This window comes from Streptomyces blattellae (assembly GCF_009709555.1).
Classification (GTDB): Bacteria; Actinomycetota; Actinomycetes; order Streptomycetales; family Streptomycetaceae; genus Streptomyces; species Streptomyces blattellae.
In genome coordinates, this window is the sequence record NZ_WJBG01000127.1 from 171,013 (window position 1) to 278,641 (window position 107,629).

Genomic DNA, 107,629 nt, shown 5'->3' on the forward strand with positions numbered 1-107,629 from the left:
GCGCCGCCGGCCGGAGCCGTACTCGCCGCGGCGCTCTTCGCCGAGGCGTCGTCACCGACGGCCTCCGAGGCCACGGACAACGATGTCGCGACGGCCGCGCCGCCCAGCAGCACCCGTCTGTTGAACCCGCGTCTGTCCATGCGGAACTCCCCACCCTGATACGGAACTTGCGGAGGCGCACCTGTGATGAACTTGTGAGACGGTACCGGCCGCATCCCCGTTTCTCCACACCCGGGACAAAGTTCGTGCCATTGCGGTCATAGGTATTGGCGGGTCACGCAAAGAGGTCTAGCTTCCTTGGGGTTGTCGCTGTGACCGAGGAGGTGCCCATGCACTTACGAGGGTTGAGCACAAGAAGAAGACGGGGCTGGGCGGCCGTCGTGACCGCCGGCGTCGTCGCCGCCGGGCTCATGTCGGGTCCCACTGCGAACGCGCGTCCCGACCCGGGATCGCCCTTGACAACGATGTCCGTGAAGTCGCCGCCGGGCGGCTCGAACGTACAGGTGCTGATCTTCTACGGATCCGCGGCGGCCGGGGAGGAGTCTCCGGTCGTGAACGCCGGGATCGAGGCCATCGAGAAGATCGGCCTGTCCGGACCGGAGAACCAGCGTTTCGAGGTCACCGCCACGGACGACGCCTCGGTCTTCACCGACGAGACCCGGCTCGGCCGCTTCAACTCCATCGTGTTCCTGACCGGCGGCGGCGATGTCCTCGACCCGGAGCAGGAGGCGGGCCTGGAGGCCTACATGGAGGCGGGCGGCGGGTTCCTCGGCGTCCACGACGCGGCACGTGCGGAGCCGTACTCGGACTGGTTCACCGGCCTGGTCGGCGCCCGCCCGGCCGCCGCCGGCCCAACCGCCGTACAGCGGGCGACGGTTGAGGTCGGCGACCGGCAGCACCCGGCGACCAGGGATCTGCCGGTCCAGTGGAAGCGGCCGGACCAGTGGTTCAACTGGGTGAAGAACCCGTCCGGCGAGGTGCACACCGTCGCCCGCGTCCGCGAGTCGACGTACCAGCCCGGCACCACCGCCAACGGCTGGGACCACCCGGTGAGCTGGTGCCGCGACTACGACGGCGGACGCTCCTTCTACACCGGCATGGGCGGCACGGTGTCGTCGTACGACGAGACGGACTTCCGCACCCATCTGCGCGGCGCGCTGCTGTGGACGACCCGTCTGGCGCAGGCCGACTGCAAGGCGACGATCAACGCCAACTACACGGCGGAGCGCCTGACCCAGCCCAACCAGCCCGGTCAGAACGACCAGATCGGCGAGCCGCACGGCCTGGTCACCGCGCCCGACGGACGCGTGCTCTACATCGGCCGGGGCGGCGCCGACTCCTCCCAGCCGGTGGTCACCGACTGGAACGACCCGGACATCGGCAAGGGCAGGGGCGAGATCCACGTCTACGACCCGAAGACCGGGAAGGTCACCCTGGCAGGCGCGTTGAGCGTCTTCGGCAACAAGGGCGGCGGCGACGAGCTGACCAAGGTCGAGGAGGGGCTGCTGGGTATCGAGCTGGACCCTGGCTTCGAGCGGAACGGCTGGGTGTATCTGCACTACACCCCGCACTCCCAGATCAACCGCGACACACGCATGGCCGAGCGCCGGGTCTCCCGCTTCACGCTCGATCTTGCGACCAACAAGCTGGCTCTGAGCAGCGAGAAGGTGCTGCTCAAGTGGCCGGTGCAGATCCACAGTTGCTGCCACGCGGGCGGCGGGATGGCCTGGGACTCCCAGGGCAACCTCTACATCGCGACCGGCGACAACAACTCCAGTGGCTTCAGCGGCGGTTACTCGGGCAACAACCCGCAGCCCAACTACAAGGGCGTCTCCTTCGCCGACGCGCGCCGCACCGCCGGCAACACCAACAACCTCAACGGCAAGATCCTGCGCATCCACCCGGAGCCCGACGGGACCTACACGCTCCCCGAGGGCAACCTGTTCACCGGCGAGGAGACCGACGAGGGCGGCGGGAAGACGCGTGGCGAGATCTACGTCATGGGGGTCAGGAACCCGGCACGGATCTCCGTCGACCAGAAGACGGACACCCTGTACGCGGGCTGGGTCGGCCCGGACGCCGGCACCCCCTCCCCGACCTGGGGCCCGGCCAAGTACGACACGTTCGCCGTGATCACCGAGGCGGGCAACCGGGGCTGGCCGTACTGCATGGGCAACGAGCAGCCCTACCGCGACCGCAATCTGCCCGATCCGTCGCAGCCGCTGGGCTGGTACGACTGCGACAACCCGAAGAACGAGTCGCCGAACAACGACGGCCTGGTCAACCTGCCGCCGGTCACCGGAAACAACATCTGGTACTCGCCCCAGGGCGGCGCCCCCGACTACCCGCGCGACGCGAACGGCATCCCCTCGTACCGGCAGGATGAGGCCACGTACCTGCTGCCGTGGCTCAAGGGCGGCAGCCAGGCCGCGATGAACGGGCCGGTCTACCGGTACGACGCGCAGAGCACGAGCGCGACGAAGTGGCCTTCCTACTGGGACGGCAAGTGGTTCGTCGGTGACTTCTACGACGCCGACCAGCCGCGCAACGCCGTCATCACCGACCCGAAGACCCACGGTGACGGCGGTCTGCCGATCCACTCGGAGTCGCTGAAGAAGATCGTGCCGATCGGCAACGACGGCATCAAGAACCTCATGGACTGGAAGTTCGGTCCGGACGGGGCCCTGTACGCCCTCGACTACGGGCGCGGCTTCTTCACGTCGGACGCCAAGTCGGCGCTGTGGCGGGTCACTTACACCGGCGGTGGCGCGACACCGGCCGCCGACCAGCTGGCCAGGGGGTCTCAGTGATACGCCGACGACGAATCCTGACGGCCCTGCTGGCCGCGCTGCTGATGATGCTGGGGCTCCAGAGCCCGCCCGCCGCAGGGCAGCCGGAGCCGCAGGCCGCCGCCGCCCAGACGCTCACCTGGACCGCCGACGACGACATCACCAAGTACGCGTCCGCGCCGACGACGGCCGTGGCAGGTCCGACGACGATCGTCTTCGAGAACAGTGTGGCGACCGGCAACACCACGGGCATGCCGCACACTCTGACGTTCGACGTCTCCGACCCGGAGTACAACAACGACGTCCCGCTGAACATCCTGGCCAACCCGAACGACGACCAGGGCGGCCGCTACACCGCCGAGGTCACGCTCACCCCCGGCCGCTACCGCTACTTCTGCACGATCCCGGGCCACGGCCAGATGCAGGGCATCCTCGTGGTGACCGAGGGCAGCGGCGAGGACACCACCCCGCCCGAGACCTCGGCCCGGGTCACCGGCGCGCAGAACGCGCAGGGCGACTACGTCGGTTCGGCGAGCGTGGCGATCGACGCCACCGACGAGGGCGGCTCGGGTGTGGACCGGATCGAGTACGCGATCGGTGACACCGGCGCCTGGCAGCCGTACACCGCACCGGTCGTCGTCGATCAGGTCGGCAGCCACCAGGTCCGCTACCGCGCCCTGGACAAGGCGGGGAACACGGCGGCCGAGAAGAGCGTCGCGTTCACGGTCGTAGCGCCGTCGACCGACGACGAGACACCGCCCGAGACGTCCGCGACGGTGACCGGCGAGCAGAACGCGGACGGGGCCTACATCGACATGGCCACGGTCACCGTCTCCGCCTCCGACACAGGTTCCGGGGTCAACACCATCGAGTACGCGGTCGGCGACGGCGCCTGGCAGCCGTACACCGCACCGGTGATGGTGCACCAGGCCGGCACGCACACCGTGCGCTACCGCGCCACCGACAAGGCGGGCAACACGGCCGCCGGGAAGGACGTGCGGTTCACGGTCGTCCCGGCGCCTGAGCAGGACACCACCCCGCCCGTCACCGGCGTGACCGTCGACGGCACGCGGAACTCCGTCGGGGCGTACGTGGGCAACGCCAGGGTCACCGTGAGCGCGACCGATCACGGCGGCGAGGTCGCGGGCATCGAGTACTCGCTCGACGGCGGTCCCTACCTGGCCTACACCGCGCCCGTGATCGTCGACCGGGTGGGCCCGCACACCGTGGCCTACCGGGCGCGCGACACGGCGGGCAACACCTCCGAACCGCGGACGGTGAGCTTCACGGTGGTGGCCGGCGGCGGGGTTCCCGCGCCCAACTGCCCGGAGTTCGACGAGCGGTTGACGGTCGTCGTCGGGACGGTCGACTCGGGTGTGCCGAACCGCGTCACCGACAACCGGTGCCGCGTCAACGAGTTGATCGAGGACGAGAAGGAGTGGACGTCCCACGCGCTGTTCCTGAAGCACGTGGAAACGGTCCTGGACGCGCTCCTCGGCGAAGGCGTCGTCGACCAGCGGGAGCACGACGCGATCCTGGAGGCCGCCCGTGAGTCCGGCATCGGCAGGCCCGGCCAGACCGAGGGCTACCGCACGATCTTCGACGGCACCGCGGGCTCCTTCGCCGACTGGCAGCACGTGGGCGGCGGTTCGTTCGGGCTCAACCCCGACGGGTCGATGACCAGCGGCACCACGCAGGCGGGCCTGGGCATGCTGTGGTTCCCGGAGCGCAAGTACGGCGACTTCTCGCTCCGGCTCCAGTGGCGGGACGACGCGCCCGGCACGGGCAACGCCAACTCCGGTGTGTTCGTGCGGTTCCCGTACGTCCATGACCATCCGGAGGAGTCCCGGCCGGAGTGGGTCGCGATCAAGTACGGGCACGAGGTGCAGGTGCTCGACCGGCCCGACGGCGACATGTACAAGACCGGCTCGGTCTACGGCTTCGACCGGGTGGGGCTCGCCGGTGCGGGCGTCACCCAGAAGGGCACGTGGAACGACTACGAGATCCGCGTGGTCGACCAGCACTACTCGGTCTACCGCAACGGCGTGCTGATCAACGAGTTCGACAACACCGGCGGCCAGGACTTCGTCCCGCCCCGCTCGGACGACCCGGGCACGGACGGACGGCGGTTCGCCTCCGGCTACATCGGGCTCCAGGTGCACGGCACCACGGATGTCGTCTCGTACCGCGACATCAGGATCAAGGAGCTGTAGCCGTCACGGAGTCGTAGACATCACTGAGTCGTAGGTTCGGGCGGCGCCTCCTCGGGGGGCGCCGCCTTCCTGGCCCGGCTCGGCTGGACCCGCTTGGGCTCGCCCGGCATCTTCGGATACTCGGGCGGGTACGGCAGGTCGCCGAGCCCGTGCTCGCGCTCGTCCTTGGCGGCCAGGTCCAGCAGGGCCTGAAGGGAGTAGCGGTGGTCGTCCATGCCGGCGTGCACATCGCCCACGTCGGCGAAGCGCACCGGCATCGTCGCGAGGTCGAAGTCCCGGGGATGGGCGACGCCGACCTCGTCCCAGCGCAGGGGCGCGGAGACCGGGGCGTGCGGGCGGGGTCGTACGGAGTAGGCGGAGGCGATGGTGCGGTCCCTGGCGGTCTGGTTGTAGTCCACGAAGATCTTCTGCCCCCGCTCCTCCTTCCACCACTTGATGGTCACGTGGTCCGGCATCCGGCGTTCCAGCTCCCGGCCGACGGCGATCGCCGCGCGGCGGACCTGGGTGAAGGTCCAGCGGGGCTCGATGGGCACGAAGACATGCAGGCCGCGTCCGCCGGAGGTCTTGGGGAAACCGCGCAGGCCGCCGAACTCGTCGAGCACGGCGCGCAGTTCATGGGCGGCGCGGACGGCGTCCGCGAAGTCGGTGCCGGGCTGCGGGTCGAGGTCGATGCGGAGTTCGTCGGGGTGGTCGACGTCGTCGCGGCGCACCGGCCAGGGATGGAAGGTGAGGGTGCCGAACTGGGCGGCCCATACGACGGCGGCCTCCTCCGTGGGGCACATCTCCTCGGCGCTGCGTCCGCTGGGAAAGGTGATGTGGGCGGTGGGGATCCAGTCGGGCATGTTCTTCGGGGCCCGCTTCTGGAAGAAGTTCTCGCCGGTCACGCCGTCCGGGTAGCGCTCCAGGGTGGTGGGGCGGTCGCGCAGGGCGCGCAGGATGCCGGGGCCGACGGCGATGTAGTACCGGGCCAGGTCCAGCTTGGTGAAACCGCGCTCCGGAAAGAAGATCTTGCCCGGACTGGACAGCCGTACGGTCCGGCCGCCCGCCTCCAGTTGCACCGCTTCGCCCATGCGAGCCACGGTAGGCCCCCCACCCGCACCTCGCACACCGGGCGTGCACGGCCGCACGCGCGCAGAATTCAGAGCATGGACCTCCCCGTGATGCCACCCGTGAAGCCGATGCTCGCGAAGTCGGTCGCGAAGATCCCGCCGGACATGCACTATGAGGCGAAGTGGGACGGCTTCCGCGCGATCGTGTTCCGCGACGGCACCGACGTGGAACTCGGCAGCCGCACGGGCAAGCCACTGACCAGGTACTTTCCGGAGCTGGTGATGGCGTTGCGGGAGAGGCTGCCGAAGCGCTGCGTCATGGACGGCGAGATCGTGATCGCTCGCGAGGGGCGGCTCGATTTCGACGCGCTCACCGAACGCATCCACCCGGCGGACTCCCGGGTGCGGATGCTCGCCGAGAAGACCCCGGCCTCCTTCGTCGCCTTCGACCTGCTGGCCCTGGCGGACGAGTCGCTGCTGGACGTTCCGCTGAGCGACCGCCGGGCCCTGCTGACCAGGGCGCTGGAGGGGGTGACGGCGCCCGTGCACCTGGCACCGGCGACGACCGACATCGATGTGGCGCGGCAGTGGTTCGACCAGTACGAGGGCGCGGGCCTCGACGGCGTGATCGCCAAGCCGCTCGGTCTGCACTACCTCCAGGACGAGCGCGCGATGTTCAAGATCAAGCACGAGCGCACGGCGGACGTCGTCGTCGCGGGCTACCGCTTCCACAAGAGCGGCCCGGTCGTGGGCTCGCTGCTGCTCGGCCTCTACGACGACCGGGGCACCCTCCAGCACGTGGGCGTGTCCGCCGCCTTCTCGATGCAGCGCCGGGCCGAACTCGTCGAGGAGCTGGAGCCGTTGCGGATGGACGATGTCGCCGGGCACCCCTGGGCGGCCTGGGCCGAGGAGGCCGCGCACGAGTCGGCGCGGCTGCCCGGGGCGCCCAGCCGCTGGTCCGGCAAGAAGGACCTGTCCTGGGTGCCGTTGCGGCCGGAGCGGGTCGTCGAGGTGGCGTACGACCACATGGAGAACGGGGTGCGCTTCCGGCACACGGCCCGCTTCCGCCGCTGGCGCCCGGACCGGGAACCGCACGGCTGCACCTACGCCCAGCTGGAGGAGCCGGTCGGCTACGACCTGGCGGAGATCTTCGGGCCCGTGGACTGAGACCCACGATCAGGTACAGCTGAAACACGTACAGCTGAAAACAGGTGCAGCCAGAACAGGTATAGCCAAAACAGGTATAGCCAAAACAGGTATAGCTATAAATCGACCATACGTGCACAATCGTTGACACGAGACAGGTGGCAACGGTGGGCATGGGACAAAGGGCGCGCACACGACGCGTCACGACGGCGGTGGCGCTCCTGGCCGCCACGATGACGCTCTCCCTGGCGGCCGGCTGCACCTCGTCGGGCGACGACGGGCGCGGGCCGGGCCGGGAGCAGGGCGAGCGGCCTTCGCAGAGCCGGACGGCCGAGGGTCCGGTGCTCGCCGTGAAGATCGACAACGCCCGCTCGGCCCGCCCCCACACGGGGCTCGACTCCGCCGACCTCGTGTACGTCGAGCAGGTCGAGGGCGGCCTGAGCCGGCTGATGGCGGTGTACGCGACCGAGCTGCCGCCGGCGATCGGCCCGGTGCGCAGCGCCCGCGAGTCCGACCTGGAGCTGCTGCGCCAGTTCGACCGGCCCACGCTCGCCTTCTCGGGGGCCCAGAGCAAACTGCTGCCGCTGATCGACGAGGCGCCCCTCGACGCCGAGCCGCCCGGCGAGGCGCCCGGCGCCTACTACCGGGGCACGTCCATGCCCGCCCCGCACAACCTCTATCTGCGACCTGACCGGCTGATGCCCTCCGCGCCCGGCGCGGACGCGCTGACCACCGGATTCCGCTACGGCACCGCTCCCTCGGGCGGCACACCGGAGAACTCCCTGACCGTGCGCTACCCGGCCGCCCGCTTCACGTTCACCTGGTCCGAGAGCCGTGACCGCTGGCTGGTCTCGATGGACGGTTCGCCCACCGTCACCGCCGACGGGCAGCGGGTGGCACCGGCGACGGTCGTCGTCCAGTACGTGACGGTGCGCCCGTCCGCCTTCCACGACCGCCTCGGCAACACCTCGCCGTACACCGAGACGGTGGGCGAGGGACGGGCCGAGGTGCTGCGCGACGGGAAGTCCTTCGACGTGAACTGGAAGCGCGCCCGAGCCGCCGACGGCACGGACTTCACGACCGACGGCGGGGCGCCGGTGAACTTCGCCGAGGGCCAGGTGTGGGTGGTCTTCGCGCAGGCCTGACCCTCGTGTGCCGCAGGTCGGGCCCTCGGCTAGCCCGCCTTCGACGCCGTGAGGGGTTCCGCCGGATTGCGGAGCTCCTCCGCCGCGTCCGAGACACGGCGGATGAGGTCGAAGAAGACGGTCTGCTCCGCGGCGGAGAGCGGGGCCAGGAAGACCTGGTTCATGCGGGCCGTGCGCACCGTGAGCTTGCGGTGGGTCCGCGCGCCCTCGTCCGTCAGCCGCAGCAGGAAGCGGCGCCCGTCCTGCGGGTCGCGCACCTTGTCGAGCAGGCCGCGGCGGCCGAGCCGACTGATCACCTCCGCGATGGTGGACCGGTCGAGCCCTACCCGCTCCCCCACCGTGCGCTGGTCCAGGCCCGGCTCGGCGACGAGCGCGTTGAGGACGGCGAACTGCGGTGACGTGATCTCCTCGGAGACCATGGTGTTCCACAGCAGGTGGTGGGCCTGCTGGAGGCGCCGGGCCAGGTGCCCGGGGTGGGTGGCGAGGTCCACCGCGGCCATGTGTGCTCCTCAGCGTCGGTGCAGAACTTCGTCGGTGCGGTATTTCATTTGTGCACTGAACGATATCGCATCCCCCTCCTTCCTTGTCCTGCCCGTCATCTGGGGCTTGACGCCCTGACCCCCGGATGGCAGCGTGAAGCACACCTCGTCGGATAGTCAGTGCTCTGACTATTTCGGGTCTGAGAGTCTGATGGGATGGGGCTTCACGGATGGACAAGGTGGTCGCCACCGCCCTGGAGGCGGTGGCCGATGTGCCGGACGGCGCGACGCTCGCGGTCGGCGGATTCGGGCTGAGCGGTGTGCCGAACGTATTGATCGAGGCGTTGTACGAGCGGGGCGTGAGCGGTCTGGGCGTCGTGTCCAACAACTGCGGGGCGATGGAGTCCGGCCTCGCCGTACTGCTCGCCGCGGGCCGGATCGCCCGGGTCACCGGCTCCTACATCGGGGCGAACAAGGAGTTCGCGCGGCAGTACCTGGCCGGTGAGCTTGAGGTGGAGATGATCCCGCAGGGCACGCTCGCCGAGCGGCTGCGGGCCGGCGGGGCCGGCATCCCCGCCTTCTACACCCCCGCCGGCGTCGGCACCCAGGTCGCCGAGGGCGGACTGCCCTGGCGCTACGACGGCTCCGGCGGCGTCGCACTCGCCTCCCCGGCGAAGGAGGTGCGGGAGTTCGACGGTGTGGAGTACGTGCTGGAACGCGGCATCCGCACCGACTTCGCGCTGGTACGGGCGGCGAAAGGCGACCGGCACGGCAACCTGGTCTTCAACAGGTCCTCGCGGAACTTCAACCCGCTCGCGGCCATGGCGGGCCGGGTGACGCTCGCCGAGGTCGAGGAACTCGTCGAGCCCGGCGCGATCGACCCGGACGCGGTGCATGTGCCCGGCATCTTCGTGCAGCGGGTCCTCGCCCTGACCCCGGAGCAGGCCGCGGACAAGAAGATCGAGCAGCGGACGGTGAGCAGCTGATGGCCTGGACGCGTGAGCAGATGGCCGCCCGCGCGGCGCGGGAGCTTCGGGACGGCCAGTACGTCAATCTCGGCATCGGCCTGCCGACCCTGATCCCCCACCACCTCCCGCCGGGCGTCGAGGTGGTCCTGGAGTCGGAGAACGGCATCCTCGGCACCGGCCCCTACCCGACCGAGGACCAGGTCGACCCCGACCTGATCAACGCGGGCAAGGAGACCGTCACGGTCCTGCCCGGCGCGTCCTTCTTCGACTCGGCGCTGTCCTTCTCGATGATCCGCGGCGGGCACATCGACGTCGCCGTGCTGGGCGCCATACAGGTCTCCGCCCGCGGGGACCTGGCGAACTGGGCCATTCCCGGCAAGCTGATCACCGGGATCGGCGGCGCGATGGACCTGGTGCACGGCGCCCGTACGGTGATCGTGGTGATGACACACGCCGCCAAGGACGGCTCCCCGAAGATCATGGAGGAGTGCGCGCTGCCGCTCACCGGGAAGGCGTGTGTGAACCGGATCATCACCGACCTCGGTGTACTGGACGTGACCGGCGACGGTCTGGTGCTCGTCGAGACGGCGCCCGGGGTGGGCGTCGAGGAGATCACCGCCAAGACCGACGCCAAACTGACCGTAGCGGAGGGCCTGAAGTGATGTCCGCAGTGAAGTCCGCAGTGAAGAACGTCTACATCGTCGACGCGGTGCGTACGCCGATCGGCCGCTACAACGGCGGTCTGGCGGGCGTGCGCCCGGACGACCTGGGTGCCCATGCCATCCGTGAACTCCTCGCCCGCACACCGCGGTTGGACCCGTCCCGGATCGAGGACGTCTACTTCGGCAACGCCAACGGCGCCGGCGAGGAGAACCGCAACGTCGGCCGCATGGCCGCGCTGCTGGCCGGACTCCCCACCAGCGTGCCGGGCGTCACCGTGAACCGGCTGTGCGCCTCCGGCCTGGAGGCGGTCGTCCAGGCGGCCCGCGCGATCGCCCTCGGGGACGCCTCCATCGCCGTAGCGGGTGGTGTGGAGTCGATGACGCGGGCGCCGTACGTGCTGCCGAAGTCGGACAAGCCGTTCCCGGCGGGGCACGCCGAGCTGTACTCCACCACGCTCGGCTGGCGCATGGTCAACCCGAAGATGGAGCCGCAGTGGACCATTCCGCTGGGCGAGAGCGCGGAGCTGATCGCCGAGAAGCACAAGATCAGCCGCGAGCAGCAGGACGAGTTCGCGCTGGCCTCCCATCAGAAGGCCGCCAAGGCGCGGGCCGAGGGCCTGTTCGACGCCGAGCTGGCGCCGGTGCCGATTCCGCGGCGCAAGGGTGAGCCGGTGGTCTTCGGCGCGGACGAATGCGTACGGGCGGATGCCTCCCTGGAGGCGATGGCCAAGCTGAAGCCGTCGTTCAGGAAGGACGGCGGCACGGTCACGGCAGGCAACGCCTCGCCTTTGAACGACGGCGCCGCCGCGCTGCTCCTCGTCGACGAGGAGGGCCTGAGGGCCACGGGCCGCGAGCCGCTCGCCCGGGTCTCCGCGACCGGCGTCAGCGCCCTCGACCCGCACTACTTCGGACTCGCCCCCGTCGAGGCGGTGACGCGTGCGCTGGCCAAGGCGGGCAAGGGGTTCGGTGACCTGTCGGTGCTGGAGCTGAACGAGGCGTTCGCCGCGCAGGTGCTGGGGTGCGTCGCCGAGTGGCCCGAGTTCGATCCGGCGATCCTCAATCCGCGGGGTGGCGCGATCGCGCTGGGGCATCCGCTGGGTGCGTCCGGCGCGCGCCTCGCGGGTACCGTCGCCCATCAACTCGCCAGCCGGGGCAGTGGGGTTGGCGTCGCCACGCTGTGCATCGGTGTGGGCCAGGGGCTCGCTCTCGTCCTCGAACGGTAGCGGGCCGGATGTGGCTGGCCGCTCCCGCGCGGCGGAGCCGCATATCGGCACAGTCCCGCACCCCCACGTTCACGAGACCGTCAGGAACCCCCAGGAACCGCCCATGACTCTCACCCAGCACGACATCGACCAGGAAATCGCCGCCGAGCACGCCGCCTACGCGAAGCGGATCGCCGGCGGAGCCCCCGTCGAGCATCACCCGCGCCGCGACTACGCCCCGTACCGCTCCTCGGTCCTGAGGCATCCGAAGCAGCCGCCGGTCGCCATCGACGTCACCAAGGACCCGGAGCTGGTGGAGCTGGCCTCCCCGGCGTTCGGGGCGCGGGACATCACCGGGGTCGACAATGACCTCACCCGGCAGCACAACGGCGAGCCGATCGGTGAGCGGATCACCGTTTCCGGGCGGCTGCTCGACCGGGACGGGCGCCCGATCCGGGGACAGCTGATCGAGATCTGGCAGGCCAACTCGGCGGGCCGGTACGCGCATCAGCGCGAACAGCACGACGCGCCGCTGGATCCGAACTTCTCGGGCGCGGGCCGCACGCTGACCGACGACGGCGGCTGCTACACGTTCACCACCATCCAGCCGGGCCCGTACCCCTGGCGCCAGCACGTCAACGCCTGGCGGCCGGCCCACATCCACTTCTCGTTCTTCGGTACGGCGTTCACGCAGCGGCTGGTGACGCAGATGTACTTCCCGGGCGACCCGCTGTTCCCGTACGACCCGATCATCCAGTCGGTGACCGACGACGCGGCCCGGCAGCGGCTGGTGGCGACGTACGACCACAGCCTGTCGGTGCCGGAGTTCTCGATGGGCTACCACTGGGACATCGTGCTCGACGGACCGAACGCCACCTGGATCGAAGAGGGACGCTGACCCACGATGACGAAGATCGACACGAGCGATCCCGAGGCCGTGCTCCCGACGCCCTCCCACACGGTCGGCCCCTTCTACGGTCATGCCCTGCCCTTCCCCGGCGGCGGCGACATCGCCCCGATCGGCCACCCCGACACGATCGTGCTGCAGGGGTACGTCCTCGACGGCGAGGGCAACCCGCTGCCGGACGCGTTCGTGGAGCTGTGGGGCGCCGACCCGGACGGCCGGGTGCCGCAGGTCGACGGTTCGATGCGGCGCGACCCGGCGAGCGGCGGCTTCCTGGGCCGCAACGGCGTGGAGTTCACCGGCTGGGGGCGGATCCAGACGGACGCCGACGGCCACTGGAGCGCGCGGACGCTGCGGCCCGGGGCGCGGGGGCGGAGTGCGCCGTACATCAGCGTGTGCGTCTTCGCGCGGGGGCTGCTGGTGCATCTGTTCACCCGGATCTATCTGCCGGGCGACGAGGCCGCGCTGGCCGCCGACCCGCTGCTGGCGCAGCTGGACCAGGACCGACGCGACACGCTGATCGCCACGGACGAGGGCAACGGCACATACCGTAACGGCACATACCGTTTCGACATCCGCCTTCAGGGCGAAGGCGAAACGGTCTTCCTGGAGTTCCAGTGACAGCTGCCGATCCCGACACCGGCCTGCTCGCCCCCGGGTGGGCGCGCTCCCCCGCCGCCGCGGCCACCGGCGACGGCGCCTATCTGACGGCGCTGCTCGACGCGGAAGCCGCGCTGACCCGCGTCCAGGCCGCGCTGGGCCTCGCCCCGGCCGAGGCCGCGACCGCGGTGACCGAGGCGGCTGATGCCCGGCACTTCGACGTCGCCTCGATCGCCGAGCGGGCGCGGGGCGGCGGGAATCCGGTCATTCCCCTGGTCGCGGATCTGACCAGGGCGGTCGGCGAGGAGTACGGCCCCTATGTCCACCGGGGCGCGACCAGCCAGGACATCATGGACACGGCGACGATGCTGGTCGCCGCCCGTGCCCTGGACCTCGTCCTGGCCGACCTCGGCCGCACGGAGCGGGCGCTGGCCCGGCTGGCCGCCGAGCACCGCGACACCGCGATGCCGGGACGGACGCTCACCCAGCACGCCGTACCGACGACGTTCGGGCTGAAGGCGGCCGGGTGGCGGTCGCTGGTGCTCGACGCGCGGGACCGGGTGACCGCCGTACGGGACGGACTGCCCGCGCAACTCGGCGGTGCCGCCGGGACGTTGGCGGCCTTCGGGGCGTACGGCGCCGAGGACGCCGTCTCTCTCCCGGAGGCGTACGCCCGCGAACTCGGCCTTCGGGCGCCCCCGTTGCCCTGGCACACCCTGCGGACGCCCATCGCCGATCTGGCCGGTTGCCTCGCCTTCACGGCGGGCGCGCTCGGCAAGGTCGCGGTGGACGTCCTCACCCTCTCCCGCACCGAGATCGCCGAGGTCGCGGAGGGCAGCGGCGGCGGCTCGTCCGCGATGCCGCACAAGTCCAATCCGGTACGGTCCACCCTCATCGCCGCCGCCGCGCGACGGGCACCTCAGCTCGCCGCGACGCTGTACGGGTCGCTGGCGGCGGAGGACGAGCGGCCTGCCGGGGCCTGGCACGCGGAGTGGGAGCCGCTCAGGGAGCTGCTGCGACTGGCCGGCGGGGCCGCCCGGGATGCCGTGGAACTGGCCGAGGGGCTGCGGGTCGGGCACGATGTCATGCGCGAACACCTTGATCTCACCCAGGGGTTGATCGTCTCGGAACGGCTGTCCGCCGAGCTGGCCCCGGTGCTGGGCCGGGCCCGCGCCAAGGAGTTGCTCACCCGGCTGGCGTCCGAGGGGCGCCCGCTCGCCGAGGCACCGGAGTTGCGGGACGCCGATCTGGACCCCGCCCATTACACCGGCTCCGCCGGAGCCCTCACCGACCGCGCTTTGGAGCGACGTTGAAACTCCTCAACCACCTTGCCGAAGGCCCCGCTTCCGCACCTCCGCTGCTCCTCGGCCCCTCGGTCGGCACCTCGTACGCCCTGTGGGACAAGGTCGCGCCGGAGCTGTCGGCCACGCATCGGGTGATCCGCTGGGACCTGCCGGGGCAGGGCGGTTCGGCGGCCGGTCTCATCGCGGCGGGCGCGACGATGGGTGACCTCGCCGACCTGGTGCTGGCACTCGCCGACTCGCTCGGCATCGAGCGGTTCCGTTACGCCGGTGTCTCGATCGGCGGTTCGGTGGGACTGCAGCTCGCGGTGCACCACCCCGGGCGGGTGGAGTCCCTGGCGGTGATCTGCTCGTCGGCCCACTACGGCGGCTCCAAGCCGTGGCAGGAGCGGGCCGCGCTGGTGCGGGCCGAAGGGGTGGCGGGGCTCGCGCAGAGCGCGAACGACCGCTGGTTCACGCCGGGGTTCACCGTGCCCCGGCTGGTCCAGGACATGCGGGACAGCGATCCGGGCGCGTACGCCGCCCTCTGTGACGCGCTCGCCGCCTTCGACCTCCGCGACCGGCTGCCCGAGATCTCCGCGCCCACCCTGCTGATCGCCGGGCGCGAGGACCCGGCCACGCCGCCCGCGCATCTGCGGGAGATCGCGGACGCGGTGCCGGGTGCCGCGCTGGTGGAGATCCCCGGGGCCTCGCATCTGGCGCCCGCCGAGCGCCCCGAGGCGGTGCTCGGCGCCCTGCGCGCGCACTTCGACGGTCCCGCCCTGCGCGGCATGGAGGTACGGCGCGAGGTGCTCGGCGACGCACACGTCGACCGGGCGCAGGACCGGCAGACCCCCTTCACCGCCCGCTTCCAGGACTTCATCTCGCGCTACGCCTGGGGCGAGATCTGGACCGATCCGACACTCTCGCGCCGCGAGCGCAGCATGATCACGCTGACGGCGCTGGTCGCCCAGGGGCACCACGACGAGCTGGCCATGCATGTGCGGGCCGCGCGGCGGGGCGGGCTGACCCCCGAGGAGATCGGCGCGGTGCTGCTGCAGACCGCCGTGTACTGCGGGGTGCCGGCGGCGAACTCGGCGTTCGCGACGGCCCAGCGGGTACTGGCCGAGGAGGACACCTCAGCGGGGTGACCCTGCCGGCGCCTGGCGCTGACGGCAGGTCAGCCGCCGTGCGCCCCGGTGGCCTTGGCTCATGGGGTGGCCGACACGCGGCTCACCGGAAAGCGTCGGGCAAGGCCGCTCACCCCATGAAGCGGGACACGGCCTCGACGACACACCCGGCAGATACCCGGCCCATGTGCCTACGGTGGAGGCATGTCCCATCCGCGCCGCACGAACGCGCCAGCGCCAAACCCCAGTTGAACTCGGCGACAGACACGATGTGCGGCAGCGGCCGGCAGCGGTCACCGAGCAACTGCCGCGCGCCTGACCCGCCTGACCCGCCCGGCGTCTACCACAGCCCGCGCCCCCTCTCCAGGACCTCTCGGGCCTGGGCCACCAGTCCGTCGGCGCCGCAGGAACGCGCCAGCGCCAGGCCCCGGTTGAGCTCGGCGACGGAGCGGGCGGCGATGCCGTACTCGACGCGGGCGGCCGCGTGCTCGTACTGGCAGGGCGAGGCCTCCAGGTAGGCAACCGCCTGGGCGGCGAGCCGGACCGCGCGCTGGCCGGTCTCCAGGGCGGCGGCGCAGCGCAGGGCCTCGCCGATGGCGGTGTCCGTGCCGAACCGCTCGGCCTGGCGGCGGACGTCGGAGGCGAGCCGGGCGGCGCGGGCCGGGTCCTCGGTGGCGAGGGCCCGGGCCAGGTCGACCGCCCAGGGGACCATCACCGGGTTGTGGTGGCCTCGCGCACTCGCCGCCTTCTCCGCGGCCTCCAGCTCGTTGATGCCGTCCTTCGTGCGACCGGTCGCCAGCAGGAGACGGCCGCGTACCGAGCGCGGGTCGGGAAGGAGGATGGTGGACGGGTAGGGCGGGGCGAATCCGTGCTGATCGGCGATCGCCCAGGCCTCGTCGACATGCCCGCGGGCGAGCAGCGTGTCCACGAGGATGCAGGTGGCCGTCCAGTACAGGGGCAGCCCGCGGCCGACGCGCTCGGCCAGCCGCAGCCCCTCGCGCAGGGATGTCTCCGCCTCCCTGAGCCGGCCCCTTCTGCGGTGGCCGAGGCCGACATAGGCGTGCGCCAGGGCGAGGTGGCCGCCGCTCCAGCCTGCGGTCTCGTAGGCCCGCAGGGCTTCCGTGTAGAGGGCGTCGGCGCGGTCGAGGCGGTCGGTGTAGGCGTACGCGTTGGCCAGCATCAGCAGCAGTTCGATGCCCCACTCGGTGTCGGTCCAGCCGAGTCCGGGGGCGAGACGGCCGTTGACGAGGGAGCGGTCGCACATCTCGACGACCTCCTCGGCGTTCTCGCCGTGGGTCATGGCGTCGAAGCCGCGCAGCATCAGCAGGGCACGCTCGGAGTTGTCCTTGCCGGTGCAGGTCGCGGCGAGTCGGGCGAGCCGCTCGGAGCGGCCCGGCGTGGTCGTCTCGCCCGCGTAGATGCCCTCCCACATGTACTGCACGGCTTGCAGGCGCAGCTTGGCCGGACCCGCTTCGTGCCGGGCGGCCTCCGCCTCGACCGTGCGCACGGCCTCCTCCAGCTGGTCGTTGTGGAGCAGTGCCTGGGAGAGCCGGAAGACGGCGTCGACGCGTTCGGCGCCGCCCAGGCCGGGCATGGCGAGCGCGGACTGGAGGTGGTCGATGGTGGTGGCGGGCGCGGTCAGCAGGGTGGCGCAGCCCAGTTCGTAGAGCACGAGCGCGTGGACCTCGGGCAGCGGCGTCTCCACCAGGGCGCGTTCCAGGCAGCGGCGGGCCGCATCGGGGGCGCCGACGGCGAGGTGTTCGCGGGCGGCCTCGCGCAGCTGCTCGACGACCTCCTCGTCGTCGTCCGGGTGGACCTGGAGGAGATGCCGGGAGGCTGCCGCGGCGCCGCGGCCGGAGTCGGTGACGACCTGGGCGGCGATGCCGTGCATCGCGGTGCACAGGGCGGGCGGGATGGAGTTGTAGACGGCGGTCGCGATCAGCGGGTGGACGAACTCCAGGCCGCCGTCGCCGGTGCGGGCGTCCGCGGGGTCGGGATCGGTGAGGATGCGGGCGCTGCGCAGCAGTTCGGCACAGCGCACGGCCTCGTCGTGGCCCATGGTGGCGAGCCGGGCGACCAGGTCGACGGAGATGTCCGCGCCGAGGATCGCGGCGGCCCACGCGAACCGGGTGGCGTCGACGCCGAGTTCCTCCAGGCGGGCGACGAGGCCGCCGCCGCGGGCCGAGCGGTTCAGGGCGCGCAGTTCGTCGGCCTGTGCCTCGACGGGTTCGATCTCGCTGTCCTGGACCTTGGCGAGGAGTTCCACGGTCTCGTACGGGTTGCCGCCGGTGACCGCCCAGACCTCGCGGCAGAACGGGGCGTCGGCGTGCGGGCCGAGGGTGGCGCGGGTGAGGCCCGCGGTCGCGTCCGGGGTCAGGGCGCTCAGGCTGGCGACCGGCCGGCCCGCCGCCGCGGCGACCGCGTCGAGGTAGCGGGCGCTGTCGGCGCCGACCTCGCCGGGACGGCGGGCCACCACGACGAGTACGGACAGGTCGTCGAGGCGTTCGGCGAAGGCGGCGAGCCAGCGCAGGGTCTCCTGGTCGGCCCAGTGGGCGTCGTCGATCAGCAGCACGAGCGGCCAGTCGCGCCGGGCCAGCCGGCACACCGCGGCGACCAGTCCGTCGCACACGCCCTGCGGGTCGGCCCGCCGGTCGCCGGGGTCGGTGATGCCCAGGGCGGGGCCGGCGATGTCGTACCAGTCGCCGAGGTATTCGCGCGCCTCCTCCGGCATCAGCGACACCAGCGCGGGCTGCAGCAGCTGTCGTACGACGTTGAAGGGGACGGACTTCAACGTCTCGCCGCCGCGGGCGGACCAGACCGTGCAGCCGCGTGCCTCGGCGATGCGGCGGGTCTCGGCCAGCAGCGCGGTCTTGCCGAGCCCGGCCTCGCCCCGGACCATCAGGAGGCTGCCCGAGGACGAGCGGTCCGCGCGCAGGGTGGCGACGGCCTCCTCCACGGCGGCGACCTCCCGGTCACGCTCCCACAGGGAAGCCGAGGCGGCCGCCGTGGGCCGTACCTCCGTCATCCCGCTACCTCCCCAAGTCGCGTCAACGACGTACCGAACCCGAGCGTAGCCCTCCGGTCGTCTCGGTGCGGGCGGGTCCGGTGAGCTGTTGCCGTGACGGGTGACAGTGCGGGACCGCGGGCGACGCGCACGGCGTGCGACCTGCGCTCGTCAAGGTGACGGACAGTCAATAACGGTGGGAATCAAGGTGACTTCCGTGGACGTGTGGACTTGACGGAGGAGCGGCCGGGTGGCCGGGGGCACGGCTGCGGTCGTGCTCGCCCGCGGGGAGCGCCGGGCGGGACGGACCGCGCCTTCCACCGTCCGCGACAGAATCCGCTGTACGACCCATCCCGAAATAGGCGCACTCACCCCGATTCCGGGTTCCGGCCCTCTCATCCTGTTTTCACCGACGCCTCCTACGGTGGGGCCATGACGCAGGCGACTCCTCCGGGCTGGCACGCAGACCCCGGGCAGACAAGTGACGGGCCTCCCACCGAGCGCTGGTGGGACGGCGAGGCATGGACGGACCAGACCCGCCCTGCGGGGTCGGGCGCCGCATGGGGTCCCCCGACACAGCCGCAGTTCGACGGCGGATATCCGGGCTACCCCGGGTATCCCGACCCGCCGCCGGCGGGTGCGCGGCGCGGACTGAGTACGGGCATAGCCGTCGCGGTGGCGGCCGCGGTCCTGGCGAGCATCGGCCTGGGCGTGTACACGCTGTCCGGGGACGACGGGAGCAGCAGCGCCACCGGCTCGCAGCCGACGCCGAGCGCGCCGAGCGACCCGTTCGGCGGCGGCTCCGGCGGATCAGGGGGCGGCGGCACCACGCCCACGCCCGAGACGTCCGAGCCGCCGAGGGTCGAGAGCGGGTCGGTGACCGACGCGATCAGCGGGATCAGCATCCCCATCCCCGACGGCTGGTACGGCCAGACCCTGTCGGTCGGCGCATCGGTCACGTCGGAGGACTCCTACGACTGCCCGGGCGACACCTCCGCCTCCTGCACCAAGGGCGGCGCCTACTCGGCTCCCGCCCTCGCGCTCGGCACCGCCGGCAGCACGGCCGAGGAGGTCGCCAAGGCGGACATCACGGCCAACGCGGAGGAGTCGTACGGCGGGGACACCTACGGCGGGATCACCTCGCACGAGGTGCTGGCCTCCAAGTCCGTCACCGTGGCCGGGCAGAAGGGCTACCAGGTCCGCTGGAAGGCGGTCACCGACGTGGGTGCCGACGGGTACGTCGAGTCGCTGGCCTTCCCCTCGCCCGCGAACTCCGAGCAGATCGTCGTCATCCGGATCGGCGTCGACGTCAGCGAGAAGCAGTCCACGATCGACGAGATCACCAAGGGCATCAAGGTGTCCTCCGGCGGCGGCAGCGGCCAGGACGTCTGAGCCGATCCTTTCTTCTTCACCCCGGACATGAGTCGGCCGGGTGGGGCGCCCCTCCGCTCAAGAGGAACCCCACCCGGCCGGGGGTGCGCGCCGCCCCCGTCCCCACGGTGCGGCGCGGACAGGTCACCGTCCAGTCATCCCACGGACGGCGGCCTGGGTCTCAGGTCAGGCCGAGTGACGGCAGCACGGCGGCCTCCACGAATCTCAGAAGGTAATCGGGGTCGGCGTATTCCCCCTCCAGGACCGGTCGCACCCGCTGGACGCCGAACATCTGCGCCGGGACATACGCCAGCGCGGGATGGCCGTCCGCGACCTCGCCCCGCTCGACCCCGCGCCGGAGGATCGCCTCCAGCGCGGCGACCTCCGGCTCGACGAGCGCCTCACGCAGCGCCTGCTGAAGCTCCTGGTCCTGGACGACGGCGTGGCCGAGCGCCTGCAGCAGTGTGGTGCTGTCCGCCGTCGACCACTCGGCCGCGGCGCGCGCGACCTCGCGCAGGTCCTCGGCGAGTGATCCGGTGTCGATGCCCGTGAAGCGGACCTCGCGGTTCGAGCGCAGCGCCGCCGCGACGAACCGCGGCTTGGTCTTCCACTGCCGGTAGAGCGTGGACTTGCTGCACCTGGTGCTGGCGGCGACGCCGTCCATGGTCACGGCGTCGTATCCGCAGCTGCGGATCTGATCGAGAACGGCGTCGAAGAACTCCTGCTCACGCTCGGGCGTCAGCTTGGAGCGGCGCGAGGCGACGACCGTCTCCGGTCCGTCCGCGGCCTGCGACGTCATGGACTCTTCCCCTCGCTCGTGCGCGGCGCCCCGGGGCCCGCCTTCCAATGTGTCGTACGTCTATCGAAACGACACTGTACCGGTACTACCTCGTTTCGGTACAGTGTCGTTTCGAAACGGTCTAGTATCGGCACTCAGCCGTATCGGTACTTGGCCGTATCGATGAGCAACCAGTTCGTCCACACCACCAGACGCACCACATCAGCGAGAAAGGGCCGGGGGATGAATGCCCGCACCGAGCCTGCCGAAGCGAAGTCCGACGCGATAGCGCGCCCGAAGCTCGTCCGTGAGCTCCTGCTCGTCGCAGGGCTCTACCTTGTCTACCGGTTCGGCCGAATGCTGGCGACCGGCCACACCGGCGAGGCCTTCCGCAACGCGCATGACGTGTGGGACCTGGAACGAGCGGTGCATCTGCCCGGCGAAGGCGCGGTGCAGTCCCTGCTGCTGGACAACGACGGTCTGGTCCACCTCGCGAACACCTACTACGCCACGGTCCACTTCCCGGCCACCGTGGCCTTCCTGGTCTGGCTGTATCTGCGGCGCCCGGCGCACTACGTCTGGGCCCGCCGGGTGCTCGCCGTGGTGACCGCGGCCGCGCTGGTGGTGCACCTGGTGTTCCCGCTGGCCCCGCCGCGGATGCTGGCGGCGGCCGGTCTGGTGGACACCGCACAGGTGTACGGGCCGTCCGTGTACGGCTCACCGGAGACGGACACCCTCTCGAACCAGTTCGCGGCGATGCCGTCGCTGCACTTCGGCTGGGCACTGATGGTGGCGATCGGCCTGATCGCGGCGACGCGGTCGCGGTGGCGCTGGCTGTGGCTGCTGCATCCCCTGCTGACGCTGCTGGTGATCGTGGGGACGGCGAACCACTACTGGCTCGACGCGATCGTGGCCGGGGTCATGCTCGGCCTCGCGCTCGCGGTGATCCGGCCCCGGATCCCGTCCGGGGGGACCCCCGTCCCGCCTCGCTCGCCGCACCCGACGGCCACGACCGCCGGACGCGGTCAGCAGGCCCTCGCGCCCGCGGAGGAGGACGTCCTGGTGGGAGCGGGACGATGAGCGGCACGATGATCGCCGTCCTGCTGTCCCTCTGCTCCGCCGTCGCCTACGCGACCGCGGCCGTCGCCCAGGAACGGCTGGCCTCCCGGACACAGGGGGCGAACCTGCTGCGGCTGCTCACCACCGGCGCCTGGTGGTCCTCGGTCGCGCTGAACGCGTCCGGCGCGCTCCTGCACGTGGTGGCGCTCCGGTACGGTCCGCTCACCGTCGTACAGCCGCTGGGTGCGCTCACGCTGGTCGCCGCGGTGCCGATGGGGGCGCGGATGGCCGGGCGGCGGGTCAGCGGGGTGGAGTGGCGCGGCACGGTGTTCACGCTCGTGGGGCTCGCCGCGATCCTCGTCGTGGCCTCCGGGTCCGAGCCCGACCAGGTGCTGAGCGTGTCGGAGGCGTTGGCGGTCGCGGGGGTGAGCGCGGCGCTGATCGGCCTGCTGGGGCGGCCCGGCGACCGGTCGGGGCTGCGGCACGCCGCCGCCTCCGGCGTGGCCTCGGGCGTCGGGTCCGCGCTCACGCAGACGGTGACGGTCGCCGCGACGGACGGCTCCGGCCCGCTGCTCAGCGGGCAGGTGATCGGGGTGGCGCTGCTCGTCGCGGTCTTCGCCGTCGGCGGGCTGCTGCTGTCGCAGTTCGCCTACCGGGGCGGCCTGGGTGCCCCGCTCGCCGTGGTGACGCTGGCCAACCCGGTGGCCGCCGCGGTGATCGGGCTGTCGCTGCTGGGCGAGGGGCTGCGGGGCGGCGCGCTCGGTGCTTTCCTCGCGCTGGCGGGGGCGGCACTGGCGTCCTGGGGTGTGGTGCTGCTGACCCGGGTCACCCCCGAGAACCACCCGGTGGCCGCCGTACTCGCCCTGGAGCCCGGTTCGGCCGCACCGGAACCGGCGCTGAAGCCGGCAACCCCGGTGCCGGGCGGGCCCGGTGCCGGTGCCCTGGCAGCCTGAACCGGGACACCTCACACCCCTGTGAGCCAGGGCCACAGGTGAGCGGGGTCAGCCCAGGCCGCGGTTGTCCTGCTTGAGTGCCGTGTCGACGGTCAGGGCCGTCGCGACCACGAGGCTCAGCAGGGGCTCGGGCAGCTGGTAGTGGACCTGGAGGACGTAGTTGTCCGCGGTCGTGAACATCGTCTTGGCGAGGCCTTCCCAGGTCTTGGTGATCCGGGCGACCTCGTTGTCGGCGTGGTCCACGATCGCGAAGTTCCAGGCCCGCCAGTTCTCCGCCTTGATCGCGCCGACCTGACCGCCGTTCGCATTCATCGCGAAGTTGATCTTCCCGAAGACGTTCTGCTGGACGATCTCACCGACCGGCTGCCCGTCCGGACGGGCCACGATCACCCGGGACTTGAGGAACTTGCGCGGCCGGGTCAGCAGCAGCACCGGCTGCCCGAAGGCGTCCCGGATCTCCAGCCGGTGCGTCATGAACTGGTCCAGGCTGGCGAAGAAGCGCACGATCTTCTTCAGCGCGCTCTGCCCGACCTGGACGACCGAGCCGATCTGGTTGCCGTGCTGGTCCATGACCTTGTACTCGTTGGTCAGCTCGATCAGCTTGGCCTTCTGGTTGACCACCAGGACCGGCTCGGTGAACAGGGTGCCGCCGCCGGAGCCGCCCGCGGCGACTCCGGCCTGCTGCTGCACCTGGCGCCGCACCCGCGGATCCTGACCGGCCGGCTGCTGCTGCGGCGGCACCGGGCCGGTGTGCTGCGCCTGCTGGTCCGGCGCGGTGTGCTCGGTCCACTGCGCCCCGTCCCAGTAGCGGAGGGTCCGGGGGGCGCCGTGCGGATCGGCGTACCAGCCTGCAGGTGTGTTCGAATGCGTGGTCACCGGGGCACACTACCCCGAGCACACCGGCATCTGACCAGCCCCGGCCATCCCGTACGCAGCAGGCTTTACCGGCCCGTTGCAGTGCCGGTCATCCGGTGATGACGGCCGGGTCGCTCACCCCGGGACGCCCGGTCTCCACTCGTCCGGCGAAGTGCCGCAGAAACGCGGAGTCGGCGTCGGAGGTGACCGTCAGGTCGTACCACTGCCTGCTCGCCCGGAGGTCGAAGCTGTGCCGCACGGCGGCACCGCGCCGCACCACGAAACGCCGCGTCCGGCCGCTGTAGCCGTCTGCGACCTCCACCTCCACCGTCGCGGAGCCCTTGTTGGTGAAGGTCAGCTCGATGCCGTCGCCTCTGTGCCGGGCGGTGACCTCCGGCCCCTCGGTGCTGTTCACGCCCTTGAAGGCACGCACGAAGCCGTTCGGGCCGTGCACGGTCAGGTCGTACGAGCCGCTGGAACAGGCCGAGTCCCAGGTGTCCGCGATCGACTTGCCCGCCTCGGTGGTGTACATCCACGGGCCGTCGGTGCGGTTGCCGGAGGTGACGTGGAAGGCGCCGCCCGCCTTGGCGCCCGTGGCGAAGGTGAGCGTGAACTTCCCGGCCGAGGTGTCGGCCGAACCGTCCGCGTACGGGGCGTACTTCAGTGGCCGGGACCGGCGCAGCCCGCGCTCCTGCTTGGGCAGCCGCGGGTCGGCGGGCGGGGTGGGCCGGTAGTCGGGGTGGCGCTCGCGGTCCGGCGGCTCGTAGGCGTCGGTGTCCGGCAGGTCGACGGGGCGCGGGTCCTCGCGGGAGAAGTCGAACGCGGAGGTGAGGTCACCGCAGACGGCGCGGCGCCACGGCGAGATGTTCGGCTCGCGCACGCCGAACCGGCGCTCCATGAACTGCAGGATCGAGGTGTGGTCGAGGGTCTCGGAGCAGACGTAACCGCCCTTGCTCCAGGGCGAGACGACCAGCATCGGCACCCGCGGGCCCAGGCCGTAGGGACCGGCCACCCGGCCGGCGTCGCCCGGGTAGAGGTCGGGCCGCACATCCACCGTGGACTTGCCCTGCGCGGCGGACCTGGGCGGGAGCGGCGGCACGACGTGGTCGAAGAAGCCGTCGTTCTCGTCGTACGTGACGAACAGCGCCGTCTTCGCCCAGACCGCGGGGTTGGAGGTGAGCGCGTCCAGGACCTGGGCGATGTACCAGGCGCCGTAGTTCGTGGGCCAGTTGGAGTGCTCGGAGAAGGCCTCCGGGGCGGTGATCCAGGAGATCTGCGGCAGCCTGCCGGCCTTGACGTCGGCCTTCAGCCGGTCGAAGTAGCCGTCGCCGTTCTTCACGTCGGTGCCGGTGCGGGCCTTGTCGTACCAGGGGTCGCCGGGCTCGGCACCCCGGTACCTGTTGAAGTACAGCAGGGAGTTGTCGCCGTAGTTGCCGCGGTAGGCGTCCTGGATCCAGCCCCAGGAGCCGGCCGCGTCCAGGCCGTCGCCGATGTCCTGGTAGATCTTCCAGGAGATCCCGGCCTCTTCCAGTCGCTCGGGGTACGTGGTCCAGCCGTAGCCCAGTTCGTCGTTGCCGAGGACCGGGCCGCCGCCCGTGCCGTCGTTGCCGGTGCAGCCCGTCCACATGTAGTACCGGTTCGGGTCCGTCGAGCCGATGAACGAGCAGTGGTAGGCGTCGCAGATGGTGAACTTGTCGGCGAGCGCGTAGTGGAAGGGGATGTCGTCGCGGGTCAGGTACGCCATGGTGGTGGAGCCCTTGGCGGGCACCCAGTTGTCGTACGTGCCCTGGTTGTAGGCGGAGTGGCCGTCGGGCCAGGAGTGCGGCAGGCCCTCCAGGAACTGCATGCCGAGGTCGTCGGCGTCCGGGTGGAAGGGCAGCAGGTCCTTGGTGCCGTCCGACTGGTACCAGATGGACTTGCCGTTGTGCTGGGTCACGGGCCGCGGGTCACCGAAGCCGCGGACTCCTCTGAGCGCGCCGTAGTAGTGGTCGAAGGAGCGGTTCTCCTGCATCAGGACGACGATGTGCTCGACATCCTCGATCGACCCGGTGCGGTGGTTCGCGGGGAGCGCGGCGGCGCACTCGATGCTGCTCGCCAGGGCGGCGAAGGCCGTGGTGGCGCCCGCCACTTGGAGGAATCGGCGCCGGTTGACTTCGGGCATGGGTGAGGGACCTCTCCCTTGGGGGTGTTCGACCGTCGGATCTGCCGGACGGAACGCGCGCGGAAGGAGTGTTCCAAGGGCACCGAACGTCAGGGAAGGGTCTGGTGACCCTCGTGTGAAAGTCGGCGGTACGAGAGGTGCGGGGGCGGCATCCGAGGCGCGCGGACACGGCCCGCCACCGTCCGCATCGCGAGATGCCAATAGTCCAATTCCGGACGATCACCGCGCGGCTCCCAAGCACCGGGATCGGTCAACTCCACTGTCTCCAGCGGGCGTTCAGCCCGCCTCAAGACCCACTCGGACGCGTGCACTTTTCCGTCACGTTTCGCGGCAAGACCACAAAAGCTACACAGGCACATCACGATATGACGTGGCGAATGCGTCGACGACTGGCGTCTGAGGGGGGCGTGGCGTCGCGCGTGGGGTGCGTCCACTCCGCGCGGGAGCGCTGCTCATGCCCGCCCAGGAGGGGACATCACCGCATGATGCGGACCATACGTACTGCCGCGCTCACCGCTGGAGCGCTCATCGCCTCGCTGGTCCTGCCAGCCGCGGCGGCCCACGCCGACACGGTCACGCCCCGTGTCGACCTGCGAGTCCTCGTGGTCAGCGACGGAGGCCCGTCCACCGACGCCATCGCGGCCGAACTGGACACGGCCGGAACGCCGTACACCGAGATCGACCTCCAGGACGCGGCGAGACCGAGCATCGACGCGGACTTCCTGGCGGACACGGTGGACGGCGTACCGCGCGCCAAGTTCCAGGCGGTCGTGCTGCCCAACGACAACCCGTTCCCGGCCGGTTCCGCCGAGATGGCGGCGCTGGTGGCCTATGAGCAGACGTACGCGATCCCGCAGGTCGACGCCTACACCTACGCGCGTCCGGAGGCCGGGCTCGACTACCCGGGCTACTCGGGCAGCGTGGACGGTGTGACGGCCGAGGTCACCGAGGCCGGTGCGGCGGGACCGTTCGCCTATCTGGACGGAACCGTGCCGTTCGATGACGACTCCCCCGACGTGGGCGAGAGTTACGCCTATCTGTCGACACCGGCGGAAGGCGCGGACTTCACGCCGTACGTCGACGCGGCGATCCCGGGGCAGTCCACCCGGGGCTCGCTGGTCGGCGAGTACCGGCACGACGGGCGGCGGGAACTCGTCGTCACCTTCGTCTACAACCAGCACCAGCAGCAGTTCCAGCTGCTGGCCCGCGGCATCGTGGAGTGGATGACCGACGGGGTGCACCTCGGCGCCTCCCGCAACTACTTCGCGGTGCACGTCGACGACGTCTTCGGGGCGGACGACCGCTGGGACACCGAACTCAACTGCACGCCGGGCGACATCGACTGCCCGCCGGGCCAGGGGGCGTCGGACCCGATCCGGATGACCCCGGCCGACGTCGACTACGCCTTGGAGTGGCAGGACCGGCAGGGCATCACCCTCGACATGGTCTACAACGGCGCGGGCAGTGAGACGCACCGCGAGGAGAACAACGGCCAGGACGAACTCGCCGACCAGTTCATCGCCGACCGGGGCAGCTTCCGCTGGGTCAACCACACCTACTCGCACTCCTACCTCGGCTGTGTGCAGGACGTCAGCGTGGTGCCGTGGCAGTGCGCCACCAACGCGGACGGCACCACCCAGTGGGTCAGCCAGAGCGAGATCTCCGACGAGATCGCGAACAACCGCTCCTGGGGCCAGACCAACGGACTCCCGCTGGACACCGAGGAGTTGGTGACCGGCGAGCACTCGGGCCTGAGGATCCTGCCGCAGCAGCCGGAGGACAACCCCAACCTGGCGCCCGCGCTGGCCGACAACGGGATCGAGTGGCTCGCCTCGGACTACTCCCGTGATCCCGCGCAGCGTCAGGTCGGTCCCGCGACGACCGTCTCGCGCTACCCGATGAACATCTTCTACAACGCGGGGCGGGCCGCCGAGCAGGTCGACGAGTACAACTGGATCTACACCAGCCGCGCCCAGGGCGGCAGCGGCGTCTGCGAGGACAACCCCGCCACCTCCACCTGCCTGACGGCGCCGCTGGACACCGCAACCGGCTACGCCGACCACATCGTGCCGCTGGAGACGCGGACCGCGCTCGGGCACGTGCTGTCCAACGACCCCAAACCGCACTACATCCACCAGTCGAACCTGACCGAGGACCGTATCGCCTATCCGGTGCTCGACGGTGTCCTCGACACCTACGACACGCTGTTCGCGGACAACACGCCCGTGGTGAACCTGCCGATGAAGGACCTCGGCATCGAGACGCAGCGGCGCGCGGCCTGGGACGCGGCGCTCGACGCCGGTCAGGTCACCGCCTACCGCGTCGGCGGGACCGTCACCGTCGAGGCGCCGGACGGCGTGGCCATGACCGCGACCCTGCCCACCGGCACCACGCAGGACGGCGCCGCCTTCGGTACCGCCTACGCGGGCGCGGTGTCCGGCTGGACCGCCTCGGCCGGGCAGCCGCTCACGCTCACCCTGCCGTCGTCCACCGCCTCCCCGACCGCGACCGCCGACGCGCCGGACGGTTCGACCACCTCCACCACTCCCCCGACGACGGTGCCCGCCGGTGTGACCGAACAGGTGCCGTACGCCCCGGAGAACTGAGCACGGCCCGCACGACGGCCTGGGCCGCACCCTGTGCGGCCGGGGCCGGTACGACCGCCACCGACCTCGGCCGTGGAGCCCCCACCATGCACGTTCACCACGGCGCGCGACGCTCCGGCGCGACGCGCGTGACCCTCCTCACCGAAGGCACCTACCCCCACAGTCACGGCGGGGTGAGCGTCTGGTGCGACCAGCTCGTCACCGGCATGCCCGACCTCGGCTTCGACGTCATCGCCGTCACCGGCACCGGACGCGAACCGCTCGTCTGGGACCTCCCCGAGCATGTCGCGCGCGTCGTCTCCGTCCCCATGTGGGGCCCCGCGCCCGACGGCCGCGCGCCCCGCGGGAGGAGCGGGAGGCAACTCGCCTCCGCCTACGAGCAGTTCCTCACCGCGCTGCTCGACCCCGCCGCCGAGGGCGGGTTCGCCGCCGCCCTGTACGCGATGGCGCGGGCCGCCGCGGACGGCGCGCTGAGCCCCTTTCTGCGCGGTGACAAGGCGATCGGTGTGCTCACCGCGGTGTGGAACCGGCCGGGCCTGGCCGTGCGGGAGGCCCGGCCGACCCTGCACGACGCGATCACCGCGACCGCACTGCTGGAGCACGCCCTGCGCCCCCTGGCCACGCCCCCACCCGACACCGGGGTGGCACACGCGGTCAGCGGCGGCGTCGCCGTACTGCCGGGGCTCGCCGCGCTCGAACGGCACGGCGTCCCGCTGCTGCTCACCGAACACGGCGTCTATCTCCGCGAGCGCTACCTCGGCTATCGCACCGCCCCGTACCGCTGGCCGGTGAAGGCCGTCGTCCTGGGCTTCTTCCGGCTGCTGGCCGAGGAGACGTACCGCAGGGCGGCGCTGATCACTCCCGGCAACCGCTACAACCGGCTGTGGGAGGAACAGGGCGGTGCGGACCCCGAGTCGATCCGCACCGTCTACAACGGCGTGGACCCCGGCGCCTTCCCGCCCGCCGGCCCCGAGCCGGACCGGCCGACGCTCAGCTGGGCGGGGCGGGTGGACCCGATCAAGGACCTGGAGACGCTGATCCGCGCGTTCGCGCTGGTCCGGGGCCGGCTCCCGGACGCCGCACTGCGGTTGTTCGGCGGCACACCACGTGGCGGCGAGGCCTACCGGCAGCGGTGCGAGGCCCTCGCCGCCGAGCTCGGTCACGCCGACGCGGTCACCTTCGAGGGCCGGGTCGAGGACATCAAGGACGCCTACGCGGCAGGGAACGTCGTGATGCTCTCCAGCATCAGCGAAGGCTTCCCGTTCACCCTGATCGAGGCCATGTCCTGCGGGCGGGCGACCGTCTCCACCGACGTCGGCGGAGTGCGGGAGGCCGTCGGGGACACCGGCCTCGTCGTACCGCCGCGCGACCCGGCCAGGATGGCCGCCGCCGCGCTGGAGCTGCTGGGCGACGCGGAGCGCCGCCGCTCGATGGGCGAGGCGGCGCGGCTCCGGGTGATCCAGCAGTTCACCCTGCGCCAGACCGTCGACACCTTCCGCTCCATCTACCGGGAGCTGGCGGCGCTCGGCGGACCCGGTGAAGTCGACCGCGGTCCGGCAGCGCACCGAAGGGGCGCGGGGCTGTGTCGATGTGCGGCTCCGCCGCGATGGGAGACCCCCATGAGCGGGGGAGGATTCGAGAGGGAGCGCTCGGACCGGATCTGGACGCCGGAGAGCGCCGAGCAGCCCGCTCAGGCAGACGTAAGGACAGGGAGCATGGCCGGATGAGCGGACCGATGGCGCTCGAACCTGGCGGCACGGAAGGAGACACGCTTTCCCTCCGGCTGGCCCAGGACCCCTTACCTCGTGGGCGCGTTGCCGCGGACCGCACCCTGCCCCTGCGACGGCCGCGCTGGGGCGCGGACCGCACCCTGACTCTGCGGCAGCCGCGCTGGGGCGCGGACCACGCCGCGGTCGACTCGCTCGCCGCCGACCTCGCCGACCGTATCGGCCCTGCCGTGCACTCCTACGAGGTCGCCGCGCTGCTGGAGTCGGAGGGCCTGACCGCCGAGGTCATCCAGGAGCGCTACGGCCACCCGAACCTGTTCTCCCTCGCCACCGCCCTGTACGAGCGGGTGCCGCGTTCCTTCCCCGAGCCCGCGCCACCGGCCGACCCCTGGCAACCGGACCACATCCGGTGCGCCCTGCGCGGCGCCCTGTTCGCCCTGCCGGGACTCGCCTACCTGCTCACCGCACCGCTGTGGCACGCCGACCGCGCCGTGTCGGTACTGATCGTCGCCGGGCTCGTCTCCTGGGCGTGGGGTCAGGCCCTGGGGCACCGGGCCTTCCTGCGCATGACGACGGGACGGCGGGAGGCGGGCCGTACGCTCCTGAAGGGCGCCCCGCTCGGCGCCGTCGCGGCGACGGCTGCGGGGGCGGTGGTCGCCGGGTCCGGTCCGGCGGTCCTGGCCGCGGGGGCGCAGTCGGTGTACCTCGCGACGGCCGGCGTACTGCTGGTGCTGGGCGGGGAGCGGCTGCTGCTGGCCGCGCTCACCCCGCTGATCGCCGGTGCCACGGTGCTGCCGTGGTGGGAGCCCGGCGCCGTGCTGCGGGCCGGGCTGCCGCTGCTGTCCCTGCTCGGCGCGGTCGCCGCGGCGGGCTGGGCGCTGCGCTCCGCCCTGTCCGGTTCCGCCGCGCCGGGCGCCCCCCGGCCCCCGCTCCTGCGGTCGCTGCCGTACGGCCTGTTCGGGCTGGCCGCGGGGGCGCTGGTGCTGCTGACGGGGCGGGAGCAGCCGTACGCGGTGATCGTGCTGACCGTGAGCATGGGGCCCGCCGAGTGGCTGCTGTACCGGTACCGCGGGCTGTCGGTGAAGGCGCTGCGGGCGACCGCCACACCGGCCGCGTTCCAGGTGCGGTCGGCCGGCATCCTCGCCCTCTGCCTGGGCGCCTATCTGCTGCCCCTGCTCCCCGCGGCCCTGCTCACCGACACCGAACCCGCCCCTCTCCTGCTGCTCGCGGCGGCCCTGTGGACGGCGCTGCTGCTGCAGGCCTTCGGGCTGGCCTGGCCGCCCGCCGGGGTGTGTCTCGCGGCCGCCGCCGGGGCGGGCGCGCTCACCGTCTTCGCCGGGCCATCGGACACCGGCGTGCTCGCGCTCAGCTGCGGCGCCGCCGCCCTGTGTCTCCTCGGATACGTGCTGCGGCTGCTGGGACGGCCCGCGCCGCACGCGTGAGGCGGACCACGTGCAAGCAACCGACCCCTGCCCACAGACGCGCAACCGACCGGAAGGAACCCGAGTTGACCACCGCACCACTCGCCGCCGTCACCGGAGCCGAAGGATTCATCGGCTCGCACCTCACCGAGGCGCTGGTCGCCTCCGGGCACCGGGTGAGAGCCATGGCGCAGTACAACTCGTTCTCCTCCTACGGCTGGCTGGAGACCCTGGCGCCGGACGTCCTCGACCAGGTCGAGATCGTCCTCGGCGACGTACGGGACCCCGGCTCGGTCCGCGGTCTGCTCGACGGCGCCGCCTGCGCCTACCACCTGGCCGCCCTCATCGCGATCCCGTACTCCTACCAGGCGCCGCACAGCTACGTGGACACCAACGTCACCGGCACCCTCAACGTGCTGGAGGCGGTCCGCGCGCTGGGCACGCCCCGGCTGGTGCACACCTCGACCAGTGAGACGTACGGCACCGCGCGGACCGTGCCGATCACCGAGGACCACCCCATCAACACCCAGTCCCCGTACGCCGCTTCGAAGGCGGGCGGCGACCGGCTGGCCGACAGCTACCACGCGAGCTTCGACACGCCGGTGGTGACGCTGCGGCCGTTCAACACCTTCGGGCCGCGCCAGTCGATGCGGGCGGTCATCCCCACCGTCATCGGCCAGGTGGCCGCCGGGGAACGGACGATCACGCTCGGCGACCTGCGTCCCACCCGCGACTTCACCTACGTGAAGGACACCGCGCAGGCGTTCCTCACCGTCGGCACCGCGCCCGCCGGGCAGGTCGTGGGCCGCACCTTCAACGCCGGGACCGGCGGGGAGATCTCCGTCGGCGACCTCGTCGCGCTGATCGGCAAGGTGATGGACACCGGCCTCGACGTCCGCGAGGACACCGCCCGCATCCGGCCCGCGGGCTCCGAGGTGATGCGCCTGGTCTGCGACGCGAGCCGGCTGACCGCCGCCACCGGCTGGCGGCCCGCGCACTCCCTGGAGGAAGGCCTCGCGCACACCGTCGAGTTCTTCCGCGACCCGGCCAACCTGGCCCGCTACAAGACCGGCATCTACAACATCTGAGCCCGTCAGGCACATCGACAAACGCCCGAGAAGCGTTCACGAAGGAGGAGTTCCCATGCACGCAGTGATCCTGGCGGGAGGCAAGGGCGTCCGGCTGCGGCCCTACACCACCGCGCTGCCCAAGCCGCTCGTGCCCATCGGCGACCAGCACGCCATCCTGGAGATCGTGCTGCGCCAGCTCGCCACGGCGGGCTTCACCCACGTCACCTTAGCCATCGGCCACCTGGGCGAGATCATCCGCGCGTATGTGGGCGACGGCAGCCAGTGGGGGCTGACCGTCGACTACGCCACCGAGGACAGCCCCCTGGGCACCATGGGCCCGCTGCTCACCATGCGCGAGAAGCTGCCCGAGACGTTCCTGGTGATGAACGGCGACGTCCTCACCGACCTCGACTACGCGGACGTCCTGCACCGGCACAGCGCCTCGGACGCGCCGCTCACCATCGCGACGTACGCGCGCAAGGTGCACATCGACTTCGGTGTGCTGACCACCGCCGACAGCCGGATCGTCGCCTTCACCGAGAAGCCGAGCATGGACTACCGCGTCTCCATGGGCGTGTACGGGCTGTCCCGGTCCACCCTCGACGGCTACACCGCCGGGCTGCCGCTGGGCTTCGACGAGCTGGTCCTCGACCTGCTGAACACACAGAACCCGCCGCACGCCTACGAGTTCGACGGGTACTGGCTGGACATCGGCCGCCCCGACGACTACGACCGGGCCAACGCCGAGTTCACCACCCTCAAGTCGCTGCTGCTGAAGGGAGCCTGACCACCCCATGCGCATTCTCGTCCTGGGCTTCACCGGCTATCTGGGCGGCCATGTCGCCGAACACCTGCGCGCCCTGCCGGGTGTGCGAGTGCTCGGCGCCGGCCGCTCGCCCGCCGCCGAGTACGGCATGGACCTCGCGACCGCCCGCGCGGACGAACTGGCCCGGACCCTGGCCGACGCGGAGCCCGACGCCGTGATCAACTGCGTGGGCGCGACCGGAGGGGACGCCGTCACCCTCACCGAGGTCAACTCCCGTGGACCGGCGGTGCTGTGCGCGGCGCTGCGGAAGGCGGCCCCCGTGGCCCGGCTGGTCCACCTGGGCTCGGCCGCCGAGTACGGCCCCGGCGTCCGGGACACCAAGGTGACGGAGTCGGAAGCCACCCGCCCGGTCGCCGTGTACGGCGCGACCAAGCTCGCCGGTACGGTCGCCGTCACCACGTCGGGACTGGACGCGGTGGTGCTCCGGGTGGGGAACCCGGTGGGGGCCGCCGCCCCGCCGGGCGGGCTGCCCGGCCGCATCGCGGGCCTGCTGCGCGAGGCGGGTGACGACCCGGACGCGGTGATCCGGCTGGGCGATCTGTCGGCGTACCGCGACTTCGTCGACGCACGGGACGTGGCACGGGCGGCGGCGCTCGCGGTGTCGGCCCCGCGGCCCCTGCCGGGCGTGCTCAACATCAGCGGCGGACAGGCCGTTGCCGTACGGGAGTTGGTGCGGACGCTGGCGCGCATCGCCCGGTTCCGGGGGCGGATCGAGGAGAACGGCGGTGGATCCGCCCGCTCCGGGGAGGTCTCGTGGCAGTGTTCCGACGTCACGGCCGCCGAGGACGCGCTGGGCTGGCGGCCGTCGTACACCCTCGGCGACTCACTGGCCGAGCTGTGGGCGGCGACCGCACGCCCGGGTCCATGAGCCTGCTGATCCCGCTGTACGTCCATCCGGCCGAGGATCCCGGCGCCTGGCACCGCCTGATCGGGGCGGCCTCAGATACGTATGCGGTGATCCTCAACCCTGCGGGCGGCCCCGGTCCGGCCCCCGACCCCGCGTTCACCGCGGCGGCGGCAGCGCTGCGCGCGGCCGGTGCCCGCCTGCTGGGATACGTCGACACCGACTACGGCGCCCGCAGCCCGGCCGAGGTGACGGCCGACATCGTCCGGTACCGCGAGTGGTACGGGACCGACGGCTGCTTCCTCGACCAGGTGACCGCCTCGCCCGACGGACTGGCCGCCTGCAGACGCCTGGTGCGGGCGGTACGACGGCTCGGCGCGGCCCCGGTCGTCCTCAACCCCGGCGTCCACCCGGCGCCGGGGTACGCCCGCCTGGCCGACCTGGTCGTCACGTTCGAGGGCCACTGGTCGACGTACGTCTCGGCGTTCAGCAGACCGGCGTGGACCTCTCGGCACCCGGCCGAGCGGTTCTGCCATCTCGTCTACGGCGTGCCCGAGGCGCTGGTGCCGCTGGCCGTCCGTACGGCTGGGGAGCGGGGCGCGGGGGTCTCGGGGCCGGTGACGGGTGAACTTCCCAACCCCTGGGCTGAGTTGACGCCCGCGCTGGTGGAGACGGAGCGATGAGAGGTGCCGCATGTGCGTGCGGCGTGCTGGTGGCGACGAGGCTGACGGCCGGTTCGGGCACCGAGGGCGGCATCCGGACCGACGGCACGACAAGGCCCACCGCGACCGATGGCAGAGGTGGCCCGGCTGCACCGCGCCGGCCGCAAGGTGGACGCCGTGCGGCCCGGCCTGGTGGAGGGGTACGCCGACGAGACGGGATTCCCGCTGACCGCGCGCGACCGGCTGGCGTACAACCGCACGATCGCCGACATCGCACGCAGTAAGAGACCGGAGCCGGGGGTGTGGCGGCGGCCCTGCTGAGGCTGACATGGCGGACAGCTGGGTGGGGTAAAGGGCTCGTGTGGACGAACCCGACAGGAGTCCGGCAGGGCTGGAGATCAGCCGAGTGGCCGAGGTGATCACGGGACGCGCCACTGGTGTCGCGGGTCGACGGGGGTCCGGCTACCGGGTGTCGGGCTGTCACGTGGTCACCGCAGCGCATGTCGTGCAGACGCCGGCAGTCGCGTTGCGAGTCCGTTTCGAGGCGGATCGCCCCGCGGAGTGGGCAGCCGGGGCACGGGTCGTGTTCTCGTCGGCGGGGGCCGACCTGGCGCTGCTGGAACTCACAGATCTGCCTGCCGGGCTTCCGTCGGCCCTCGCGCCCCCGCGCTTCGGGGGAGTTCCGGACGCCGACGTGACGGTGCAGGTCTCCGCGGTCGGGTTCCCCCTGTTCAAGATGCGTCAGCCCGCCGTCCGTGCCGACCGTGCCGCGCCTGAGCGACCGACCCGATACCGCGATTCCTGCCACGTGGACGGCAGAGTCTCCGTTCTGTCGAACCGCCGCGAGGGGACCCTGGAAGTCGCTGTCGCGCCGCCCGCCGACGAGGTGGGCCCGGACCGTTCTCCCTGGGAGGGCATGTCCGGTGCGGCCGTCTGGTTCGGGGACGCGATCATCGGTGTGATTGCCGCGCATCATCGGGCGGACGGCCTGAACCGACTGGCTGCGGTGCGGGTGGCCCGCTGGTACGAGGTATTGGCGGAAGACGAGCTGGCGATGATGCACAGGCATGCCGGATTGCCGCCGCAACTGCCGATCGCCGGGGAGCCGTCCTTTCCTGCGGTGCCCTCCCGGCTGCTGTCTCTCCTGAATCCGGCCGAACTATGGCAGGTGACGGACGCGATGGCCGCCCTGCCTTCGCTGCGCCGGCCGGGCGGGTTGGACACGGTTCTGGAGGAGGCCGATCCGCGTCTGGCGGCGCAGCGCCCCCGGGACGGGAGTCTCCGCTTCGAGGTACACGGCCTACTGCGCACGTGCCGGAGGTACCCGGGCACCTTCAGCGCGGTGACCGACGCCTTGCGGCACTGGGAGCAGGACTCGGCGGAGGTCAGCCACCTCGAACGCATCCTGAGACGATTAGCGCTCAAATACGGATGAAGTGAAATGGTGACTGGCCGGTACGCAGGGTATCGGCAAGGCTCAACTCTGGGTCATCATGGGAAGGACCCCGCATGGAGCAACGGCCGTTGACAGGAGGGGACTTGGCAGCCGCAGAGCAGGCCAGTCCGGAGAACGGTTCTGGAATCCTGGACCTTACGGGCATATCTCTTGAGGAACTGCGCTCCATGGACGGTCCAGATCTGACCGAGTCGCTCAAGCACTTGATAAGCAACCTCGACGACCCGTACTCGGTCAGGGCCGGGGGCAGCAACCCGTCTCGAGTGGAGTGACGCAGGGGGGATCCGTGGGTGCTGATGTCGGCGCGGCCAGAAACCACCCAGCCTTCCACAGCCTTTCCGCGGAGGAAGTTCCGGCGCTTGTCCATGACGGTGACCCCGGCCGGTTCATGCTCGGGTTGCTGAAGGCCGAACGCAGCCGCCGCATGCTGCTCCTGCGTGCTTTCCTCGACCGGGTTCGCCAGGACATCCCGGCCGACGAGGCGGCGGCTGTCGCCCAGGCATGGGACCTGCTGGAGCGAGCTCAGCGGGTGACGCCCGAGTTCGTGGAAGAGATCCTGATGTCTCCGGGCACGGGCATCTGGGTGTCCTCGGCCCTGCGCCGGCTGAGGGACGGCGCCTCCGGCCGGCTTCCGCTGTGGGTGGTTACGGGGCGTCTGCCCGCGCTGGCCGTTGCGGCAGCGACCCGCGCCCGGCTTTCGTTCGCCATGGAAGTGCCGGTCCACCAGGGAACCGTTTCTCTTCCGGGTTTGGGCTGTGCGAGGTTTGAGGGCCTGGACGTAGAGCCATGGGCGACCGCACAGGCCGTCGGCCGGGAAGGCTCGCTGCGCATGACCGCAGGCGGCACAGAGGTGCTCATGGATCCCGGCCGGCGGCACGCTGCTCCTGGCTGGCTACCGGCCCGTCGGCTGACGGTCGGGCCGCCGGGGCCCGCCCTCCACCTCGTACTGGAAGAGCATGATCCTTACCGTACCTTTTCGTCGCCCCGCGGACCTCGCTTTCTGTCCCCGGCGGAGGAGCACGTCTGGCGCTCATCGCTCAGCGACGCGTGGGACATACTCATACGTGACGATCCGGTTGCGGCGTGGGAAATGCGGCACGGTCCGCTCATTTCTCTGGCACCTGCGGACGCGAGGGAGAAGTTCCGGCCATACAGCAGTTCGGCAGGCGAGGCTTTCGGCGGGATCAGCGCTTCACTACCGGACACCCCTGCCCAGCTTGCGGCCACCTTGGTGCATGAATTCCAGCATATCAAGCTGGGCGCTTTCATACATCTGGAACCGTTGTTACGCAGGGTCGAAAACGAGAATGCAGAGATCGAGTTGTTCTATGCTTCATGGCGCGATGACCCCCGTCCACTGGAAGGCATCATTCAGGGAATATATGCCTTCTTCGGTGTAACGCGTTTCTGGCGGGCGCATCGCCGAAAATCTGCCGCTTCAGAATTATTGGCCGATTTCGAATTCTCTCTTTGCCGTCAGCAAGTGTGGGAGACCCTGAAGAATGTCAGGCGGCATCCCCGGTTGACTGCCGTAGGGCGCCGTCTTCTGCACCTGGTGGGCGAGCGTTGTGAACGGTGGTTGGGTGAAGAGGTGTCCCGGACGGGGATACGCCTTGCGTACGAGGCGGCGACAGATCACCGTGCCAAATGGCGTGCCCATCATCTGCACCCCTCCCCGCAGGCTGTCGACGAGGCCGTACGCGCCTGGAAGCGCGGAGACGGACGCCCATCCGTCCTCCTGGAGGCCGCGCCGCGTTCTGCTCCGGACGCCGGGGCGGTGTGCCTCGACACCGCGGCCACTCTTGCCCGGCACACCATCGCCGATCCACGGGGGCACTGGGTCTCTCGGGCCGAGGACCAGATCGGCGGGGCGGGACGGGCAGATGTGCTCCTGGCACTCGGCGAGCGGTCAGCCGCTCGCCGAGTCCTGGTGGAGCAACTGCGTGCCGATGATCCCCCGGCGGGCTCCTGGGCCCTTTTGGGACGGGCCCTGGCTGACGATCCCGAACACGGTCGGGTTTCTCGGTTCCTGCTCGAACATCCGGAACGGGCCAGAGCTGTCCACGCGGCGTTGAGGACCGCCGGCCTGGACCAGGACGACCCCGTTCAGCTGGCAGTCTGGCTGGCCGAGGACAGATGACCCGAAGCGAAGAAGCCATCGCCGGCGGGCACGCTAGAGCGGAAGCGGGTCGATGTCGCAGTTCGCCCGGGCGCTTGCCCGGAAATCGACGGCTGCAGGGTGAGGCACAGTATTTTCTTGCCCGGTGGATGAAGTGTTCAGCACGCGCTCCAGACGTTCTCCTGTGTCCCTGCGCAACGCTGTGCCTTCGTCGTGCAGGCCGAGGGCCACAAGGTCCTGGGCAAGGTTTCCGGCGCACGCGAGGGTGGTGGGGTGGTCCGGGCCGAAGGTCTCCAGGCACCGTGTGAGGGTTTCCCGTCCCCGGTCCGCGGCCGCTCGGTGCTCATCCAGAGCAGCCAGATCACTGGCCAGATTGATGGCGGTCACCAGGGTGAAGGGGTGGAGCGGACCGATCGCGTCGACCAAGGCCTCCAGTGCTGTCTCGTCCAGCCGACGTGCCTCTTCCGGCCGTCCCAGCAGCCGCTCGGAGATGGCCAGGCCGACATCCGCCGACATGGTGTACGGATGCAGCTCGTGGAACACCGTGCGGTAGCCGGCGCAGACCTGGAGGCCGCGGGCGTGCGCACTGTTCAGGTCGCCGTTCTGGCGCAAGGCGATGGCCAGGGTCAGCGCGCTCGCCAGGGACCGCGGGTGGGTTTCGCCGTAGCGGCGGGTGAAGCCTTCCTGGGCCTCCAGAGCGAACTCCAGGGCGCGTGCGTGATCGCCTGCTTTGCGGCAGGCGATACCCAGTTCGCGTACGGTGTCGATGGTGTTGGGGTTGTCGCTGCCGAAGAGCTCGCGGGACGCGCTCAGCGCACTTTCCTGGAGTCGGCGCGCGCCGATGTAGTCCCCGATCTCTCGGACGTCGATGGCGATCGAGTTCTCCGTGATGAGGCTGCGCTGTTCGTCACGGCCGAAGACGCGCAGCTTCAGCTCCCACGTCCTGCGGTCCAGGTCGAGCGCCTCTCGGAACGCGCCGGTCAGCCGGAGACTCACCCCCAGGTTGTGGGCGATGTTCAGGGTGACGGGATCGTCCTCACGGAAGGCGCGTACCGCTCGTTCGTAGGCGACGCGGTTGAGCTCCACCGCGTCTTGGAAGCGGCCTTCGGCGCGGCGGACGCCCGCCTCGGTGTCGATGGCGTCGAGGGCGCTCTCGGCGTCGGGGTCCGCGACGCGGTCATAGACGCGCCGGACGTGCTCAACGAGGTCGGAGGCTTCCTGGTACCGGCCGACCGTCCAGTACATCCAGGTCAGCCACTGCCCCATCAACAGCGTCTGATGGTCTTCCTCACCGAACAGCTCCAGCCACGTCTTCCAGGCGGACTGCGAGAAGTCGACGGCGACCTCGTGTTCGCCCCAGTGGTACAGGTACTTCGCGACGTTGATGACGAGGTCGCGGGTCCAGGACTGACTCGACCGGAGGGCGTCCGAGGCCATCACGTGGGTGTAGAGCTCAGCGTACCGATCCCAGCTGGTCGGGTCGGTCGGTGTCCCGGGGTCGGCTGTCGCCATCAGGCTGTGGGCGCTCTCGCGCATGCTCTCTTGCTCCTGGGGGCTCATACGGTTGATCAAAACGTGCTGCACCAACCTGTGCATCTCGATGGAGTTGGTACGGTGATCAATTCGGGCTAGTGAGTAGCGATTGACCTCCCGAATCGCACGGGCCAGCTTCATCGGGTCGCTGAGCGTCGCGTTCAGCTCAGGAAAGGGGTCGTCGCGATTGTTTTCGCGGCGGGACAGGATTTTCCTGGAGATCGGGTCCGGTGCGAAGTACGAGCACAGTTGGAGTAGGCGGAGCGCGGCGGGGCTGCGCGTCTCCAAGTGGTCCAGAGAGACGTTCCAGGCAGCCGCAACGGGCAGTTGGTAGTCCGGTGGTGGGGCGGTTTCCAGCAGTTCGTTCTTCTTGCTCTCGAAGAGACGCAGGTACTCAGATGCCGGCATGCCCGTTTCGGCCCGCCAGGCAGCGGCCTGGACGAGGGCCAGCGGTAGGTCGCCCAGCGCTTCGGCCAGTGCTTCCGCTTCCTCTTCCGCAAGGATCGGTCCCGAGCCGCGCAGTAGTTCCTTACTTTCTTCTCGCGTGAAGACGTCCACCTCCAGGGAGCCGCTGACGAGCCCCCAGCGCCGGTTGCGGGAGGTGACGAGAATGGTTCCCGTACCGCCCGTCGGGAAATACGGACGTACCTGCTCAGGGCTGTCCGCGTTATCAAAAATCAGCATCCACCGGGAGTACGGCTTTCCTTCACGCAGCGCTTCTCGAACCGCGGGGCCGGCGACGTTGACTTCCGAAGAAGTGGTCAACCCCAGCCTCCTGGCGAGTTCGACCAGCGATTGGCCGATCTGACCCGGCCTTTCGGACGGAATCCACCAGATGATGTCGAATTCGGCTTGGTGTCGATATGCGTACTCAATCGCCAGCTGCGTTTTCCCGACCCCACCCATACCGTGGATCGCCTCGGGCAGCACCGTTGTCGTGCCCTCGCCAAGCCGCTCGTCCAGCAAATTGAGAAGCTCCGCCCGGCCAGTGAAATTCTGATTGCGGGGAGGCAGGCTCCAAATGCGGGGCTGTGCGGTCCTTACTCCTTCCTCCGGACGCTGAGGCGTGGTAGTCATGCGCAGTGCTCCTTCGTCTTCTACGGTGTCAGGGGATGGAGTGACGTCGGACGCAGCGGGCGGAAGATCAGTAAGGCGAACCGCATGCCGCTGATCGTGCCAGCGCAAGGCATCTCGGAGAACGGCGGCACGCCCAAGAAAGGACACGGCCACCATCGCGCTCAGTTCCACGCGATGGAAATATGCATTGCGGCTCGTGATCGCAGGAATAGTCAAGTCACACAACGACGCCGATGGAGGCGGCAGCAGAGAAGAGCTTGACGGGGAGCGGGCCAGCACCGCGCGCACTTCACGCACGGTGCGCATCGTCGCGCTGCGCCGGCCCACGGCAAGCAATTGCTCACGCGCATCCGGAAGGAAGTCGTAGACGACGGCTTCGGGCGCGTCGTCGCGCACTCCTGTGGGGCGTACCAGGCCGCCGAGGAAGAGCTCCGAGGCGTGTACTGGTCCAGCGCCGGGTGTGGAGCGGATCAGGGCGCGAATGACCGGCAGGCTGAGCGGTGCCGCGGCGAGGCGAGTCGCCAGCTGGAAGGCGGTGGGGGAAGCGGCGGCCCGGAAGTCGGAGACGCGGCTTGCGGCGGAAGGCGAACCCCGCGAGACAAGGAATTCGTCCGCCCAGGGAAAGGCCCGTGCGGAGTCGGGGCGGGCCTTCCAGCGGTGGGCGACCAGCGCGGGCAGATCCCGCCACCGGGGTTCGTCGTCGGTGAGCACTCCGGACAGCGCCTGCGCTCCGTGCTGGCTGAGAGAGAGGACAGGAACGATGCTCGGGGCGTCTGCTTCCGCCGTGCCCTCGCCCTCGCCCTCGTCTTCCGCTTCTCCCCCGATGACCGACCACAGTCCGGCCGGCGCATCCCGCCGCCGCCACTCCCACACCGCGTTGGCCGACCATGTGCTGAGCGCCTTCACCTGAACGTGGGACACGTCGAGTCCGGTGCGAAACCACAGGTGCGGTGGAAGGACGTTGATCACGGCAAGGGGCCAGGTCAGCGTCCAGTCACGGAGCAGTGGCTGCACCGTGCCGAGGTGCCAGCCGGCCGCAAGCCCATCCGTGACCACGAGGATCACCCGTCGGGTGCCTTCTTGGGTTGCGCCAAGCAGAGGTCCGGTGGCCACTCGCGAAGGCACCGTCTCGTCCGTGCCCAGCAGACGGACGACCCTGACCCGGGTGAAGTTCTCAGCCAGCGTCTCGGGCACCTTCTGGACGACCTGGTCCCACACACGCATGCTGACGTGGGTATCGACGACCAGAACCGCCTCCGTCGGCGTCGCGCCGCCGTCCGGGAGCAACGCGTGCCAGAGGGGTGCCGTGTCTGTCCCGGCTCGTAACCGACCGCGCCGGACATCGTCAGTGGACATGGTCACTCGCAGGGGATTGACGGCGGTGTCGGTGCGGTGACGGGGACGCGTCTCCGCTGACAGTCGTGACAACCACCCCGTGCACGCGGCAGCTTACCCGTGCCAGGGGCAGGTGATCGCACGCTCTGACACACGTATCCGGCATCACGGAATGCGGCCTCCAATCTCCCCCGCTCGTAGGCAACTTCAGGTCAGGGGCTGCCCTGTCCACCGGCTGGGGCAGCGGGCCCAGGCAGTCGCTCGGGGTCGTCCAGGAGCAGTGCCAGATGGCGGCCGACATGGGCGTTCCAACCCTCAGGTCCCAGGGCCAGTGCCGCATTGCGCCAGCGGCGGGTGCGTTCCAGCAGCCCGGCCAGTCCTCCCTCGCGGACGATGTCCGCGGCTGCCTCACGAAAGGGCAGGCCGGAGCCGCTCCTGTCCCACAGCAGGGCAGGGATGCCCGCGCGCAGCGCCGCCACGAATTCCTGATGGGCTGTCGCGGAGTCGGTACGCGGCGATTCGCTGAGCACCAGGCAGACGATCTGTTCGTCCTCTTTGAGCTCCCGTTCCAGGTGGAAGGGAGATCCCTCCGGCGTGCTCCAGTGCGAGCGGCTGTCGGCCGGCCTGTCCTTCAGTTGGCGCCAACGATTGTTCCAGGGGCGATGCCATGCCCCCTTGCGCAGTCGGTCGAACGAACGCAGGACCACGGTGTAGTCCATCACCAGGGGAGTCGGGATGGGCGCGTCGAGTTCCTTGTTCCACCACTCCACGGGCTCGTCGAGCAGTTCCCACGGCAGGATGTACTCGATGATCACCGGCTGGCGCAGGTCTGCCCACCGTTCCTCGGCTTGCTCGATGAGACGGTCCACTGCGGCGGGAAGCTCGGTCCGCTGGAGTTTGAGGGTCTCACCGGGCATCGGGTGCCACCCGTCCGAATCGGACTGACGCCAATGCGACAGGTAGTAGCTGTCAAGGTCGACTCCGTCCGGTTCCAGCTGGATCAGCAGGTATGCGGGATGGAGCGCTGGTTCACTGGGCGGATCGTAGGCGTCCTGCTGCCAGTTGGCCATCTCGTCGGTCAGGCCCCGCTGTTGAGCCTGTCCCCGGTTCCAACGCCGCAGTTCCTCGGCTTCCTTGGTGCGGCCGTCCTTGACCAGATACTCGGCGACAAGGGCGAGGAACGCCATGGCAGGGGGCAGTTCGTCCGCCGCCGCGTTGTCCCCGGCCAAATGCAAGAACACCTCCCAACCGGTGTCGCACCAGGTCTCCAGCTCCTGGGTACGCGAGTGGCTGGCTCGGCGGGCCAGCCGCGTCAGGAACGAGGCGGAGCGGATGCTCTGCAGGGCCGGTCGCAGGGGATGCAGTTCCGCGTCCTCGAAAAAGGCCACCGCTTCCCACTCGTCCACCAGCCGCCACAGCGCAAGGGAGCTCTCGGATCCCTGCTCGGCATAGCCAAAGCACCGAGCCAGCGTCTGCAGGCCTTCGTCAACAGCCGCACAGGACTTGACCAGTTGGCGTATCCACAACGCCGGTGGGCCGTCCTGGCGGGGGTCGATTGCCGTACGCGGCCCCAGCTCCGCAGTGAGATCCTGCATCACCATGTCCGCACCGGCCGGTCGGCGCATCGTCTCCGACGTCGTGAGTACGCGGGTGATGGCGGCCATGAGCTCGTTGCGTACGCGTATGTGTACGCGTGCACCGCTGCGCTGTCCCACCTCGTGACCTCCCCCCGGCTGTCATCGAGTTGCTTCCCGCTGGTTCGGACAGCCTACGGCTAAGCCTTCCCAGCCGTCATGGGCACGAAAGGTCGAAATCGACGAACGAGCATCGCGGGGTCCACGTGACCGGGCTCGTTCGCGCTGGGCCGTCAGTAGGATTCCGGCTCTGGGCCGGCGGCGAGGAGCAGGGTGTGATTGAACTGTCCGAAATGATCCGGGAGTTGCGGCAGGAGCTGCACGCCGCGATGGCCGAGGGTCCGGCCGGACCGGTACGGTTCGAGCTCGGTCCGGTGGAGATCGAGGCGAGCGTGGCGGTGGACCGCGAGGCCGGGGCGGGTGGGAAGGTCCGCTTCTGGGTCGTCGAAGCGAACGCTGACGGGAAATTCGCGACGTCGCGAACCCATCGGATCAGCATCACCTTGCAGCCGAGGCTGGTCGCACCGGATGGGACGCGGCGGACTGTCTGGATTGCGGGGGACGAGGCCGACGGCGAGCGCTGACAGCCGCCTTCGACGCCGGCCCTGTGCGGCAGGCGGCGGCCGGCTGGCCGGGGCCAAGAAGTCGCACCCTGGAAGCCGACCTGGTCTGCCACACCGGCGACATCGCGGACGGCACGGCCGAACACCGCCGCGCCCAGGCCGTCCCACTCGGTACCGTGCGAGCGACCAGGGTCCGTGTGTACGTCACCGGCCACCACAAGTACTGCAGCGAGGCCCAGGGCTGGGTCGACCTGACGGACGAGCTGGGCTGGGAACCGCTGCGCAACTGGACCTGTGGTGCGCACGCCGGCCTCGACCGGGGCGGCCGTCACTCGCGAGCCGCCCACAGGCCGCGTACATGGCCGAGGTGACGGGTCATGATGTCGCGTACGGCGTCCCCGTCGCGGGCCAGCAGCGCGTCGAGGAGTTCGATGTGCTCGTGTGCGGAGGCCTCCAGGCGTCCCGCCTGCACCAGGGCGGTCAGCCCGTACAGCCGTGCCCGACGGCGTAGGTCCCGTACGACCACGACGAGATGGTCGTTGCCGGCCAGGGCGAGCAGCCGCAGGTGGAAGCGCAGGTCGGCCTCGACGTAGGCGATGAGGTCACCCCTCGCGGCCGAGGTGACGATCTCCAGGGCGAGCGGGCGCAGCGCCTTCAGGTCGTCGGGATCGGCGGTGGCCGCGAGTCCGACGGTCGTCGGGATCTCGATCAGTGACCGGACGTGCGTGTACTCGTCGAGTTCCTTCTCGGAGACGACTTTGATCCGGAAGCCCTTGTTCGGGACGACATCGACCATGCCCTCCTTCACCAGCTCCAGCATCGCCTCGCGTACCGGGGTCGCCGAGACGCCCAGCCGGGGAGCGAGGCCCGGTGCCGAGTACACCTCGCCGGGGCGCAGTTCGCCGGAGATCAGCGCGGCCCGCAGCACATCCACGACCCGTTCGCGGAAGTTCGGCTTCCTGCCGCCGAGCGCGGGGATGGCGGGGGTGGTGGTGGGGGTGGTGGGGGTGGTGGGGGTGGTGGGGGTGGTGGGGGTGGTGGGGGTGGTGGGGGTGGTGGTGAGGGAGGGAAGGTTGGTGGTCCGGGCGGGCATGGGTCGTCTCCTGGGGGTGCTCAGTGCAATGTCACATGATACCGGGCCTCACAGCACGAATCCGGCCGGAAACGGGTCGGTCGGATCAAGCAGATACTGCGCGGTGCCGGTGACCCAGGCACGGCCGGTGAAGCTGGGCAGGACGGCAGGGCGGCCGGCGACCTCGGTGGCGCCGAGCAGCCGTCCGGTGAACCGGGTTCCGATGAAGGACTCGTTCAGGAACTCGGTGTTCAGGGGGAGTTCCCCGCGTGCGTGCAACTGCGCCATGCGCGCGCTGGTGCCCGTACCGCAGGGCGAACGGTCGAACCAGCCGGGGTGGATGGCCATCGCGTGCCGGGAGTGGCGGGCGGTGGAGCCGGGGGCGTACAGGTGGACGTGGTGGCAGCCGCGGATGGACGGGTCCTCGGGGTGGACGGGCTCGTCCTCGGCGTTGATCGCCTCCATCAGGGACAGGGCCGCTGTGAGGATGTCGTCCTTGCGGGAGCGGTCGAAGGGCAGGCCGAACGCGTCCAGCGGCAGGATGGCGTAGAAGTTGCCGCCGTATGCCATGTCATATGTCACCGTCCGCCCGTCGGCGAGCGCGATCTTGCGGTCGAGGCCGACGGAGAAGGACGGCACGTTCTTGAGGGTGACCGCCTTCGCGGCGCCGTCCTCCACCGCCACCTCCGCGACGACCGGCCCCGCCGGGGTGTCGAGCCGGATCGTGGTGACCGGCTCGACGACCTCGACCATGCCGGTCTCGACGAGCACGGTCGCCACGCCGATCGTGCCGTGTCCGCACATCGGGAGGTAGCCGGAGACCTCGATGTAGACGACGCCCCAGTCGCAGTCGGGACGGGTGGGCGGCTGGAGGATCGCGCCGCTCATCGCGGAGTGGCCGCGCGGCTCGTTCATCAGCAACTGCTTGATGTCGTCCCGGTGTTCACGGAAGTACAGCCGCCGCTCGTTCATCGTGTCGCCGGGGATCGTGCCGATCCCGCCGGTGATCACGCGGGTGGGCATGCCCTCGGTGTGCGAGTCGACGGCGTGCAGGACGAGTCTGCTGCGCATGAGCGGCCTCCCTCTCGATTGCCTACGCCAGTCCTGCCGCGACCGCCCGCTCGGTGGCGGCGCGTACGGCGGCCTCCTGCTCGGGCAGCAGCGGGACGCGCGGCGGGCGAACCGGGCCGCCGTGACGGCCGACGATGTCCATGGACAACTTGATCGCCTGCACGAACTCGACTTTGGAGTCCCAGCGCAGCAACGGGTGCAGCTGCTCGTACAGCTTCTTGGCGGTGGCGAGGTCGCCGCCGACGGCCGCCCGGTACAACTCGACGGTCGCGGCGGGCAGCGCGTTGGGGTAACCGGCCACCCAGCCCTTGGCGCCCGCGATCGCCAGCTCCAGCAGGACGTCGTCGGCGCCGATCAACAGGTCCAGTTCCGGGGCGAGTTCGGCGAGCCGGTAGGCGCGGCGGACGTCGCCGGAGAACTCCTTGACGGCGTGGATGTGTCCCTCGGCATGCAGCTTGGCGAGGAGTTCCGGCACGAGGTCGACCTTGGTGTCGATGGGGTTGTTGTACGCCACGATCGGTACGCCCGCCTTGGCGACCTCCGCGTAGTGGGCCAGCACCGACCGCTCGTCGGCGCGGTAGGCGTTGGGCGGCAGCAGCATCACGGACGCGCACCCGGCGTCACGTGCTTGCTCGGCCCAGCGGCGGGCCTCCGCCGAGCCGTAGGCGGCGACGCCGGGCATGACGCGCTCGCCTCCGACGGCGGCGACGGCGGTCTCGACGACCTTGGCCCGCTCCTCGGGGGTGAGGACCTGGTACTCGCCGAGCGAGCCGTTCGGTACGACGCCGTCGCAGCCGTTCTCGACCAGCCAGGCGCAGTGTTCGGCGTACCTTGCGTGGTTCACGGAGAGGTCGTCGTCGAGCGGGAGGGCGGTGGCGACGAGGATGCCTTGCCAGGGGTGGTTGGCGGTGGCTGTCATGTGAGGTTCCCTCTCAATGGAATGTGACATATTACTGGTTGGATCGCGCAGCTGGCCATGAGGGGGCCAACGGCCTCCTACTCAGATGGCGCAAGCCAGCGATCGTGTGCGTCCGTGTGCCGTCGTTGCCGTCAGCGCTGCCGTCGACTCCGACCGGTCGCGCTGTCACCATGACGGTCTGCCAGCCGACCCACCACGGATCCAGCAAGACCAACGGTGGCAACCACCACTCCAACAGTCGGCCCCCGCCGATCGTGTCGGGTCCCAGGTGATGCCTGACGTTCTGGTCTCAGCTGATGCTTGACGGTGGGCCTGGACAACACCGGAAACCTTACGGGCTTTGTTCGCCTTCACGCGCCGGACGGGAGTGTCGATGGTGCGCCGGATGATGCGGATCTGGCCGTCCAGCTCGACCGATCCACCAACCCCGCCAGACCCGAAGCCTCATACCGGGACCTCCAGATCACGGAGAGGGTGACAGCGGGGAGTCACAATGCAAGCGGCCGATCCTGGCGGACATCTCGTCAAGGTTCAGTCACCCCTTGGGGCCGCTGACCGGCGCCGGGGCAGTGTGGTGCCAGCATTGCGACTGCTCCATCACTGCTCAGTCACGGAGCTGTGGCGCGGACGAGGAGAGTCCCAATGTGCCCTGGATGCGGCGCGTCCAGCACCTGAGCCTCTGCCGTGGCGAACCCGGCCCGTGTCAGCATGCGCTCCCACACCGCCGGACGGTAGCTGTAGCGGTAGGTGAACATCGCCTTGCCGGCGAAGCCTCCCTTGTACATGCCCTGCGGCCCGTAAGCGCCGGGGATGGCTGGAGGCTGCGAGAAGACGAAGACGCCGCCGGGGTTGAGCCGCTGACGGACAAGGGAGAAGAGGCGGCTCGGGTCGGTGAACCAGGCGGCTCCGAAGATCGAGTAGACGGCGTCGTAGGCGTCCTCGTGTTCGCCCAGGTACTCCAGGACCTCGGAGCACACGAACTCCGCGCCAGTGCTGGCCCACTTCGTGGTGATCTTCTTGACCATGACGGGAGACAGGTCCACGCCCCGGGCCGTGATGCCGTGCTGAGCCAGGTGGGCGAGGGCGCGGCCGGTGCCGCAACCGATCTCCAGGACTGAGCGAGGGGCGCCGAGTAGTTCCGGACCGGGTCCGTGACCGGCGTACTGGGTCCAGCAGAAGCTCGGTTCCGCGTCGTCCTTGAAGGCGGACTCGGCGAAGGTGTCCCACAGCTGCGTCTCGGCGGCGATGTCGTGTTGTGCGGGCAAGGCAATTCCTCTTCACCAGGTCTGGCCCCTGTCCTCCGGGGGGCGGAGGACAGGGGCCAGCGTAGGACCGTCAGTGGCTGTCGGGGACCTTGTTGTCGCACGGCGAGCAGTCCGTGCCGTCGATCGCCCACAGCTCCTCGTCGACGTCGAACCCGATGGACTTCAGGAAGTCCGCCGTGCGCAGGCACAGACCGTCGCGGCGGCGCTCGATGAAGGGGGCGTGGTGCTTGTAGCGGCCCTCGTTGTATACGTCGCAGAGAGCCCACCACACCGGTGTGTCGAGGATGAGCTGGTGAACGCCGATGTCGACGAGCTTGCCGACGCCCAGGTGGACCTCCGGGTGCTCCATGCAGCCGATGGTGTACATGACGGCGTTGCCGAGGATGCGTTCGGCCATGTCGCGCACCATCGTGTGGTCACGCAGCAGCAGGGCGACCTCGCGGTCCCACAGGCTCATACCGCCGTCCAGGATGTTGACGGTCAGGTGCCTGATGTGCGGCTCAACGCCGTTGAGCAGTTCCTTCGGATCCCTGGTGCGGGTGCTGGAAGGGCTGTGGAGCATGACGGTCATGGACGTTCCCCTTCTGGGAGGTGTCGTGCCGTGCTGGCAACCCGCCCCAGGCTCAACCTGTGCAGGGTGGGGTAGCTGAGGCGGGGACTGGAGACCACCCCGCCGGAGGTCTGTGGTCCTTCGACGAGACGGGTATCGGGGGTGGGCTGATGTCGAGGCGCCGTGTCAGCGAGAACCTGGAGGAGCTGCCCCGGTCGTACCGGCGGGCGCGGGCAGCCGCTTGCGGTTATAGGAGTGGTGGGGACAGCCGCAGCCAGATCGGGGTTCGCGAAGTCGACGCCGAGGGAGGGGAAGACGATCCCGACCTCAGTGAGCGCCGCCCTCAGAGACTCCGCCGCCGCGTGCGGGTCGACGTCCCGCAGTTCCGTCGTAGGCATGAACAGGACGCTACGGACATGGAGTTGATGGCCGCCATGGAAGTTGCGTGAAGTTGCTTGACTGCCTGGCGAGGTTGCGCGAGGTTGCCGATATGGGGCGATGGGACCCCCACCAGAAGACGCCGACCTCCGGGAAGCTTGGGAGATCAGTCCCCCAGCGGAAGGACGTGATCATGGCCCGACGACTGCGTTTCAACGGCACGGGCAGCGGCGTCAACGGGTGCCCGTCCATTCATGAAGACCTCGACACGGGCGAGGTCATCGTGCACGGCCCGGCCCTCACCGACCCTGACGACGTCACCCAGCTCCGGCACCTGAACGAGGGGGAGGTGCCGATCGTGGTGCCACGGGAACTGCTCGTCGACTTCGCCCCTGAGGAGGTCACTCGCGTGCCGAACATCATCGGGCTGGATGAGTTCGACCGGCTCTTCACGCAGTTCGAGCACACGGCGTGGCGCCTGGAAACCCGCCGCCGGTACGCGTCCGACGAGCTCACGGATACGTACGCGCAGTTCACCCGCGGCGAGCCCGTCAACTGGGAAGGCGTCGACGTCGAGTGGTGTGCCGAGCGCGGCGAGCAGACCGGGCTCGGCAAACGGTTCGAGCGTGTCCGCATCGTCGACGATCCGCCGACGGCTGGCCAGCTCTATCTGCTCGACAACGCACGCCGCAACAGCGCCGTCGGCGAGGAGATCCACAACCTGTGGCGAGAGAATGTCGACCGGCTCAGCCTGCCCGACGAAGACTTCTGGATCTTCGACTCCCGGCTGGTCGCCCTCCTCAACTTCGATGACGGCGACAACCTGGTCAACGTCGAACTGATCACGGAGCCTGCGGCAGTCCTGCGATATGCCATGGCACGTGACACGGCGATGCACCACGCCGTCCCGTACGAGCAGTTCGCGGCGCAGCTGACCGCGAAGGAGGACTGAGAGCAGGTGAGCACCGGTGAGCACGGACTATCAGCAGGCACGAGAAGCTCTCGGGGTACGGCTACGCGAACTCCGGCTCTCCGCCCCTGGACGCCGGCTCACCGGTACGGACCTCGCCGAGCAGTACGGGTGGAACAAGTCCAAGGTCAGCAGGCTGGAGAACGGCAGACAGACTCCAACACCCGATGACCTGCGCAAGTGGGCGGAGGCAACCGGCCAGGCCGAGGCGTACGACGAGCTGCTGGCCCGCCTCCGTGGCTTCGAGTCCCACATCCGGTCATGGCGGCGACAGCTGGCCGCCGGGCACAAGCCAGTCCAGGACACCCACCTGAGCGCTCACGCCGACGCCTCCGTCTTCCGTGGCTGGGAGTCCTCCATGATCTTCGGGATTCTCCAGACTCCGGACTACGCCCGGTCGATCTTCACGAGGTACGCGGAGCTGCAGCGATCGCCACGCGACACCGAGGAAGCAGTCCGGTCCCGCATGAAACGGCAAGAGGCGCTGTACGACTCCTCGAAGCGTTTCCACCTCATCCTGTGGGAGGCCGCCCTTCACGCCCTGATCTGTCCGCCCTCGGTGCTCGCGGCCCAGCTCGACCGACTCGCAGGAGCCGTCGGCCTGGACACGGTAGAGCTGGGGATCATCCCACTGCATGCCTCGCTCAAGATCCCCCCAGCCACCGCCTTCTGGATCTACGACGACCATCAGGTGATCGTCGAGAACTGGCACGCGGAGTTGTGGATCGACGACGAAACCAGTGTGGGCACCTATCTCCGGACCTGGAAGACGCTCCGGGAGTCCGCCGTGTACGGCGTCGATGCGCAGAATCTCATCAGCGCAGCACGATGGACGTTGCGCTCGCGCTGAGCCCGATTTTCGAGAGACTCGTTCTCAACGACGTCAGCGCTCCCGGGTACGGGAGGGGCTGGCTGGTTCCATACGTTGAGGCCATGGCGTGGACGGTCCTCGGCCACTCACTCAGCTGGGACGGCTGACTGAACGTCGGGCATCAGAAACAGAAACAAACCTGCCGGATCAAGCGACTTTCCTCGGCCCGGCAAGTCGTCGTTTCCGGCGAGTTCTACAGCGGAGGCGACTGGCACAGGAAGTAGCAACGAAACCAGTCGTCGTGCTGGCGCTCGTGCTCGGCCATGGACGGCAGAAGACGGAATCGGACGTCGACGGTTCACTCGTGTCAAATCTGTAGACGCCGACGGGGACGATCGCCCCGGCCTCAGGCGAACGGGCACAAGTCGGGCGGCGGCAAGGCCATCCGCGACTTCCCCTGCACGGCACGCTTCTTGGTGACCTTGCGCTTCTGGCTGACGGGCATGGGCACTCTGCTCCCCGCTGGTCGTGTCTAGTCCGCGGCATCGCGCCGTGGCTGGCAGTACCTCATCGGCGCTCCTCGCCTCCGGGTGTAATGGACGGTGACGCGTGAGATTCTGTGAGACACCAACGCAAAAGCCCTGACCCCCACTTGGGAGGATCAGGGCCTTGACCTGGTGTTTCTTCGCGCACTCGGCAGGATTCGAACCTGCAACCTTCTGATCCGTAGTTACTGGGCCGCATCACTCGGCTTCGGTTCCCCGGCACGGGCCAGCACCCCCAACGGCACCGGCCGGGCGAACGGTCTGCGGCCCGGCGTCTCACCGCACCCGGCCAGCCCCGCGACCGCGGGCCCGCACACCCGCCCCTGGCACCAGCCCATTCCGGCCCGCGTCAGCAGCTTCACGGTCCGCAGGTCACCGGCGCCGAGGTCGGCGACGGCCTCGCGGATCGCGCCGCCGGTCACCTCCTCGCAGCGGCAGACCACGGTGTCGTCGGTGACCTGCTCGGCCCAGTGGGCGGGTGGCGCGTACACGGGGTCCAGCGCGGCGAAGAACTCCCGCAGCCCGTTACGGGACTTGGCCGCCGCGGCCCAGGCGTGCGGGTCGGGGGCGGCACCGTTCAGCCGCGCGGCGGCCGAGCATCCCGCGATGTGCCCCTCGGCGAGGGCGAGGGCCGCGCCGCCGATGCCGGTGGTCTCGCCCGCGGCCCAGACGCCGGGGACGTCGGTGCGCTGATCGCCGTCGACGTCGACGCCCGGTCCGTCGAGGCGGCAGCCGAGGGTCTCGGCGAGGTCGGTGTGCGGCAGCATGCCGTGGCCGACGGCGAGGGTGTCGCAGGGGATGCGCCGCTCGGTGCCCGGCCGCACGCGTCCGGCGCCGTCGAGCGCGGCGACGGTCACCGCCTCGATGCGTCCGGTGCCGTGCGCCTCGACCACGGTGTGGCGGACGAGCGTGCGCACCCGGTGCCGGAGCAACCGGGCGGCGTACCGGGCGCCTTCGCCGACCTTGCCCGGCTGAGCCGCGAGCGCCCGGGTCCGTCGTACGAAATCCCTGGGATCGGCGGACTCGACGAGCGCCGCCACCTTCACCCCGGCCGCGGCCAGTCCGGTCGCCACCGGCAGCAGCAGCGGCCCGGTCCCGGCGACCACGGCGGTGGGCCCGGAGACGGCGAGGGCGCCCTTGAGCATGGCCTGCGCGCCGCCCGCTGTGACGACGCCGGGGAGGGTCCAGCCGGGGAAGGGCAGCACCTTCTCGTATCCGCCGGTGGCGAGGACAGTGGCGTCGGCGTGCACGACGGCCGGTTCCTCCTGCTCGGGACCGAGCAGCGCGTGCACCGTGAAGCGGCCCGACTGCCGTTCCACGAGCCATGCATGATGGTCCGTCAAGTGCATGACCCGGCCTGACTCGACCTGTCCGGCGAGGGCGTCCCGCAGCCGCTCCCAGGTCCGCCACTGGTGGTGCAGGGCCTGCGGGCGCCGGGCCCGGAGCGCGGCGGCGGGCTGACGGTAGAACTGCCCGCCCGCCTCCGCCGCCGAGTCGATGAGGGTGACCCGGACGCCGCGCGCCGCGGCGGCCACGGTGGCGGCGAGGCCCGCCGGGCCCGCGCCGATGACGGCGAGATGCGGCCGTTCAGTCATCGTGCCCCGTCCCGTCCTGCGTGCGGATCGCATCGCCCGGCCGCGCCGGCACGAGGCAAGCTCGCTGGTTCGGGCGGTCGTTCACGGTGACCAGACAGTCGAAGCAGACGCCGATGCCGCAGAAGATTCCGCGCGGCCGGCCTTCGACGCGGGTGGTGCGCCAGGAGGTGACGCCGGCCGCCCAGAGCGCGGCGGCGACGGTCTGGCCGGGGAACGCCTCGATCTCGCGGCCGTCCAGGGTGACCGTGAAGGCGGGACCCGGCCGGGCCGCGGCCAGGTCGACGGGGGTTCTCATACGTCCTGTCCCCCGAAGCGGTCGGGCCGGAACGGCGTCAGATCCAGGTCCGGGGCCTTCTCGGTCAGCGCCTGTGCGATCAGTTGCCCCGTGCCGGTCGCGAGCCCGATGCCGGCGCCCTCGTGGCCGCAGGCGTGGTGGAGCCCCGGCACCCGTGGATCGGGGCCGATGGCGGGCAGGTGGTCGGGCATGTACGGCCGGAAGCCGAGGTAGGCGCGCATCGCGCGGACCCGTTCCAGGAACGGGAACAGCCGCGTCGCGCCGGCCGCGAGCGCCCGCACGGCCGGCAGCGAGAAGGACCGGTCGAAGCCGACGCGTTCACGGCTCGCGCCGATGAGGACCGGCCCGGCGGCCGTGCCCTCCACGACCGGCGAGGTCTGCAGTGCCGCCGAGTCGCTGGCGACGTCGGCCACGTAGTCGGCGGCGTACACCTTGTGGTGGACCATGCGCGGGAGCGGCTCGGTGACGAGGACGAAGCCGCGGCGCGGGAGGACGGGGAGGTCCACGCCGGCGAGGGCGGCGAGGGCGGCGCCCCAGGTGCCCGCCGCGTTGACGACCGCCGGGGCGTGCAGATCGCCTCCGTCGGTGCGGACGCCGCGGACCGCCCCGCCCGGGGTGCGCAGGATGTCCGTCACGGTCCGGCCGGTGCGCAGGCGGGCGCCGGAGGCCTTGAGGAGGTGGGCGGCGGCCAGGGCGGGCATGACCTGGGAGTCCTGGGGGTAGTGGACGGCGCCGGGGAGGCCGGGGGCGAGATGGGGTTCGAGGTCGTACAGGGCGTCGGGTGCGACGGGTTGAGCGGTGACTCCGGCGGCGCGCTGTCCGTCGGCGAAGCGCTCCAGGGCGGTGAGCCCGCTGGGGGAGGTGGCCACCACCACGCCGCCCTTGGCCTCGTACTCCACCGACTTCCCGAACTCCGCGCCGAGTTCGGCCCACAGGCGGCCGGACAGGAGTGCGAGGTCCAGTTCGGGGCCGGGTTCCTTGTCGGAGACGAGGATGTTGCCCTCACCGGCGCCGGTCGTGCCGCCGGCCACCGGGCCACGGTCGACGACTGTCACGTCGAGGCCCGCGCGGGTGGCGTAGAGGGCGCACGCGGCGCCCGCCATGCCGGCCCCGACGACCACGACATCGCAGGTCAGTCGCTTGCTCACGGCAGTACTATGTCACATACCGCTCTAGCTGGGAACGTCGTCACCCTGGGAACGCCACCACACACGGAAGAGGTGCCCCCGACATGGCCAAAGGCCGCAAGAACTCTCTCTACCGAGGAATCCCCGACGAGCTCTCCGCCCTGATGCGGACGGGCTGGGCCGACACCGAACGCAGGGACCTGACGCCGACCGGGCAGGCCCCGTACGCGGCCCGCCGCCGCGCCGCGCTGTCCGCCCGTTTCCCCGGCGAGCGGCTGGTCGTCCCGTCCGGAGGCCTCAAGATCCGCTCGAACGACAGCCATTACGCCTACCGCCCCTACACCGGCTATGTGCACCTGACCGGCGATCAGGCCCGCGACGGCGCCCTGGTCCTGGAACCCCGCCCGGACGGCGGCCACGACGCGCACTGCTACCAGCTCCCCCGCGACAGCCGGGACAGCGACGAGTTCTGGACGGGCTACACCGCCGAGCTGTGGATGGGCCGCCGCCGTACGCTCGCCGAGTCGGAGCTGGTGCTCGGCATGGAGTGCCGGGACATCCGGACGATCGCCGAGGACCTGGCGAAGTCCACCCGCACCCCCACCCGTGTCGTCCGCGGCGTCGACCCGTCACTGGAGGCGGTGCTCGCCACCGACGAGGAGCGGGACGACGAGTTCGAGGAGGCCGTGTCCGGGCTGCGGCTGGTCAAGGACGAGTGGGAGACAGCCGAACTGCGCCGCGCCGTGGACGCGACCGTCCGCGGATTCACCGATGTCGTACGGGAGTTGTCGCAGGCGATCGCCACCTCTGAGCGGTGGATCGAGGGCACCTTCTTCCGCCGGGCCCGCGTCGAGGGCAACACCGTCGGCTACGGCTCCATCTGCGCGGCCGGCGAGCACGCCACGATCATGCACTGGCAGGACAACGACGGCCCGGTCCGCCCCGGCGAACTCCTGCTGCTGGACGCGGGCGTGGAGACCCACACGCTCTACACCGCCGACGTCACCCGCACGCTCCCGATCAAGGGCACCTTCACCCCGCTGCAGCGCGAGATCTACGACGCGGTGTACGAGGCCCAGGAGGCGGGCATGGCCGCGGTCAAGCCCGGCGCGCACTACCGCGACTTCCATGAGGCCGCCCAGCGGTCGCTGGCCGCCCGCCTGGTGGAGTGGGGTTTCCTCGACGGCCCGGCCGAGCGCGTGTACGAGCTGGACCTCCAGCGCCGCTTCACCATGGCGGGCACCGGCCACATGCTCGGCCTCGACGTGCACGACTGCGCGCAGGCCCGCAACGGAGCCTACATCGACGGCGTCCTGGAAGCCGGTATGTGCCTGACCGTCGAGCCCGGCCTCTACTTCCAGCCCGATGACCTGACCGTCCCCGAGGAATGGCGCGGCATCGGCGTCCGGATCGAGGACGACGTGCTGGTGACGGCGGACGGGAACGAGAACCTGTCGGCGGCGCTCCCTCGCTCCGCCGACCAAGTCGAGGCGTGGATGCGGGAGTTCGCGGGCTGACCCGGAAGGTTCGGCCGCCCGTCCTGACCAGGGCGCCGTCGGCGACCTGAACGCCGGCGGTGCCCGGTCAGGCGTCGGGGGCGGAGACCACCGTGAGGTGGCTCGCCGTGCGGCGGACTCGTGCGGCCCTGCGGCCGGCGGGGGTGGCGCGGCGGGCGGGGCGCAGGACGAGCGTCATCCGCGTGTAGCCCATCTCGTGCAGTGTCCGGGGGGTTTCGTCGACGACCCGGCAGTCCGTGGTGCCCCAGCGCGGGTCCGGGTGCAGCAGCGGGCGGACCGCGCCGTCTTGGGCGAGGGCCTGCTCGCCCACCGCGCGGATCCAGTGCGGCAGGCCGTGCCGGTAGGCGGCCTCCATGATGGGGTCCTGGGCGATGTCCCGGCGGATCGACTGCAGCTCGTGGTCATGGCCGTGCCGCTCCACGGCGGCGGCGAAGAGGGCCAGCATCGGCAGGCACCAGCTCGACTCGTGTTCCCCGAGGACCGTGCTCGCGTCCGGGTGGAAGAGGACGAAGCGCAGGAAGTTGTCGTAGGGCATGGCCGTGGGGTGCGGGCCGATGCCGAGGAAAAGTGTCTCGAAAGCGGTGTTGGCCAGGACCACGTCCCAGCGGTGGTCCAGCACGACGGACGGGAAGGGGACGGCCTCCAGGAGGGCGGCGTAGTCCTGGAGATACGCCTGGGCCTCAAGACTCTCGGGAACGGGCCGCGGCGCCGGACGCTGCCCACCTGCCTGATATGCCATCGGGAGGTCACCCCTCTTGCCTATGCGGCCTTCACGCGGCGCCTTGATCCTCCTGCCCCGACGCGAGACGTGTCAACTATCGTGGCATTTCATGCCGGTTGACGACTGAAATTGGCCACAGTTGTGGCGAGACCTGGATGCGAGTTCGAGCCACCGGCTACTCTCCGGGAAGTTCACGGCAACCCTGTGTGGTGAGAATGCCGGTGAGAAGGCCTGTGAGAGACGTGGGAGATCTGTCGGTGACGGATGGCTTCGAGAGTCCCGGCGCCCCGACGGCGGCTCTGCCGGCCGTCGTCGCCCGGGTCACCGCACTCGCCGACCGGCTCGGCGTGGCGCACGCGGACGTCTTCGACACCGGCCGTCTGTCCGTCGCCTCCGGCGTCCCCGAGCCCGTGGTCAAGGCCCTGCTGAGCGGCCGGCCCGCGGGCGAACCCGATGTGCAGGCCAGGTTTCTGCAACGCCTGGACCTGCTGCGCCGCACCCGGCTCAAGCCGAACGGGCGCAAGTACACCCAGCAGGAGATCGCCGACGGCGCGGGCATGTCGCGGCAGCAGGCGGGCGCTCTCATCAACGGCGACCGGCGCCCCACCATGGAGCACTGCGACGCCGTCCAGCGCTTCTTCCGGGTGCATGCCGGATTCCTCACGGCGGAGGACCCCGAAGCGCTCGCGGGCACCCTGCAACGCACCGAGCAGGAGCTGTTGCAGAAGCTCGCCGACCGTGAGAGGGAGGCGGCGGCCGACGCAGACGACCCGCTGGAGCGACTGCTGCAGGACCACGGCGTCCGCGGAATCGCCTGGCGGGCCGCTCAGCTGCCCACCGACCAGCACCGCGACAAGGTCGCCGAATGGCTGGACATGCTCCTGGAGAGCGTCAAGCGGCCCGAGTCCTGATCTCAGCCCCAGGACCTGTACGGCGCTCGGTCCGACGTGGTCGTCGAGGAACGCACCGCCCCCGGCCACCAGTTGGTCATCCTGGGCGTGGCTGGGCACTTGCCATGGGCTGAGTGGGCGAACCGGCAGCTGGCCGAGCCCGATTGTCAGTGGGGGGCGGCAAGCTTGGAGGTGCGTCACCCGCACGCGGGTGCGTGACCGACGATGCCGACGTGGGGAGAGCCGTCCGATGCCGACCGCCTTGATGACCGACCGTGAGCGCACCGCCGTACAGGCCTATCTGCGACTGCTGCATACGGTGCGGGCGGCCTTCGACACCGCCGCCGGGCCGCCGGGCGGTGGCCGGCCGTTCGCCGTTCCGCCGTCCGTGCTGGCCGAGGCGGAGCAGGCGCTGGCGGAGGCGGGGCTCGCGGGCAACGAGGAGGAGTTCTTCCGGCTGTTGCAGAGCTGGTGCCCGGACTCCTGACCTAGACCCGGGCCTCGTGGGGCACGGAGACGGCCGTCGCCACCAGGCCGCGTTGGACGGTCCAGCGGCCCGCGAAGTGCCCGAGCCGCCGCCCGCCGACGGACGGTCCGGGGACCAGCAGTTCGGCGCGGAAGGCGCCGGCCCACCGCTCCCCGGGCTCCGCGGAGATCTCGATGTCGGCCTCGGCGAAGTCCAGCCACTGCCGGGTGAGGGGGAACCACGCCTTGTAGACGGACTCCTTGGCGCTGAACAGGAGCCGGTCCCAGTGGATGTCCGGGCGGAGCACGGACAGGCTGGTCAGCCGGGGTCCCTCCGTGGGCAGGGACACGGCGGCCAGGACACCCTCGGGAAGCGGGTGATGGGGTTCGGCGTCGATGCCGATCGAGGCGAGGTCGGTGGCACGGACCAGTGCGGCGGCGTGGTAGCCCTCGCAGTGGGTCATGCTGCCGACCAGGCCGGCCGGCCAGCCCGGTGCGCCGCGTTCGCCGGGCAGGACGGGCTGCGGCGGCACGCCGAGCTTCTCCATGGCGCGGCGGGCACAGGCCCGTACGGTGGCGAACTCACGGCGACGCTTGTCGACCGCCCGCGCGACGACCGCCTCCTCCTCGGGGTACAGCGGCGCCGGCTCGTCGTCACCGTACGTCTCCACGGCCACCACCGAGGCGGGCAGCAGCTCATCGATCACCTGGCCCGACCTCCCTGGGCAGTATGCGGCGCAACGCCCCCGGATCCTGGGGGCGTTTGCTCCATTCCCGCGGGTACCCCACGGACACCTCTTCGAAGCGGACACCGTCGTGCCAGGTCGTCCGCGGGATGTGCAGATGACCATAGACCATGGTCTCGACCCGGAATCTGCGGTGCCAGTCGGCGGTCAGCCCGGTGCCGCACCACATGGCGAACTCGGGGTACCACAGGACCTCCGTCGGGTGCCGGTCCAGCGGGTAGTGGTTGACCAGCACCGTCGGCAGGTCCTCGGGCAGTTCGGCGAGCCTGCGTTCGGTGGCCTCGACCCGGGCCCGGCACCAGGCGTCGCGGCTCGGGTAGGGGTCGGGGTGCAGCAGATACTCGTCGTTGCAGACGATCCCGGTTCCGTGCGCGTACGCCAGCCCCTCGTCCTTGGTGGCGCAGCCGGCCGGGAGGAACGAGTAGTCGTAGAGCAGGAACAACGGCGCCACGGCCACCGGGCCGCCGGGGCCGTCCCAGACGGGGTACGGGTCCTCGGGCGTGAGCACGCCGAGTTCGCGGCACACCTCGACGAGGTGGTCGTAGCGGGCGACGCCGCGCAGGGTGACGGGATCCTTGGGGTGGGTCCACAGTTCGTGGTTGCCGGGGGCCCAGACGACCTTGCGGAAGCGGCCGGCGAGGGTCTCCAGGGCCCAGCGCACGTCGGAGACGGTCTCGGAGACGTCGCCGGCCACCAGGAGCCAGTCGTCGTCCGTGCCGGGGTGCATCTTCTCGACGAGGGCGCGGTTCTCCGGGTAGCTGATGTGCAGATCGCTGATGGCCAGCAGTTGCCCGGCACCACCGCCCGTCGACGTCACCTGTTCGCCCCTTCCGCGCACGAATGGCTCCACGACAGCACATCCGCGGGGCCCCGGACAAGGCGGATCCCGGCGGCGGACAGTGCGGGCCGGCAGGCGACCATCGACCCGACGTGCACCATCGAGAATCCGTAACACGCATGTTGCACGCCACACCCCCGCGAACCCGTATGATCGCCCCAACACCACCACCACGAACTTCCCTTCAGCAGGGCAGTTTGGTGTTCCCTCCATTCGATAGGCCGGGCGCGGCCTGCTCCGCCGTGCCCGCGAACCGTGAAAGGCGGCCTGCATGGTCTCTCGCGTACGCGTCTGGCTCAACCGCACGTACGCGGAGAACGTGTTCTTCATGGATCAGCTGCGCCGAAATCCCAGTGATCGGGCCGTCGAGATCCATGCCACGCACGGGGACGCCGACTCCCCCGTGCTGGCCGCCGCCGACACCGCCGACGTCGAGCCGGAGGGCCTGTCCCCGGCCGCGTATGTCGAGTACGCCCTGGACCAGTGCGTACGCCGTGGCATCGACGTGTTCGTGCCCCGTATGCAGCAGGCGGCGATCGTGGCGCACCGCTCCGAGTTCGAGGCGGTCGGCACGGCGGTGCTCGCGCCGCCGCCCGAGGCCGTGGCCGTCTTCCAGGACAAGGTGATCGCGTACGAGGCGGTCGAGGCGATCGGGGTGCCGGTGCCGCCGTGGTGGCGGGTGCGGTCGGCGGACGAACTCGTCGCCGCCGTCGAGGAGTTGGAGGCGGGCGGCCACAAGGCGTGCTTCAAGCCGGCGTCCGGCGCGGGCGGGGTCGGCTTCCGCAACATCACGCGCGCCCCGTTCTCGATGATGCACCTGACCGGGTTCCCGAGTTCGTACGTCCCGCTCGACCTGGTCGTGCAGGCGGTGCGGCAGGCCGACGAGCCGGTGGACTGGCTGGTGATGCCGCGCCTGGAGCAGCCGGAGGTGTCGGTGGACTGCCTCACCGGGCCCGACAACCGGATCCGGCTGTCGGTGGGCCGCACGAAGGACGGCCGCCGGCGCGGGTTCACTCTGCACGAGCAGTGGCTGGAGCCGGCGCGGGCGATCGCGGAGGGGTTCGGGCTGCACTATCTCTCCAACATCCAGTTTCGGATGTTCGGGGACACACCGGTTCTGATGGATGTCAACACGCGTCCGGCGGGCGGGCTGCATCAGCTGTCGCTGTGCGGGGTCAACGCGCCCTGGGCGGCCGTCCAGTTGGCACTGGGTGAGGATCCGGGTGAAATGGTTCCGCCGTTCCTCGGGCAGGACTACACGGTGGTGTCGGGGCCGCGGCCGTTGCGGGCGGTGTCGCTGCCGCACCAGAGGGTCGAGGAGTCGGCGCCGGTGCCTGCGGCGCCTGCGCCGGTCGACTCCGTCGAGGTGACGGCTGAGGCGCTGCCGCTGTAGGCCGTCTGCCGGGCGCGAGTCTTCGTGGTTGCTCGCGCCCACGCGGGCGGCCCAGGTCTGCTCAGACCTCGTACCCCCACGCCTGCGCGATCTCCTTCAGGCGCGGCGCGAGTTCGGCCGTGGGGTCGGCGGTGCGGGCGGGCTGGATGCGGCCCGACTTGATGGTGCTGCTCCAGTCGCCGAGCTGGGGGCGGAAGGTGCCGTGGTCGTTGTTGCCGTAGTCGAGCATGGTGCGCTCCCACTCGACGCCGAGGTAGTCGCACACGGCGCGGGTGGCCTTCTCCGGTTCGGCGGTGAGTTCCTCGTACCGGACGATGTGCGCGTTCCGGATGCTCTGCCGCGCCTCCTCCAGCTTCTCCGAGTAGTTGAGCACCTCGGCGAGGATGGCCTCGTGGTCGGGTTCCTTGCGGCGGTCGGTCAGGGACGCGACGATCGCGCCCGGGTGGCGCAGCAGCAGGATGTAGCGGGCGCCCGGCCAACATCGTTCCAGCCGGGGCCAGATGAGGGTGTTCGGCGGCGTCTTGTCGACGATGACGTCCTTGCCGCTGCGGGTCAGCTCCAGGTGCAGGACCCGGTCCCACAGCAGGTGCTCCAGCTCGATCTTGTCGAGTTCCAGCGCCTTCATGGCGTCCGCGGTGAAGCTGCGGGTCAACTGGACGTGAACCGTGCGCAGATGCATCTCGTGCGGGGCGCGGATCCGGCTGTGGCTGTTCAGCAGCACCCGCAGCAGGGTCGAGCCGGAGCGCACCGAGGACAGCACGAAGACCGGCGACTCCACCAGCCGCGGGGCGAGCGGAGCGACGTATGCCGGCTGCTTGGGCTTCGCGGCGGGCCGGGGGGCGGGAATGGCGTCCAGGGGCCGACGCGGCGGGCTGACCGCCTGCATCATCAGCCTCCCCCGGCGCTTCAGCCCCTTGCCGATCGCTGACTTACGCGAGTCTCCCACCGCGACACCTTTCTCGTACGCCTTACCCGGGCATCTCACGGGCAGTATGCAAACTCCAGGTGTCCGGCAGGCAAAGTGCCAGCTCACGGACACCGGGTTTTCGGACGTGACCAGGCACTTTACTGCTTCCTTAAATCTTCGTGGGAGTTGGGGCCACAACGCCTTCACGATCAGAAACGTCCAGCCCCCCGGTACAGCTCCAGCTCGCCGTCCAGTTCGACGGCGAGGACCGTGGCATGCGGGTCGAGGTCCGCCGCGGCGGGGGGTTCGATCCACAGCACACCCGGCGTTTCGTGCAGCCCTCCGGTGACCCGGTGGGCCAGTTCGGTGCCGCCGCCGAGCACGGTGACCCGGCGCACGGAGCCGAGCAGACCGCGTACGTTGATCTCGTTGCGCGGGGCGTCGAAGAGGATGAGGTACAGCGTGCGGCGGTCCTTGGAGAGGGTGCTCGGGCCGTAGTGGTGGCCGGCGGGCAGCCCTCGTACGGTGCCGTACACCGCCTCCGCGTGCTTGGCGATCCAGTCGCCGAGCCCTTCGAGGCGCTCGACCTGCTCCCGCGGGATCGTGCCGTCCTCCCTGGGCCCGACGCTGAGGAGCAGGTTGCCGCCTGAGCCGACCGTCTCGGTGAAGTAGCGGATCAGCTGGTCGACCGACTTGTGGTTGTGGTCGTGGTGCTGGTGACCCCAGGAGTCGTTGATCGTCAGGCAGAGCTCCCAGGGGCCCTCGGGCGGGACGACCGGGGCGCCCTGTTCGGGGGTCGCGTAGTCGCCCTCGCTGAGCATGCGGGCGTTGAACACGACGTCCGGCACCTCGGAGCGGATCAGCGCGGCCAGTTCGGGTATGCGCCACTGCTCCTCGCTGCGGTCCCACTCCCCGTCGAACCACAGCAGGTCCGGCTGGTAGCGGGAGGTCAGCTCGCGGATCTGGCCGTCCCGGTAGGCGAGGAAGCGTTCCCAGGCGTCCAGGTCCTCGAACTCGGCCGCCACCTCGGAGTAGCGGTTGTCCTCCAGCTCCGGCGGACGGCCCGGCTTGCGCGTGGAGGCGTAGTCGGGATGGCTCCAGTCGGAGTGCGAGTAGTAGAGGCCGACCTTGAGGCCCTGCTCGCGCATGGCGTCCGCGTAGCCGCGGATCAGGTCGCGGCCGACGTTCAGGTCGCCGTGGGCGGTGTCCCACAGGGCGACGCCGTCGTGGTGCCGGCTGGTCAGGACGGCGTACTTGGCGCCGGCCCGGGCGAACAGCTTGGCCCAGTCCCGCGGCTCGTACCGGGAGGCGGTGAAGCGGTCGAACTGGGACATGTAGGTGTCGTACGGGACGATGTCGTCGTAGAACGACCAGGACTCCTGGACGCCGTCCACCGCGTAGATCCCCCAGTGCACGAAGATCCCCAGCTTGGCGTCGGAGAACCACTGCTGCATCGGCACGGCTAGCTCCTGCTCAGGCGGAGGGTCAGGATCTGGAAGGGACGCAGTCCGACACGGACGGCTCCGTCCACGACGTCCACGGCATCCGCGAGGTCCCCGTCCGACAGCGGGCGTTCGAGCAGGTCGGTGACCTGGGCGCCGGCCAGTGGGAAGCCGGTGCGCAGGACGCCCTGGGCCCGGCCGCCGCGGGACTCGTAGAGCCGTACGACGACGTCGCCGGACCGGTCGTCGGCGAGCTTGACCGCCTCGATGGTCACGCCGTCGCCGTCCACGGAGACGACCGGCTCGGGTGCGCCCGCCGCGTCCGCCACGCGCAGCGGGAGGTTGAGGGCGTAGCCCTCGGCGACGGCGTCCTCGATGGTCGCGCCGGGCAGCAGCGCGTAGGTGAAGCGGTGGCGGCCCTGGTCGGCCTCCGGGTCCGGGATGCGCGGGGCGCGGACCAGGCTGAGGCGGACCGTGGTCGTCGTACCTCCCCCAGCCTCCGGCCGGGGGGACCCCCATCTCGCTTCGCTCGCCTCGCGGACCGTGCGGGACACGTCGTGGCCGTACGTCGAGTCGTTGATGACGGCGACGCCGTAGCCGGGCTCCGCGATGTGCACCCAGCGGTGGCCGGACACCTCGAAGCGGGCCGCCTCCCAGCTGGTGTTGGTGTGCGTGGGGCGCTGGATGTGGCCGTAGGCGATCTCGGCGGAGGAGTGCGGTGCCCTGATGTCCACCGGGAAGCCGGCCTTGAGGAACTTCTCCGCCTCGTGCCAGTCGATGTCCGTCTCGAAGTCGATGCGGGGGCTGCCGGCCCGGAGTGTGATCGTCTGGGTGATGGTCGAGCCGTTGCCGAAGGGCCGCACGACACGGACCGCGCCGACCAGCGGGTCCTGCTCGACGACCGTGATCTCCGAGGCGTCCAGCAGGTCCTTGTAGCGGTTCTTGTAGTGCTTGTCGACGTCCCAGGCGTCCCAGTAGTTGGGCAGGTCGGTGTGCAGGCGGAGCAGGTTGCCCGCGCCGGCGAGGACTTCACGGTCCGCCCGCAGGTCGCGGACGGACGCCAGTGTTCCGTCCTGCGCCACCGTCACGCGCACGAGTCCGTTGTCGAGGACGCGGCCCTCGACCGTCACCGGCTGCGGGGGCTCGGCGGCGGCGAGCGGCGCGCTGCCGCCCGCCGGCACCTCCACGTAGACCGGCCCGTCGGCCGCGCGCAGCACCTCGGAGCGGTCGTACGGACTCGTGTTGTACACCCGGGCTCCGCCGCCGCCCAGGGCGGCCACCGCCTCCCGCGTCAGCGCCTCCAGTTCCTCGGCCACCCGGGCGTACTCCGCCTCGGCCTCCCGGTGCACCCAGGCGATCGACGACCCCGGCAGGATGTCGTGGAACTGGTGGAGGAGGACCGTCTTCCACAGCCGGTCCAGCCGCTCGTACGGGTAGGTGTAGCCCGGCGCGTGCAGTGCCGCCGTCGTCGCCCACAACTCGGCCTCGCGGAGCCTGTGTTCGGAGCGGCGGTTGCCCTGCTTGGTGCGGGCCTGGGAGGTGTACGTGGCGCGGTGCAGCTCCAGGTACAGCTCGCCGACCCAGACGGGGGCGTCGGGGTACTCCTCGCGGGCCTTGGCGAAGAAGTCGTCGGGGTGCTCGACGACGACCTTCGGCGAGCCCTCCAGGTCGGCCAGCCTGCGCGCCCGTTCCATGATCTCGCGGGTGGGGCCGCCACCGCCGTCGCCCCAGCCGAAGGGGGCCAGGGAGCGGGTGGCACCGCCCTTCTCGGCGTAGTTGCGGACGGCGCGGGACATCTCCTCGCCGCTGAAGCGGGCGTTATAGGTGTCGACCGGCGGGAAGTGGGTGAAGATGCGGGTGCCGTCGATGCCCTCCCACCAGAAGGTGTGGTGGGGGAATTTGTTGGTCTGGTTCCAGGAGATCTTCTGGGTGAGGAACCACTCGTTACCGGCGAGCTTGGCGAGCTGCGGGTAGGCCGCGGTGTAGCCGAAGGAGTCCGGCAGCCACACGCCCTTGGTCTCGACGCCGAAGTGCTCCATGAAGAACCGCTTGCCGTGGACGAACTGCCGGGCGACCGCCTCGCCGCCGGGCAGGTTGCCGTCGGCCTCCACCCACATGCCGCCGACGGGAGCCCACTGGCCCTTCTTCACCGACTCCTGGATCCGCGCCCACACCCGCGGGTAATTGTCGCGCACCCATTCGTACTGCTGGGCCTGCGAGCAGGCGAAGACGAAGTCCTCGTACTCGTCGGCGAGCGCGGTGACGTTGGAGAAGGTACGCGACGTCTTGCGCTTGGTCTCGCGGATGGGCCACAGCCAGGCGGAGTCGATGTGCGCGTGGCCGACGCCGGAGACCACGTGTGCGCTGGCGTTCGCGGGCTTGGACAGCACGGGCCGCAGCGCGGCGCGCACCTGAGCCGCCGAGCCGGACACGTCGTCGAGGTCGAGCAGGTCCATCGCCCGGTCCAGGGCGTGCGCGATCTCGTGGCGGCGCGGGTCGTGCTCGCCCAGCTCCAGCATCAGCTCGCGCAGCACCTCCACGTCCAGGTCGAGGTGGAAGACCTCCTCGTCGAGGACGGCGAGGCCGGCTCGCCGGAAGGTGTAGAGCGGCTTGTCGCCGGCGGTCAGGACATCGCCGAGCAGCGTCGGGGCGGCGAACTCGTTCGCGAGGATGTCCGGGTTGGAGGCCGCCTCCACCAGGTAGTCGATCTGCTCACCGCCGGTCGCCGGGTTGGCGATGGGCACGTACTGGTTGAGCGGGTTGACCGCCTTCAGCGGTGTGCCGTCCGCGAGGTGGACCAGCGCCTCGGCCTGGTTGCCGGGCCAGTCCCCGACGAAGCCGAGGTCGATGACCGCCTCGACGCGCTTGCCGGCCCACTCGGCGGGCACCTGCCCGCGCATCCGGAACCAGGTCGTGCCCCATGGCGGGCCCCACGGGGTGTCCATCGCGAAGGGAGCGTAGGCGGCGGCCGCCGCCTCCTCGAAGGAGACCGGCTCGCCCGGTGCCTGCCAGGCCTCGACCTCGAACGGCACGGTGGCCGCGTAGACCGCGGTCTTGATGCGCTGGTCGTGAAGGCGCTGGACGCGCTCTTCGATCCGTTGGCGTTCGTCGTGCATCAGAGTCTCCAGAGAGCTTGCGGGGAGATGAAGAGTCTGCCGGGAAAGCGCGCTTACGCGAGGTACGCGAGACCGGGGTGGACTTGGGTGTAGCCGTCGACGAGTCTGCGGGCCACGTTCACGGAGTCGACGAGCGGATGCAGTGCGAAGGCCTTCACGGCCGTCGCACGGGAGCCGGACTCGGCCGCGGCGAGGACCTCGCGCTCGACCGCCTTGACCGAGCAGACGAGCCCGGTGGCGTGGTCGGGCAGCGGGTCGACGGCGACCGGGTGGGCACCGTTGGCGTCGACGAGGCACGGAACCTCGATGACGGCATCGTTGTCAAGGACGGAGAGCGTGTGCTCGTTGCGCACGTTGAGGATCAGGGTGGTGCGCTCGTCGCGGGCGATCGCCCGCATCAGCGCGAGGGCGACCTTCTCGTAGCCGCCGGAGAGGTCGTCCGCGTCGCGCTCGCCGGCGCCCGCCGTCTCCCGGTTCTCCGCCATGTACGTCGCCTCGCGCTCGGCGCGGGTGCGGTCCCAGGCGAGCAGCGCCGCCGCGCTCGGGTCGCGCATCTGCTCGTAGAAGCGGGCCTGCTGGTCGCGCAGGAAGGCGCCGCGGGTCTGCTGGGCCTCCTGGTAGGCGCGGACGGCTTCGCGGTTGAAGTAGTAGTAGTGCAGGTACTCGTTCGGGACGGCGCCCAGGGACTGCAGCCAGTCGGGGCCGAAGAGCTTGCCCTCCTCGAAGGAGCCGAGCATGCCGGGGTCGGCAAGCAGGCGCGGCAGCTCGTCGCGGCCGGCGACGCGCAGGCCGCGCACCCAGCCGAGGTGGTTGAGGCCGACGTAGTCGATCCACGCCTCTCGCGGGTTCGCGCCGAGCACCCGGGCGATACGGCGGCCGAGGCCGACCGGCGAGTCGCAGATGCCGATGACCCGGCCCGCGAGATGGCGGGACATGGCCTCGGTGACCAGGCCGGCGGGGTTGGTGAAGTTGATGACCCAGGCGTCGGGCGCGAGGCGGGCCACCCGCCGCGCGATGTCGACGGCGACGGGCACGGTCCGCAGGCCGTAGGCGATGCCGCCGGCGCCGACCGTCTCCTGGCCGAGGACGCCCTGCGCCAGGGCCACCCGCTCGTCGTTCGCGCGTCCTTCCAGGCCGCCGACGCGGATCGCGGAGAACACGAAGTCCGCGCCCCGCAGCGCCTCGTCGAGGTCGGTGGTGGCGCTCACCTCGGGAGCGTCGGGGACGCCGGCGGCCTGCTCGGCGAGCACGCGGGTCACGGCGTTCAGCCGGGTGGCGTCCAGGTCGTGCAGCACGACCCGGGTCACCCGGCCCTCGGCGCGGTCTTCGAGGAGCGCGCCGTACACGAGCGGCACGCGGAATCCGCCGCCGCCCAGAATGGTCAGCTTCACCGGCTTCCTCCAAGCGTGCCCTGGCGCTCAGGCCGGCGGGGAACCTCACGGAGCCGGTCATGGAACGGAGGTTCGGCCGTTGGGCGGGCATCTGCCCGCGTGCACGGGCGGGCTCCGCATAGTGCGTCGCGAGAACCAAGCACGCGCTGACTCCTTGCACTTGTGCCAAGAACCCGGGCTGGTTTCAGCCCGGCTGATGTTGATCGCGCAGGACTCGATCGCCTGCTGAGCGATCGAGCGGTGTGCGCCAGCAGTCTCCTTCGATTCCGAGGGATCTCAAGGATCCGAAAAATCCGAGGGACCCGAAAGACCCGAGGGATCCAGGAGAGGGAATTCAAGCTTGCCCCCTTCCTGCCAGTACCACCTCGACGCGGGCCTCCTCCAGGGAGGCCCGCGTCGCAGCGTCCACGGGCGCGTCCGTCACCACCATGTCCAGGTCCTCGGGACCGCATACCTTCGCCATGCCCGTGCCCGGGAACTTCGCCGAGTCGGCGAGCAGGACGACCTGGTCACTGGCCTTGATCATGGCGCGCTTGACCGGCACCTCGACGACCGTGGTGTCCATCACGTGCCCGCCCGGGCGCACTCCACTGGTGCCGAGGAAGAGCCAGTCTGCGTGCAGCTGGCGCAGATTGTCCTCGGTGAGGAAGCCGACCAGGGAGCGGTACTCGCGGCGGACCATGCCGCCGAGCAGGACCAGCTCGATGCCCTCGTCGTCGGCGAGTTCCTCGTAGACCACCAGGTTGCTGGTGATCACCGTGAGCCGACGGCCGTGCAGCCGGCGGGCCAGGCGGTAGGCGGTGGTACCGATGTCGAGCAGCACCGACTGACCATCTTTGATCATCGCCGCCGCATGCTCGGCTATCGCGTCCTTCTCGGACACGCGCACCTCGGCGACCTCGGCGAAGGGCTGGTCGCCCTCCTCCGCCACGGCGCCGCCGTGCACCCGGGTGAGCAGGCCGTCCTCCTCAAGTTTCACCAGGTCACGGCGGATGGTGGCGGGGCTCACACCCAGCTGCTCGGAGAGATCGGTCACGGCCGCGGGACCGCCGGAGCGCAGGGCCCGCAGGATGAGTTGGTGTCGTCGTTCTGCCAGCACGCTGTGAACAGTACTCGTCATCTTCAATCATTTCCATGCTCAGTTCTGCTGAGGTATTGACCAATGTCGCCGAGCGGCGCACGATTCCGGTCATCGAAAATGACGAGTTTTGACGAGCTCCCCACGAAGGGATGTGCGCGTGGACGACGACAGGCCCGATGTGCTGCTGACCGGGCTGCTCTTCTACGACCTCGTCCTCACCGGGCTCGGGAAGCCGCCGACGCCGGGCGAGGAGATCTGGACCTCCGGCATGGGCTGCGGCCCGGGCGGCATCGCGAACCTCGCGGTGGCCGCCTCCCGGTTCGGCCTGAAGACCTCCCTGGCCGCGGTCTTCGGCGACGACTTCTACGGCGAGCACTGCCGTGACGTCCTCGCCGGCCAGGAAGGCGTCGACCTCTCGCTCTCCCGCACTGCGGACGGCTGGCACACCCCGGTCACCGTCTCCATCGCGCACGGTCACGACCGGGCCCTGGTCACCCACGGCCAGGTACCGCCGTACTCGCAGGACACGCTGATGGGCGACCCGCCCGAGGCACGCACCGCGCTGGTGCACATCGAGGCCGAGCCCCGCGCCTGGCTCGGCAAGGCCGCCGCGAACGGCACCCAGATCTACGCGGACGTCGGCTGGGACCCCACCCGGCAGTGGTCCACCGACCTCCTCGACCAGCTCTCCCTGTGCCACGCCTTCCTCCCCAACGAGACCGAGGCGATGGCCTACACCCGCACGGACAGCGCGGTGGCGGCGCTCGGCACGCTCACCGAACTGGTGCCGGTGGCCGTGGTCACCCGTGGCGGCGACGGCGCGATCGCCGCCGACCAGACCACGGGCGAGTACGCGGAGGTTCCCGCCCTCGACATCGATGTCCTGGACGCGACCGGCGCCGGCGACGTGTTCGGCGCGAGCTTCGTCGCCGCCTCGCTCGGCGGCTGGCCGCTGGTGGAGCGGCTGAAGTTCGCGGTGCTGGCGTCCGGACTGTCGGTCCGGCACCGCACCGGAGCGCTGGCCGCCCCCGGCTGGTACGGCATCCACCAGTGGTGGCAGGCGCTCGACGACCCCGCCCTGCGGCGCTCTTACGGCTTCCTGGCCGACCGGATGCCGCAGGACCCCGGACCGCCGGTCCGGTACGCGCCGCTGACGCCCCCGAACTCCCCCCACTGATCTGCCCTCATCTGCCCTGATCTCCCCTCATCCCCCTGGTACACGAAGATCCACGAAGATCCGTGAACACCCGAAAGGCGGTGGGAGCTGTGCGGCTCTCACGAAGAGGCCTGCTGCGCGCGGGCCTGGCCGGTACGGCCGCCACGGCACTCGGCGGCCTGGCGACCGGCTGTGCCGTTCCGACCGGTTCGACCGGCCGGAACATGGTGCTGTGGTACTGGAGCGGAGGCCTGAGCGACACCGTCGTGAAGAACGCCAAGGCCCGCTACGACAGCGCGGTCGACCTCCAGGCCATCCAGATCGGCGGCCAGTACCGCTCGAAGCTCATCACCACCATCACCGGCCAGGCCCACATCCCCGACATCGCGGGGCTCAAGGGCGAGGACATGGCCTCCTACCTGCCGAACGCGGACCAGTTCATCGATCTGCGGACGCTGGGCGCGGAGAAGTACAAGAGCCGGTACCTGACCTGGAAGTGGGACCAGGGCATCGCCGACGACGGCACGATGGTCGGCTTCCCGATCGACTGCGGTCCGGTGGCGCACTTCTACCAGTACCAGGTGTTCCGCCGGGCGGGACTGCCGTACGAACCCGACGACGTGTCGAAGGAGCTGAACACCTGGGAGAAGTTCTTCGACGCGGGCGAGCAGCTGGGCAGGCGGGTGTCGGGGGCGAAGCTGCTCACCGACGTCAACAGCGTCTACGACAACGTGGTCAACCAGGGCAGCAAGCGGTACGTCGACAAGGACCGCCACTTCATCGGCGACCAGGAGCATGTGCGCCGGGCGTGGGATCTCGCCGTGGAGGCCAAGCGGCGGGGGATCGTCTCGGACCTCGTCACCGGCACCCCGGACCAGCTGTCGGCCGTGCAGGACGGCAAGCTGCCGAGCCAGCTCGGCGCCTCCTGGGCCACGTTCGACCTGAAGAACGGCGTGCCGAAGACCGAGGGCAAGTGGCGGATCGCCCAGATGCCGGTACGGCCCTCCAACAACGGCGGCTCGTTCCTGTCGATCACCAAGGCGTGCCGGGAGCCCGAGCAGGCCTTCGAGATCATCGCCTGGATGCTCAACGCGGCCAACCAGGCGCAGGGGTACGTCGACGCGGGTCTGTTCCCGTCCACCCCGGCCTCGTTCGGCCTGAAGCAACTCCAGGAGCCGGACGACTTCTTCGGCGGCCAGGTCACCACGGACATCTTCGGTCCGGCCGCGGAGAGGATCACCGTCGCCTACAACAGCCCGTACGACACCGCCCTCGGGCAGCCCATCAAGGACGAGATCAAGAACGTCGGCGTCCTCGGCAAGGACCCCAAGAACGCATGGAGTGACGCCATGAGCAAGTGCCGGCGTATCGCGAAGCACCTGGGGGTGAGCTACTGATGGCCGTCCTGGAGCAGACCCCGCCCGCTGTGGCGAAGCCCTCCCCCACCCAGCCCAAGAAGGGCTGGCGCAAGTACTGGCACCTCTACGCCGCGATCTCCCCCTTCTACCTGCTCTTCCTCGCCTTCGGCCTGTTCCCGGTGGGCTTCTCCCTCTACCTGTCCTTCCACCGCTGGGACGGCCTCGGCACGATGGAGTGGGCCGGGCTCTCGCAGTACCAGTACCTGCTGAGCGACACCGACTTCTGGAACTCGATCGGCAACACGATCATCATCTGGGCGCTGGCCACCTTCCCCATGATCTTCCTGGCGATGGTCACCGCCGTGATGCTCAACTCGGCGGTCCGGTTCAAGAGCCTGTACCGCGTCGCGTACTTCCTGCCGAACGTCACCTCGGTCGTCGCGATCGCGATCGTCTTCGGCTCCATCTTCGCCACCAACAACGGCGTGGTGAACGCCGTCCTGCGGGGGGTGGGGCTCGACCAGGTGGCCTGGCTGAACACGCCGTGGGGCATCAAGGTCACCATCGCGGCGCTGATGACCTGGCAGTGGACCGGCTACAACGCCATCATCTTCCTCGCCGGACTCCAGACCATCCCGAGCGACCTGTACGAGGCCGCGCGCATGGACGGCGCGGGTCCCGTCCAGACCTTCTTCCGGATCACGCTGCCCCTGCTGCGGCCCACGCTGCTGTTCGTGCTCGTCGTCTCGACCGTCACCGGTCTGCAGAGCTTCTCCGAGCCGCAGGTGCTGCTCCAGACCACTACCAACGACTCGACGTTCGCGGGCGGTCCGGGCCACTCGGGCCAGACGATGGTCCTCTACTTCTTCCAGCAGACCTTCGACAACAACGACTTCGGGTACGGAGCGGCGGTGGCGTGGGGCATCTTCCTCGTCGTCGTGCTCTTCTCGATCATCAACTGGCGCCTCGTGCAGCGCCGGGGCGAGTAGGAGGGGCGCATCATGCCATCCATCAAGGGGTCCCGCCGCAGGGCCATCGGGCTGCACCTCCCGCTGATCATCGGCACCGTGATCTCGGCCTTCCCGTTCTACTGGGCCGTGATCATGTCGACGCACAGTTCGTCGGAGATCTTCTCGTACCCGCCGAAACTGCTGCCGGGCACGCACTTCCTGGAGAACGTCCGCAACCTCTTCGACGCCATCGACTTCTTCGGGTCGATGTGGAACTCGCTGCTGGTCGCGACGTCGGTGACCTTCCTGGTCCTGCTCTTCGACTCGCTGGCGGCCTTCGTCTTCGCCAAGTTCGAGTTCCCGGGCAAGGGACTGCTGTTCGGGATGCTGATGGTCATCTTCATGGTGCCCGCGCAGCTGTCGGTCATCCCGCAGTTCGTCGTCATGGCGCGGATCGGCTGGATCGGCTCGATGACCGCGCTGATCGTGCCGGCCGCGGCCAACGCCTTCGGCATCTTCTGGATGCGGCAGTACATGAAGACCGCCATCCACGACGAACTGCTCGACGCCTCCAAGCTCGACGGCGCGAACTTCCTGCGCCAGTACTGGCACGTGGCGCTGCCGGTGGTCCGGCCCGGCCTGGCCTTCCTCGGCATCTTCACCTTCATGGGCCAGTGGAACGACTTCGCCTGGCCCCTGATCGCCCTCACCAACCCCGACAACGTGACCCTCCAGGTCGCGCTGTCCCAGCTCAACGGCACCCACGGCACCACCGACTACGGCATCGTGATGACCGGCGCCCTGCTCGCCCTGATCCCGTTGCTGATCGTGTTCGCGATCGGCGCCAAGCAGATCATCGGCGACCTCGCCAAGGGAGCCGTCCGCGGATGAACCCCATGCTGGCGCTCCGCCCCTGGGAGGCACCCGAGGTGACCTCCTGGGGACGGATCCCGATGAACGCGGTCGACCGGCGCACCGGGGCGCTGAACCTCGACGGGGAGTGGCGCTTCCAGCTGCTGCCCTCCCCGGACGCCCCCGTGCCGGCGAACTGGTCCTCGTCGTACGTGCCCGGCGCGTGGACCCTCCAGGACACCGGCGACCTCCCCCAGTACACCAACGTCCGCATGCCGTTCGCCGAGTTCCCGCCGGACTCGCCGTCCGGGAATCCGACGGGTGTGTACGAGCGTGCGGTGGACGTCCCCGCCGAGTGGGCCGGCCGGCGGATCGTGCTCCAGGTGGGTGCGGCCGAGAGCGTGCTGCTGGTGCAGGTGGACGGGCGGCCGGTCGGGATCTCGAAGGACTCGCATCTGGCGGCCGAGTTCGACCTGACGGATGTCGTACGCCCGGGCTCGTCCGCGACCGTGCGGCTCACGGTCGTCAAGTGGTCCGACGCCTCCCACATCGAGGACCAGGACCAGTGGTGGCACGGCGGGATCACCCGGTCGGTGCTGTTGTACGCGACGGATCCGCTGTATCTCGCGGACGTGACGGTACGGGCGCCTGCCGACGGCGGGTTGCGGGTGGACTGCCTGGTGCGGGACACGCGCGGTGCCCTGCCGGAAGGGTGGTATGTCACATGCCACCTGGACGGGGAACCGCTCGCGCGCGACACCGAGTTCGACCGGCGCAACACCGCCGAGGAGCGCGTCTCCGACTTTCTCGGCGAGGCACGACTGCACGCGACCGTCCCCGGCGTCCGCACCTGGACCGCCGAGACACCCGAGCTGTACGGACTGACCGTCCGGCTGCACCGCGCCGACGGAACGGTCGCCGACACGTCGCACCAGCGCATCGGCTTCCGCGACGTCGGGATCACCGGCCGGTATCTGCTCGTCAACGGCGAGCGGATCTACATCCGGGGCGTGAACCGGCACGACTTCCATCCGCTGACGGGCCGGACGGTGTCGTACGACGACATACGCGCCGAGCTCGTCCTGCTGAAGCGCTTCGGCTTCAACGCGATCCGCACCGCGCACTACCCGAACGACCCGGCCCTCTACGACCTCGCGGACGAGCTCGGCTTCTACGTCGTCGACGAGGCGGACATCGAGTCCCACGACCACGCCCATGAGATCGCCGACGACCCCCGCTATCTGAACGCCTTCGTGGACCGGGTCTCGCGGATGGTGCTGCGGGACAAGAACCACCCGTCGGTGATCATCTGGTCGCTGGGCAACGAGTCCGACTACGGCGCCCATCATGACGCGGCGGCAGCCTGGGTACGGCGGCACGATCCGACCCGGCCGATCCAGTACGAGGGGGCGGCCAAACTCGACTGGGCGGCGACGGACGACGCCTCGGACATCGCCTGCCCGATGTACGCGCCGATCGAGGACTGTGTCGCGCACGCGCTGTCCGGCGAGCAGACCAGGCCGCTGATCCAGTGCGAGTACTCGCACGCCATGGGCAACAGCAACGGCACGCTCGCCGACCACTGGGCCGCCATCGAGTCAACGCCGGGTCTTCAGGGCGGGTTCATCTGGGAGTTCTGGGACCACGGGATCCTGCAACGCGTGAGCGACGGAAGACCGGCCGGGCGTGGGGGCGCCGGGCTCTACAACAACGGTGTCGCCGTGCCCGGCCATCGCTGGGCGTACGGCGGCGACTTCGGCGAGCAGATCCACGACGGCGCGTTCATCGCCGACGGGATCGTCTTCCCCGACGGCACGCCCAAGCCGGTGATGTACGAGCACCGGGAGATCGCGGCGCCGGTGCGGCTGACCTGCTTCCGGCACGCGGGGCCCGAGGTCGAGAACCACCAGTCCTTCCGCGGGCTGGACTGGCTGTCCGCCCGGTGGGAGCTGGCCCTCTCCGACGGACGGACGCTGACCGCCCCGGCCGAGCTGCCCGACCTGGTTCCCGGCGGGACGGCGACCGTGCCGCTGCCCTTCGAGCTGCCGGACGACGGCGGCGAGGCCTGGGTGACGCTGCGGGTGACCACGAAGGACGACGAGCCCTGGGGGCCGCGCGGCACCGAGGTGTGCGCGCCCCAGCTGCGGTTGCGGGACGCGGCGGCGCCGAAGCCGGCGACCGTCCAGGGCCCGCCCGTCGAGGTCGACGGTGAAGGCCTCCTCGTCCATCCCCTCCTCACCGCCGCCCCCACGCTGTCGCTGTGGCGGGCGCCCACCGACAACGACGAACTGGGCGGCATCGCGCCGCGCTGGCGGGCCTGGGGGCTGGACGCGCTCGTCCGCAAGGTCGTCAACGTGCGGCGGGACGGCGAGCGCGTGACCGTGCACGCCGAGTACGCCGAGTACGCCGAGTACGCCGGGACGATCGGCGTCGTCCGGCATGTCCAGGTGTTCACCGCCGTCGAGGGCGGCGTGCGGGTCGAGGAGTCGGCCGAGCTGCCGGAGGACTTCCAGGACGTGGCCCGGGTGGGCACGGTGTTCGAGACGGTGCCGGGGCTCGACCTGCTGGAGTGGTTCGGGCAGGGGCCCTGGGAGTCGTATCCGGACCGGAGTGCGGGCGCGGTCGTCGGCCATCACTCCGCGCCCGTGGACGAGTTGTTCACCCCCTATCTGCGCCCGCAGGAAAGCGGCGGCCGGCACGGCGTACGGCACTTCACGCTGTCCGCGCCGGACGCCACCGGTCTCGCGGTACGGCTGGACGAGCCCCGGCAGGTCTCGGTGACCCGGTACCGCGCCGAGGACCTCACCGCCGCCGCCCACCACGACGAGCTGGTGCCGCGACCGGGGTGCGTGGTGCACATCGACGCGGCGCACCGGGGGCTGGGCACGGCGTCGTGCGGCCCCGACACCTTCCCCTCCTATCGGGTCGCACCGGGCATCCACCGCTGGAGCTGGACTCTGCGCGTTCTCTGACTCCCCGACTCCCCCAACACCTCCCCTTCCCCCCATCACTCCCGCCACCTTCCCCATCACCCCCGCCACCTTCCCCGTCACCCTGTCTCGGAGCCCACGTGTGTACTTCGCATGACCATGCCCAGGGCGAGGCCACGCAGGCCGGCGCCGGACGACGCAGTTTCCTCCGCGCCACCGCGCTGCTCGGTGCCGCCGCGACGGCCTCCGTCGCCGTCCCGGCAGCGGTCGCCGAGGCCGCGCCCGCCGACGACCTCACCGGCGACTGGCGGCCCGACCCGGACAGCCGGCGCTTCACGCTCGCCGTCATGCCGGACACGCAGTACCTCTTCGACGGGCCGAGCATCGACAAGGCGCCGGTCGCGGCGTCCCTGCGCTATCTGCTGGAGCACGGCCGGGAGGAGAACACCGTCTTCCTGTCCCACCTCGGCGACCTCACCCAGAACGGCACCGAGCCCGAAGTCGCGGCGATCAGCGAGGCGTTCCGGCTCCTGGACCGGCGGGGCGTGGGCTACAGCGTCCTCGCCGGCAACCACGACGTGAAGTCGTCCACGACCGACCAGCGCGGGGCGACGCCGTATCTGGACGCCTTCGGGCCGGGGCGGTTCGAGGGCACGAGGACGTTCGGCGGCGCGTCCCCCGACGGCTACAACACCTTCCACCTCTTCGAGGCCGCCGGACGCGAGTGGATGGTGCTCGCGCTGGACTGGCGGCTGTCGGCGAAGGGGTACGCGTGGGCCGAGGAGGTGATGGCCGCGCACCCGAAGACGCCGGTCATCCTCACCACGCACGAGCTGGTCGTCGAGGACGACACGCTGTCGTCCTACGGGCAGCAGTTGTGGGACCGGCTGGTCGAGGACCACGACCAGATCTTCCTCACTCTCAACGGACACTACTGGCCGGCCGCCCGGGCAACCCGCAGGAACGCGGCGGGGCATGACGTACACCTGCACCTGACGAACTACCAGAACCGCTACTTCGGCGGCGCGGCGATGATCCGCCTGTACCGCTTCGACCTCGACCGGAACGTCATCGACGTGGAGACGGTCTCCCCGTGGATTCTGGGCCGGGCCGCGAAGGGGCTCAACGAGCTGGAGCGGCAGGAGATCGAACTCAGCGGTGACGCCGACCGGTTCACCGTCGACATCGACTTCGCCGGCCGCTTCTCCGGCTTCGATCCGGTGCCCGCGCGCCCGGCCCGGCCCGCGTCGCGCATGCTGATCCCGGGCACGGTGGCCTACTGGCGCTTCGAGGAGCCGGTGAGCGGAACGGTCCGGGACCTGTCCGGGCGCGGCAACGACCTCGCACTCGTCACGGTGGGCGGCGGCAGGCTGGGCTGGTCCGCCGACCACCATCCCGACCAGCCCGGCCACGGCAGCCTGGAGTTCCAGGGCTTCAAGTCCCCGCTGAAGGGCGCGTACCTGCGCACGGTCGACGGCGCTCCGCTCAACTCGGCGACTTTCGCCAACGGTTACACCATCGAGGCCTTCTACCGCCTCCCCGCCGACTGGGACCCGTCCCACAACGCCTGGTCGGGCCTGGTCAGCCGCACCGGCACGGGTGGCGCCGCCGGCAAGACAGCCGACGATCCGGACGAGCCGCTCGCCACGCTGTCCCTGTCGAACGACCGCGAGCCGCAGTGGGCGATGCGCCCGCTGAACCAGGAGGGCATCGCCACCAACTGGGGCCAGGAGACGCCGCTGGAGACCTGGTGGCATCTCGCGGTCGTCAACGACGGCGAGCACACGACGATGTACGTCGAGGGCTGCCCGGTGGTCCGCAACCCGAAGGCTCCCGCGACGGGGATCAGCGCTGTCGGCCTGCCGTGGCTGCTCGGCGGCTACGAGTACGGCAGCAAGATCGACCAGATCCTGTACGGGCGCCTGGGCGACGTACGGATCGCCGAACGTGCCCTGCCCATCACGTCGTTCATGAACCACTGACGACTTCGCATCGAGAGGCATCGACCATGAACCACCAGCAACTGCCCGCCTGGGCCGACCCGTCCGTATCCGCTGCAGAACTCGACCCGCAGGGCCTGTCCAGGCGCGGACTCCTGCGCCGCGCGGGCCTGTTCGGCGCCGCCTTCGCCCTCGGTTCGGCGGCCGTACCCGCGGCGGCGTCCTCGCGGCCCTTCGGCGGCGACGACCCGCGCCTCGCCTACCTCGTCGGCGACCATCACGTCCACTCCGTCTACAGCCACGACGCGAAGTACACCTTCTCGCAGCTGGCCACCGCGGCCGCCGAGTACGGCCTCGACTGGATGGTGTTCAACGAGCACTCCAACTTCGGGCACGCCTGGTACGGCGCCAAGATGGAGCACGAGGAGATCCTCAAGGCCCGCACCGAGAACCCCCGCCAGCTGATCTTCCAGGGCCTGGAGTGGTACATCCCGGCCGCCGAGCACTGCACGATCTTCGCCGCTCCCGGCCCCCACGAGGTCGACGTCCTCACCCAGTTCGAGCTGGCGTACGACGGCAAGCTGCTGGGCTACACGGACGGCGCCCCGGGCAACCCGAACACGGCCCGCAACGAGGCTCACGCGGTCAAGGCCATCCAGTGGCTCGCCGAACAGCGCCGCACCGGATACATCGACGACGTCCTCGTCTTCGCGAACCACCCGATGCGGCTGGGCATCGACTCCCCGCACGAGATGCGCAACTGGCGGGACGCGGCCCCCGAGATCATGATCGGCATGGAGGGCGCACCCGGCGCGCAGGGCGGCGGCATCCCAGGCTGGGAGGGCCCCGACTCGCAGCGCGGCGAGTACACCAACAAGCCGTCGGCGGACTCCTGGGCCGGCTACCCGGAGGACACGTACGTGCTGTACGGCGGTTTCGACTGGATGACGGCGACGGTCGGCGGCATGTGGGACGCGATGCTCGCCGAGGGCAAGCTGTTCACCATCACCACCAACTCCGACGTACACCGGGTCGTCTTCGACACCTGGAAGAACGGCGACTGGCTGCCCGGTCAGAACTTCGACAACACCGGCAAGATCCCCGACCCGGTGAACACCGACTCCCCGCAACCCGGCGGCGACTTCTGGCCCGGCCAGTTCAGCCGCACCCACGTCGGCGTCACCCGCTACGGCTACCGCTCCGTGATGGCCGGCCTGCGCGCGGGCCGGGTCTGGCTCGACCACGGGCATCTGCTCGACGGGCTCGACGTCCGACTGAAGCGGGACTGCGACCACGGTCCCGGTGTGACGCTGGGCGGCCGGCTGCGCGTCCGCAAGGGCGAGAAACTCACGCTGAACGTCACCGTGACCACCACCTCACGCCCCAACACGCAGGGCATCCTGCCCGAGTTGAAGCACGTGGACCTGATCCGGGGCGCGGTGCGCGGCCCGGTGGCCGACCGGGACACCTGGAAGGCACCCGACACCAAGGTCGTTCAGTCGAAGGACGTGAGCGGCAGGAAGGGCACCTACACCCTGCGCATCCCGCTCACCGCCGACGACGAGTCCTTCTACGTCCGGCTGCGCGGCAGCGACGGCAACCGGAACGGCGCCGGATACCTGGGCGCCTCCATCGACCCGCACGGGCCGATCCCGCACGAGCCGGGGAACGGTGACCCGTGGGCGGATACATGGTTCTATTCCAACCCGGTGTTCGTCGACGTGGAGGGTGCCTGATGAAACGTCAACTTGTGTCCCTGGCTGCCTTACTCGCCTTGGCGCTGGGCGCGGGCACCGCCTCCGCCGCCGGTGACCGGCGCTGGGAGGAGACCAGCACGGCGCACACCGGCACCCTGGGCGGGGGCCAGGGCCTCGCGAGCCGGGCCGACGGCTCGCTGCTGTACCGGGGGCTCGCGGACATCCCGCTGGACCTGCGTATCAGGGGCTGGAACCACATCGGCGACCCGGACATCGCGAACGGCTACACCTTCGACGCCTATCAGGGCCCGGACACGGCCACGTCCAAGATGTTCGCGGTGACGACCCCCGCCGGGAAGCGCTACGAGTACGTCCACCAGCTCGACGCGGGCGAGAAGCTGAACAACTCGTTCGCGACGGTCTCGCCCGACGGGCAGTGGCTGGTGTCGGGCGAGTGGGGCGACCAGAACCGGCTCCAGGTCTTCCCCGCTCCGCTGCTCAACCCGTCCACCCCGCAGACAGGCGGTGACTTGAAGGAGGCCGGGCAGATCACCCTGGACAAGCCGGTGCGCGACATCCAGGGCTGCGACTTCGTCACGGACACCCGCCTGGTGTGCGCCTCGGACGACGCCACCGGCACCCTCTTCCCTGAGAGCCGCCCGCTCCTCCAGGTCGACCTGGACCGCAAGCTCGACGGCCGGCCGGTCACCGGCGCGGTCAAGAGCCTGTTCGCGCTACCGCAGCGCAGCGTGTGCACCGGCGCCTTCGAGACGGAGGGCGTCGACTACGACGTGCGCGGCGGCACCCTGCGCGCCCAGGTGATCCAGCCCGGCATCTGCGCGCTGTCGACGACCGTGTACTCGTACCGGCAGGTCACGGACTGATCGAGCCCGGGTCGTCGTGCCTCGCGTCAGTCGAGTGTCCTGCTCGCCGTGTACGTCACCTCGTGGTCCTTGTGGTGTGCGGTGCCCCGGCAGGTGAGGGTCGTGACCGCGGCGACCCGGGTGCGGGTGACCTGCCAGCGGGCGGTGAGGTGTTCGCCCGGGTGCAGGCGGGCCGCGGAGACCGCGTCCAGCGCGTGTGTCCGCCAGCCGCTCGGCGTGTGCAGGGTGAGCCGGGGGGCGGTCCAGGGCCGGGCGGAGCCGTTTGCGAAGGTGGCGGTGACGGTGAACTCCTGGCCCTGGCCGGTGACTTGGAGCCTGACACCGAAAGGCCTGCGCGGGTACACCGGCGCCCATGACTCACGCATCAGCTTCACCAGCTCCTCCGCCTGGGCGGGCCGCGCGGCGGCGAGGTCGTGCAGTTCGCCGGGGTCCCTGGCCAGGTCGTACAGCTCTACGTCCCACTGGTCGTCCGGGGCCCGCCGGTTACGCCCGGGTGCGAACCGCACGGCCTTCAGGTCGCCGCGTCGCAGCGCCTCCGCGAGACGGCGGCCCCGCCCGAGGTCGTAGGCGTCGGAACGCGGGGTGATGCCGGCGTGGTTGCGGTAGAAGTACAGGCTGTCGTGGTGGGGCGCGTCCGTGGAGCCGCGCAGCAGCGGGGCGAGGGAGAGGCCGTCGACGTCGGTCGGGGCGGGTGCGCCCGCGAGGTCGGCGAGGGTGGGCAGCAGGTCGGTGAGCGGGGTGGGGCGGTCCGTGGTGCCGGACCGTACACGCTGCGGGGACCAGGCGATGAGGGGGACGCGGATGCCGCCCTCGTAAAGGTTCCGCTTGATGCCGCGCAGGGGGCCGTTGCCGTCGAAGAGTCCGGGGTCGGTGCCGCCCTCTTCGTGCGGGCCGTTGTCGCTGGTGACGAGGACGATGGTGCGGTCGGCGATGCCGAGTTCGGTGAGCCGGTCGGTGACGTTGCCGACAAGGGTGTCGAAGGTGGTGATTTGGGCGGCGTGCCGCTTGTTGGGGCCGGTCCAGGGCCGGTCGGCGTACTGGCCGACATCCGGTGCCTTGCTGGGCGCGTGCGGCACGGTCGGGGCGAGGTAGAGCAGGAACGGCTGGTGCTGGTGGGCGTTGAGGTAGCTGAGCGCGCGTTCCTGGATCAGGTCGGGGGCGTAGACCTTGCGGGCACCGCCCTTGTTCTCGGGGATCTCCTGCCGGGTGCCGTTGTGCCACAGGTAGTCGGGGAAGTAGTCGTGGGCGCGGCCGTGGCCGATGTAGCCGTAGAACTCCTCGAAACCACGGGAGTTGGGGTGGCTCGGCTGGTCGGGGGCCTCGGGTCCGAAGCCCCACTTGCCGATGATGCCGGTGCGGTAGCCGAGCGCCCGCAGCGCCTCGGCGAAGGTGAAGTCCCGGTCGGTCAGGGCGCCTTGGCCGCCCGGCCCCCATGGATTCTCCCGCACGGTCGAGTGTCCGCTGTGCAGCCCGGTGAGCAGCGAGCAGCGTGAGGGAGCGCACACCGGGGCGGCGGCGTAGGCCTCGGTGAAGCGCAGGCCCTCGGCGGCGAGGGCGTCCAGGCGTGGCGTGTGGATCAGCTTCTGGCCGTAGGAGCCGAGTTCGCCGTAGCCGAGGTCGTCGGCGAGGATCACCACGAAGTTGAGCCGGCCCGACGCCGGGGTCTGCACGGCTTGCATGGCCGCGGCGGGCTTGTTGTGCTGCGCGGGCTGCGCCTCGTCGCCGGCCTCGCACGCGGTGGCCGCCGCGAGCGCGGCGGGCGCGGCGGCGGCCCCGGTGAGAAATCGGCGGCGGCTCGGCATACGGGACTCCTGTGGTGACGGCGAGTGCGGGCAGCTGCACCGATAGTGATCGCAACCCCCGGTCCAACACCATGCACACGCTGTGAACGCTCTGTTTCGATCATTGAGAGGCAATTGCCGGGCCGGAGGTTCCCCCTCAACGGCATGAGAATGATCACAAGCGGAAGAGCCGAACTCCCCCTCACCCGCGAGGCCCCGTCTGTTGAGCCGGCGCACCACTGGGCGCCGCGGCCATGCGGTGCGCGTTTTTGGACCGGTACGCGGCCATTCATGGCATGAACTCCACAGGGACGCAAGGACGTTCGTGGTTTTACCTCTTGACGGCTGGAGTGACCGGGAGCACATTGGCCACATTCTGAGAGCGCTCTCAAGCGCGTACTCAAGCGCGGCTCTCCAGAGCAACCCCGCACATCGACTCCGTACCCGAGAGGCCCCTCCCCATGAGTGAAACCTCCGGCACACCCCACAGACGGCGCCCCCTGCGGCGCGCACTCGTCGCCATCGTGAGCACCCTCGGTCTCGCGGCGGCCGCCACCCCGTCCGCGCTCGCCGACGCCCCCACGCCGCCGTCAGGCTGGACGCAGGTCTTCGTGGACGACTTCAACGGCGCCGCGGGCACCGGCGTCAACACCGCCAACTGGCAGTACGCGACCGGCACCGGCTACCCCGGCGGCCCCGCCAACTGGGGCACCGGCGAGATCGAGACCATGACGTCCAGCACCGACAACGTGGCCCTGGACGGCAACGGCAACCTGCGCATCACCCCGCGCCGGGACGCCTCCGGCAACTGGACGTCCGGCCGGATCGAGACCAACCGCACCGACTTCCAGGCGCCGTCGGGCGGCACGCTGCGGGTGCAGTCGCGCATCCAGATGCCGAACGTCACCGGCGACGCGGCCCGCGGCTACTGGCCGGCGTTCTGGATGCTGGGCTCGCCCTACCGCGGCGACTACTGGAACTGGCCGAGCGTCGGCGAGCTGGACATCATGGAGAACGTCCAGGGGCTCAACACCGTGTGGTCGACGATGCACTGCGGTACGAGCCCCGGCGGGCCGTGCAACGAGACGACCGGTATCGGCGGTTCGCGGGCCTGCCCGGGCGCGACCTGCCAGGCCGGTTTCCACACGTACGCGATGGAGTGGGACCGCTCGACGAGCCCGGAACAGATCCGGTTCTACGTCGACGACATCAACTACCACACCGTACGGGCCGATCAGGTCGACGCGACGACCTGGAGCAACGCCACCGACCACGGCTTCTTCGTCATCCTGAACGTGGCGATGGGCGGCGGGTTCGTGGACGCGTTCGGCGGCGGTCCGGACGCCGCGACCGTGCCGGGGCACTCGATGGTCGTCGACTATGTGCAGGTGCTGTCCAGTGGGGGCGGGACCACGCCTCCGCCGACGGGGAACCGTGACGCCTACAGTCCCATTCAGGCCGAGTCGTACGAAGGGCAGTCCGGCACGATGACCGAGTCCACGTCGGACTCGGGGGGCGGGCAGAACATCGGCGCGCTGGCCAACGGCGACTGGGCGCTCTACCGGGGCGTCAACTTCGGGTCCACCGCGGCGACCCAGTTCAATGCCCGGGTCGCGAGTGGGGCCGGGGGTGGCGTGAGCGGGCTGGTCGAGGTGCGGTTGGACAGCCGGAGCAACGCGCCGATCGGGAGCTTCGCCATCGGGAACACCGGGGGGTGGCAGGCCTGGCGGACCGTGCCGGCGAACATCAGCGGCGTGACGGGGACGCACGATGTGTATCTGACGTTCACCAGCGGGCAGCCGGCGGACTTCGTGAACGTGAACTGGTTCGACTTCGGGAGGTGAGTCGAGAGCTGGTGTTTCACGCCGGCCCGCGTCGAGAGGCTGACGACGCGCTGTGTTGAATGGCTCGGTCGCCCCCGGGAGCGCTGAAAGCCTGTGTCGACAACCCGAACGTGCTCAGCGCTTCGCGCCGCTGTGCGTTCGGGTTCTCGACACAGGCACGCCCCCTGCGGCTCCCTCGCGGCGGGCGGGTCACCGGGGTCGGTCGCGTAGCTCCGCCCGGAATGCCGCCGGGGTCAGGTCTGTGTGCTGGTGAAAGAACTTGGAGAAGTTGGCGGCGTCGGGGAAACCGATGGCGGCGCCGATGCGGCCGATGGGCATGTCGGTGTGGGCCAGCAGACGCTTGGCCTCCAGGATGACGCGTTTGCCGATGAAGCCCTTGGGGGTTTCGCCGGTGGCGGCGCGGACCGCGCGGACGAGGGTGCGGCGGGAGTAGCCGAGGGCGTCGGCGTAGGCGCTGACGCTGTGGTTGGTGGCGAAGCCCTTCTCGACCGCGTCCCGGAAGAGGGTGAAGGTGGTGTCGGCCTGCTGTCGCTCGGCCTCCGCTGAGCTGGTCGCGAGATGGGCCAGGCGCAGCAGGAACGCGGTGAGCGAGTGGCGCAGTACCGAGGTGTGCAGGCTCAGGGGGAGGGTGGCCGTGTCCTCGTACTCGCGTCGCAGGTGGTCCAGGGCCGCCTGGAGGCCGGTGCGTTGTGCCTCGTCGGGGTGGAGCAGGGGCGGCAGGTCGTAGCGGTAGAGGCCGGTGGCGGCCACGGTGGCGCGGGGCAGGAAACCGGGCTGCATGGTGAGGACGGTCCCGCGGTACTCGCTCGTGCGGGGGAAGCGGTGGACCTGGCCGGGGCGGATCCAGAGGATGTCGCCGGCCGTCGCCTCGTACTCGGCGAAGTCGATCATGTGGTGCACGGGGCCCGCGGTGAAGAGCATCACCACGTGGAAGTCGATGCGGTGCACGCGGTCCAGCGGGGCGTCGGCGGCGTGCCAGGTTCGGCCGGTGCCCAGCGGGCCGACCTGCATCCCGACACCGGACACGCTCAGCTCGACCGGGAAAGGGAACGTTCTGATGCCGTCTCCGCTGCCGTCACCGTCCCCGGCTTGGATGGTTGTGTCCGCCATGTCGTGCTCGCGCCGCCCCTGCCCCGGTGTCCTGTGTCCCACTTTCACCACAGGCTGACACACGATGACCTTTCCTCTCAAAAGTCAGACTTTTAGTTTTGAAGGTGTTCCGCTGGTCACCCCCTTTCCGTGAGGACTTCTTGAAGATGAGCGCGCAGACCTCAGGCCGTCTTGAGTGGACCGAGCTCGACCGGCGTGCCGTCGACACCGCCCGTGTTCTGGCGGCCGATGCCGTACAGAAGGCCGGGAACGGCCATCCCGGCACCGCGATGAGCCTCGCTCCGGCCGCGTACACGATCTTTCAGAAGATGATGCGTCATGACCCGGCCGATCCCGAGTGGAGCGGGCGGGACCGGTTCGTGCTGTCCCCCGGGCACACCTCGCTCACCCTGTACACCCAGCTCTTCCTCGCCGGGTACGAGCTGCAGCTCGCTGACCTGAAGGCGTTCCGGACCCATGGGTCGAAGACGCCGGGGCATCCCGAGTACGGGCACACGGCGGGCGTGGAGACCACGACCGGTCCGCTCGGGCAGGGCGTCGCCAACGCCGTCGGGATGGCGATGGCCGCCCGGTACGAGCGCGGCCTGTTCGATCCGGAGGCGCCGGAGGGCGAGTCGCCGTTCGACCACACCATCTGGGCGATCGTCTCCGACGGCGACCTGGAGGAGGGGATCTCCGCGGAGGCCTCCTCACTGGCGGGGCACCAGAAGCTCGGCAATCTGGTCTTCCTCTACGACGACAACCACATCTCCATCGAGGGCGACACCGCGACCGCCTTCTCCGAGGACGTGCTGAAGCGGTACGAGGCCTACGGCTGGCACACCCAGCGCATCGAGCCCGCCGCCGACGGCGACATCGATGTCCAGGCGCTCCATACGGCGCTGAAGGCCGCGCAGGCCGAGACCGGGCGCCCCTCGGTCATCGCGATGCGCACGATCATCGCCTGGCCTGCGCCGAACGCGCAGAACACCGAGGCCGCGCACGGCTCGGCGCTCGGTGCCGACGAGGTCGCCGCCACCAAGGCCGTCCTCGGCTTCGACCCGGAGCAGACCTTCGAGGTCGCGGGCGACGTCCTCGCCCACACCCGGGCCGCCCTCGACCGGGGCGCCGAAGCGCACGCCGCCTGGGACAAGCGGATCAGCGAGTGGCGTGCCGCCTCGCCCGAGCGCGCCCGGCTCTTCGACCGGGTCGTGGCCGGTCAGCTGCCCGAGGGCTGGGAGGCCGCGCTCCCCGTCTTCGAGGAGGGCAAGGCCCTGGCCACCCGCGCCGCCTCCGGCAAGATCCTCCAGGCGCTGGGTGCGGTCATTCCCGAGCTGTGGGGCGGCTCGGCCGACCTGGCCGGTTCCAACAACACCACCATCGACAAGACGTCGTCCTTCCTGCCGCAGGGCAACCCGCTGCCGGAGGCCGACCCGTACGGCCGTACCGTTCACTTCGGCATCCGCGAGCACGCCATGGCCGCGGCGATGAACGGCATCGCGCTGCACGGCAACACCCGCGTCTACGGCGGCACCTTCCTGGTGTTCTCCGACTACATGCGCAACGCCGTACGCCTGTCGGCCCTGATGCAGCTGCCGGTGACGTACGTGTGGACGCACGACTCCATCGGGCTCGGCGAGGACGGTCCGACGCATCAGCCGGTCGAGCATCTGGCCTCGCTGCGGGCGATTCCCGGCCTGAACATCGTCCGGCCGGCCGACGCCAACGAGACCGCCGTCGCCTGGGCCGGGATCCTCCAGCGGCACGCCACCGACCCGGCGCCGCACGGCCTCGCCCTCACCCGTCAGGGCGTGCCGACGTACTCGCGCAACGAGGACGCGGCGAAGGGCGGTTACGTCCTGCGCGAGTCCTTCACCCCCACTCCTGAGGTGATCCTCATCGCCACCGGCTCCGAGGTCCAGCTCGCGGTCGCCGCACGCGAGGAACTGGAGGCGGAAGGTGTGGGCACCCGGGTGGTGTCGATGCCGTCCGTGGAGTGGTTCGAGGAGCAGCCCCGTGAGTACCGCGAGAGCGTCCTGCCGCCGTCCGTGAAGGCGCGTGTCGCCGTCGAGGCCGGGGTGGGTCTGACGTGGTACCGCTTCGTGGGGGACGCGGGACGCATCGTCTCGCTGGAGCACTTCGGCGCCTCCGCCGACGCCAGGACCCTGTTCGCCGAATACGGCTTCACCGCCGAGAACGTCGCCGCCGCGGCCCGGGCCTCCCTCGCTGCCGCGCGTGCCTGATCCGATCGCCAGAAAGAAGATGACACTGTGACCATCGAAGCGACCGCCACCGCGCAAGCCCTCCAGCGCCTGTCCGACGAGGGCGTCTCCATCTGGCTGGACGACCTGTCCCGCCAGCGGATCACCTCCGGCAACCTCGCCGAACTCATCGACAGCAGGCACGTGGTCGGCGTGACCACCAATCCGTCGATCTTCCAGGCCGCGATCGGCTCGGGTGAGGGGTACGAGGAGCAGCTCGCCGATCTCGCCGCGCGGGGCGTCACGGTCGACGAGGCCGTACGGATGATGACCACCGCCGACGTCCGCGCCGCCGCCGACATCCTGCGGCCGGTGTACGACGCGACCGGCGGACGGGACGGCCGGGTCTCCATCGAGGTCGACCCGCGGCTGGCCCACCGCACCGAGGCGACCGTCGCCGAGGCCAAGCAGCTGGCCTGGCTGGTCGACCGGCCCAACGTGATGATCAAGATTCCGGCGACGAAGGCCGGTCTCCCGGCGATCACCGAGGTCATCGGCCTCGGTATCAGTGTCAACGTCACGCTGATCTTCTCGCTGGAGCGGTACCGCGAGGTGATGGACGCCTATCTGGCGGGTCTGGAGAAGGCCGCCGCGAAGGGCCTCGACCTCGCCGCCATCCACTCCGTGGCGTCCTTCTTCGTCTCCCGCGTCGACTCCGAGATCGACAAGCGGCTGACGGTGCTGGGCACCGACGAGGCCCTCGCGCTGAAGGGCCGGGCGGCCCTCGCCAACGCGCGGCTCGCCTACGAGGCGTACGAGGACGGGTTCGGCTCTGCCGGCGATCCGACACGCGGCGGGGAGCGCTGGACCGCCCTCGCCGGCGCCAGGGCCAACAAGCAGCGCCCGCTGTGGGCCTCGACCGGTGTGAAGGACCCGGCTTACAAGGACACCCTGTACGTCGACGAGCTGGTCGCGCCCGGCACCGTCAACACCATGCCGGAGGCGACCCTGATCGCCACCGCCGACCACGGCGAGATCACCGGCGACACGGTGAGCGGCGGCTACGCGCAGGCACGCGCCGATCTGGCCGCCGTGGAAACGCTCGGGGTGTCCTACGACGAGGTCGTGCAGCAGTTGGAGGACGAGGGCGTCGCCAAGTTCGAGGCGGCCTGGAACGACCTGCTGGCCACCGTCACCAAGTCGCTGGACAGCAAGGAGGCCGACGCGGAATGACCGAGGTTCCTGGCATCGAGACCGCCGGGTGGGACAACCCGCTCCGCGACGCCCGCGACCGGCGGCTGCCCCGCATCGCCGGTCCCTCGGGGCTCGTCATCTTCGGCGTCACCGGCGACCTGTCCCGCAAGAAGCTGATGCCGGCGGTGTACGACCTCGCCAACCGCGGCCTGCTGCCGCCGGGCTTCTCCCTCGTCGGCTTCGCCCGGCGGGACTGGGAGGACCAGGACTTCGCGCAGGTCGTACACGACTCGGTGCGCGCGCATGCGCGCACCGAGTTCCGCGAGGAGGTCTGGCAGCAGCTCGCCGAGGGCATGCGGTTCGTCCCCGGCGACTTCGACGACGACCAGGCGTTCAAGCAGCTTAGGTCCGCCGTCGACGAGTTGGATGTCTCGCGGGGCACCAGCGGCAATTACGCCTTCTATCTCTCCGTACCGCCGAAGTTCTTCCCGAAGGTCGTCCGGCAGCTGAAGAAGCACGGGCTGGCGGATGCTCCTGAAGGCTCCTGGCGGCGTGCGGTGATCGAGAAGCCGTTCGGGCACGACCTCGCCAGCGCGCGTGAGCTGAACGCGATCGTGCACGACGTGTTCGAGCCGGACCAGGTCTTCCGCATCGATCACTACCTCGGCAAGGAGACCGTCCAGAACATCCTGGCGCTCCGCTTCGCCAACCAGATGTACGAGCCGATCTGGAACCGGTCGTACGTCGACCACATCCAGATCACGATGGCCGAGGACATCGGCATCGGGGGGCGAGCCGGTTACTACGACGGCATCGGCGCCGCGCGTGACGTCATCCAGAACCACCTCCTGCAGCTGATGGCGCTCACCGCGATGGAGGAGCCCATCGCGTTCGACGCGGAATCGCTGCTCACCGAGAAGCTGAAGGTCCTGAAGTCCGTGCGGCTGCCGGAGAACCTGGGCGAGCACACCGTGCGGGCCCAGTACGCGGCGGGCTGGCAGGGCGGCGCGCAGGTGCCCGGGTACCTCCAGGAGGACGGCATCGACCCCGAGTCGGCGACCGACACCTACGCGGCGCTCAAGCTGGAGGTCGACAACCGGCGCTGGGCCGGCATCCCCTTTTACCTCCGCACCGGCAAGCGGCTGGGCCGCCGCGTCACCGAGATCGCGGTGGTCTTCAAGCGGGCGCCCCACTCGCCGTTCGACTCGACGGCCACCGAGGAACTCGGCCAGAACGCGATCGTCATCCGGGTCCAGCCGGACGAAGGCATGACCGTCCGGTTCGGTTCGAAGGTGCCGGGCACCTCGATGGAGATCCGGGACGTGTCGATGGACTTCGCGTACGGCGAGTCGTTCACGGAGTCCAGCCCGGAGGCGTACGAGCGGCTCATCCTCGACGTCCTTCTGGGCGATGCCAACCTGTTCCCCCGCCACCAGGAAGTGGAAGAGTCCTGGAAGATCCTCGACCCGATCGAGAAGTACTGGGCGAACCACGGCAGGCCCGCCCAGTACGCCTCGGGCGGCTGGGGACCCGGGGAAGCCGACGAGATGCTCGCACGAGACGGACGGAGCTGGCGCAGGCCATGAAGATCGACCTGACCGACACCACGGCAAGCAAGATCAACAAGGCGTTGGTGCAGGGCCGCCGCGCCATCGGCACACCGGCCGTGGGCATGGTCCTGACGATGGTCATCGTCACGGACGAGGAGAACGCCTACGACTCGATCAAGGCGGCCGAGGAGGCCTCGCACGAACACCCCGCGCGCACCCTGGTCGTCATCAAGCGGCACGCCCGCACCCCGCGCGACCGCACCAACTCCCGCCTCGACGCCGAGGTCCGGGTGGGCGCCGACGCGGGCACCGGCGAGACGGTGGTCCTGCGGACGTACGGCGAGGTGTCCGACCACGCCGACTCCGTCGTCCTGCCGCTGCTGCTGCCGGACGCGCCGGTCGTGGTGTGGTGGCCGGCGGACGCGCCCGAGAACCCGGCGAAGGACCCGCTGGGCGCGCTGGCCCAGCGCCGGATCACCGACCTGTACGCCGTGGACGACCCGCTCCAGGTACTGGAGAGCCGGGTCCGCTCCTACGCGCCCGGCGACACCGACCTCGCCTGGACCCGGCTGACCCCGTGGCGCTCGATGCTGGCCGCGGCCCTGGACCAGGCCCGGGTGGAGGTGACCTCGGCGGCCGTGGAGGCCGAGGCGGAGAACCCGGCGGCCGAGCTGCTGGCCCGCTGGCTTCAGGCCCGCCTCGACGTCACCGTCGACCGCGTCGTCACCGCGGGTCCGCTCGTCACGGCGGTCCGCCTGTCCACCGCGCGCGGCGAGATCGTGATCGACCGTCCCGAGGGCCCGCTGGCCACGCTGTCCCTGCCCGGCCAGCCCGCACGCACTCTCGCGCTGAAGGTCCGCACCACCTCCGAACTCATCGCCGAGGAACTGCGCCGCCTCGACGCGGACGAGATGTACGCCATCGCCCTGCGCGGCGAGGGAGGGACCCCCGCCCATGTCTGACTTCCCCAAACCGGCCAGGCGGCCCGAGTGGACGGCCCTGGAGGACCACCGCGCGGACGCGCTGCGATGTCCCCGGCTGCGTGAGCTGTTCGCGGACGATCCCGGGCGCGCGGAGCGGTATGTGGTGCGCGTCGGCGATCTGCGCGTCGACTACTCCAAGCACCTGGTCACCGACGAGACGCTGGCCCTGCTCCAGGAACTCGCCGCCGCCACCGAGGTGCCGGGGCTGCGCGACGCCATGTTCCGCGGTGACCGCATCAACATCACCGAGGACCGCGCCGTGCTGCACACCGCGCTGCGCGCCCCGCGGGACGCGGTGATCGAGGTGGACGGCGAGAACGTCGTCCCGGGCGTGCACGCCGTCCTCGACAAGATGGCCGGCTTCGCGGACCGCGTCCGCTCGGGCGAGTGGACCGGCCACACCGGCCGCCGGATCCGCAATGTCGTCAACATCGGCATCGGCGGCTCCGACCTGGGCCCGGCCATGGCCTACGAGGCGCTGCGCCCGTACACCGCACGGGAGTTGACGTTCCGCTTCGTGTCGAACGTCGACGGCGCCGACCTGCACGAGGCCGTCCGCGACCTGGACCCGGCGGAGACGCTGTTCGTCGTGGCGTCCAAGACGTTCACCACGATCGAGACGATCACCAACGCCACCTCGGCGCGGTCCTGGCTGCTCGCCGGGCTGGGTGGCGACGACAAGGCGGTGGCCCGGCACTTCGTCGCGCTGTCGACGAACGCCCGGAACGTAAGCGAGTTCGGCATCGACCCGGACACCATGTTCGAGTTCTGGGACTGGGTCGGCGGACGCTACTCGTACGACTCGGCGATCGGGCTGTCCCTGATGATCGCCATCGGCCCGGACCGGTTCCGCGAGATGCTCGACGGCTTCCGCGTCGTCGACGAGCACTTCAGGAGCGCGCCCGCAGCGGCCAACGCCCCGCTGATCATGGGCCTGCTGGGCGTCTGGTACGGCAACTTCTTCGGGGCCGAGTCGCACGCGGTGCTGCCGTACAGCCACTACCTGTCCAAGTTCACCGCCTACTTGCAGCAGCTCGACATGGAGTCCAACGGCAAGTCGGTGGACCGGGACGGGCACCCGGTGGGCTGGACCACGGGTCCGGTGGTGTGGGGCACGCCCGGCACCAACGGGCAGCACGCCTACTACCAGCTGATCCACCAGGGCACCCGGCTCATACCGGCCGACCTGATCGGCTTCGCGCGGCCGGTCGCCGAGCTGAGCGACGAACTGAAGGCGCAGCACGACCTGTTGATGGCCAATTTGTTCGCCCAGGGTCAGGCGCTGGCCTTCGGCAAGACCGCGGACGAGGTGCGCGCGGAGGGCGTGCCCGAGGAGCAGGTGCCGCACCGCACCTTCCCCGGCAACCACCCGACCACGACGATCCTCGCCCCCGAGCTGACCCCGTCGGTCCTCGGCCAGCTGGTCGCGCTGTACGAGCACAAGGTGTTCGTGCAGGGCGCGATCTGGCACATCGACTCCTTCGACCAGTGGGGCGTCGAGCTGGGCAAGGTCCTCGCCAAACGGGTGCAGCCCGCCCTGACCGAAGGCGCCGCCGTCCCCGGTCTCGATCCCTCCACCGCCGCCCTCGTAGCCGCCTGCCGCGAACTCAAGGAAGAGAAGAACTGACCATGGCACCGACGCAACCGATGCAACTGGGCCTCGTCGGCCTCGGCAAGATGGGCGGCAACATGCGCGAGCGGATCCGCCGCGCGGGCCACACCGTCGTCGGCTACGACCGCAACCCCGAGGTCTCCGACGTCAGCAGCCTGACCGAACTGGTCGAGCGGCTTCAAGCGCCGCGCATCGTCTGGGTGATGGTCCCGGCCGGCGCCCCCACCCAGTCCGTCGTCGACGAACTCGGCGGCCTTCTGCAGCCCGGCGACACCGTCGTCGACGGCGGCAACTCCCGCTGGACCGACGACGAGAAGCACGCCGAGGAGCTGGGCGCCAAGGGCATCGGCTTCGTCGACGCCGGTGTCTCCGGCGGCGTGTGGGGCCTGGAGAACGGATACGCCCTGATGGTCGGCGGCGACAAGGAGCATGTCGACCGGCTCCAGCCGATCTTCGAGTCGCTCAAGCCTGAGGGCCCGTACGGCTATGTCCACGCGGGCAAGGTGGGTGCGGGCCACTTCTCGAAGATGGTCCACAACGGCATCGAGTACGCCATGATGCAGGCCTACGCCGAAGGCTGGGAGCTGCTGGAGAAGGCCGACTCCGTGACGGATGTGCGCGAGGTCTTCCGGTCCTGGCAGCAGGGCACGGTCATCCGCTCCTGGCTGCTCGACCTCGCCGTCAACGCCCTCGACCAGGACGAGCACCTGGACAAGCTGCGCGGCTACGCGGAGGACTCCGGCGAGGGCCGCTGGACCGTGGAGGCCGCCATCGACAACTCGGTGCCGCTGCCCGCGATCACGGCGTCCCTCTTCGCCAGGTTCGCCTCTCGCCAGGACGACTCGCCGCAGATGAAGATGATCGCGGCGCTGCGCAACCAGTTCGGCGGCCACGCCGTCGAGTCGAAGGAGTAGCGGGCCGTGGCGGACCCGGAACGTCCGGTCATAGCCGGTTGACACCGGGAAAGCGGGCCCGCCAGAGTCGTGGCCGATGGAGATCAACGATCTGACACCGGCCGAACAGCGCGTCTGGCGGGCCTTCGCTACGGGAACGACCGTGGATTTCCGCCCGGAGGGGGCGGAGGACGGCCCGGAACGGACCGTCCGCGCGTCCGTGTTGCGGGCGCTCCTCCTCAACGGCCCCCGGGAGCAAGGGGAAGTGGCGGCCCTGAAGGTGCTCGGGGCCCGGATCACCGGTGTACTGGACCTGCGCTTCGCGACGGTCGACAGCGTGGTGCGCCTCGGCTATTGCAGCTTCGACGAAGCCCCTCGCCTGGCCGGTGCCCAGCTCAACTACCTCAGCCTGCGCGGCTCCGTGCTGCCCGGCCTGGCGGCCGCGCGGAGCAGGATCGACGGCAGCGTGACACTGACCCGCTGCCGGATCGGTGGGCCGGTGCGGCTCGACGGCGCGCAGATCTCCGGTGCGCTGTACCTGGACGAGGCGGAAGTCACCGCCACTGACACGACGGAGCCGGTGCTCCAGCTCAACCAGGTCACCGTCGACGACGACCTCTGCGCCCGCCGCCTGCGCACCCAGGGCATGATCCGGCTCGACGGCGCCACCGTGGCGGGCTCGCTCGACCTGGAGGACGCGGAACTGCGCAACCCCGGCGGCTCGGCCCTCAGCGCCGAGGCCCTAGAAGTCGGCGCCAATGTCCTCGGCAGACGCCTGAGCGCGCAGGGGCGTATCGACATGCGCGGCGCTCGCATACCCGGCCGGCTGGACCTGCTGAGCAGCACGCTGTCCAACCCCGGTGGTACCGCGATGCGGGCGAGCAGCTGTGTCATCGGCGAGGTGTGGTTGCGCAGGGGGCCGCAGATCGAGGGCATGCTCAACCTGCGCCGCTCGCAGATAGAGCACCTCAACCTGGCGCCGGAGATGCTCCCGGACCAGGTCCGCATCCTCGACCTCACCTACACCTCGCTCACCCCGCATGTGCCGCCCGAGCAGCGGCTGCCCATGCTGGAGCGGGACGAGGGCAGGTTCGACCCGCACGGCTACGAGCAGTTGACCGCCTCCTACCGCCGCACCGGCGACGACCACGCCGCCCGCCTGGTCCAGCTCGCCAAGCAGCGCCGGCACCGCACCACCCTGCCCTGGTACGGCCGGCTGTGGGGGCAGGTCCAGGACGCCACCGTCGGCTACGGTTTCCGGCCGATGCGCGCGCTGGGCTGGCTGCTGTCCCTGCTCGCCATCGGCTCCGTCGCGTTCGCGCTGCACACGCCGCCGGCGCTGAAGGCGGACGAGGCACCGCGGTTCAATGCGGTCTTCTACACCCTGGACCTGCTGCTGCCGGTGATCTCCTTCGGCCAGGAGGCGGCCTTCGCGCCGGAAGGCCGGCAGCAGGCCCTGGCGTACGCCCTCGTCCTCCTCGGCTGGCTCCTGGCCACCACGGTCGTCGCCGGCGTCACCCGCACCGTCAACCGCCAGTGACCGCCCGCGCGGTGTGCGGCGTGCTGCGCGGGCGCGGGCACCTCCCGGCCGGTGATACGGCGGACCAGTCCGCCGGCCGACTCCCGGGCCCGCCTTTCACCCCAGCGGCATGGGGACGGCACATCAACGCCCTGACCTCGCTCCCTCCAGGGCGCTGATCACGAGGGTGGCGAGCGGCTCGGCACGCCCCTCCGCCACCCCCATGCCGACCAGCGCCTCCGCGACCGGCCGGATCCAGGTGGCGGAGGCGGTGGAGCGGGTACGGCCGCTGCTCGCACCCATGTGCCACACGGCCTTCGTCTGCGGACCCGCCCCGAACGCCCTGCTGATGAAGCTGTCCGTGAACCCCTTCCTGATCACCCTGGTGACCGGCTTCACCGAGGCGTGCCACTTCGGTGCGCGGCGCTGCCGAACCGCGGCTGACTTCGCCGAGCCGGCTCAGGCCCGGCGGGGAATGCCGTAGGCCCGCGCCACCTTCAGGCGCAGCACCAGCCGCCCGTCGCGGACCATCGCGGCCCGGTAGTCGTCCCAGTCGGGATGCTCGCCCCTGACGTCGCGGTAGAGCCGGACCAGCTCCTCGACCGTCTCGTCGTACGGGTGCTTCGCGACGGGCGAGAGGTCGGCCGTGCCCTCGGCGACGGTGTAGGCCCAGGCGTCGGGGGTGGTCACGTGGTACGACGCCCTGGGGTCCCGGCGCAGATTGCGCGTCTTGGCGCGGTCGTCCGTGATCGAGACCCGAATGATCCGCTCGCCCGGGTAGTAGGCGTGGTTGACGTTCGACAGCTGGGGCCGTCCGTCGCGCTTGAGGGTGACCAGCACTCCGGCCCTGGTCTCGGAGAGCAGCGCCAGCAGAGCGTCCTGAGACGAGTCGTGAGTCATGTCTGGATCAACCGGTGCGGGGGCTTTTCGCATTCCCCGGCGACGGACCGCACCCGTGCACGGCGTTGTCTGTGCTTTCCGCCACGTCGGCCGTCGATCGTGCCTGTCCGAACGACCGGAAACGCGTTCCTACGCGACCATGGGATCCGAGGGCGTTGCGGCTGGGTATGCCGGACCGCACCTCGACGAAAGCGACGGAGGACACCGATGGCACTGCTGCGACAAGAGGCCGAACCCGACGAGGTGGGGCTGGACCCGAAGGCGCTGGACCGCCTCGACCAGTACTTCGCCCACTACGTCGACGAGGGGCGGCTGCCCGGCTGCCTGGTGGCCGTCTCGCGCGGCGGACACGTCGCCCATCTGACCACGCACGGCCGGCGTGACATCGCGGCAGGACTGCCCGTCGAGGCGGACACGCTGTGGCGGATCTACTCCATGACCAAGCCGGTCACCGCGGTCGCCGCGCTGCTGCTGATGGAGGAGGGCAAGCTGTCGCTGGACGACCCGGTCGCCGCGCACCTGCCGGTCTTCGCCGGCGTCGAGGTGTACGACAGCGGCTCCGGCGCCGACGTCACCACGCGCCCGGCCGCCGGGCCGATGCTGATCCGGCATCTGCTCACCCACACCGCGGGCCTGACCTTCGCCTTCTACCACTCCCACCCCGTCGACGCCCTCTACCGCGAGGCCAACCTGGAGTCGGCGGTTCCGCCGGGTGCGAACCTGGCCGAGACGATCGACGTGTACGCGAGCCTGCCGCTGCAGTTCGAGCCGGGCACGCAGTGGAACTATTCGGTGGCGTCGAACGTGCTGGGCCGGGTCATCGAGGTCGCGTCCGGGCAGTCCCTGGACGAGTTCTTCCAGGAGCGCGTCTTCCGGCCGCTCGGGATGCCCGACGCCGGGTTCCAGGTCTCGGCCGAACAGGCGGGCAGGCTGGCCGAGTTGTACGGCGAGACCGAGGGCGGCGGCATCGAGCCGATCCCCGGGCTGCCGCTGCACGGCCGGCCCAGGTTTTTGTCCGGCAGCGGCGGCTTGGTGACCGGCGCGTACGACATGCACCGCTTCATGGAGATGCTGCGGCGCCGCGGCGAACTCGACGGCGTCCGCCTGCTCGCCCCCGAGACCGTGGACCTGATGACCTCCAACCACCTTCCCGGCGGCGCCGATCTGCGCTCCTTCGGCGCTCCCCCGCACAGAGAGCCCGGCAACGAGGGCGTCGGCTTCGGCTTCGGTGTCTCCGTGGTGATCGACCCGGCCCGGACGCTCGCGCCCTCGGGGCTGGGCACCTACGGCTGGAGCGGAGTAGCGACGACGACGTTCTTCGTCGACCCGGGCCGCGATCTGACCGTGCAGTTCATGACCCAGGTGCGGCCCCGGACCTCGCACACGATGTTCCCGGACCTCAAGCGGCTCGTGTACGAGGCCGTCACCGACTGATCAGCTCAGCGTGAACTCGACGCCGTCCCGGGCGAGTTCGTCCAGCCACTCCCGCGAGCGCGCCGCGGTCCCGGCGGCGCGGCTCAGGCCCGGTGGCAGGGAGCCGTCCAGGATGTGCCGGACACCGAGCGCGAGGGTGCGGGAGACACAGCGGGCCATCGCGCTCTCCTCCGCGTCGCCGGTCAGGTCCAGGAGGTAGCCGCCGGACCACTGGTTCACCTCCAGCGACACCGCGAGCACCACCCGGTCCCGGTCCGCCTCGGTGGTCGGGTACGTGGCCGCCAACTCCTGTGCCAGGGCGGCGATCCGGCCGTCGTCGCCCGCCTTCAGCTCTTCGAACACGGCGTCCCAGGCCCGCAGCCAGCCGGCCAGACGCAGCGTGCCGCGGACGAAGGCCTGCGGTTTCCAGGCGGGCGGCAGTCCGTACTGCTCCATGAAGGGCAGGCTGTCGCGGTTGGGGTAGGCCTCGAAGGTCTCACCGTCGACGACATGCTCCCGGGTCGCCTCCCAGGGCCGGTCGGCGACGGTCTGCGCGCCGTCCTCGATGTAACGGGCCGGTGAGCGCAGGGCGCCCAGGACCCCCGCGGGCGCCCAGCTGAAGCGGTACCTGAAGTCGTTCGGGACCGCGGGGACGCCGCCGCAGTACGAGGTGAGGCGGTACGAGGCCGCCGTGTCGGCGCCGATCTCCGCCCGGGCGCGGGCGACAAGGCTGTGCGCGAACAGGTGGTCGATGCCGGGGTCGAGACCGGCCTCGGTGAGCACGACCAGCCCCGCCCCCGTCGCCGCGGGCACCTGATCGAGGACCGCCTCCGACACATAACTGGAGCAGGCGAAATGCGCCCTCCCCCGCAGCCGACCCGGTGCAGTCCGCTGTCGTATCCGGCCTCCTCGCGGAAACGGCCGAAGGCCTCCAGGCTGCGGGCGCCGAGCTGGATGTTGAGTTCGTCGGAGAACTGCGCCCGCACACCGCCCGCCGCCTCGGACGTGGATCCGGCCCCCAGCTCGTCCCGTTCCACCAGGACGACGTCCCGTACGCCGGCGCGGGCGAGGTGGTAGGCGATGCTCGTGCCCATGACCCCGCCGCCGATGACGACGACCCGAGCCTGCAGCTTCACGTGTGTGCCTCCTCGGCGGCGTCGATCACGGCCGGGCGGCGCCGCCGGGCAGACGCCCCACCCGGTCCCCGGAGAGGAAGAGGACGTCGTCGGTCATTCCCTCTTCCTGTCCGGACCGGCGCCACGGCAGTCAGGACCAGTGCGCCACGGCGTCCAGATGGGGCAGGTGGTGGTCGAGGCGCTCCCGCTTCGTCCGCAGATAGGTGATGTTGTTCTCACACGGCGGTATGAGCAGCGGGACCTGCTCGGCCACTTTGATGCCGTGCTCCAGCAACGCCTCGCGTTTGCGCGGGTTGTTGGACAGCAGGCGTACGGAGCGCACGCCCAGGTCGTCGAGGATCCGTGCGGCGACGCCGTAGTCGCGGGCGTCCACCGGCAGACCGAGCGCGAGGTTCGCCTCGACGGTGTCCAGGCCGTCCGCCTGCAGCGCCATCGCGCGCAGTTTGCCCAGCAGGCCGATGCCGCGGCCCTCGTGCCCACGCAGATAGACGACGACGCCGCGCCCCTCGGCGACGACGGCGCGCAGCGCGGAGGCGAGTTGATCGCCGCACTCGCAGTGCTGGGAGCCGAAGGCGTCGCCGGTCAGGCATTCGGAATGCAGCCGGGTGAGGACGTCGTCCGTGCCGATGTCACCGTGGACCAGGGCCACTTGCTCGTCGCCGCGATCGTGGTCGAGATAGCCGACCGCGCGGAATTCCCCATACACCGTGGGCAGGGGCGCATTCACGACACGCTCGACGCCCGTCCGCTGTGCGGACTTCTGCGGTGACTTCTTGGCGAGTACGCCGATGTTTTCTGTCATGATCTGGTTCCTAAGCAGAGACGAAAGGCCGTGAGGAAATGAGTGGTACGGAAACGCGTTCGGCGGCATACGGGCTGTTGCCGGCGGACACCACACAGGACGTACGCACGCGCGGGGCAGGCGTCTCACGGCAGGTCGCCGTCCTTCCCGTCGGGAGCTTCGAGCAGCACGGCCCCTTCCTTCCGCTGGCCACCGACACGCTCGTCGCCTGTGCCGTCGCGCGGGAGATAGCCGCCGCGCACCCGGTGCACCTCCTTCCTCCGGTGACGATCTCCTGCTCGCACGAGCATGCGGCCTGGCCGGGGACCGTCAGCATCTCCTCCGTCACCCTTCACGCGGTGATACGGGACATAGCGGCTTCGCTCCGCCGGTCGGGCGTCGACACGCTGGTGCTGGTCAACGGGCACGGCGGAAACTACGTACTGGGCAACGTCGTTCAGGAATCCTCCGCGCGCGGTGAGTCGATGGCGCTGTTCCCGGCCGGGGAGGACTGGGAGACGGCGCGGGAGCGGGCGGGGGTGCGGACCTCGCTGCTCACCGACATGCACGCGGGGGAAATTGAGACCTCCATCCTTCTGCACGCTCATCCTGAATGGGTCAGGCCCGGTTATGAGACCGCTGATTTCGTCGCGGACGACCGGCGTCATCTGCTGACTCGCGGAATGTCCGCCTATACCGATTCGGGTGTCATCGGGCGTCCTTCGCTGGGTTCGGCGGAAAAAGGGAAGGCGCTGCTGGAGAGCCTCGCGGATTCCTTCGGCGCGTGTTTGTCGTTGTTCACGGATGCCGCGGGTGACGCGGGTGACTCACGGGGGTAGCGCCGGCGGGCGACCAGGACGAGGGCGCCGGGCAGGCTGGCCGCGAAGCTGAGCACGCCGTACACGACGGCGACGGCCAGTCCGCTGCTCGCGCCGAGCCCGGCGGCACCGAACGCCCAGGCGGTGACGCCCTCCCGGGGTCCCCAGCCGCCGACGTTCAGCGGCAGGCCCATGGCGAGCAGGGCGAGCACCGCGATCGGCAGCAGTACGACGGTGGAGGCGGCGGAGCCCGCGACGCTGGCGGCGAGCACGAACATCGCGATGTGACCGGCGAGCACGACGACGGACGACCCGACGATGCCGGGCCAGTTACGGCGCGACAGCAGGCCTCGGCGGGCCTCGCCGAGCGTCGAGCGCAGGGCACGCCCGCGGCGGGAGGGCGCCCGGTTCATACGCAGCGCCAGGACGACCGCGCTCGCGCCCAGCGCGGCGAACAGGATCAGCGGCGCGAACTGCCGGGTCTCGTCCCGCACCGGCGACTCCATGGTCAGCAGCACCGCGGCACCGACGAGTGCCAACACGGCCTGTCCGGCGGCCCGTTCGAGTACGACGGCCCGCACCCCGCGGCCGAGGTCGCCCTCGCTCTTCCCGTGCCGCACCGCCCGGTGCACATCGCCGAGCACGCCGCCCGGCAGGGCCGCGTTCAGGAACAGCGCCCGGTAGTAGTCGGCCACGGCCGGCCCGAACGGCAACCGGATCCGCAGCCCACGTGCCACCAGCGCCCAGCGCCAGGCACTGAACACGGTGGTGACGACGCCGATCCCGACCGCGGCGCCCAGCGTCACCACGTCGATGCGGCGCAGCCCGTCCAGGAACACGCCGCTGCCCATGCGCCAGAGCAGCACGGCGAGGATGGCGACGCCCGCGATGGTGCCGAGGTGGGGGCGGAGGCGGCGCAGGAAGGCGGGGCGGGTGGTGCCGTCGGACGCTGCGTCGACGGCGGTCCGGCGCGCATCGGCGAGCGGGGCGGTGTCCATGGCCGCCGGCCTCTCCACAGCAGCGCCTGGGGCGAGTTCGGCGGGCCGGTGGGGGGCGTGGGCCTGGCGTGTCTTCGCGCAGGTGGGCGCGGTCCGCGTCGTGGCGGGCGGCGTGACGCGAGCGCCCGTACCGACCCGTGCCACCGCGCGGACCCCCGCTGCCGCACGGACCCTGATCACCCGCACCGCCGCCTCGGCGGTCACCGCCTGTGCGGTCATGACGTCCCGCCCATCGGCCGTGACAGCGCCAGCAGGTCGGTGTGGTGGACGGTCACGCTCAACTCGCCCGCGGTGCAGGCCTCCAGGCGGTCGCGCAGGTAGGCGTCGGCGCGTCCGCGCAGTTCGGGGCGTTGCTCGACGGCCGCGCCGACCCAGCCGCGCAGCCACTGGGCGGTGAGGTCGGCTTCGTCGGGGCCGAGGCGCCAGGGGCTGGGGTGCATATGGACCGTCGCGCCACGGTCGGAGAAGGCCTCGCAGGCGACGGTGACCGCGTCCGGTCCGAGCAGGCCGGAGCGTCGCTGGTGGGCGTTGAACGCCTCGGCGATCTCCGTGTCCAGCGGGTGGGACGGGGTGAGGTCGACGCGTCCGGCGACCGAGAGCGTGAGCAGGGCCGGGCAGCCCGCGCCGGTGCAGGCGGCGGCGAGGGTGTCGATCTCCTCGCGGGTGAGGACGTCGAGGAGTGCGGACGCGGTGACCAGTGAGGCACCGGCGAGGGCGTCCGGGGTGAGCCGGGCGACGTCGCCGCGGCGTGACTCGACGGTGACGCGGCTGCCGTCGGCGGCGGAGCGCGGGGAGGACACGGCGGCGAAGTGCAGGAGGTAGGGGTCGCGGTCGTGCAGGATCCAGTGCTGGGCGCCGTCGAGTCGGGGGGCCAGCCAGCGCCCCATCGAACCGGTGCCGCAGCCCAGGTCGTGCACGACCAGGCCGCCGGCCCGCCCCGGCAGATTCGCCAGCCGGATCCGCAACGGATCGAGCAACTCCCCCGCCCGCGCCAGCGCGTCGGCCTCTTCCCGCAGCTGAAGCCACTCCGGCGCATACCGCGGCGGCTCCTCGGGCCCGTCCTCACGCAACCGCACGGTGGGCCGCTCACCGGGGCGGGGGGCGGGCCCGGCGCCGGGGATGACGTCGTCCGCGGACGGGACGGCGCCCCTCGACGCCGGCCCCGCGGACCGGCCTCCACTCCTCACCCCGGCCTCCAACGCCCCAGAGGCACCCCGTGGCCCCGCTCCCACAGCCGGAACCCCTGCCCCGGCCCCGGACTCCGTCGACCGGACCTCCAGCCCCGCCCCGAACTCCATCGCCCCAGAGACACCCCTCGCCCCCGCTCCCACAGCCGGGCCACGTCCCCCCGCCTCATACTTCGCCGCCCGGTCCCCAGGCGTCGCCGTCGTGACACCGCCCGGCCCGGGACGCGACGCAGTCGGTCGGGGCGGCTGGCCGGAGTCGGCGGATTCGGTGGGGTGCTGTCCCTGCCGGGCGGTAAGCGTCCCGTTCTGCTGAGCCGGTGCCGGATTCCGCAGTTCCCGCGGGCCTGGCTGTGCCGGGATGCCGCCGTGCTGGGTGGTCGCTGTCTTCCTCATGCCGCCCTCCTGGGCTGGTTCGGCAGTCGGCCCAGTACCGCGGCCAGGCTGCGGGCCGTGGTGGCCCAGCCGTCGAGGGCGGCGCGTCGTCCTCGGGCAGCCGCCTTGAGGCGGCGGCGTACGTCGGCCTCGCCGAACCAGCCGCGCAGTTCGGCGGCGAGGGCCAGGGGGTCCTCCGGGGGGACGAGGATGCCGGGCACGCCGCCGTCGGGGGCGCGGCCGACGGCCTCCGGCAGACCGCCGACGTCCGTCGCCAGCACCGGGATGCCGCGCGCCAGCGCCTCCGTCACCGCCATGCCGTAGGTCTCGGCGTAGGAGGTGAGGACCATGAGGTCGGCGGCGGCGTAGCTCGCGTCGAGTTCGGCGCCGGCCTGCGGTCCCGCCAGTACCAGCCGGTCCTCCAGACCGTACCGGGCGATCAGGGACCGCAGTTCGGCCACGTACGCCGGGTCGTGGCCGAGGCCGCCCACGCATACGCAGCTCCACGGCAGGTCGGCCACCGCGGCCAGCGCCTCCACCAGCCGGTGCTGTCCCTTGCGGGGCGTCACCGCGGCCACGCACAGCAGCCGGGAGACGCCGTCCGTGCCGGAGGCGAGGGGGGCGATGTCGGCGCCGGGGGCGGCGACATGGACCCGCTCGGGGGCGAGCCCGTGGTGGGCGACGAGGCGGCGGACGGCCCAGTCGGAGGTGGCGATCACGGCCGGCACCGCGCGCAGCACCGCGCGCTCCTTGGCGTCCAGCTCCGCGGCCACCGCGGGCGCAAGGCCCCGTTCGTCGCCGAGCGGGAGGTGGACGAGGACGGCGAGGCGCAGGCGTTCGGCCTCCGGGACGACGATCTCGGGGACGCCGCAGGCGACCAGACCGTCGAGGAGGACGGCCGTGTCATCGGGCAACTGCCGCAAGACGCGGGCGAGTTCCGCACGCGCGTCCGCTTGCGGCCGGGGCCAGCCGCCGTCCACGGTGTGCTTCTCGACCTGCCAGCCGAAGCCCGGCAGGTCCAGACACACCCGCCGGTCGTAGGCGTTGCCGCCGCTCGGCCGGGCCGGGTCGTCGACGCCGCCCGGCATGACGAAGTGCACGGAGCGCAGGGACATGGGGATGATCTCCGCGTTCTTCAGGGCGGAGTGCTGCACGGGGACGTAGTCGAGCCGCTTGGGCTCCAGGGCCCTGCCGGTGGCGGGGGGCTCCATGGTCGTGTCGGTCACAGGGCACGCTCGTAACTCGCCCAGGCGACATGCGACTCGTGCAGGGTGACGGTGAGGCCCGCGATGCCCCGGGCGCCCTCGCCGAGCGCGCCCTTCTCGATCCGCTCGGCGAGCCGGTCGGCGATGACCTTGGCCAGGAACTCCGTGGAGGTGTTGACTCCGGCGAAGTCGGGTTCGTTGTCGAGGTTTCTGTAGTTCAGCTCGGCGACGACGGCGGCGAGTTCCTGGGTGGCCAGTCCGATGTCGACGACGATGTTGTCGTCGTCCAGCTGCTCGCGCCGGAAGGTGGCGTCCACCAGGAACGTCGCCCCGTGCAGGCGCTGCGCGGGCCCGAAGACCTCGCCGCGGAAGCTGTGGGCGATCATGATGTGATCGCGGACGGTGATGCTGAACAACGGACGACCCTCCAGGTGCGGCGCGTCTGGTCCCCGGCTGATCGCCGCCGGGGATGCCGTGTAGTACGGCTCTCTGCCATGCCTTGTTCAGCGACCTGTTCCCCTTTTTGGGAGGTCAGGCGCTCTTGTCGTCCAGAACATGTCGGTCAGGGCGTGTCCGTCAGGGCGTGTCCGTCAGGGCGTGTCCGCGTACCTGACGCGGTGACACAGCGCCGGGATCTCGCCGGACGCGAGCCGCGGCAGCACGTCCGGGAGTTGCTCGAAGCCGCACTCTCCGGTGACGAGCGCGTCGAGGGCCGGGTCGGCGAGCAGGTCCAGGGCGAGGGCGAGCCGGTCGGCGTACGTGCGGCTGGACCGGCGGGCCGGGGAGACGGTGCCGACCTGGCTGCTGCGGATGACCAGGCGCCGGGAGTGGAAGGCCTCGCCGAGCGGCAGGCTGACCCGCCGGTCGCCGTACCAGCTCAGTTCGAGGACCGTGCCCTCGGCGGTGAGGAGTTCGAGCGAGCGGGCCAGGCCCTGTTCGGTGGCGCTGGCGTGGACGACCAGGTCGCAGTCGCCGAGGGCGTCCGCGGGGGCCGCGAAGCCGACGCCGAGTGCCTCGGCGACCTTGGCGCGTGCCGGGTCGGCGTCGACCAGTTGGACGCGTACGCCGGGAAAACGGGCCAGCAGCGCGGCCACCGAGCAGCCGACCATGCCGCCGCCGACCACGGCGATCCGGTCGCCGACCAGCGGCGCCGCGTCCCACAACGCGTTCACGGCGGTCTCCACCGTCCCGGCGAGCACGGCACGCGAGGCGGGCACCGACTCCGGCACCACGGTGACGGCCGCGGCCGGGACGACGTACCGCGTCTGATGCGGATAGAGGCAGAAGACCGTACGGCCGACCAGTGCCGCCGGGCCCTCCTCCACCACGCCGACGTTGAGGTAGCCGTACTTCACCGGGCCGGGGAACTCGCCCTCCTGGAACGGTGCCCGCATCGCCGCGTACTGGCTCTCGGGCACGCCGCCGCGGAAGACCAGCGTCTCGGTGCCGCGGCTGACCCCGGAGAACAGCGTGCGCACCAGTACTTCGTCCGTGCCGCGTTCCGGCAGATCCACCTCACGTGTCTCACCGCGCCCGGGCGAGTTGAGCCAGAAGGCGCGTGCGGTGGGGTTCATCGGAGTCCTCCTGAACGATCGGGTAGCCGTCCACGTACGGAGAGGTGCACAGGCCGCGCACAACGTAGCGGCGTTGATCGACTCTGTCACACGGCCGGAGGATGTTCGGTGGCCCTGAACCACACTTACGACGCGAGGCTCGTCCAGCAGGAGACCGCTGTGGGAGCGGGTGTGCAGATCCTGTTGCTGACCCTGCTCGGCACGGCGATCGGGATGGGGCCCGCGGGCTGGCTGACCGGGCTCACGTTCGCGATCGCCACCTGGGCCGTGCTCTCCCGGGCCCTGCACCGCTCCCGGCCGCGGTCCTTCGGCCCCGCGAACCGGGTCACGCTCGGCCGCTCCATCCTCGTCGGCGGTGTCACGGCCCTGGTCGCGGATTCCTTCCAGAGTCCGCCGCCCCTCACGCTGTTCGTCGGGCTGACCGCGGTGGCGCTGATCCTGGACGGAGTCGACGGCAAGGTGGCCCGCCGCACCGGCACCTCGACGGCGCTCGGCGCACGCTTCGACATGGAGGTCGACGCGTTCCTGATCCTGGTGCTGAGTGTGTACGTGTCGATGTTCCTGGGTCCGTGGGTGCTGCTGATCGGCACCATGCGCTACGTCTTCGTCGCCGCGGCCCGTGTCTGGCCGTGGCTCAACGCCCCGCTGCCGCCGAGCACCGCCCGCAAGACGGTGGCCGCGCTTCAGGGCGTGTTCCTGCTGGCGGGCGCGTCGAAGCTGCTGCCGTACGCGGCGACGTTCGGCATCGTGGCGCTGGCGCTGGGGCTGCTGGTGTGGTCGTTCGGACGGGATGTGCTGTGGCTCCGGCGGACGTCACGGACCGAGGAGACGCCCCGCCAGGAGGCTCCCGTGGAGGTCCGGGAGCCCGAGTTCGCCGCCCGGTGTGGCCGCGGAGCGGCAGCAGTCCGATCGCCCCGCCAGGAGACTGCCATGGCGGCCCCGGAACCCGAGTTCGCCACCCCATGACCGGTCAAACCCAGCCCGGCAACAGTCCGATCACACCACCAGAAGCTGCCATGAAGACCCGGGCACCCGAGTTCGCCTCCCGTTGACCGGTCAGGTACGGCCCGGCAGCAGGCCGATCAC

General features: G+C 70.7%; 83 protein-coding genes and 5 pseudogenes (1 of these 88 cut by a window edge). 52 read left to right on the forward strand and 36 right to left on the reverse strand.

The window, feature by feature from the left end; translation table 11 throughout:
* Positions 1 to 140, reverse strand: partial view of a multicopper oxidase domain-containing protein gene (locus tag GFH49_RS12235; protein WP_155055867.1) — the beginning only. It extends 832 nt beyond the left edge of the window; 140 of the gene's 972 nt are visible here — the first part of the coding sequence; the start codon lies at positions 138 to 140; its stop codon lies beyond the left edge, outside the window.
* A gap of 189 nt (positions 141 to 329) precedes the next feature.
* Between GFH49_RS12235 and GFH49_RS12240 the strand changes: the two genes are divergently transcribed.
* Together GFH49_RS12240 and GFH49_RS12245 are read left to right on the forward strand one after the other, a co-directional pair.
* Positions 330 to 2,810 carry a ThuA domain-containing protein gene (locus GFH49_RS12240; protein ID WP_196217951.1) on the forward strand — a complete coding sequence of 827 codons (2,481 nt, stop codon included), beginning with the start codon at positions 330 to 332 and terminating at the stop codon, positions 2,808 to 2,810.
* A 44-nt stretch (positions 2,811 to 2,854) separates the two neighbouring features.
* The gene (locus tag GFH49_RS12245) at positions 2,855 to 5,002 is read left to right on the forward strand and encodes an OmpL47-type beta-barrel domain-containing protein (RefSeq protein WP_196217958.1); all 2,148 of its coding nucleotides are present in this window, start codon (positions 2,855 to 2,857) and stop codon (positions 5,000 to 5,002) included.
* A gap of 20 nt (positions 5,003 to 5,022) precedes the next feature.
* Here the strand turns inward: GFH49_RS12245 and ligD are convergent, their stop codons facing one another.
* On the reverse strand, positions 5,023 to 6,072 hold the full coding sequence (ligD, locus tag GFH49_RS12250; RefSeq protein WP_155055869.1) for a non-homologous end-joining DNA ligase: 1,050 nt from the start codon (positions 6,070 to 6,072) through the stop codon (positions 5,023 to 5,025).
* 75 nt (positions 6,073 to 6,147) lie between these two features.
* Between ligD and GFH49_RS12255 the strand changes: the two genes are divergently transcribed.
* Together GFH49_RS12255 and GFH49_RS12260 are read left to right on the forward strand one after the other, a co-directional pair.
* Positions 6,148 to 7,218 carry an ATP-dependent DNA ligase gene (locus tag GFH49_RS12255; RefSeq protein ID WP_155055870.1) on the forward strand — a complete coding sequence of 357 codons (1,071 nt, stop codon included), beginning with the start codon at positions 6,148 to 6,150 and terminating at the stop codon, positions 7,216 to 7,218.
* Between the two features lie 152 nt (positions 7,219 to 7,370).
* Positions 7,371 to 8,342, forward strand: a complete 972-nt coding sequence (locus tag GFH49_RS12260; RefSeq protein ID WP_155055871.1) for a DUF3048 domain-containing protein — start codon at positions 7,371 to 7,373, stop codon at positions 8,340 to 8,342.
* Between the two features lie 29 nt (positions 8,343 to 8,371).
* On the opposite strand, the gene GFH49_RS12265 is transcribed toward GFH49_RS12260, so the two are convergent.
* The gene (locus tag GFH49_RS12265) at positions 8,372 to 8,842 is read right to left on the reverse strand and encodes a MarR family winged helix-turn-helix transcriptional regulator (protein ID WP_155055872.1); all 471 of its coding nucleotides are present in this window, start codon (positions 8,840 to 8,842) and stop codon (positions 8,372 to 8,374) included.
* Between the two features lie 209 nt (positions 8,843 to 9,051).
* Between GFH49_RS12265 and GFH49_RS12270 the strand changes: the two genes are divergently transcribed.
* The 7 genes from GFH49_RS12270 to pcaDC all read left to right on the forward strand — a co-directional run bounded on the left by GFH49_RS12270 (position 9,052) and on the right by pcaDC (position 15,588).
* Complete coding sequence (locus GFH49_RS12270) at positions 9,052 to 9,807, forward strand: CoA transferase subunit A (protein ID WP_155055873.1); 756 nt, start codon at positions 9,052 to 9,054, stop codon at positions 9,805 to 9,807.
* A complete protein-coding gene (locus GFH49_RS12275; protein WP_155055874.1) occupies positions 9,807 to 10,451 on the forward strand; it encodes a CoA transferase subunit B in 645 nt (214 codons plus the stop codon). The genes GFH49_RS12270 and GFH49_RS12275 overlap by 1 nt, the downstream gene beginning before the upstream one ends.
* Before the next feature lie 20 nt (positions 10,452 to 10,471).
* Entirely contained in the window at positions 10,472 to 11,674 is a 1,203-nt protein-coding gene (locus GFH49_RS12280; RefSeq protein ID WP_155055952.1) for a thiolase family protein, read from the forward strand.
* 103 nt (positions 11,675 to 11,777) lie between these two features.
* Entirely contained in the window at positions 11,778 to 12,551 is a 774-nt protein-coding gene (gene pcaH, locus GFH49_RS12285; protein WP_155055875.1) for a protocatechuate 3,4-dioxygenase subunit beta, read from the forward strand.
* A 6-nt stretch (positions 12,552 to 12,557) separates the two neighbouring features.
* Positions 12,558 to 13,178, forward strand: a complete 621-nt coding sequence (gene pcaG, locus GFH49_RS12290; protein ID WP_155055876.1) for a protocatechuate 3,4-dioxygenase subunit alpha — start codon at positions 12,558 to 12,560, stop codon at positions 13,176 to 13,178.
* On the forward strand, positions 13,175 to 14,470 hold the full coding sequence (gene pcaB / locus GFH49_RS12295; protein WP_155055877.1) for a 3-carboxy-cis,cis-muconate cycloisomerase: 1,296 nt from the start codon (positions 13,175 to 13,177) through the stop codon (positions 14,468 to 14,470). Before pcaG ends, pcaB begins: the two co-directional genes overlap by 4 nt.
* On the forward strand, positions 14,467 to 15,588 hold the full coding sequence (pcaDC, locus tag GFH49_RS12300; RefSeq protein WP_155055878.1) for a bifunctional 3-oxoadipate enol-lactonase/4-carboxymuconolactone decarboxylase PcaDC: 1,122 nt from the start codon (positions 14,467 to 14,469) through the stop codon (positions 15,586 to 15,588). The genes pcaB and pcaDC overlap by 4 nt, the downstream gene beginning before the upstream one ends.
* A 319-nt stretch (positions 15,589 to 15,907) precedes the next feature.
* On the opposite strand, the gene GFH49_RS12305 is transcribed toward pcaDC, so the two are convergent.
* Positions 15,908 to 18,592 (reverse strand): ATP-binding protein, encoded by a 2,685-nt coding sequence (locus GFH49_RS12305; RefSeq protein ID WP_155055879.1) that lies wholly within the window; start codon positions 18,590 to 18,592, stop codon positions 15,908 to 15,910.
* 411 nt (positions 18,593 to 19,003) lie between these two features.
* Between GFH49_RS12305 and GFH49_RS12310 the strand changes: the two genes are divergently transcribed.
* Entirely contained in the window at positions 19,004 to 19,963 is a 960-nt protein-coding gene (locus GFH49_RS12310; RefSeq protein ID WP_155055880.1) for a DUF2510 domain-containing protein, read from the forward strand.
* A 160-nt stretch (positions 19,964 to 20,123) separates the two neighbouring features.
* On the opposite strand, the gene GFH49_RS12315 is transcribed toward GFH49_RS12310, so the two are convergent.
* Positions 20,124 to 20,741, reverse strand: a complete 618-nt coding sequence (locus tag GFH49_RS12315) for a TetR-like C-terminal domain-containing protein (RefSeq protein WP_155055881.1) — start codon at positions 20,739 to 20,741, stop codon at positions 20,124 to 20,126.
* A gap of 222 nt (positions 20,742 to 20,963) precedes the next feature.
* Between GFH49_RS12315 and GFH49_RS12320 the strand changes: the two genes are divergently transcribed.
* On the forward strand, positions 20,964 to 21,800 hold the full coding sequence (locus tag GFH49_RS12320) for a phosphatase PAP2 family protein (protein WP_155055882.1): 837 nt from the start codon (positions 20,964 to 20,966) through the stop codon (positions 21,798 to 21,800).
* Complete coding sequence (locus GFH49_RS12325; RefSeq protein WP_155055883.1) at positions 21,797 to 22,732, forward strand: DMT family transporter; 936 nt, start codon at positions 21,797 to 21,799, stop codon at positions 22,730 to 22,732. The genes GFH49_RS12320 and GFH49_RS12325 overlap by 4 nt, the downstream gene beginning before the upstream one ends.
* Before the next feature lie 48 nt (positions 22,733 to 22,780).
* On the opposite strand, the gene GFH49_RS12330 is transcribed toward GFH49_RS12325, so the two are convergent.
* Both GFH49_RS12330 and GFH49_RS12335 read right to left on the reverse strand, forming a co-directional pair.
* Positions 22,781 to 23,608 carry an LURP-one-related family protein gene (locus tag GFH49_RS12330; RefSeq protein WP_155055884.1) on the reverse strand — a complete coding sequence of 276 codons (828 nt, stop codon included), beginning with the start codon at positions 23,606 to 23,608 and terminating at the stop codon, positions 22,781 to 22,783.
* Positions 23,609 to 23,696: 88 nt separating this feature from the next.
* Positions 23,697 to 25,748 (reverse strand): phosphocholine-specific phospholipase C, encoded by a 2,052-nt coding sequence (locus GFH49_RS12335; protein WP_155055885.1) that lies wholly within the window; start codon positions 25,746 to 25,748, stop codon positions 23,697 to 23,699.
* Between the two features lie 482 nt (positions 25,749 to 26,230).
* Between GFH49_RS12335 and GFH49_RS12340 the strand changes: the two genes are divergently transcribed.
* The 10 genes from GFH49_RS12340 (at position 26,231) to GFH49_RS12385 (ending at position 38,500) form a co-directional block, all read left to right on the forward strand.
* Positions 26,231 to 28,354, forward strand: a complete 2,124-nt coding sequence (locus tag GFH49_RS12340) for a hypothetical protein (protein WP_155055886.1) — start codon at positions 26,231 to 26,233, stop codon at positions 28,352 to 28,354.
* A gap of 86 nt (positions 28,355 to 28,440) precedes the next feature.
* Positions 28,441 to 30,081 (forward strand): GT4 family glycosyltransferase PelF, encoded by a 1,641-nt coding sequence (gene pelF / locus GFH49_RS12345; protein WP_230396257.1) that lies wholly within the window; start codon positions 28,441 to 28,443, stop codon positions 30,079 to 30,081.
* Entirely contained in the window at positions 30,078 to 31,523 is a 1,446-nt protein-coding gene (locus tag GFH49_RS12350) for a hypothetical protein (RefSeq protein ID WP_155055887.1), read from the forward strand. Before pelF ends, GFH49_RS12350 begins: the two co-directional genes overlap by 4 nt.
* Before the next feature lie 65 nt (positions 31,524 to 31,588).
* A complete protein-coding gene (locus GFH49_RS12355; protein WP_155055888.1) occupies positions 31,589 to 32,590 on the forward strand; it encodes a GDP-mannose 4,6-dehydratase in 1,002 nt (333 codons plus the stop codon).
* Positions 32,591 to 32,645: 55 nt separating this feature from the next.
* A complete protein-coding gene (locus GFH49_RS12360) occupies positions 32,646 to 33,359 on the forward strand; it encodes a nucleotidyltransferase family protein (RefSeq protein ID WP_155055889.1) in 714 nt (237 codons plus the stop codon).
* Between the two features lie 7 nt (positions 33,360 to 33,366).
* Positions 33,367 to 34,266 (forward strand): NAD-dependent epimerase/dehydratase family protein, encoded by a 900-nt coding sequence (locus tag GFH49_RS12365; protein WP_155055890.1) that lies wholly within the window; start codon positions 33,367 to 33,369, stop codon positions 34,264 to 34,266.
* On the forward strand, positions 34,263 to 34,925 hold the full coding sequence (locus GFH49_RS12370; protein WP_155055891.1) for a spherulation-specific family 4 protein: 663 nt from the start codon (positions 34,263 to 34,265) through the stop codon (positions 34,923 to 34,925). The genes GFH49_RS12365 and GFH49_RS12370 overlap by 4 nt, the downstream gene beginning before the upstream one ends.
* Positions 34,926 to 35,033: 108 nt before the next feature.
* Positions 35,034 to 35,225, forward strand: coding sequence for an endo alpha-1,4 polygalactosaminidase (locus GFH49_RS41455; RefSeq protein WP_408055901.1), 192 nt, complete (start codon positions 35,034 to 35,036; stop codon positions 35,223 to 35,225).
* Between the two features lie 94 nt (positions 35,226 to 35,319).
* On the forward strand, positions 35,320 to 36,339 hold the full coding sequence (locus tag GFH49_RS12380) for an effector-associated domain 2-containing protein (protein ID WP_268867492.1): 1,020 nt from the start codon (positions 35,320 to 35,322) through the stop codon (positions 36,337 to 36,339).
* A gap of 307 nt (positions 36,340 to 36,646) precedes the next feature.
* On the forward strand, positions 36,647 to 38,500 hold the full coding sequence (locus tag GFH49_RS12385) for an HEXXH motif domain-containing protein (protein ID WP_155055893.1): 1,854 nt from the start codon (positions 36,647 to 36,649) through the stop codon (positions 38,498 to 38,500).
* A gap of 33 nt (positions 38,501 to 38,533) precedes the next feature.
* On the opposite strand, the gene fxsT is transcribed toward GFH49_RS12385, so the two are convergent.
* Complete coding sequence (fxsT, locus tag GFH49_RS12390; RefSeq protein WP_155055894.1) at positions 38,534 to 42,445, reverse strand: FxSxx-COOH system tetratricopeptide repeat protein; 3,912 nt, start codon at positions 42,443 to 42,445, stop codon at positions 38,534 to 38,536.
* Positions 42,446 to 42,636: 191 nt separating this feature from the next.
* Complete coding sequence (locus GFH49_RS12395; RefSeq protein ID WP_155055895.1) at positions 42,637 to 44,088, reverse strand: VMAP-C domain-containing protein; 1,452 nt, start codon at positions 44,086 to 44,088, stop codon at positions 42,637 to 42,639.
* 176 nt (positions 44,089 to 44,264) lie between these two features.
* Between GFH49_RS12395 and GFH49_RS12400 the strand changes: the two genes are divergently transcribed.
* Positions 44,265 to 44,642 (forward strand): trypco2 family protein, encoded by a 378-nt coding sequence (locus GFH49_RS12400; RefSeq protein WP_328288274.1) that lies wholly within the window; start codon positions 44,265 to 44,267, stop codon positions 44,640 to 44,642.
* A pseudogene (locus GFH49_RS41460) lies at positions 44,606 to 44,947 on the forward strand (metallophosphoesterase); the annotation flags it as partial. The gene GFH49_RS12400 and the pseudogene GFH49_RS41460, both read left to right, overlap by 37 nt.
* A gap of 2 nt (positions 44,948 to 44,949) precedes the next feature.
* Here the strand turns inward: GFH49_RS41460 and GFH49_RS12410 are convergent.
* The 5 genes from GFH49_RS12410 to GFH49_RS12430 all read right to left on the reverse strand — a co-directional run bounded on the left by GFH49_RS12410 (position 44,950) and on the right by GFH49_RS12430 (position 49,519).
* Positions 44,950 to 45,714: a GntR family transcriptional regulator gene (locus tag GFH49_RS12410; protein ID WP_155055896.1), complete on the reverse strand. Its 765-nt coding sequence runs from the start codon at positions 45,712 to 45,714 to the stop codon at positions 44,950 to 44,952.
* Between the two features lie 48 nt (positions 45,715 to 45,762).
* Entirely contained in the window at positions 45,763 to 46,764 is a 1,002-nt protein-coding gene (locus GFH49_RS12415) for a proline racemase family protein (protein WP_155055897.1), read from the reverse strand.
* 22 nt (positions 46,765 to 46,786) lie between these two features.
* Positions 46,787 to 47,683 carry a dihydrodipicolinate synthase family protein gene (locus tag GFH49_RS12420; protein ID WP_155055898.1) on the reverse strand — a complete coding sequence of 299 codons (897 nt, stop codon included), beginning with the start codon at positions 47,681 to 47,683 and terminating at the stop codon, positions 46,787 to 46,789.
* 608 nt (positions 47,684 to 48,291) lie between these two features.
* Positions 48,292 to 48,948, reverse strand: coding sequence for a class I SAM-dependent methyltransferase (locus GFH49_RS12425; RefSeq protein ID WP_155055899.1), 657 nt, complete (start codon positions 48,946 to 48,948; stop codon positions 48,292 to 48,294).
* Positions 48,949 to 49,018: 70 nt separating this feature from the next.
* The gene (locus GFH49_RS12430; protein WP_155055900.1) at positions 49,019 to 49,519 is read right to left on the reverse strand and encodes a hypothetical protein; all 501 of its coding nucleotides are present in this window, start codon (positions 49,517 to 49,519) and stop codon (positions 49,019 to 49,021) included.
* Between the two features lie 550 nt (positions 49,520 to 50,069).
* Here GFH49_RS12430 and GFH49_RS12435 point away from each other — a divergent pair.
* Positions 50,070 to 50,828: a DUF6879 family protein gene (locus GFH49_RS12435; RefSeq protein ID WP_155055901.1), complete on the forward strand. Its 759-nt coding sequence runs from the start codon at positions 50,070 to 50,072 to the stop codon at positions 50,826 to 50,828.
* A gap of 16 nt (positions 50,829 to 50,844) precedes the next feature.
* A complete protein-coding gene (locus GFH49_RS12440; RefSeq protein WP_155055902.1) occupies positions 50,845 to 51,696 on the forward strand; it encodes a helix-turn-helix domain-containing protein in 852 nt (283 codons plus the stop codon).
* Between the two features lie 691 nt (positions 51,697 to 52,387).
* Here the strand turns inward: GFH49_RS12440 and GFH49_RS12445 are convergent.
* From GFH49_RS12445 to GFH49_RS12455, 3 genes are read right to left on the reverse strand one after another with little or no spacing between them, the layout of a single operon-like run.
* Positions 52,388 to 53,797 carry an NAD(P)/FAD-dependent oxidoreductase gene (locus GFH49_RS12445; protein WP_155055903.1) on the reverse strand — a complete coding sequence of 470 codons (1,410 nt, stop codon included), beginning with the start codon at positions 53,795 to 53,797 and terminating at the stop codon, positions 52,388 to 52,390.
* Positions 53,790 to 54,092: a (2Fe-2S)-binding protein gene (locus tag GFH49_RS12450; RefSeq protein WP_155055904.1), complete on the reverse strand. Its 303-nt coding sequence runs from the start codon at positions 54,090 to 54,092 to the stop codon at positions 53,790 to 53,792. Before GFH49_RS12450 ends, GFH49_RS12445 begins: the two co-directional genes overlap by 8 nt.
* Positions 54,089 to 55,240 (reverse strand): NAD(P)/FAD-dependent oxidoreductase, encoded by a 1,152-nt coding sequence (locus GFH49_RS12455; RefSeq protein ID WP_155055905.1) that lies wholly within the window; start codon positions 55,238 to 55,240, stop codon positions 54,089 to 54,091. Before GFH49_RS12455 ends, GFH49_RS12450 begins: the two co-directional genes overlap by 4 nt.
* Positions 55,241 to 55,323: 83 nt before the next feature.
* Between GFH49_RS12455 and GFH49_RS12460 the strand changes: the two genes are divergently transcribed.
* Positions 55,324 to 56,736 carry an aminopeptidase P family protein gene (locus tag GFH49_RS12460; protein ID WP_155055906.1) on the forward strand — a complete coding sequence of 471 codons (1,413 nt, stop codon included), beginning with the start codon at positions 55,324 to 55,326 and terminating at the stop codon, positions 56,734 to 56,736.
* 67 nt (positions 56,737 to 56,803) lie between these two features.
* On the opposite strand, the gene GFH49_RS12465 is transcribed toward GFH49_RS12460, so the two are convergent.
* Positions 56,804 to 57,475, reverse strand: a complete 672-nt coding sequence (locus tag GFH49_RS12465; RefSeq protein ID WP_196217952.1) for an MmyB family transcriptional regulator — start codon at positions 57,473 to 57,475, stop codon at positions 56,804 to 56,806.
* Between the two features lie 239 nt (positions 57,476 to 57,714).
* Between GFH49_RS12465 and GFH49_RS12470 the strand changes: the two genes are divergently transcribed.
* Both GFH49_RS12470 and GFH49_RS12475 read left to right on the forward strand, forming a co-directional pair.
* Positions 57,715 to 58,368, forward strand: a complete 654-nt coding sequence (locus GFH49_RS12470; RefSeq protein WP_155055908.1) for a helix-turn-helix domain-containing protein — start codon at positions 57,715 to 57,717, stop codon at positions 58,366 to 58,368.
* A gap of 229 nt (positions 58,369 to 58,597) precedes the next feature.
* Positions 58,598 to 58,834, forward strand: a complete 237-nt coding sequence (locus GFH49_RS12475; RefSeq protein WP_155055909.1) for a hypothetical protein — start codon at positions 58,598 to 58,600, stop codon at positions 58,832 to 58,834.
* A 1-nt stretch (position 58,835) separates the two neighbouring features.
* On the opposite strand, the gene GFH49_RS12480 is transcribed toward GFH49_RS12475, so the two are convergent.
* Positions 58,836 to 59,519 carry a 4'-phosphopantetheinyl transferase family protein gene (locus GFH49_RS12480; RefSeq protein WP_155055910.1) on the reverse strand — a complete coding sequence of 228 codons (684 nt, stop codon included), beginning with the start codon at positions 59,517 to 59,519 and terminating at the stop codon, positions 58,836 to 58,838.
* Positions 59,509 to 60,375: a metallophosphoesterase family protein gene (locus GFH49_RS12485; protein WP_155055954.1), complete on the reverse strand. Its 867-nt coding sequence runs from the start codon at positions 60,373 to 60,375 to the stop codon at positions 59,509 to 59,511. The genes GFH49_RS12480 and GFH49_RS12485 overlap by 11 nt, the downstream gene beginning before the upstream one ends.
* Before the next feature lie 292 nt (positions 60,376 to 60,667).
* Here GFH49_RS12485 and GFH49_RS12490 point away from each other — a divergent pair, with 292 nt between their 5' ends.
* Positions 60,668 to 61,789 (forward strand): ATP-grasp domain-containing protein, encoded by a 1,122-nt coding sequence (locus GFH49_RS12490; protein ID WP_155055911.1) that lies wholly within the window; start codon positions 60,668 to 60,670, stop codon positions 61,787 to 61,789.
* Between the two features lie 61 nt (positions 61,790 to 61,850).
* Here GFH49_RS12490 and GFH49_RS12495 read toward each other — a convergent pair whose 3' ends face one another.
* The 5 genes from GFH49_RS12495 to GFH49_RS12515 all read right to left on the reverse strand — a co-directional run bounded on the left by GFH49_RS12495 (position 61,851) and on the right by GFH49_RS12515 (position 69,744).
* A complete protein-coding gene (locus tag GFH49_RS12495; RefSeq protein WP_230396258.1) occupies positions 61,851 to 62,735 on the reverse strand; it encodes a sulfotransferase family protein in 885 nt (294 codons plus the stop codon).
* A 170-nt stretch (positions 62,736 to 62,905) separates the two neighbouring features.
* Positions 62,906 to 64,156, reverse strand: coding sequence for an alpha-L-fucosidase (locus GFH49_RS12500; protein WP_196217953.1), 1,251 nt, complete (start codon positions 64,154 to 64,156; stop codon positions 62,906 to 62,908).
* 2 nt (positions 64,157 to 64,158) lie between these two features.
* Entirely contained in the window at positions 64,159 to 67,254 is a 3,096-nt protein-coding gene (locus tag GFH49_RS12505) for an alpha-mannosidase (RefSeq protein WP_155055912.1), read from the reverse strand.
* A 53-nt stretch (positions 67,255 to 67,307) separates the two neighbouring features.
* On the reverse strand, positions 67,308 to 68,645 hold the full coding sequence (locus GFH49_RS12510) for a 6-phospho-beta-glucosidase (protein ID WP_155055913.1): 1,338 nt from the start codon (positions 68,643 to 68,645) through the stop codon (positions 67,308 to 67,310).
* Between the two features lie 334 nt (positions 68,646 to 68,979).
* Positions 68,980 to 69,744, reverse strand: coding sequence for a DeoR/GlpR family DNA-binding transcription regulator (locus GFH49_RS12515; RefSeq protein WP_155055914.1), 765 nt, complete (start codon positions 69,742 to 69,744; stop codon positions 68,980 to 68,982).
* A gap of 139 nt (positions 69,745 to 69,883) precedes the next feature.
* On the opposite strand from GFH49_RS12515, the gene GFH49_RS12520 reads away from it, so the two are divergent.
* The 8 genes from GFH49_RS12520 (at position 69,884) to GFH49_RS12555 (ending at position 81,493) form a co-directional block, all read left to right on the forward strand.
* On the forward strand, positions 69,884 to 70,903 hold the full coding sequence (locus GFH49_RS12520; protein ID WP_155055915.1) for a carbohydrate kinase family protein: 1,020 nt from the start codon (positions 69,884 to 69,886) through the stop codon (positions 70,901 to 70,903).
* A gap of 89 nt (positions 70,904 to 70,992) precedes the next feature.
* Positions 70,993 to 72,279, forward strand: coding sequence for an extracellular solute-binding protein (locus tag GFH49_RS12525; protein ID WP_155055957.1), 1,287 nt, complete (start codon positions 70,993 to 70,995; stop codon positions 72,277 to 72,279).
* Positions 72,279 to 73,229 (forward strand): carbohydrate ABC transporter permease, encoded by a 951-nt coding sequence (locus GFH49_RS12530; RefSeq protein WP_155055916.1) that lies wholly within the window; start codon positions 72,279 to 72,281, stop codon positions 73,227 to 73,229. The genes GFH49_RS12525 and GFH49_RS12530 overlap by 1 nt, the downstream gene beginning before the upstream one ends.
* Positions 73,230 to 73,241: 12 nt before the next feature.
* Complete coding sequence (locus GFH49_RS12535) at positions 73,242 to 74,081, forward strand: carbohydrate ABC transporter permease (RefSeq protein WP_155055917.1); 840 nt, start codon at positions 73,242 to 73,244, stop codon at positions 74,079 to 74,081.
* On the forward strand, positions 74,078 to 77,014 hold the full coding sequence (locus GFH49_RS12540) for a glycoside hydrolase family 2 TIM barrel-domain containing protein (protein ID WP_155055918.1): 2,937 nt from the start codon (positions 74,078 to 74,080) through the stop codon (positions 77,012 to 77,014). The genes GFH49_RS12535 and GFH49_RS12540 overlap by 4 nt, the downstream gene beginning before the upstream one ends.
* A 98-nt stretch (positions 77,015 to 77,112) precedes the next feature.
* Entirely contained in the window at positions 77,113 to 78,954 is a 1,842-nt protein-coding gene (locus GFH49_RS12545) for a LamG-like jellyroll fold domain-containing protein (RefSeq protein ID WP_155055919.1), read from the forward strand.
* A gap of 26 nt (positions 78,955 to 78,980) precedes the next feature.
* A complete protein-coding gene (locus tag GFH49_RS12550) occupies positions 78,981 to 80,648 on the forward strand; it encodes a PHP domain-containing protein (protein ID WP_155055920.1) in 1,668 nt (555 codons plus the stop codon).
* Positions 80,648 to 81,493, forward strand: coding sequence for a hypothetical protein (locus GFH49_RS12555; protein WP_155055921.1), 846 nt, complete (start codon positions 80,648 to 80,650; stop codon positions 81,491 to 81,493). The genes GFH49_RS12550 and GFH49_RS12555 overlap by 1 nt, the downstream gene beginning before the upstream one ends.
* Positions 81,494 to 81,519: 26 nt before the next feature.
* Here GFH49_RS12555 and GFH49_RS12560 read toward each other — a convergent pair whose 3' ends face one another.
* A complete protein-coding gene (locus tag GFH49_RS12560) occupies positions 81,520 to 83,295 on the reverse strand; it encodes a sulfatase-like hydrolase/transferase (protein ID WP_155055922.1) in 1,776 nt (591 codons plus the stop codon).
* Positions 83,296 to 83,735: 440 nt separating this feature from the next.
* On the opposite strand from GFH49_RS12560, the gene GFH49_RS12565 reads away from it, so the two are divergent.
* Complete coding sequence (locus GFH49_RS12565) at positions 83,736 to 85,118, forward strand: glycoside hydrolase family 16 protein (protein ID WP_155055923.1); 1,383 nt, start codon at positions 83,736 to 83,738, stop codon at positions 85,116 to 85,118.
* A gap of 189 nt (positions 85,119 to 85,307) precedes the next feature.
* Here the strand turns inward: GFH49_RS12565 and GFH49_RS12570 are convergent, their stop codons facing one another.
* Positions 85,308 to 86,228 (reverse strand): helix-turn-helix domain-containing protein, encoded by a 921-nt coding sequence (locus GFH49_RS12570; RefSeq protein WP_155055924.1) that lies wholly within the window; start codon positions 86,226 to 86,228, stop codon positions 85,308 to 85,310.
* Positions 86,229 to 86,374: 146 nt separating this feature from the next.
* Between GFH49_RS12570 and tkt the strand changes: the two genes are divergently transcribed.
* The 8 genes and pseudogenes from tkt to GFH49_RS12615 all read left to right on the forward strand — a co-directional run.
* Positions 86,375 to 88,450 (forward strand): transketolase, encoded by a 2,076-nt coding sequence (gene tkt / locus GFH49_RS12575; RefSeq protein WP_155055925.1) that lies wholly within the window; start codon positions 86,375 to 86,377, stop codon positions 88,448 to 88,450.
* Positions 88,451 to 88,477: 27 nt separating this feature from the next.
* The gene (tal, locus tag GFH49_RS12580) at positions 88,478 to 89,641 is read left to right on the forward strand and encodes a transaldolase (RefSeq protein ID WP_155055926.1); all 1,164 of its coding nucleotides are present in this window, start codon (positions 88,478 to 88,480) and stop codon (positions 89,639 to 89,641) included.
* A complete protein-coding gene (gene zwf / locus GFH49_RS12585) occupies positions 89,638 to 91,188 on the forward strand; it encodes a glucose-6-phosphate dehydrogenase (RefSeq protein ID WP_155055927.1) in 1,551 nt (516 codons plus the stop codon). The genes tal and zwf overlap by 4 nt, the downstream gene beginning before the upstream one ends.
* On the forward strand, positions 91,185 to 92,114 hold the full coding sequence (gene opcA / locus GFH49_RS12590) for a glucose-6-phosphate dehydrogenase assembly protein OpcA (protein WP_155055928.1): 930 nt from the start codon (positions 91,185 to 91,187) through the stop codon (positions 92,112 to 92,114). Before zwf ends, opcA begins: the two co-directional genes overlap by 4 nt.
* Complete coding sequence (gene pgi, locus GFH49_RS12595; RefSeq protein WP_155055929.1) at positions 92,107 to 93,762, forward strand: glucose-6-phosphate isomerase; 1,656 nt, start codon at positions 92,107 to 92,109, stop codon at positions 93,760 to 93,762. The genes opcA and pgi overlap by 8 nt, the downstream gene beginning before the upstream one ends.
* Positions 93,763 to 93,782: 20 nt before the next feature.
* Positions 93,783 to 94,661 carry a phosphogluconate dehydrogenase (NAD(+)-dependent, decarboxylating) gene (gene gnd, locus GFH49_RS12600; RefSeq protein WP_155055958.1) on the forward strand — a complete coding sequence of 293 codons (879 nt, stop codon included), beginning with the start codon at positions 93,783 to 93,785 and terminating at the stop codon, positions 94,659 to 94,661.
* Between the two features lie 76 nt (positions 94,662 to 94,737).
* Positions 94,738 to 96,180, forward strand: a complete 1,443-nt coding sequence (locus GFH49_RS12605) for a membrane-associated oxidoreductase (protein WP_155055930.1) — start codon at positions 94,738 to 94,740, stop codon at positions 96,178 to 96,180.
* 247 nt (positions 96,181 to 96,427) lie between these two features.
* A pseudogene (locus tag GFH49_RS12615) lies at positions 96,428 to 96,586 on the forward strand (NAD(P)-dependent oxidoreductase); the annotation flags it as partial.
* 32 nt (positions 96,587 to 96,618) lie between these two features.
* On the opposite strand, the gene GFH49_RS12620 reads toward GFH49_RS12615, so the two are convergent.
* Complete coding sequence (locus GFH49_RS12620) at positions 96,619 to 97,059, reverse strand: PPOX class F420-dependent oxidoreductase (RefSeq protein WP_155055931.1); 441 nt, start codon at positions 97,057 to 97,059, stop codon at positions 96,619 to 96,621.
* Between the two features lie 207 nt (positions 97,060 to 97,266).
* Here GFH49_RS12620 and GFH49_RS12625 point away from each other — a divergent pair, with 207 nt between their 5' ends.
* Positions 97,267 to 98,493, forward strand: coding sequence for a serine hydrolase domain-containing protein (locus GFH49_RS12625; protein ID WP_155055932.1), 1,227 nt, complete (start codon positions 97,267 to 97,269; stop codon positions 98,491 to 98,493).
* Here the strand turns inward: GFH49_RS12625 and GFH49_RS12630 are convergent.
* The 3 genes and pseudogenes from GFH49_RS12630 to ribA all read right to left on the reverse strand — a co-directional run.
* Positions 98,494 to 99,345: pseudogene (locus GFH49_RS12630) on the reverse strand (saccharopine dehydrogenase C-terminal domain-containing protein); the annotation flags it as partial.
* Positions 99,345 to 99,608: pseudogene (locus tag GFH49_RS12635) on the reverse strand (FAD-dependent oxidoreductase); the annotation flags it as partial. The pseudogenes GFH49_RS12635 and GFH49_RS12630, both read right to left, overlap by 1 nt.
* A gap of 130 nt (positions 99,609 to 99,738) precedes the next feature.
* Complete coding sequence (gene ribA / locus GFH49_RS12640; RefSeq protein ID WP_155055933.1) at positions 99,739 to 100,410, reverse strand: GTP cyclohydrolase II; 672 nt, start codon at positions 100,408 to 100,410, stop codon at positions 99,739 to 99,741.
* Between the two features lie 38 nt (positions 100,411 to 100,448).
* On the opposite strand from ribA, the gene GFH49_RS12645 reads away from it, so the two are divergent.
* Positions 100,449 to 101,228: a creatininase family protein gene (locus tag GFH49_RS12645; RefSeq protein ID WP_155055934.1), complete on the forward strand. Its 780-nt coding sequence runs from the start codon at positions 100,449 to 100,451 to the stop codon at positions 101,226 to 101,228.
* A gap of 95 nt (positions 101,229 to 101,323) precedes the next feature.
* Here the strand turns inward: GFH49_RS12645 and GFH49_RS40065 are convergent.
* From GFH49_RS40065 to GFH49_RS12670, 5 genes and pseudogenes are all read right to left on the reverse strand, one after another.
* A pseudogene (locus tag GFH49_RS40065) lies at positions 101,324 to 102,424 on the reverse strand (lysylphosphatidylglycerol synthase transmembrane domain-containing protein); the annotation flags it as partial.
* Entirely contained in the window at positions 102,421 to 103,392 is a 972-nt protein-coding gene (locus GFH49_RS12655; RefSeq protein ID WP_230396259.1) for a class I SAM-dependent methyltransferase, read from the reverse strand. The gene GFH49_RS12655 and the pseudogene GFH49_RS40065, both read right to left, overlap by 4 nt.
* Positions 103,393 to 103,781: 389 nt before the next feature.
* A complete protein-coding gene (locus GFH49_RS12660; protein ID WP_155055959.1) occupies positions 103,782 to 104,975 on the reverse strand; it encodes a glycosyltransferase family 4 protein in 1,194 nt (397 codons plus the stop codon).
* Positions 104,976 to 104,986: 11 nt separating this feature from the next.
* On the reverse strand, positions 104,987 to 105,385 hold the full coding sequence (locus GFH49_RS12665) for a 6-pyruvoyl trahydropterin synthase family protein (protein WP_155055937.1): 399 nt from the start codon (positions 105,383 to 105,385) through the stop codon (positions 104,987 to 104,989).
* A 174-nt stretch (positions 105,386 to 105,559) separates the two neighbouring features.
* The gene (locus tag GFH49_RS12670; RefSeq protein ID WP_155055938.1) at positions 105,560 to 106,543 is read right to left on the reverse strand and encodes a zinc-dependent alcohol dehydrogenase; all 984 of its coding nucleotides are present in this window, start codon (positions 106,541 to 106,543) and stop codon (positions 105,560 to 105,562) included.
* Between the two features lie 108 nt (positions 106,544 to 106,651).
* Here GFH49_RS12670 and GFH49_RS12675 point away from each other — a divergent pair, with 108 nt between their 5' ends.
* The gene (locus tag GFH49_RS12675) at positions 106,652 to 107,509 is read left to right on the forward strand and encodes a CDP-alcohol phosphatidyltransferase family protein (protein ID WP_155055939.1); all 858 of its coding nucleotides are present in this window, start codon (positions 106,652 to 106,654) and stop codon (positions 107,507 to 107,509) included.
* Positions 107,510 to 107,629: the final 120 nt, after the last annotated feature.

Coding starts and splice junctions, on each gene's coding strand:
- GFH49_RS12260 (WP_155055871.1), top strand. CDS start 7,371: ATGGGACAAAGGGCGCGCACACGACGCGTCACGACGGCGGTGGCGCTC.
- GFH49_RS12550 (WP_155055920.1), top strand. CDS start 78,981: ATGAACCACCAGCAACTGCCCGCCTGGGCCGACCCGTCCGTATCCGCT.
- GFH49_RS12270 (WP_155055873.1), top strand. CDS start 9,052: ATGGACAAGGTGGTCGCCACCGCCCTGGAGGCGGTGGCCGATGTGCCG.
- GFH49_RS12535 (WP_155055917.1), top strand. CDS start 73,242: ATGCCATCCATCAAGGGGTCCCGCCGCAGGGCCATCGGGCTGCACCTC.
- GFH49_RS12245 (WP_196217958.1), top strand. CDS start 2,855: ATGATGCTGGGGCTCCAGAGCCCGCCCGCCGCAGGGCAGCCGGAGCCG.
- GFH49_RS12430 (WP_155055900.1), bottom strand. CDS start 49,519: ATGACCGTCATGCTCCACAGCCCTTCCAGCACCCGCACCAGGGATCCG.
- GFH49_RS12505 (WP_155055912.1), bottom strand. CDS start 67,254: ATGCACGACGAACGCCAACGGATCGAAGAGCGCGTCCAGCGCCTTCAC.
- GFH49_RS12450 (WP_155055904.1), bottom strand. CDS start 54,092: ATGAGAACCCCCGTCGACCTGGCCGCGGCCCGGCCGGGTCCCGCCTTC.
- zwf (WP_155055927.1), top strand. CDS start 89,638: ATGACCGAGGTTCCTGGCATCGAGACCGCCGGGTGGGACAACCCGCTC.
- GFH49_RS12435 (WP_155055901.1), top strand. CDS start 50,070: ATGGCCCGACGACTGCGTTTCAACGGCACGGGCAGCGGCGTCAACGGG.
- GFH49_RS12395 (WP_155055895.1), bottom strand. CDS start 44,088: ATGGCCGCCATCACCCGCGTACTCACGACGTCGGAGACGATGCGCCGA.
- pcaH (WP_155055875.1), top strand. CDS start 11,778: ATGACTCTCACCCAGCACGACATCGACCAGGAAATCGCCGCCGAGCAC.
- GFH49_RS12265 (WP_155055872.1), bottom strand. CDS start 8,842: ATGGCCGCGGTGGACCTCGCCACCCACCCCGGGCACCTGGCCCGGCGC.
- GFH49_RS12340 (WP_155055886.1), top strand. CDS start 26,231: ATGATGCGGACCATACGTACTGCCGCGCTCACCGCTGGAGCGCTCATC.
- gnd (WP_155055958.1), top strand. CDS start 93,783: ATGCAACTGGGCCTCGTCGGCCTCGGCAAGATGGGCGGCAACATGCGC.
- GFH49_RS12670 (WP_155055938.1), bottom strand. CDS start 106,543: ATGAACCCCACCGCACGCGCCTTCTGGCTCAACTCGCCCGGGCGCGGT.
- GFH49_RS12420 (WP_155055898.1), bottom strand. CDS start 47,683: ATGACAGCCACCGCCAACCACCCCTGGCAAGGCATCCTCGTCGCCACC.
- ligD (WP_155055869.1), bottom strand. CDS start 6,072: ATGGGCGAAGCGGTGCAACTGGAGGCGGGCGGCCGGACCGTACGGCTG.
- GFH49_RS12445 (WP_155055903.1), bottom strand. CDS start 53,797: ATGACTGAACGGCCGCATCTCGCCGTCATCGGCGCGGGCCCGGCGGGC.
- pgi (WP_155055929.1), top strand. CDS start 92,107: ATGTCTGACTTCCCCAAACCGGCCAGGCGGCCCGAGTGGACGGCCCTG.
- GFH49_RS12570 (WP_155055924.1), bottom strand. CDS start 86,228: ATGGCGGACACAACCATCCAAGCCGGGGACGGTGACGGCAGCGGAGAC.
- GFH49_RS12320 (WP_155055882.1), top strand. CDS start 20,964: ATGAATGCCCGCACCGAGCCTGCCGAAGCGAAGTCCGACGCGATAGCG.
- GFH49_RS12475 (WP_155055909.1), top strand. CDS start 58,598: ATGCCGACCGCCTTGATGACCGACCGTGAGCGCACCGCCGTACAGGCC.
- GFH49_RS12240 (WP_196217951.1), top strand. CDS start 330: ATGCACTTACGAGGGTTGAGCACAAGAAGAAGACGGGGCTGGGCGGCC.
- GFH49_RS12540 (WP_155055918.1), top strand. CDS start 74,078: ATGAACCCCATGCTGGCGCTCCGCCCCTGGGAGGCACCCGAGGTGACC.
- GFH49_RS12620 (WP_155055931.1), bottom strand. CDS start 97,059: ATGACTCACGACTCGTCTCAGGACGCTCTGCTGGCGCTGCTCTCCGAG.
- GFH49_RS12560 (WP_155055922.1), bottom strand. CDS start 83,295: ATGCCGAGCCGCCGCCGATTTCTCACCGGGGCCGCCGCCGCGCCCGCC.
- tkt (WP_155055925.1), top strand. CDS start 86,375: ATGAGCGCGCAGACCTCAGGCCGTCTTGAGTGGACCGAGCTCGACCGG.
- fxsT (WP_155055894.1), bottom strand. CDS start 42,445: ATGTCCACTGACGATGTCCGGCGCGGTCGGTTACGAGCCGGGACAGAC.
- GFH49_RS12360 (WP_155055889.1), top strand. CDS start 32,646: ATGCACGCAGTGATCCTGGCGGGAGGCAAGGGCGTCCGGCTGCGGCCC.
- GFH49_RS12605 (WP_155055930.1), top strand. CDS start 94,738: ATGGAGATCAACGATCTGACACCGGCCGAACAGCGCGTCTGGCGGGCC.
- GFH49_RS12460 (WP_155055906.1), top strand. CDS start 55,324: ATGGCCAAAGGCCGCAAGAACTCTCTCTACCGAGGAATCCCCGACGAG.
- GFH49_RS12335 (WP_155055885.1), bottom strand. CDS start 25,748: ATGCCCGAAGTCAACCGGCGCCGATTCCTCCAAGTGGCGGGCGCCACC.
- GFH49_RS41455 (WP_408055901.1), top strand. CDS start 35,034: ATGGCAGAGGTGGCCCGGCTGCACCGCGCCGGCCGCAAGGTGGACGCC.
- GFH49_RS12255 (WP_155055870.1), top strand. CDS start 6,148: ATGGACCTCCCCGTGATGCCACCCGTGAAGCCGATGCTCGCGAAGTCG.
- GFH49_RS12350 (WP_155055887.1), top strand. CDS start 30,078: ATGAGCGGACCGATGGCGCTCGAACCTGGCGGCACGGAAGGAGACACG.
- GFH49_RS12530 (WP_155055916.1), top strand. CDS start 72,279: ATGGCCGTCCTGGAGCAGACCCCGCCCGCTGTGGCGAAGCCCTCCCCC.
- GFH49_RS12565 (WP_155055923.1), top strand. CDS start 83,736: ATGAGTGAAACCTCCGGCACACCCCACAGACGGCGCCCCCTGCGGCGC.
- GFH49_RS12275 (WP_155055874.1), top strand. CDS start 9,807: ATGGCCTGGACGCGTGAGCAGATGGCCGCCCGCGCGGCGCGGGAGCTT.
- GFH49_RS12310 (WP_155055880.1), top strand. CDS start 19,004: ATGACGCAGGCGACTCCTCCGGGCTGGCACGCAGACCCCGGGCAGACA.
- pcaG (WP_155055876.1), top strand. CDS start 12,558: ATGACGAAGATCGACACGAGCGATCCCGAGGCCGTGCTCCCGACGCCC.
- GFH49_RS12315 (WP_155055881.1), bottom strand. CDS start 20,741: ATGACGTCGCAGGCCGCGGACGGACCGGAGACGGTCGTCGCCTCGCGC.
- GFH49_RS12410 (WP_155055896.1), bottom strand. CDS start 45,714: ATGCCCGCCCGGACCACCAACCTTCCCTCCCTCACCACCACCCCCACC.
- pelF (WP_230396257.1), top strand. CDS start 28,441: ATGCACGTTCACCACGGCGCGCGACGCTCCGGCGCGACGCGCGTGACC.
- GFH49_RS12370 (WP_155055891.1), top strand. CDS start 34,263: ATGAGCCTGCTGATCCCGCTGTACGTCCATCCGGCCGAGGATCCCGGC.
- opcA (WP_155055928.1), top strand. CDS start 91,185: ATGAAGATCGACCTGACCGACACCACGGCAAGCAAGATCAACAAGGCG.
- ribA (WP_155055933.1), bottom strand. CDS start 100,410: ATGACAGAAAACATCGGCGTACTCGCCAAGAAGTCACCGCAGAAGTCC.
- GFH49_RS12465 (WP_196217952.1), bottom strand. CDS start 57,475: ATGGCATATCAGGCAGGTGGGCAGCGTCCGGCGCCGCGGCCCGTTCCC.
- GFH49_RS12325 (WP_155055883.1), top strand. CDS start 21,797: ATGAGCGGCACGATGATCGCCGTCCTGCTGTCCCTCTGCTCCGCCGTC.
- GFH49_RS12645 (WP_155055934.1), top strand. CDS start 100,449: ATGAGTGGTACGGAAACGCGTTCGGCGGCATACGGGCTGTTGCCGGCG.
- GFH49_RS12555 (WP_155055921.1), top strand. CDS start 80,648: ATGAAACGTCAACTTGTGTCCCTGGCTGCCTTACTCGCCTTGGCGCTG.
- GFH49_RS12625 (WP_155055932.1), top strand. CDS start 97,267: ATGGCACTGCTGCGACAAGAGGCCGAACCCGACGAGGTGGGGCTGGAC.
- GFH49_RS12305 (WP_155055879.1), bottom strand. CDS start 18,592: ATGACGGAGGTACGGCCCACGGCGGCCGCCTCGGCTTCCCTGTGGGAG.
- GFH49_RS12365 (WP_155055890.1), top strand. CDS start 33,367: ATGCGCATTCTCGTCCTGGGCTTCACCGGCTATCTGGGCGGCCATGTC.
- GFH49_RS12415 (WP_155055897.1), bottom strand. CDS start 46,764: ATGCGCAGCAGACTCGTCCTGCACGCCGTCGACTCGCACACCGAGGGC.
- GFH49_RS12660 (WP_155055959.1), bottom strand. CDS start 104,975: ATGGAGCCCCCCGCCACCGGCAGGGCCCTGGAGCCCAAGCGGCTCGAC.
- GFH49_RS12490 (WP_155055911.1), top strand. CDS start 60,668: ATGGTCTCTCGCGTACGCGTCTGGCTCAACCGCACGTACGCGGAGAAC.